Here is a 113,827-nt window from a genome sequence, read left to right on the forward strand (position 1 = left end):
GGCGCAGCACCGACCACAGGAAGACCGGAGCAGCCATGAAGCTCACCGTTTTCGGGGCCACCGGCGGAGTCGGCCGCGAACTGGTCGGCCAGGCCCCTCGGGACACGCCGGGGGCCGCGATCATGTGAACGCTCGGGCGCGGCACCATGCCAAAGGCCCCTCAGGATGCGTATGACTTGACGGCCATCTGCACGGGTGCGGCCTGTCGTCACCGTTCCGTCACAAGTAGTCGCCGCACGGAACCCTGCCGCTCTCCCGCCCACTCTGCACTCACGTACCACGACCACGCGTACCGCGGGGCAACAACCGACGACCGAAACCCGCGGACGAGACGACTCAGGGGGACGACAGCATGCGTCACAGCAACGGCATTCGCAGGGCGGCACTGGCGACGACGGCGGTCACGGCCGTCGCGGCGGCGGTGACCGGCATCCTGCCCGGCACCGCCATGGCGGCGAGCACCACCACCTCCACCCCGCCGCCCGCCTGCCCGGCCTCCGCCCTCAAGGTCAGCGCCTGGCAGGCCGTCCACCGGCCCGTCGGGACCGGGACCGGGGCGGCGGTCGTGCAGTTCACCAACGTCTCCCGGAGGACGTGCGTCCTGAAGGGCCATCCGACGGTCGCGGGCGCCGGCAACGGCTCCCCCGCCCACAACACCCCGCTCAAGGTCACCCCCACCGGCAAGGCGGCCACCGTGACGGTCCGGCCGCACGGCAAGGCGTGGGTGAAGCTGACCTTCGTCCAGGTCCAGGGGGAGGCCGACGGCTACTGCGTGTCGGGCAAGGACCCGGTGACGTATCCGACGATGGTCATCGGGCTGCCGCACGCCGGGAAGCACCAGGTCGCCCTGAACGACGGGGTGTGGGCCGAGTGCGACAACAAGGTGACCGTCACCCCGGTCTCGGCGGTCAAGCCTTCCTGACCCCCCCGTCCCCCCTACCCGTTTACGAGGAACTGCACATAAGTGCAGGTCGGCGACTCAACGCACCAAAAGTGCGCTGAGTCGCCGACCTGCGGTGATCCGTAGGCGTGTTCCCCCCGGACAGGCGTGGTGCCGACCGACCATTCAGCACAGTCAGCGGGCCCCTTCGACTGGAACTGGGGCCGCATCACTCAGGAGTCCTGCGATGACTGCCTGTTGTCTTGGCGTCAGCAACTAGGACGGCCAGGATGCCTGCCGTTGACGTGAGGGCACCCCGGCGACCGGTCGCGTCGCTGCTGCTTTCACAGGGTGTGGACGCTCGCACGATCATGGAGACGCTCGGGCACAGCACGATCACGCTCGCGCACCGAGGATGATCGACGCTTCGGGCCGCGTCGATGTCGAAGGCCCCTCAGGATGAACCTGAAGGGCCTTTGATCTGTGTGCACTCGGCAGGATTCGAACCTGCAACCTTCTGATCCGTAGGATCGGGCACGCTGTTGGGCGGACGCTCCGCCCGCCTCTCGGCTGATCGCTGACGGTCGTGATCAACGGTCTCTATGTGCCGTCGTTGCCGTCAGCGTTGCCGTCAGCTCTGAAGGGTTGCACCGGCTCACAGCGTCCGATCCGACATGCGACACGCCGCGCACAGCGCGCGGCGGCGCCGGCTGGTCGCCCACCGGAAGGCGGCACAGCGAGGGGTCAGAACACCGTCATGTTGAGGCGGTCGGTGACAACAGCATCGGCGCATCACTCAAGGAACCTGAGGGAATTCATAGTAAGATAAGCATCGCCGTCAATATATTCTGGATCTATATCAGATTCTTCTTCGCTCCCTTCCAAACCCTGCGCCTCTTCCGGAAGCCAACTTTCCAGCAAGGCCGCAGCGCTCGGCCACTTATATTGCCAGAGCTCGTCATATCGCAGTATGTAGTCAAGGCCGCTATCGATCATGTCCGCGTCCACGCCGTCAGGGTCACGGGAGTACTGATCCAGTAGCGCTTCAAACATTCCATCTGCCTGTTCACATAGACCCTCCCTAATTCCATCGTCCACGAATTCAGCAAGGTCTATGGCATGGCTAGCTGCTACGAACAGGCCGTAGTCGCCTCGATCCTTATTAAACAGGGAAGTGAGCCCTTCCAGTCTCACCGAATCATGAAGCTGCCTGATCCTGGGATTTGCAGAAACCTCCGTAATTCGAATCAGAGAAATTATGTCGCTAGTCGACCCCCTATAGACGAACCCTGGCTGCTTCAACCTTCGCACCGCCCAAGTCTCAATTCTCGGGACGTGCATTGAGCCTGCGATGTTCAGGCAGACCGCAGCTCTGCCTGCCTTGGAGTGCGTGGCCGTCTCATGGCGGTCCAATGTCGCCATTGCCGCCTCCTCAACTTCCGCCCGAAAAGGAATGAGGTTCAACCGAGCGGGCAGACCAGCGTCCACTGGTGCGTCATGGTAGGACCAGAGAAGCGCCACCTGGTCGAAAGAGTACGGGTTCTTCAGCACCCTGACGATTAGGTCGCTCTCTTCCGAAAACTTGATCAACATGAAGTCGTTAACGGAAGGGTTACTGAATTCTACGTAACTACGGGCTTCCTCGTCGAATAGTCGGACGAGTGTACCATTCAGAATCCTCAAGCTGGCTTTGAAATGAGACGAGCCGCGATTGGTAAACTCTAGATATGCTTTCCCTAGAACTGACAGGTCAGCCTTACCACCGAAGGTGAAGAGGAGACGGAGGACGTCCCTGTCGCTGTCCTTCAATTGGTGATCAAACACGTGCCTCCACAACGCCATAGGGTCGTCAAGGGCTGCTCGGACTTGAGTACCGGCTTCGCCCAGTTCGGGCTCGAACGGTGCAGATAGGAGGTCTGCGATAGCCCTTGGATTGAAGTTGCCGTGCCTAATGATCGGACGATAGACGTCCGGATGGGAGAAATGCCGCTTCGCGGCGGCCGGCCATTCGGACCAGTAGACGTGATTGTAAAGTATCTGGGCCCGCTCTTCGCGTCCGAGAACATCTATATCGACCGTGAACGTGAGGGGGTCGAGATCCCCTCGGTCCATACGCTCATATCTTTGTCGCGCCTGCTGGAGTACGTATTCACGTGTTGTGCAGACGAATCTTTTGGTCGAATCCTTGCGGATGCGCCGAATCAAGGACAGAAGTCTACTGTCTTCATTTTTGTGCAACTTGTCATCCAGTGAAGTCTGGCCAAGAAAATCATCGTAGATGAAAATCTGCGGTTCCCCGTCATGCCAGACTCGAAAAACGTCTTCCACGTTTTCGGATACTTCGACGACTTCGAATCCACGATCGGCGTAGTGAGCACAAATCACCTGGGCCAATGTCGTCTTGCCTACACCCGGCGGCCCTGACACCAAAACTACGTGATTCCTCTCCACGAGGTTCATCGCTTTGCGCAAATTAGCACTCGGCACGTACGTGCGCAATGTTTCTTTGATGTCATCGGCGAGATGCAGCGACCACTGGATCACATTTTTCGAGATCATGGCCTCAAGGATCGTGGCGTCGTTGAGCCATAGCCTCATGTTTTTGCGAACCACTTCGGGGTTATTCTGCAGAAACGACGTAATCTCATCGAGCCCGTAGATGTCCCCGGAACTTTGAATGTAGGGTCGAAAACCGTCAAGGATCTTTTCCTTGGCGGCTGGTGTCAATTCGACCGAGGTGGCCAAAATGTAACGCATTGGCCTCGGGTGCATGCGATCCAGCTTGGGAAGTTCGCTGTCAAACAAGTGTGCAATAAGTTTTGCACGCCCGCTTTTCATCCAGTGCTTGCATTGGATGATGATTGTCTGATTCGGGGCATAATATCGTAGATCGATGCCGCCGTCCGGGCCGCTTGAAAATATCTCAAGCCTCACGCCAAGTAGGCGTTCAAGTATGTCTTTGCAGAGACCTTCGAAGTCAAGGTCAGACAGTTTTTGCAGATCGAGCAAGTCCACGCCCCACCCCCAAGGTGTCCCGCGCCGCGAAGGAAGATCGTAGTCCTTCAGTACCGCCTCGAGTGGGGGAATACGCTCACACACCTTGACATGCCGGTCCTGCTGGCAGCCGGACTGGGGGTGTCATGGCACCCCACAACCACCAAGTCAGGGCTCCGCTCGACAAGAAGCGGGTAGCCCGCGAGTGATCAGCATCTGGGCCATCAGACTCCGCCCACCGGCGACCAGCGAAGACCAAGCGATGGTTGTAGCGAACAACAGTCGCAGGTCACACAAGTCGATCTGCACGCCGTCACCACCATGCCCAAACTTAGAGAACCGGCCTCACGGTTCCGCAGGTGATGCGCCGAGCAGGCCCCGCAGGAAGCGTCGGCTCGAACCTCTAAAGCGGTCACGCGAATGCGATCAACCGAGGTAGGGCCGCTCACGATGTTCTAGGAAGTGACGGATCCGAAGCCGCTGCGTGTGGTGCATTGGCAGTTGATCGATGTCCTCCGGCTGGACGAACCGCAGCTCCGTGGACTCGTCCGAGATCGCGAGCCGGCCGCCGACCACACGGGCTGTGAAGCAAACGTTGAACTGCCTGCGCACCTCACCATCCGAGTAGGCGATGATGTGGCGAGGGTCGGTGTACGTGCCCACGAGCCCGGTGATCTCTATGTCTAGACCGGTTTCTTCCTTCACCTCGCGGACGGCCGTTCCTGGGAGTGAGTCGGTCATCTCCATGCCGCCACCAGGTAGCGCCCACAGACCGTTATCCGTGCGGCGCTGAAGCAGTACGCGCCCTTCGTCGTCGGTGACCACGGCGGACGCGGCGACCACCAGGCTGTTCGGCTCCGGTGCCGCTGGGTCGTCGTAGTACTCGGTCCGTGCCATGGTCACCCTTCTCGTACCGGCGTCGCGGTTTCCCACACCGCGTCGAAGCTGCTGGCGTAGGTGTCGAACATGCCGCCCTTTCCGCTGCGCCGGAGATGCCACACGGGAGCACCGTAGGCGTTCACGCCCCAGACATGGGCATTCACCAGTGCCTGGTCATCCGCACGGTAGATCGAGTTGTAGAGCGTGGTGGCATGGGTGCGCACCTCGATGCCAGGTACCCCAGCAAGGGGGCGGTAGTGCATGAGGGCGAGTCGACAACGGGACTCGATCCCGTGGCCGAACCTCTCCTCCGCGCCGCGCTGTTGGACATTCGTACTGTCCGGGTCGCCGATCGCGATGCGAACCGCACACCCGTCGTCCGCTCGCTCTCGCAGCAAGTCGTTGAGCCGCGGGTACGCCTCGTGCAGGAACACGGCAGCGTAGACCAACACGTCGATGTGCTCGCGGGCCTGGGTCAGCATGTCCACGAAGGTGGACACGGGGATGTCCGCCCGCTGGTCGTAGAGAGCCACAAGTTCCGGACTGACAGCGCGGGCAGGGCGTGCCTGCCGGAGCGCGGGCCATAGAGCGTGCACGTCTTCTCCTAGTATTTCCGCTGCCAGCATGGCCGTGGCACGGCGCGGCGTACGCCCTAGATTGACCCATCGTTCAACGGACTTGGGGTCGACTTCGACCTTGTCCGCAAGGGCGGCGTACGTCCAGCCGCCGGCCGCCATGGCAGCACGTAACCTCTCGTTCGGCATCCCAATCTCTCCTAACAGCCGGGGACGGCACTAGGGACGTTCTACCCGACGCGGGACGTCCCGAAGTGGGGTTTGTCGGAGGTTCCGACGTCCTCGCCAGCGGCAGGATGCTCGTCCGCATGGCGAGCAACCAGCAGACCAGACCAGGCATCGGCGAACTGGCGAAGGACACTGCCAGTGGACGTATCGGCGTCGTCATGGGCGAGGTCGGCGGCCGGGTGCAGATAAGGCCCGTCGGCGGCGGCGTCGAGTGGGATGCCCTGCCGGACAACGTGGTGGCCCCGACCGCGCGGGAAGAACTGAGCGCCCGCCTGGCCATCAAGAACGGCAACAGTCGGGACGGCCTGTGATGCGCGCCATCGGCCGGTATGCCGGGGTCCTGTTCATCATCATGATCAGCGGATCGTGTGGCCTGGTGATCGGCATGGCCCTCGGTACCAGCCAGTAGACCGGCCGCCCCGAACGGGGTGCCACCTTCCCTGGCTCCCCCTGCCCCGTTCGGGGTCGGCCTTCCAACCCCCGGTCGCCATAGGCCCTGCCTCGGCGACCGATGCGGGCGCAAGTGCCAGAGCACAGCGACACTCAAGGAGTATTCGCATGACGGCAACGGCCAACGACCAGAAGACCGGTCGCGCGGTGGCTGGTGAGGAGCTGTTCGACAGCCTCACCCACTTCGTGATCCTCCACAACGGGCAGTCCCGCGAACGAGCCGAGCGGATCGCGGACCAGGCGGTGGCCTTCGTGGTCACCGCCGCGACTGCGACCGTCCCCATGGTTCCGTCGGACGACGTGGACCTCGGTCTGCACGCGCTCATCCTGCACACGAAGGAGTACGCCGCGCTCTGCGACCGGTACGCGGGCCGCTTCCTCCACCACAACCCCATGCCGGGCGGAGGGCCCCGCGACCCGAAGAAGGTCGCCGCGTCCGCGCACGCGATGAAGGCGGCCGGGTTCATGGTCTTCGACGACCTCTGGACCGTGGACGGCACGAACCTCGCGCAGTGCGACGCGGACTGCGGCCGTCCGTACGGTCAGGCGTAGCGACACGGCACCAGCGACGCGGCCGACCTCGATGCGGGGTCGGCCGCGTTGCCCGGAAGGAGAACAGACGTTGCCCAGGACACCCCCTGAACTGCCGATCGTCGTGCTCGACGCACTCATGCCCAAGGCTCAGCGCCTGGTCGTCAATCGTCGAGGCTCGATGGTCTGGGAGGTCGAGAGCCATCGGGGGCAATACGCCGTCAAGGTCGGTTATCCGATCGAGGCTACGGCCGACTGGCCCGCTCAGCCCTGGACGGCCCTCGCTCCCGCACGCGAAGGGGCCGTGCTGCACCGACTCGGCCTCGATGACTTCGCGTACGGCGAATGGGAGCAGGGCACCTGGAACTTCCAGCCGTGGCACGAGGGGCCCGACCTGTACGAGCTGTGGAGGTCCTGTCGTGAGCCGGACTCTCGTATGGAGCCTCATACCAGTGCCGCCCTCGGCTGCGTAGAGGCGCTGGCTGAGCTGCACGGCAGAGGCTGGGCCCATGGCGACGTGCAGCCCGCGCACTTCATCATCGGTCCGGATCGCACGCACCTCATCGACCTGGCCTTGGCTCACGGCGGACACGTCCCGGAGGGGTACGACTTCCCGTTCCGCGGCTGCCTCGTCCACTACGAGGCGCCGGAGATCGCGCGCAGCGTGCTTGCGACCGGAGAGGCAGAGCCTACGCAGGAAGCCGACATCTATGCGCTCGGCGCGTCCCTGCTCATTTCCGCCACCGGCTGGCGGGCCGTCGAGTACCCGGACGACGCACCGCGCCCTGAGCAGAGACGAGCCGTCGCGAGTGGCAAGCGCCGGTCTGTGGGGGTGCCAGGCGAGCTGGGCGAACTGATCGACGCCATGCTCAGCCCGGCGCCTGAGGACAGGCCCACGATCTACGAGGTCGGTAAGGCCCTGAGCTGAGCCGCAGACCCACAAGCAGAAGACCGGACCACCCCTCGGCCTGGACAGCATTCGGGGTGGCCCGGTCGCGGAATCCCTAGTCAGGACCCCGGTGCCGATGGTACCGGGGCGGTTGGCGTGCTCGTATGCGGGCGCTGCTGGAACCCCGGTTCCCCGTTGTCGAGTTGGAGAGGGGTTCTGACCTGAGCCACCGAAAGTCAGCCACGACGGCGGGTGCGCCGAACGAGCGCCCGTCACGTGTGTTTCCAGCAACCGCCTGCCGGCCTCAGCCACGCTTCTTCAATGCGTCACGGTCCTCGGCCCCATTTCGTCCGGGGCGTTGTCAGCACGGCTGCATGACGCATGGGCACTGCCTGCGGCTCTGCGGCCGCTTCGGTGTGGGGCGGTGGCCGGTTGGGCGGTGTGGTCGCGCTTGTTCGGTGTCGGCCTGGTCCTGGTGCTCGGGGCGGTCGGGTTTCCTCCTGGCCTGGTCGACCACCTTGGTGGTGCTGCGCGCTGAGCGGCGGGGGGCCGCCGGAGCGGTGGCGGAGACAGGGAGCGGCGGCGGCCCCGGGCCGCCAGCGCGCGCGGGCCGCCGTAGGCGGGCCGCCTTGATCCAAGTAAAGAAACTCTGAACAGCTCCGCAGGGCAGGTCACTGGTCGAGCAGCGCGAGAGACCCGCGACCGCACGACGAACAAGCTCCTGACCTGCACCAGAGGCCCCTTGGGTAAGCGATCAAGCAGCGCCTCGACGGTTCGAACTAGCACCTACGCAAACGACGGCACGGCGGCAAACGGGGAGCGATGGCCGAGCACATACCGGACCACGAAATGGGGTTGACCAGCATTCACCTCGGGGACACGGAACAGGTGGCCGCGCTGATCAAAGAGATGCAGGCCGTGGTCGGTCGCCTCAGCAGGGAGACCAGAGAGTTGCGAGAGGAAGTGGCCAAGCTCAGGGCTACGGCTTCGCCTGCTGGGCAGCCTTCAGCTCCTCGACCTCACGCCGCAGTTCCTGATGATCAGCACTGAGGGCGCGCATCTCGTCTCGTAGTGCTGTGAGCATTTCAGCGAGGGTGGCGCCGGCGGCTTCAGCGTCGTCGGGCCTTCCCTCCGCTGGCTCTGCCTGGCTCGGCTTCTCGCCCCTGTTCGCCAAGTACCAGGCCGGTGCTGTGTAGCTCGCTGAGAACTCGCCGCCGCCATCGTGGTCTGCGACGAAGCTGCCTCGACCATGGATCGTGTAGATCAATCCCTCATCGCGCAGCACGTTGAGCGCGGATCTCATGGTCATGTTGGCCACGCCAAAGCGTTCCTGTAGCTCGCGGATGGCGGGCAACTGCTCACCCGGCTTGATCCGCCCCTGCAAGATCTCGCGCCGAAGCTCGTCGGCAGCGTGCTGGTACGGCGGCCGGCGGTCTTGCTTGCTGTCTGGGGCGGGGCTCATGCACCAAGAATATCTACCCTAGCTGGCCTAGCACACCCCACTGACATAGGTGTCCTATGCCAGGCGACACCTAGCTCACCACATTCACTTGACACTGCTAGGTCAGCTATGTTCAATGGTGATCACGCTCCTCTGACCCGGCGGAGCGCGACCGAAAGGACGCAACTCCTATGGCACGCATCCGTGTTGGCCTGCTCCCCACCTCGTCGTTCATGGTCGGCACCCTGCCGGTGCCGAAGTACGCGGACGCCGAGAAGACGCACTTCGCGACCGACCGTGAGACCGGCGCGAAGCTCTACACGATCACCCTCTTCTTCATGGAGGAGGACCGCGCCGAGGCCCTGAAGATCACCGTTCCGGAGACCGGCCTTCCCAACGGCCTCCGGCCCGGTGTCCCGGTCATGCCGGTGGAGCTGTTCGCCACCCCCTGGGCGCGGATCTTCAACGGCTCGCTGTCGGACGGCATCGCCTACCGCGCCGATCGGCTGGACTTGATGTCTCCGGCCGCTGAAGCGACGTGAGCGGCACGGCTCGCCGGTCCGGCGCTGAGCGCAGCTACCCGCTGCCTCACACCGGGCCGGATGCCCGGTTCACCGAATCGCTCGTGAACTCGGTGGCGGCTGTGCTCGTCGGCTACGGCTACCCCCGCCTCGGTTCCTTGGCGGATCGGACGGCCCTCGCCGCCCTTCCTCTACAACCCCCGGAGAATCCCGCATGAAGAATCAGAACGCCCCGGCTGAAGGGATCGTCGGCTACACGCCCCTTGTCGTTGTCCTAGTGCTCGCCGTGATCGTCGGCTGGGCGGTGGGGTGGGTGGTGCGCTACCTGCGTGCGGACGCCATGACCCGGCAGTCCATCTGGCAGGCCGTACGAGTGCGGTGGGGCTGGAAGCGACTGGCACCGATGCTCAAGCTGTCGGCCACGGACAAGACCCCGACCGCGATGGCAACGCTGGCGAACACGAACGGCAAGCCCATCAAGCCGCGCGTCCTCATACCGGCTCTGAAGGTGACGCACGACGCGTACGGGGTGATCGCGCGGGCGCAGTGCCTGCCCGGCGTGGGCCTCGAACAGTTCCAGAAGGCTGCCCCACATCTGGCTGACGCCTGGCGGTGCACACGGGTGGCTGTCACGCAGGACCGGCCGGGGCAGGTCGTCATCCGGGGCGTTCGTCTCGACCCGCTGAAGTTCCCCATCGAGCACCGCCCCACAGGTGACGTGCCGGACGAGACGGCTCGGTGGGACCTCGGTGTCGACGAGTACGCCCAGCCGGTGTCCGTGAACCTCACACAGGTACCCGGCGTGACCGTGGCCGGTCTGCCCGGCTTCGGAAAGACCAGCCTGGTCAACCGACTTCTGTCGGACTGGGCACCCTCGTCTGCGGTGCAGTTCGCCTGTGCGGACGGCAAGGTCTCGGCTGCGTACGAGGGCGACTACGCCGACTGGGTACAGCGCATGTTCGCCTTCGTGGGCGATGACCTGGAAGAAGCCAACAAGCTGTTCCGTCACCTCGTGGAACTGCGCCGTGCACGATCGGCCTCGGTGCGCTCTGTGCTTGGGATGAAGTCCATGTGGGACGTCGGCCCGTCCGACCGCTGGCCGCTGGTCGTGCTGATCATCGACGAAGCCCACACCTACTTCCGCGACCACAAGGGCAGCGACCCGAAGACCAGGAAGCTCGCCGCTCTGGCCGCCGAGAACGCCCGGCTCGTCGAGGACCTGGTGAAGAAGGGCCGTTCCGTGGGCCTGCTCGTCATCCTCACCACCCAGAAGTCCACCGGCGACGCGATCCCGACCTTCATCCGGGACGTGTGCCCCGTGGGCCTGAGCTTCGCGCAGAAGACCGCCGAAGCCGCCGTGGCCGCGCTCGGCGAGGAGATCCGGGAATGGCCGGACGCCAACCCGATCAACCTCCAGGACCCCACCTATGTCGGCGTCGCGTCCATGAACCACCAGTCACAGCCTGGCTTCACCCGCATCCGCACGCCGTACGTGGCGGACGCCGACGCGGCCCGCATCGCCGAGCAGACCGCGAGTCTCACCGCAGACCCGTACGCCCTCCTCGAAGCCATCCTCGGCCCTCGCCTGGGGGACCTGGACCTGACCAAGACCGGCACCGAGGCGGCCTGACTGCCCCCTGGCCCCGGACACACACGACGCCACCCGAGAGGAGGTGAACATCCAATGACAGAGGACCGGATCACTCAGCGCACGATCACCGCCGTCATGATCGTCATTGCTGCGCTGGCATTCGTCTTCTCCTTCGGCAACGTCTGGTCACTCGCCCTGCGCCTGGGCGTCCCCGCCCCGATCGCACCGCTCATCGCGCCGATGGTGGACCTTTCCGTGGTCGGCCTCCTGGTCGCCCTGCGCTACCTTTCCCTGCGCGGGCTGCCCGCCGAACAGATGACTGCGGCCACCCGGCTCATGCACTTCTCCGGGCTCCTGACCCTGGCCCTCAACGTCGCCGAGCCGATCGTCGCCGGACACTACGGCCGTGCCGCCGTGGACGCCGTGGCCCCGCTACTCCTACTCGGCTGGGGCGCCGTCGGCCCGCAGCTCCTGCGCGCCTTCCACACAGTCGCCCGCCCGGCCAACCTGGACTCCGCGCACGACGAGATAGGCCCGGAAGCCGACGCGACGCCCGCCCCGGCTGCCCCCACGGCACTGCCCGTGACGCCAGAACAGACCCCCGTGCTGATCGCTCCCCTCGTCGCCTCGACTCCTGCCGCGCCTACAACCAAGGTGCCTGAGCCGCTGCTGACCGAAGCACGCTCGATCGCGGCGTCCCACCAAACCGAGCACGGCGAACCCATCACAGCGGCTCAGCTCAAGACGCGACTCGGCATCGGCCTGCCCATGGCCACTGCCCTCCACGCCGCTCTGTAGGACCGCGCACTCTCCGCCGGCCGTCCCGGTATCTCTCACCCTCGCCCGCCACTGGGCTCCCCCTGCCATGCCTACGGGCAGCAGCCCGAGCGCACGAAAACGGCTGCTGCCCGCCCGCTCACCCTCGCGCCAGAAAGGACGCCCCGCCAGTCATGCGCCGCTCCCTCGACCTGCACCACATCATCAGCCCCGGCCTGCGGGACCTGGTCGAACTGGCCAACACCGACGACTTCGACCGCGTGACGGAACAGGTCCGCAACCTGCGGGGCTGCACCAACCCCATCAACCTGCACGGCTGGACCATCACGACCGACCAGAGCAGCAAGCAGATCGTCCGGTCCTACCGCTCCGAGGACGAACCCTCCGGCCGTCTCCTCACCACCTGCGGCAACCGCCGCGCCTCCCGCTGCCCGGCCTGCTCCCGCCTCTACGCGGCCGACACCTTCCACCTGATCAAGGCCGGACTGTCCGGCGGCAAGAACGTCGCCGAATCCGTCCGCGAACACCCGCGCGCCTTCGTCACCCTCACCGCCCCGTCCTTCGGCCCCGTCCACAACCGCCCCACGACCAACGCGGGCAAGCCCCGCCCGTGCACATGCGGCGAGAGCCACTCCGAGGACGCTCCCGAACTCGGTGCCCCGCTCCGCCCGGCAAGCTACGACTACACCGGCGCCGTGCTGTGGAACGCTCACGCCGGGGTCCTGTGGGCGCGCTTCACGACCTACCTGCGCCGCGCCCTTGCCGAGCACCTCGGCATGACGCAGAAGGCGCTCAATGCGGCCCTCCGCGTCTCCTTCGCCAAGGTCGCCGAGTACCAACAACGCGGCCTGGTCCACTTCCATGCGGTCGTCCGCTTCGACGGGCCGGAAGGTCACACCACCTCGCCCCCGTCCTGGGCCACCTTCGACGCCCTCCGGGCGGCTGTCGGCCTGGCGGTCGAGCGTGCCCGGCTCACAGTCGAGTCGGACGCGGTCGGCGAACGCGTCATCAGGTGGGGCGACCGCTTCAAGGTGGACCAGATATCCGCCCTCGGCGACGGCGAACTCACTGATGCCAAGGTCGCCGGATACGTCGCCAAGTACGCCACCAAGAACGCTGAAGGCGCGGGCACCGTGGACCGCACCCTCGTATGCGGACCCTGCTCCGGCCGGGGCTACCTGCGGGGCCCCGACGGCTTCCGCGACCTCTGCGGCGACTGCGACGGAACTGGCCAGGCCGAACGTCTCGCCGATCTCCCGGTACAGCAGCACGCGCGGCAGATGATCCGCACCGCTTGGGCCCTCGGCCACCTCCCGGAGTTCGCCGATCTCAAGCTCTGGAAGTGGGCTCACATGCTCGGCTTCCGTGGCCACTTCTCCAGCAAGTCACGCGCTTACTCGACCACCCTCGGCGCCCTCCGCGACGTACGCCGGGCCTGGCGCACCGCCCAAGCCGAAGCCGCCCGGAACCGCGCCGGCCTCCCGGTCGACGACGAGAACACCACCCTCGTCACCGCCTCCTCCTGGACCTACCTCAGCAGTGGCTACCGCCCCGGCGAAGAACTCCTCGCCGCCCAGGTCCGCCACGACATCGCCCACTCCCAACGAGCCAAGAAAGAAGGGCTGGTGCCCGCATGACGACGGCCGTGCTCACCGTGGACCAGGTCGCCGAGCGTCTCGGCATCAGCCGCTGGAAGGTCCACGACCTGATCCGCTCCCGTGAACTCGCCTCGTTCAAGATCGGCCGCTGCCGCCGCATCAGTGAAGCCGCCGTGGACGCGTACATATCCCTCCGCACCGAACAGGAAGCCGCCTGATGACCAAGCCGAAGAAGAACCCCAACAACGAGGGCACCATCTACCTCCGCAAGGACGGACGTTGGGAGGGAAGCGCGTACGTCCTCACGACAGACGGCACGTACAAGCGGCGCAGCGTCTACGGCAAGACCTGGGACGACGCCCACGAGAAGCTCACCAAGCTCAAGGCCAACTCCCTCAGCGGCCTCCCGGTCGCCACCAACAAGATGACCATTGCCGAGTACCTGGCGTACTGGCTGACGAACGTCGCCCAGGGCAAGGTCCGCCGGACGACTTACGTCAACTACGAGTCCCTCGTCCGCAACTACGTCACTTCGGAGTTCGGCCGGAAGAAGCTGGTCCGGCTCACCGCCCGCGACATCCGCGCTTTCCTCGCGAAGACGGCCATCACCTGCCAGTGCTGCGCGCAGGGCAAGGACAAGAAGCGGCCGGAGCACAAGCGGCGCTGCTGCGCCCTCGGCAAGTGCTGCAAGAAGCTCCCCTCTGACCGGACCGTGCGCTTCCTGCTGGTGATCCTGCGGGCGGCTCTCCAGCACGCCGTGCGTGAGGACGAGCTGCCCCGGAACGTTGCCCGGAACGTGGAGCTGAGCATGGGCACGAAGCGCGAGATCGAACCGCTCACTGCCAAGGAAGGGCGTCAGCTCCTGGCGGCGGCCCGCGACAACCGACTCTGGGCCGCGTACGAGCTGGCGGTCCGCATCGGCCTGCGGCGCGGGGAGCTGCTCGGGCTGCGCTGGTCGGACGTGGATCTCCACGAAGGCGTCCTCACCGTCCGGCAGGCCCTACAGCGGGTCGGTGGCGAACTGCTGATCGTCGCGCCGAAGACGCAGCGCTCGGCCCGCCGTGTGGCCCTGCCGTCCGAGTGCGTGACCGCGCTCCGGGCGCAGCGCGCCCAGCAGATCGCCGACCGGAAGGGAGCGGGCAACAACTGGAGGGGGACGGGTCAGGGCCTCGTCTTCACCACCAAGAACGGGACCCCCATCGAGCCCCGCAACCTGAATCGCTCCTTCGACGCCCTGTGCGTCCGTGCCGGCGTCCGCAAGGTCCGCTTTCATGACCTACGCCACACCTGCGCCTCGCTGCTCCACGAACAGGGCGCCGACGCTCGCATGATCATGGAAGTCCTCGGCCACAGCTCGATCCGCGTGACCATGGACATCTACACCTTCGTCCGGCTCGACTCGCAGCGCTCCGCGTTCAATCGCGTCGGGGACGCCCTGAGGAGTGACGGCAACGACGGGGACGATGACGACGGCACGGCCGGGGTCCTGGTGACCGTCTGATCGACGTCGAAAGATGGTTGCCGTCAATCACTGCCGTCAACGCATAAGCCAGAGGCCCTGTGGATCTCTCCACAGGGCCTCTGAACTGTTGTGCACTCGGCAGGATTCGAACCTGCAACCTTCTGATCCGTAGTCAGATGCTCTATCCGTTAAGCTACGAGTGCTTGTCTTTAGTTTTTGTCTCCGTTCCCGGCCCTTTCGGCCCGTCCCGGCGACAGGAAGAACATTACATGACTGCCGCCGTCATGTGAAATCCGATTGGCACACCCCTTGTGACCTGCGAAAACGCGAATCCGTGGGGGGATCGGTGCCGAGGGTGGGGGAACGCCGAAGCCCCGGTCCTGGGGACCGGGGCTTCGGGATCGGTGCGGAGGCGGAGGGATTTGAACCCTCGATGGGCTGTAAGGCCCAAACCGCATTAGCAGTGCGGCGCCATAGACCGGACTAGGCGACGCCTCCAGCACAACCGCTCCCGCGAGCGCGCGAGTGGTGCGTGCAGATGATGACACAGTCGAGCACCGCGTCACCAATCGCCCCCCACGGTACTAGGCAGTCGGGCCGCAGGGCAAAGGGCTTCCTTCCGGCGAGGCGCGAGGTGGGACGGGGTGGGGCGGGGTGGGGCGCAACGTCCGGAGGGTCCGGGCGTTGGGCAGGGCATGGATTCCCTCCTTCGGCGCGGCCACGGGGCCCGGCGCGGTGCCGCACGGGCCGTGATCGCGCCCGCCCTCGTCGCCGTCTCGGCGCTCTCGTCCCTGGCCGCCCTCACCGCCGTACCCGCCACCGCGGCGCCCGCCGCGCCGCCGCCCGCGCGCCCCGAGGACCGGGCCGGTGATCACCTGACCGTGGTCGTGCGGCACGCCGGTTCCGGGCGGGACGGGACCTTCGAGCTGTTCTGCCACCCCGACGGCGGCAGCCACCCGGACCCCGCCGGGGCCTGCCGGGCCCTGGACGCGCACACCGGCTGGGGCCGGGACACCTTCGCCCCGGTGCCGCCCGGCACCACCTGCACCATGATCTACGGCGGACCGGCCACCGCCCGTGTCACCGGCACCTGGGCCGGCCGTCCGGTCGACGCCGCCTACGACCGCAGCGACGGGTGCGAGATCGGCCGGTGGGACCGGATGGTGCCGCTGCTGCCGGGCATGGGGACACCGGCCGGGTAGTCGGGTGTGCCACGCGGACGGGTGACGGACGGGTGACGGACGTGGCGGACGAGTGCCGGACGGTCGGCCGGGCGGTCGGCCGGGCGGACACGTCCCTCAGGCGGGCGGCCGGTCGCGTGGTGGCGCGGTGGCCGGTCTCGTGGTCGTCCGTGGCGTGAATGGGCCCCTTGGCGAAGACAACGTTCCCGTAAAGGTCCCGCGAAGGTCTCGCGGAGTCAGGGCACCCGATCACGCGTTCGCCGTCACTTCCTCGTGGGACCTCCCTCTCATCCGGCGTCGCGAGCGCAACCGGTGCCCTTAGACTCCCTCGCGTGACACGTCGCGGGCCGGTTGGCAAGATGGCCCGAGCGGTCGGCAAGGTGCGGTAACAGGGAGGAAGGCGTCTCGTGAGCAGCAGGCCATCCCGAGGCGCTGCTCGCCTCGCAGCCATACTCGACGCGCTGCCGGACGCGTTGGTCCTGGTCAACGCCAACGGAACCGTCGTCAACGCCAACACCATCGCGCTGGAGGCCTTCGAGGCGCCGGGCACGGCACTCGTCGGGCGCGGGTTGCTCGATCTGCTGCCGCAGTTCGACTCCAAGCTCATTCCCGGGTCCATGCGGCTCCCCGATCACATGGACCCCCGCGGGCGGACCAAGCCGACGCGGATGGTCGCGCGGCGGACCGACGGCACGGAGTTCCCGGTCGAGGTCACGAGCGCGAACCTGGAGAACGGGCAGCAGGCGTACGACGGTTACGGGTACACCGGTGACGAGCTGCTGATGCTCGTCGTACGGGACCTGTCCGGCACCGTCGACACCGAGGCGGAGCTGGCGCGGTCGCAACGGCAGACCGAGATGATCCTGCGGGCGGCGGCGGAAGGTGTCGTGGGCACCGACACCGACGGGCGGATCGTGCTCGTCAACCCGGCCGCCGCGCAGATACTGGGTTACCGGGCCGGTGAGCTGGGCGGCAAGGAGCTGCACGCCCTCGTGCTGCACTCGCGCGCCGACGGCTCGCCCTTCCCGTACGAGGAGTCGCCGCTCGCCGACACGCTGCGCTCCGGGCGCAAGCACCGGGTGCGCGGGCAGGTGCTGTGGTCCAAGGGCGACGCGCAGGTGTCCGTCGACCTGACCACCGCGCCGGTGCGGGACGGGGACCAGCTCGTCGGCGCCGTGATGACCTTCACCGACCGGCGGCCGTACGAGTCCCTGGCGGAGGAGAAGACCGCGCTGGAGAAGGCGCACGCCGAGGAGCTGGAGAAGCTCTCCGAGAAGCACGCCTCCGACCTGACCGCGCTGCGCCAGGAGCACGTCACCGAGCTGGAGGAGCTGCGCGAGAGGCACGCGGAGGAGCTGGCGGCCGGTGAGGAGCGCTACGCCGCGCTCGCCGAGCGCGAGAACGACCGCCACGAGGCGCTCGCCGGGCGGCACGAGCAGCTGCTGACCCTGCTCGGGCAGTCGCTGCGCGGGCCGCTGGACGAGCTGCGGCGCGAGCTGGCCGCCCTGGCCGCCGACGACGCGGGCCAGCTGTGGCCCGAGGCCAACCAGGTGCTGCACCATCTCTCGGCCGGCTACTCCCGGATCACGACGCTCATCGACAACGTCCTCGGCTACCAGCGGCTGGACGCCGGCGGCGAGCAGGTCACCCGGACGAAGGTGATGCTCGACGCCGTCGTCGCCGCCGGTGTGGACGGGGCGGTGGAGCTGGTCGGCCCCGGGCGGCTGCAGTTCGCCGTGCACGCGCCGCCCATCGAGGCGGAGGTCGATCCGCAGCGCCTCGCCACCGCGCTCGCGCATCTGGTGGCGAACGTCGCGGGTGTCGACGCCACCGGCAACGCGCCCGTCTCGGTGGGCGGTTACATGGACAACACCGTCGTGGTCGCCGCCGCTCAGCGCGGCGAGGTCGCGCGGATCGAGGTGCGCGGTCCGTACGCCGGGGGAGACCCGGTGCACGAGCCGATCGTGCGCGGGATCGTGCGCGCCCACGGCGGGGTGCTGCAGACGCACGAGGTGCCGGGCATGAGCGGCAGCGCGTACGTGCTCGAGGTGCCGCTCGGCGGCGGGGCCGGGGCGGTCGCCGCCCAGCTTCCGGTCGCCGCCCAGCTTCCGGACGGCGGCCGGATTCCGGACGGCGCGGAGGTCGCCGTAACCGGGGACGCGGCGGGTGCGGACGGTACGCCGGCCGCCGAGGACCCCTCCGCCGGTGGACGGCGGCGGGCCCGGCGCGGGTCCACGGACGCCTTCCTGGAGGGTGACGTGCCCGGCGCGGCCGAGACCGGTGACCCGGACGCCGCGCCGACCGGACGCCGCCGCCGGCGTGCCGCCGCCCCCGCCGAGGAGAGCGGAGCCGTCGTGGCCGAGGACGCGGAGGCCGCGTCCGACGGGACCGGGCGGCGCCGTGGGCGCCCCGCGGAACCGGGTTCCGGTGACGGGAGTGTGGCCGAGGGTGCCGTCGTGACCGCGGCCGAGCATGCCGCGGGCGCCGCCGCCTCCCACACGGCACTCGGCGGCGCCGTGCCGCCACAGGGCGTGCCCGCGCCCGTGGGCCGACGCGCCCGCCGTGACCCGGGTGCCCCGCAGGCCGCCCTGCCGCCCGCGCTGCCCGCGGCCGGCGCCGCGCGGCCGGCGCCGGATGCCGGCGCTTCCGCCGCTTTCCCGGCCGAGGACGTTGCGGCGGAGGACGCTGCGGCGGAGGGCGCTCAGCCGACCGGCCGGCGCCGGCGTGCGCTGGCCGCCGCGGCGGAACGTGCCGCGGCTCAGGAGGCCGGCGGCGCCCGTCCGGTCTTCGCCCTGCCTCCCGCCGATGCCGACCGTTCCCCGGGCTCCGCGGACGCCGGGCCGGAGCCGGGTGCCGGCGCCGGGCTCGTGCCGGGTGCCGGAGCGGGCGTACCCGTCGGTCCCGGTGCGGGCGTACCCGTCGGTCCCGGTGCGGGCGTACCCGTCGGTCCCGGTGCCGTTCCCGGGCCGGTCCCGGTTCCCGCGTCCCTGCCCGGCCAGGTCCAGGTGCCCGCCCGGTCGCCGCTGTCCGCCGAGAGCGCACCCGGTGACGACGGCCGGCACGACGCCGTACCGCTCGACCAGAGCGCGGACCACACCCCGCCGCAGCCGCATCCCACCGCCGCCCCCACCGGCCGGCGCCGCCGGGCCGTGGCCCAGCCGGCGGAGGCCGCGCAGGCGGTGGCGCCGGGGACCGCACCCGCGGGCGCTCCGGAAGCCGCCCAGCCCGTACCGGCGTTGCCGGCCCCCGCCCGGCAGGCTCCCGGACAGGCCGGACCCGGTCAGCCGGTTCCCCCTCAGGGCGTCGCTCCGCAGGGGGCCTCCGCTCAGGGGGCCACCCTTCAGCCGGCCTCTCCGCAGGCGGCTCCGGCGGCGGGCGCTCCCGGCCAGGCCCCGCAGACCCCGGCGGCTCAGGCCACGCCGGCCCCCGCCCAGGACACCCCCGCCCGGGGCGTTCCGGCGCAGGCCACGGCCGGCCAGGGCATCCCCGCGCAGGGCGGGCCCGCGCCGGCTCCGGGCCAGGTGCCCGCCCAGGCCCAGGCGGGCCCCGGTACCGCCTCCGGCGGGCAGGCGGCCGTGCCCGCGCAGGGCACGGCCGGCCGGCCCGCCCCCGCGGCCCCCGGCCAGGCGCAGCCCGCGACCCCGCCCGCCGGTACCCCGGTGGCGGCCGCCGCCCAGCCGCTGCCCGCCCAGACCGGGGCCGGCGTGCCGCAGCAGTGGCCCGGCATTGATGACACGTCCGGCGCCGGCACGCGTGTGCCGCAGGTGCCCGGTGCGCCGCAGCGGGCCGCGCAGCCCCTGCCCGCCGAGGCCGCCGGAGCGGCGGCCGACCCGAACTCCACGCAGGGCAGGGCGATCAGCGTGCGGACGCTGGGGCAGGGGGTGCCGTTCGCCCGGCAGGCCGCGCAGGTGCAGCAGCCGACGGCGACGCCGCCCCCGCACGCGCCGGGCGGTTCCGGCCGCCGCCGCAAGCTGGGCACGCCCCCGGACCCGGCGACGCGTCCCGAACCGCAGGCCCCGTCGCAGGCCCCGTCGCAGGCCCAGCCGCAGCCGCAGCCGAAGGCCGAGCAGGCGGCCCGGCCGCATCCGCCGGCCGAGGCGGCGCCCGCGCAGCCGGTTGCGCAGCCGTCGCTGCCCGGACAGTCCCGGCTCGCCCCGGGCACCGAGGGCGCCGGACGGTCGTACGCCATAGGCGCCCCCGACGCGAACGCGGCCGAGGGGCCCGAGCCGCTCGACGGCCCCGGTGGGGCGGTGGAGATCGCGGACACCCCGCGCCCGCAGCCGCTCGACGACGAGCTGCCGCCGGAGCCGCTGGACAACCCGCGCCGGCTGCTGGTGTGGCCGGCGCCGGACGTGACGACCCAGCAGGCGCTGAGCGACCGCGGCTACCGGCCCGTCATCGTGCACTCCCGTGAGGAGGTCGACGCGCAGATCGCGGCGTTCCCGGCCGCCCTGTTCGTGGACCCGCTGACCGGGCCGATCACGCGGACGGCCCTGCAGTCGCTGCGCCAGGCCGCCGTGGCCGCCGAGGTGCCGGTGCTGGTCACGGCCGGGCTCGGGCAGGCGACGCGCGAGGCGGCGTACGGCGCCGACCCCGCCGTACTGCTGAAGGCGCTGGCTCCCCGGGACAGCGAGCAGCATCCGCCGCGGGTGCTGCTCATCGAGGAGCACGCGGAGATCGCGCTGGCGCTGACCTCGACGCTGGAGCGGCGCGGGATGCAGGTGGCGCGGGCCGCGAGCGACAACGACGCGGTGACGCTGGCGGGTCAGTTCCGGCCGAACCTGGTGGTGATGGACCTGCTGCAGGTGCACCGCCGGCAATCCGGGATCGTGGACTGGCTGCGCGCGAACGGGCAGCTCAACCGCACCCCGCTCGTCGTCTACACCGCCGCCGTCGACCCGGCCGACCTGCCCCGGCTGGCCTCGGGCGAGACGGTGCTGTTCCTGGCGGAGCGGTCCACGAGCGACGAGGTGCAGGGACGGATCGTGGACCTGCTGGCACGGGTCGGCACCAACTGACCGGCTGAACGGCGGATCGGCGTCGGCCCTCGGATCGGCGTCGGCCCTCGGATCGGCGTCGGCCCGCGCTCAGCGTGCCGTGAGCCTGCGGGCCGCCTCCTTGATGGAGGCCCGCAGGCGCTCGCGGTCGGTGTCGTCGGTGCCCGAGAGGATGCGTCGCATCTGCGGCACGACCACCATCCAGTTGGTCAGCGCGGTCAGCAGGATGAGCAGGTCGCCGGGCGGGAAGGCGTCCGTGATGACGCCGCGGGCCTGGCCGTCCGCGATCGCGCCGACCTTGCGCGCGTAGTGCTCCTGGCGCTGCGGCTCGTCGGGCAGCTCGGTGCTGCCGTACTCGATGCCCTCCCAGAAGAGCAGGCGCAGCAGTTCGGGGTGGGTGGCGTGGTAGTCGAGGAGGCGGTCGACGTAGCCGTCGATGTCGTCGGGGTCGACGGGGACGGCGGCGGCCAGGTCGACCATGCACCTGCCGAGGACCTGGGTGAACAGCTCCGCCTTGTTGCCGAAGTAGGCGTAGATCAGCTGCTTGTTGGCCTTCGCCTCGGCGGCGATGCGGTCGATGCGGGCGCCCGCGATGCCGTGCCGGGCGAACTCGGCGACCGCCGCGTCGAAGATACGGGCCTTGGTGGCCTCGGGGTCCCTCACTGCTGCCATGGGGACAGGGTAGGGCGGCGGCAAGCAGGTAACCAACTATTTGGTTGACGGGGAATGCGGACTCGGTGCACGCTGGCAGCTACCAACCAACCAGTTAGTTGTGAGAGTCGGCTCGAAGGAGTGCTCCCGCTCATGCCGTCAGCGACCGGTACCCGCTCCACCCCCGGCAGTGCCCGCCCCACCCGTCGGCCCCAGGCCCCCGCCCCGGACCGGCCCGCCGCCTCCGGCCGGCCGTTCCTGCTGCTGATCGCCGTCTGCACCGCCGTGACGGCCGCCAACATCTACCTCGCGGCCCCGCTGCTCCCCCTGATCGCCCACGACTTCGGCACCGTTCCGTCGGCCGTGACCTGGATCGCCTCGGTCGCGCAGTTCGGCTACGCGGCCGGACTGCTCTTCTTCGCCCCGCTCGGGGACCGCGTCGACCGGCGCCCGCTCGTCGCCGGCCTCACCGTGGCCACCACGCTCGCCCTGGCCCTCGCGGCCCTGGCCCCGGGCACCGCCGCCCTGGCGGTCGCCGTGTTCGCCGCCTCCGCCGCGACCGTCGTACCGCAACTGCTGGTCCCGCTGGTCGCCGAGCGCGCCCCCGCCGACCGCCGCGCCCGGCATGTCGCGGCCGTCATCGCCGGGCTGTTCACCGGCATCGTCGCGGCCCGGGTCGTCGGCGGCCTGGCCGGACAGGCCTTCGGCTGGCGCTGGGTGTTCGGCGGGTCCGCCGTCCTGACCCTCGCGCTGGGCCTCGCCACCGCCCTGGCCCTGCCCGCGGAACGGCGCACACGGCGGGGACCGCTGTTCGCGGGCGTCGCCGAGCTGCCGGGGCTGCTGCGCCGCTCACCCGAGCTGCGGCGGGCGTGCCTGCGGCAGGCCGGGATGTTCGGCGCCTGGAGCGCGCTGTGGACGTCCCTCGCGCTCCTGCTGACCGGCCCGTCCTACGGCCTGTCGACCGCGACCGCCGGTCTCTTCGGCCTCTTCGGCCTGACCTCCACCGCGGTGGCACCGGTGGCGGGCGGCCTGGTGGACCGGTTCGGCGCCGCGCGGGTCGTGGGCACCGCGTATCTGCTGGCGGCGGTGTCCGTGCCGCTGTTCTGGCTCGGCGGGCACGTCCTGGTGGCGCTGTTCGCCGCGGCGATCGCCGTGCACGCCGCCCTGGTCGCCTCCCACGTCGCCAACCAGACCCTCGCCCTGACCACCACCTCCACCCCGGCCACCGCCAACACCGCCTACGTCGTCTCCGGCTTCGCGGGCGGCGCCCTCGCCTCGGCCGCCGCGGGCCCCGCCTTCGGCCACTGGGGCTGGTCGGGGGTGTGCGCGGTGGCGGGCGTGTGGCTGGTGCTGGGGTGGGTGACGGCGGCCGGCCCTGCGGGGCGGCGCTGAGGCACCGGTTACGGCGGCCGGAACCGGGGGGACCGTGCGGTCGCCCCGGAACCGGGGGGACCGTGCGGTCGCGCCGGGCAGGAGGAGGAGGATCCGCCCGGCGCTCCCCGCGGTTCACAGCTCGGTGACGTCCAGCCGGCCGTCCGCGTACTGCCTGCGCAGCACCTTCTTGTCGAACTTCCCCACGCTCGTCTTCGGCACCGACTCGACGATCGTCCACCGCTCGGGCAGCTGCCACCTGGCGATGCGGCCCTCCTCGGCGAGGAAGGCGCGCAGGGTCGCGAAGTCGGCGGTGGCGCCCGCCTTCAGGACCACCGTGGCCAGCGGGCGTTCGCCCCACTTCTCGTCGGGTACGGCGACCACGGCCGCCTCGGCGACGTCCGGGTGGGACATCAGGGCGTTCTCCAGCTCGACCGAGGAGATCCACTCGCCGCCGGACTTGATGACGTCCTTGGCCCGGTCGGTGAGGGTGAGGAAGCCGTCGGGGGAGATGGTGCCGACGTCGCCCGTCTTCAGCCAGCCGTCCTCGCTGAACTTGTCGGCGGGGCGCAGCGGTTCGGCGTCGGGGCCGTTGTAGTAGGCGCCCGCGATCCACGCGCCGCGCACCTCCAGCTCGCCGGCCGACTCGCCGTCCCAGGGCAGCCGTTCGCCGCCGGGGCCGGTGAGGCGGGCCTCGACACCGGCCGGGAAACGGCCCTGGGTGAGGCGGTAGGCGAACTCCTCCTCGGTGCCGACCGCGTGGGCCGGCGGCCGGGCCACCGTGCCGAGCGGGGAGGTCTCGGTCATGCCCCAGGCGTGACAGACCCGCATGCCGAGCTTGTCGAACGCCGCCATGAGGGAGGGCGGGCATGCGGCACCGCCGATGGTGACCTGGCCGAGGGAGGACACGTCCCGGGGGCGGGCCGTCAGCTCGGCGAGCAGGCCCTGCCAGATGGTCGGGACGGCCGCCGCGTGGGTCGGCCGCTCGCCCTCGATCATCTCGGCGAGCGGCGCGGGCTGCAGGAAGCGGTCCGGCATCAGCATGTTGATACCGGTCAGGAAGGCGGCGTGCGGCAGACCCCAGGCGTTGACGTGGAACTGGGGGACCACGACCAGCGAGGTGTCCTGGTCGGTCAGGCCCATCGACTCGGTCATGTTGAGCTGCATGGAGTGCAGATAGATCGAACGGTGGCTGTACACCACGCCCTTGGGGTCGCCCGTGGTCCCGGAGGTGTAACACATGGCGGCGGCCCTGCGCTCGTCCAGTTCCGGCCAGTCGAACGTCGTCGGCCGGCCGGCGATCAGCTCCTCGTACTCGTGCACCCGCGCACTCGCGCCCGCCAGCGGGGCACGGTCACCGGGGCCGGAGACGACGATGTGCTCCACCGTCGGCAGCTTCGGCAGCAGCGGCGCGAACAGCGGGATCAGCGAACCGTTGACGACGACGACCCGGTCGGCCGCGTGGTTGACGATCCACGCCAACTGCTCGGCGGGCAGCCGCAGATTGAGCGTGTGCAGCACCGCACCCATGGACGGGATCGCGAAGTACGCCTCCACGTGGTCCGCGTTGTTCCACATGAGGGTCGCGACCCGCTCGTCACCGCTCACCCCCAGCTCGTCGCGCAGGGCGTGCGCCAGTTGCGCCGCACGGGCGCCCACCTCGGCGAAGCTGCGCCGCTGCGGCTCGGCCTCGCCGGTCCAGGTGGTCACCTGCGACGAGCCGTGGACCGACGACCCATGAGTCAGGATCCTCGAGATCAACAGCGGTACGTCCTGCATGGTGCTCAGCACGGCAGTCCTCCTGGGCGACATCGCCTACGCGGTGGTACAGGTTGCCGCTGATTCTGCGCACATACCGCGCGGTATGTCACTAGGGGGAGCCCAATTAGGTACGCATGGGGACGCCGGGCATCCGGCCATCAGGGCTCCGCCGGGGGGCCCGCCGGAGGGGCCCGCCGGAGGGGGCCGCCGGAGGGGGCCGCCGGAGGGGCCCGCCGGAGGGGCCCGCCGGAGGGGCCCGCCGGAGGGGCCCGCCGGAGGGGGCCTAGCGCGCCAGGACCAGCTCGGGGTCCTCGCGCAGCTTGCCGAGCGCGCGCGACACCGCCGACTTCACGGTGCCCACCGAGACCCCCAGCACCTCGGCGGTCTGCGCCTCGCTGAGGTCCTCGTAGTACCTCAGGACGACCATCGCCCGCTGCCGCGCGGGCAGCTTCCCGATCGCCCGCCACATGGCGTCGTGCAGCGCCTGCCGCTCCGCCGGGTCGTCGCCGGGCACGGGCTCCGGCTCGGGCAGCTCGTCGCAGCTGAACTCGTCCACCCTGCGCTTGCGCCACTGCGAGGTACGGGTGTTCAGCAGGGCCCGGCGCACATAGCCGTCGAGCGCCCGCTGGTCCTCGATCCGCTCCCAGGCCACATAGGTCTTGGCGAGCGCGGTCTGCAGCAGATCCTCGGCATCGCTGGGGTTCGCGGTCAGCGAGCGCGCGGTACGCAGCAGCACCGGCTGGCGGGCCCTGACGTACGACGCGAACGACGGGTACGGGGTCTGCCGCGCTGGTGCGGCGGCGGCCGAGGCGCTGGTGCAGACGGGTGTGGTCATGGCTCCACGCTAGGAGCGGGCCCCTGCCCGCGGATCGCCCGCAGGTCCCGAAGACGAGTCCCCCTCAGGTTGTAGGGGTGGGGTTGGCTACACCTCCTGAAGGTGGACCGCGGGACGACTCCGTCTGCGGGTCGACCCTGAGACGGGGGTCCGGCCACGGGGACGGCCGTCCGGCCCCGGCGGTCCGGGCCCCTGATGTCCGTGGCCCCCTCAGCCGTCCGCCGTCAGGATCAGCCCCGAGGTCGGGACCCCGGTGCCGGCCGTCACCAGGGTGCGGGACGCGCCCGGTATCTGGTTCGCCGCCGTGCCCCGCAGCTGGCGGACCGCCTCCGCGATGCCGTTCATCCCGTGGAGGTACGCCTCCCCCAGCTGCCCCCCGTGGGTGTTGATCGGCAGCCTCTCCTCGGCCACGAAGTCCGCCGCCTCCCCCTTGCCGCAGAACCCGAACTCCTCCAGCTGCATCAGCACGAACGGGGTGAAGTGGTCGTACAGGATCCCCACGTCGATGTCGGACGGGCCGAGCCCGGAAGTGCGCCACACCTGGCGGGCCACCACGCCCGTTTCCGGCAGCCCGGACAGGTCGTCCCGGTAGAAGCCGGTCATCTGCTCCTGCCCCCGGCCGGCCCCCTGGGCGGCCGCCGCGATCACCGCCGGCGGATGCGGCAGGTTCCGGGCACGCTCCGGCGAGGTGACGACGAGCGCCTGTCCGCCGTCGGTCTCCTGGCAGCAGTCCAGCAGTCTGAGCGGCTCCACGATCCAGCGGGACGCGGCGTGGTCGGCGAGGGTGATCGGACGGCCGTGGAAGTAGGCCGCCGGGTTGGTCGCCGCGTACGTGCGGTCCACCACGGCCACGTGCCCGAACGCCTCCGGAGTCAGCCCGTACGCGTGCAGATACCGCTGCGCCGCCATCGCCACCCAGGATGCCGGGGTGAGCAGTCCGGACGGCAGCACCCAGCCGAGCGCCACGCCCTCCGCCGACGGCTCCCGGTGCTGCACCCCCGCGCCGAATCTGCGGCCCGACCGCTCGTTGAAGGCGCGGTAGCAGACGACCACCTCCGCCATGCCCGTCGCCACCGCAAGCGCCGCCTGCAGGACGGTCGCACAGGCCGCGCCGCCGCCGTAGTGGACCCGGGAGAAGAAGGACAGCTCCCCCATCCCGCAGGCCTGGGCCACCGTGATCTCCGGGTTGGTGTCCATCGTGAACGTCACCATCCCGTCCACGTCCGCCGGTGTCAGCCCCGCGTCGTCCAGCGCGGCCCGCACCGCCTCCACCGCCAGCCGCAGCTCACTGCGCCCGGAGTCCTTGGAGAACTCGGTGGCGCCGATCCCGGCGATCGCCGCCCGCCCGCCGAGCCGGTCGGCGCTGCGCAGGCTCATGACGCGGCCTCCTCGGCGGGGGCCTGCGCCGGGCCCGCGGGCTCGGCCCGTGCCGGGAGGGTGACCGTGACCGTGCCGGTCACGTGGTGGCCGAGGCCGTTGGCGCCGGTCACCCGGACCGTCGCCGTGTCGCCGTCGACCTGCTCGATCCTGCCGGTCAGCACCATCGTGTCCCCCGGGTGGTTGGGTGCCCCCAGCCTGATGGCGACCTTCCGGAGCACCGCCCCCGGCCCCAGGCGGTCGGTGATGTACCTGCCGACCAGGCCGTTCGTCGTCAGGATGTTCATGAAGACGTCCGGCGAGCCCTTCTGCCGGGCCGACTCCGCGTCATGGTGCACGTCCTGGTAGTCCCGGGAGGCGATGGCCCCGGCCACGATCAGTGTGCGGGTGATGGGGATCTCCAGCGGGGGCAGCTCCGTGCCCGCCGCCGGCGCCCCCCTCGATGCCGTCGTCATGTTTCACTCCCCACTCGCGATCAGCTCCCCCAGCTCCTGCAGCACTTCGGCCCCGCAACCCAGATAGGCGTCCAGCTGCCGGCCCCACAGGAAGTGCCGGTGCACGGGGTGGTCGAGGTCGGCCCCCGTGCCTCCGTGCAGATGCTGGCCGGTGTGCACCACCCGCTGTCCCGCCTCGGACGCCCACCAGGCCGCGGTCAGCGCGTGCGTGGCGTACGGCATCCCCGCGTCCCGCCGCCAGGCCGCCTCGTACGCCGTCACCCGGATCGCCTCGGTGTCCATATAGGCGTCCGCGGCCCGGAGTTGGACGGCCTGCCGGGTACCGAGCGGACGCCCGAACTGCTCCCGGGCGCCGACATGCGCCACCGCCCGTGCCAGCGACCCCGCGCACACCCCGGCCTGCAGCCCGGCGAAGGCGGTGCGGGCGGTGGCGAGGACGTCCGCGTAGGCCTCGGGGCCGCCCAGGGGCTCCGCCGGTGCCCGGTCCAGGGTGAGCCGGGCCGCGGACCAGGGAGCCGTCAGCTCCACCGGGACGATCCCGGTGCCCTCGCCGACCGCGACCAGCCACAGCCGTTGTCCGGGGTCGGCGACCAGCACATGCGTGGCGTCCCGCAGCCAGGGCACGACGGGAACGGTGCCGGTCAACCGGGCCGGCCCGGAGCCCCGCACACCCCCCTGCGCCGTAGACGCCCCGGCGCCCCCGGCCGAGCCGTCCTCCACAGCCGGTGCCCAGCCGTCCGCCACGACCGGTGCCGAGCCGTCCTCCACAGCCGATGCCCAGCCGTCCTCCACAGCCGGTGCCCAGCCGTCCGCCACGACCGGTGCCGAGACCCGCACACCCCCCTGCGCCGGAAACGCCCCGGCGACCACCGCCGAGCCGTCCTCGATCGCCGGGAGCAGCCGGGCCCGCTGCTCGGCGCTGCCGTGGGCGGCGACCGCCAGCAGGCCGTAGACACAGCTCGCCGCACAGGGCACCTGGGCCGTCGTACGCCCCTGCTCCTCCAGGAGCAGCACCAGGCCGAGCAGGCCCAGGTCGGCCACCGCGCCGATCAGGCCCGCCGCGCACAGGGCCTTCCACAGCTCGGGGTCGCTGCCGGTGCCGGCCGCCCTCAGCCGCTCGTGGGTGGCGAGGTCGCCGAAGATGCGCGCGGCCAGGTCCCGGGCCTCGGCCTGCGCCTCGGTGGGCGTGAAGTCCATGTCAGCCCTCCCCCTCGACGACGCGGAAGACCGGCAGGACGAGGGCGCCCTCCTCGTCCTCACAGGTCCGGAACTCCACCCGGACCGGCAGGCCGATGCGGACCTTGTCGTACGGCACCCCCACCACGGTGCTCACCATCCGCACGCCCTCGGCCAGTTCGACCAGGCCGACCGCGTAGGGCGGGTCGAAGGCCGGGAAGGGCGGGTGGTGCATCACCACGTACGAATGGACGGTGCCCTCGCCGCTCGCCTCGACCGTGTCCCAGTCCAGGCCGCCGCAGGCGTTGCAGCCCGGCAGCCAGGGGTGGCGCAGCGTGCCGCAGGCCGTGCAGCGCTGGATGAGGAGGGTGTGCTCGGCCACGCCCTGCCAGAAGCCGGCGTTGTCCCGGTTGACCACCGGACGGGGGCGCCGGGGGCGGCGGGCCGGGGGTTTCGCGTGGGCCGGAGCGTACTTGAGGATGCGGAAGCGGTGGGTGCCCGCGACCTCACCGGCCACCCGTACGTCCATGCGGGTGGTCACGAAGTACCCCGTGCCGAGCTTCGTGGTCTTGCGGTCGGAGACGGACTCGATCACCGCGTCGAAGGTGATCTCGTCGCCCGGCCGCAGCGGCCGCGGGTACTCCTGCTCGCAGTCGGTGGCGACCACCGCCGTACAGCCCGACTCGTCCAGGAGACCGAGCAGTTCGTCGTAGGCGCCCGTGCGGCCCTCGTGGCCGGAGAGTCCGCCCATCGTCCAGACCTGGAGCATCGTGGGCGGGGCGACGGCGTCCGGGCCCGCGTAGGCCGGGTCGGTGTCGCCCATCGCCTCGCACCAGTGCCGGATCATCGGCGCGTTCACCGGGTCCTTGCCCACCCCGCCGACGGCGGCGGGCCGGCCCTCGTAGGCCTTGAGCCGCGCCGTCAGCGCGTCCCGCTCTCCCGGCACCGCGCTCACCGCCGCCCCCTCGCCATCCCGAGCCGCGTCTGCGCGACGATCTCCCGCTGCACCTCGCTCACCCCGCCCCCGAACGTGTTGATCTGGGCCGCTCTGTTCAGCCGCTCCAGCTCGCCGTCCCCGAACACGCCCGGCGACCCGGCACGGACCAGCCCCGCCAGCCCGTCCGTCCCGAGCACGTGCTGGCACGTCCGGTACACCGCGACCGCCGATTCGGTTCCCGCGAACTTCACGCCGCTCGCGTCGCCGGGGCCGAGCCGGCCCGCCCCCACGTCCGCGACCAGACGCCAGTTGAGCAGGCGCGTCGCCGCCAGCCGGGCATGCGCCTCGGCCAGCCGCTCCCGTACCCACGGCTCGTCGATCCGGCGCCGCCCGGTCACCCGGTCGGGTGTACGGGCGGCGGTCAGCACGGCCGCGAGGAAGTCCTCGGCCTGCATGCCGATGGCGGCGAGCGCGACCCGCTCGTGGTTGAGCTGGCCGGTGATGAGCCGCCAGCCCTCGTTCTCGGCGCCGACCAGGTTCCCGGCGGGGACGCGGACGCCGTCGTAGTAGGTGGCCGTCGTGGTCTGCCCGCCCACGGTCTCGATCGGCGTCCAGGAGAACCCCGGCGCGTCGGTCGGGACGAGGAGGACGGAGATGCCCCGGTGCCGGGGAGCGTCCGGGTCGGTGCGGCAGGCGAGCCAGATCCAGTCGGCGTGCTGGGCGCCGGAGGTGAAGACCTTCTGCCCGTCGATCCGCCAGCCGTCGCCGTCCCGTACGGCGCGGGTGCGCAGCGAGGCGAGGTCGGTGCCGGCACAGGGCTCGGTGTAGCCGATCGCGAAGACCAGCTCGCCACTGAGGATGCGAGGCAGGAAGTGGGCCTTCTGCCGCTCGCTGCCGTACTTCATGAGGGTGGGGCCGACCGTGTTGAGCGTGACCATGGAGATCGGGGCGCCGGCCCGGTACGCCTCGTCGAAGAACACGAACTGCTCGTCCGCGCCCCGCCCCTGGCCGCCGTACTCGACCGGCCAGCCGAGTCCCAGCCAGCCGTCCGCGCCGATGCGGCGCAGCAGGGCGCGGGGGTCGTCGGTGCCGCTGTGCTCGGCAGTCAGCGCCCGGAAGTAGGCGCGGAGCCGGGTGCGCAGGTGCTGCTGCCGCTCGGTGGGGGCGAGGTGCACGGCGGGCCTCCCGGCCTCGGACGTCGCTGGACGGGCGGGCGCCCGACAGGAACGTGATGCTCTGAACCTGACACGGTTTCTGACTGTCCGTCAGATACCGGAGGGTGTCAAGGTGCCCGCGCACACGTCTGCGCGGCGGCACCGAAGCACCGCCGCGCAGACGCCTTACGACCCCGAAGCACACCCCGCGAGACCCCTCACCACAAGGGGCCTCGCCCACGGCTCACCAGAGGCGGGTGAAGTGGACGGCGACGTTCTCGTTGCCCTGCTGGACGGCCGTGAACGCGGAGCCGTTGACCTGCGCGGTATTGCTCTGGTTCGAGGCGCCGGAGCCGACCGCGTTCTGGTTCGTGGTGGCCGAGTTGCCGTTGTTGTTGTGGCCGACCCCGCTGCCGACGACGGATGCCACACCCGCGTTCGATCCGTCGCCCGCGATGGCGCCGTTGTCCGCGGAGGCGATGCCGGCGAAGAGGGCGGCTGCGAGCGGGAGAGCGGAGACGGCGGCGAGAACGCGGGCGGTACGGATACTTGCCATGTGTTCCTCCAGAACCATGCACTCTGCGGCCCGAGGGCCGGAGGTACGTGAACTACGGCTGGTGTCAGGGCGGTTGGCCGGCCGCCTCGACTGTCGTGGACGACGTCGCGCAACCAGAGTTGCCCACCGAATCCCCGGCGAACCACCCCGGAAGCCGCGATTCGCACGCAAGCGTGAGGACAAGTCGATAAACCTGTTTCGCCACCTTTGATCCCGTCACGGGATGAGTTCGGACGATCACTCCCCAAGCAGCACAAGCGGGGAATCGTTCCGGCGTACACCCAGGCCAGGACCCCTCGCCCCGGCGCGTCGCCACGGACCCCCCTTCCCTTTTTCGAACGCACATACGAACATGGAGTCATGGCCACCACCGACCGGCAGGCCACGACACTGGCCCTCGCGCACGCCCTCTCAGCCGCCGAACGCGGCCTGGCCGTCATCCCCCTGTCCCGGACGAAACTCCCGGCCCTGCGCTCCCCCCACCACGACGACCCCGAACCGGCCGGACCACGCTGCCACGGCGCCTGCGGCCGCCTCGGCCACGGCGTCTACGACGCCTCGGCCGACCCCGTCCGCATCCGCGAGCTGTTCGCCGCGGCCCCCTGGGCCACCGGCTACGGCATCGCCTGCGGACTGCCCCCGTACCACCTGATCGGCGTCGACCTGGACACCAAGACCGGCACCGACTCCTCGGCCGCCCTGCGTGAACTGGCCCTGCGCCACCTGTTCACGATCCCCGAGACGGTCGTCGTGCTCACCCCGAGCGGAGGCCGGCACCTGTGGCTGACCGGACCGCCCGACACCGTCGTACCGAACTCGGCCGGCCGGCTCGCCCCCGGCATCGACATCCGGGGCGCCGGCGGCTACCTCGTCGGCCCCGGCTCCCGCACCGACCACGGCGTCTACACCGCCGCCCCCGGCACCGCACACCTGCCCCCCGCCCCCTGCCCGTCCTCCCTCCTCCGCCTGCTGCTCCCACCGCCCCGCACCCCGCACCCGACCCCGCCGACCCCCGGCGACCACGGCCGCGGCCTGGTCCAGTTCGTCCTCTCGGCCCACGAGGGCCAGCGCAACACCCGCCTGTTCTGGGCGGCCTGCCGCGCCTACGAGAACGGCATCGGCCCCACCCTGGCCACCCCCCTCACCGAGGCCGCCCTCCACACGGGCCTGTCCGAACAGGAAGCCCGCGCGACGATCGCCTCGGCAGCACGGATGACGGGGCACCACCCGTAGAACTCACCCTGTGAAACCCCGTCCACCTGGTGCCCCCCACCCTCAGGGTCATCTGGTTCCGGCCCACAGGTGGCGTCCGGCGAGAAAGCGGACGCCGGACTGCGCTCGCCGGCCTGGGAGGACTTGGCCCGGAACGACGAGGTGTGACGCCGGGGCAGAACACCGGGACAACGGAAGGGGCGCCCCGGCCCATACCGGAGGCGCCCCTTGTGAACTCACGCGGTGGGTGTGGGATTTGAACCCACGGTGACTCGCGCCACGACGGTTTTCAAGACCGTTCCCTTAGGCCGCTCGGGCAACCCACCTGGCCCCCACCCACCTGGGGCGGAGCGGGTACAGCGTACCGGGATCGGGGAGGCGGCGGGTGGTGTGGGCCGTAGAGCGGCGACACCGGGCCTGCCGGGAGGGTCGGGACCCGGGCTACGGAGGTGGGGGCGCCTCTCCCCGAGAGACACCCCCACGTGTACCGGTCGTCCGGGTCAGCTGTCGCCGACCCTGGAGCCCAGCGTCAGCTCCGTCGTGTGTTCCTGGCCGCCTCGCTTGTAGGTGACCGTCACCTTGTCGCCGGGCTTGTGGGTCCAGATGTCGCCGATGAGGGTCGGGCCGCTGTCGATCACCATGTCGTCGAGCTTGGTGATCGTGTCCCCGGGCTTGAGGCCCGCCTTGTCGGCCGGGCCGCCCGACTCGACCGCGGCGGAGCCGCCCGTGCCCTGGTCGGTGATCTTCGCGCCGTCGGTCGAGTCCTCCAGGGAGACGGAGGCACCGATCTTGGCGTACACCGGCTTGCCGTTCTTGATCAGCTGCTGGGCGACGTACTTGGCCTGGTTGACCGGGATGGCGAAGCCCAGGCCGATGGAGCCGGACTGGCCGGAGCCGCCGAAGCCGCCGCTGCTGCTGGTCGACTGGATCGCCGAGTTGATGCCGATGACCGCGCCGGCGGCGTCCAGCAGCGGGCCGCCGGAGTTGCCGGGGTTGATGGACGCGTCGGTCTGCAGGGCGCTCATGTAGGACGCCTTGCTGGTGGAGCTGCCGTCGCTGGAGGCCACGGGGCGGTTCTTGGCGCTGATGATGCCCGTGGTCACCGTGTTGGACAGGCCGAAGGGGGCGCCGATGGCGATGGTCTCGTCGCCGACGGCCACCTTGTCGGAGTCGCCGAGGGCGAGCGGCTTGAGGTCGGACGGGGCGTTCTTGAGCTTGATGACGGCGACGTCGTAGCCCTGCGCGTGGCCGACGATCTCGGCGTCGTACTTCCTGCCGTCGGGGAAGGTGGCGGTGAGCTTGCCGCCGTTCACCGCGTCGGCCACCACGTGGTTGTTGGTGACGATGTGGCCCTGCTTGTCGAAGACGAAGCCGGTGCCGGTGCCGCCCTCGCCGTTGGTGCTCTCGGCCTCGATGGTGACCGTGCTGGGCAGTGCCCTGGAGGCCACGTTGGCGATCGTGCCGGGGGCGCGCTTGATCTGGGCGGCGCCGCTGTCGGAGGCGGAGACGGTGGTGGAGCCCTGATCGTCGTGGTCCCGGGCCAGCGTGTAGCCGAGGCCGCCGCCGAGGCCGCCCGCGACCAGCGCGGCCACGAGGACGGCCGCGACGAGTCCGCCGCGTCCGCCCCGCGGCTTGGGGGCGGGCTGCTGGTACGACGCTCCCCAGCCGCCACCCGCGCCACCGGGACCGACGGGCCCACCGGGACCGGGGGTCCCGTCGCCGTAGGAGGCGCCGTCGCCGTAGGAGGCGCCGTCGCCGTAGGACGGGGTGGCGGGCGGGGGAGGCGGCCAGGAGCCGGCGGGGGCCGGTCCGGCGGGCTGGGCGGCGCCGGACACGGTGGGTGCGTCATGGGGCACGGGCGGCAGCGGCGCCGTCGGTTCGGCGCCGTCGGGTGCGGAGCCCTGCGGGGAGCCAGCGGGAGAGGCCACCGGCACGGGAGGTGCGGACGGGGCCGGGGGTACCGCGTTGCCCTCGTTCTCGGTGCTCACAGCTCTACTCCTCGATCCACGGCTGTTGTCCTCGGTCGCTTCGGTCACACTCGGTCACGCTCGGCAGGGGCGGTCACACTCGTCGTGTGCCCGTCGCGGTGCAGCGGTGCATGGTCCTGTCGTTCCCGTTGTATGCAGTCAGCTTTTCCCACGGGCCGTCAGAGCACCATAAGCGGTGGCTGTGGGTCCAGGGCCACCCTTTACTTGGGACCTTACGGGCAAAAGTTACATAAATGGTCAGGGTGTGTGTGTCCGTTCGCCCCTCGGACGCGTATGCGCCGCCACGCGTACCCCGCGACGGTGGCACCATGACGCGGTGACCCAAGCACCACAGCGCTCCGTCCAGGTCGTCGCCCACCGGGGCGCCTCCGAGGACGCGCCCGAACACACCCTGGCCGCCTACCGCAAGGCGATCGAGGACGGCGCCGACGCCCTCGAGTGCGACGTGCGGCTGACCGCGGACGGCCATCTGGTCTGCGTCCACGACCGGCGGGTGAACCGTACCTCCAACGGCCGCGGGGCCGTCTCGGCGCTGGAGCTGGCCGATCTCACCGCGCTCGACTTCGGCTCCTGGAAGAGCCGGGAGGCATGGCGCGGGCGGGACGAGGAGCCCGACTGGGAGCACCGGCCGGAGGACCGCGAGGAGACCTCGGTGCTCACTCTGGAGCGGCTGCTGGAGCTGGTGGCGGACTCCGGGCGGCGGGTGGAGCTGGCCATCGAGACCAAGCACCCCACGCGCTGGGCCGGTCAGGTGGAGGACCGGCTGCTTCAGCTGCTGAAGCGCTTCGGTCTGGACGCGCCGGCCTCGCCCGCCGAGTCGCCGGTGCGGATCATGAGTTTCTCGGCGCGGTCGCTGCACCGCGTGCGTGCCGCCTCGCCCACGCTGCCGACGGTCTATCTGCTGCAGTTCGTCTCGCCCCGGCTGCGCGACGGGCGGCTGCCCGCGGGGGTACGCATCGCGGGCCCCTCGATCCGCATCGTGCGCAACCACCCCGGCTATGTGGAGCGGCTGAAGAAGGCCGGCCACCAGGTCCATGTGTGGACCGTGAACGAGCCGGAGGACGTCGACCTCTGCGTCGAGCTGGGCATCGACGCCATCATCACCAACCGTCCGCGCGCGGTGCTGCGCCAACTGGGACGGGTGTGACCTCAAGAGGCCGGTAAAGACCCGCGCACCGGTCTTGACCCGGTTGCGGGCGTCCTGTTTACCTCCGTTATCAGCCACAGCCACTGACATCCCGCCACACGACGACCAGGGAAAAGAGCTTCTCGTCACAGGGTGTGCACCGGCGCGTTCGCTCCGTGCAGGGCCTTGCCGAATGCGTCACCGGAAGGGGATTGGCCGGTTTCCGGTACAGGCCAAGGGGGCATCCACACCGTGGCGTGGGGCGAAGGAGGTCTCGGGGGTGGCGTTGGTGGTGGCACAGGAGGTGCCCACGTCGTCGAGCATGGCCGTACCCCATGGCCCTGCGGGCGTGGGGAAGGCGCGGCACCGGATGCGGGCGCAGCTGCGCAGCGGTGGTGTGGCCGACGCGGTCGTCGACGACGCCGTACTGATCCTTTCGGAGCTTTTGAGCAACGCCTGCAAGCACGGGCGGCCCCTGGGCGACGCACTGGCCGGGGACGGTGACGTGCGTGCCGCGTGGCGGGTCGACCCGCGCGGCCGGCTCATCGTCGAGGTCACGGACGGCGGCGGCCCGACCCGCCCGGCTCCGGCCACCCCGTCGGTGACCGCGCACGGCGGCCGGGGGCTGAACATCATCACCGCGCTCGCCGACGACTGGGGTGTCCGGGACGACGTCCGGGGCGAGGTGACGGTCTGGGTGGTGGTCCACGCGGACGTTCACGATCCCGATGCGGGGTGCCGCCGCGACGGTTTCGCTACGCGCGTCACGGCCTCGGCGCTGCCGGCCCTGGCGGAGCTGGACTTCGCGGACGCGTTCGAGGACCTGGACTGACGGCACGGCACCGGGGCGCACGCCCGGAACGGCCCCGGAGCAGCCCCGAAGCAGCCCCGGATCACGGAGTGCGCGTCCGGACCGCGAGGGGTGACGGAGTTGTCCACAGGTTCACACCTGTGGTGTCGAGCAGACGTGCGTTGTCCACAGGTTCCCGCCGGTCATGGCCTGAACGGCTAGGCTCCCGCCGTACGAGACGAGCCGTAACCGGGAGACACCCACGATGGCCAAGAAGCGACCCCAGACGAAGGCCAAGCCGCCACAGCTCACGGACGGTGAGATCCCGGTGGTCGGCGCCCGCGAGCCCTGTCCCTGCGGCAGCGGCCGGCGCTACAAGGCGTGCCACGGCCGGGCCGCGGCGCACGCGGTGACCGAGCTGGTGCAGCGCCCGTTCGAGGGGCTGCCGGGCGAGTGCGACTGGGTGGCGCTCCGTGAGCTGGTTCCGGCCGCGACGGTCGAGCTGGCCCTGAAGGAGGGCCTGCCCGAGGGCGTCCCGTCGGTCACGCTCGCCACGGTGCTGCCGATGGCCTGGCCCGCGCTGCGCCGCGACGACGGTTCGGTCCTGCTCGGCCTGCAGAACGACACGGCGTCGGGCGACATCAGCCGCGACCTCGCCGACACCCTCGGGCGCGCGCTGCGGGCGGAGCCCGGCACGCCGGTGCAGGGCCGCCGTGCCCCCGCCGACGGTCCGCGGCTGCAGGACCTGCTCGATGCCGAGGCGGCGTTCGAGCCGGCCGTGCACAGCGGCTTCGAGTTCTGGGTGCCGGACGCGGAGAACGCCACCCCGGAGGTGGCCGCCTCCCTGGAGCGGGCCAACGCCGCGGCCATCCCGACGGTGCGGCTGTCCGGCGTCGACGCCGCGTACTGGTGCGAGACTCCGGAGAAGAACCATCTGCGCTGGGTGATGCCGCACGCGGAGGAGCAGCTTCTGGACGCTCTCGCGCGGCTGCACGCGGCGGGCCGTTCGAGCCTCGGCGAGGGCACCCGGCTCGTGGGCTCCTTCCGTGCTCACGGGCTCACCGTGCCGGTGTGGGACCTGCCGAGCGGGGTCACGGCGGAGGACGTGGAGAAGCCGGCGGCCGAGTTCGCCGAGCGCCTCGCCGCGGCCCTCGCGGCCACCGAGCCGCTCACGCCGGAGGAGCGCCGGGCGCGCGGCGGGCTGACCAACCGGCAGGTCACCCTGAGCTGAGGCCGTGTGCGCGAGCGCCTCGACTGACCGGCCGGTCAGTCGAGGCGTGACGCGCACCAGCGGGTGACTCCTGTCACAACTCCCCGTCGTGACAGGGAAATCGATGGCCGAATGACCCGGATCGAATTTGCGAACCGCCGATCTCTTGTTACGGTTCGAGTAGCCCGGTTGCTGGTGCATCCCCCGTCGCCAGCAACCGGGTCTTTCCATATGCGCATCCGTGTACACCGTGCCGCGGTGTGTCGATCGCCCCGCCGGTGGCGGGAGTTTCCGCGTCGCTAGGAGTTGCTGCCCGAGCGCAGCAGCAGCGCGCCGTCGGTCCCGCGCCCGGAGAACTCGGTGACGGCCGTGTAGGCCCCCGGTCCGCCCCTGCTGTGCTCGCGGGGCGTCTCACAGGTGGCGGGCTCGTCGTCGGCGCCCGTGGCGCAGCGCATCTGCACGGTGTGGCCGCCCGGGCCCATCAGGCTGAGCACGGAGTCCAGCGACTCGCCGGTGGCGTTGCGGTAGTAGGTGCGCGCCCAGGTGTCCGCGCCCTGCGTCAGCACACAGGTCTGTGCCTCGATGCCGTCGGGCGAGGTCAGTTCCGGCCCGCACCGGGCGGCGGTGGCCAGGCCGATGCCCAGCAGCCCGGCGGACCGGCTGGGGGCGGCGGAGGGATCCTTGGCGTCCTGGTGCCGCGGGCTCCGTGCGGCGTCCTGCGGCGCCCCGGCCACCGCGTGGCGGGCCGCTTCGCCCACCTGTCCGGCGGACGCCACGGCGAACGGCAGCACGACGGCGGCCGTCACGCCGCCCACGAGGGCGAGCAGACGCAGCGTTCGGGAGTCCGGCCGGCCGTGCAGCGGCGCTCGCTCGCCGTGCCGCCCAGAGATTCGCACCATGTGCGGAAGATAACGAGCGACGGGGCTCCGGCCGCCCCGGCCGCGCCCGACACCCCTACAACTCGGGCGCGCTCACACCCGTACGAGTGAGGGCGTCGACCACGGCGTCCACCACGGCCTCCACGTCCGGCACCCAGGGCGAGGCAGAGCCGGGCAGCGGGGCCCGCTCCCAGCGGACGGCGCCCTGGCCGGTCTCGGACGGGGGCAGGGCGAGATAGCCGCCCTCGCCGTGGAAGCGCAGCGAGCCGGGGACGAAGTCCTTGGCGTACAGCAGCTCGCCCAACTGCTCCATGGAGTACGGCTTCACCAGCAGCGCCCAGCGGGCCGGCGAGGCGATCACCGGGCCGAGGCGCATGCCGCGCCGGTCGAGCAGGGCGAGGGCGCGGGAGGCGGCGAGTGCCGGCAGGCTGACCGCGCAGGGCGCCGTCCGGCCGGTGGCGAGGACGATCGGCGCGGCCGGCCGGTTGGTCCACCACCAGCGGACCATGCGGGCGTCGGTGGTGGCCGCGAGCAGGCCGGGGTCGAAGGGGTGCGCACCGGGCACCGTGCACTCCGGGTCTGGGCAGGCGCAGCGGGCCCGGCCCTGCGGGTCCGGGGCCACCCCGGGGAGAACGGGCCATTGCCATTCGGTCGCGAAGGTCAGGGCCGCGTCGATCAGCTCAGGCCTCCCGTCGGTCCGCCGGGACAGGAGCCTGCGTCGCCTTCCGGGGATCTCGCGCATGAGCGCTCGTTCCTTTCCGTTGCACCGCTGGCAACACCGTGGTCCACATCACACCATGTGTCGGTCACTTCACTGTGCGTACCTGTTGGCGCATCACGCCCCTGTGCACGCCAGGGGGAACCCCACGGGGTCGAGCAGGGGCCGCGTCCGCGTCCGTAGTGCGTCTGTCAAAAGCACGGCTGCGGCGTGGGGGTGGCGAAGTCTGGCGTTTTGCGTCGCGCGTGGTTCTCTCCGCCTCCGCCACGGGAGGATGGGGCTCGGCCGTCGGTGGCTATGACGCCCGGGTCCGTCGCCAGGTTCCGGGTAGCCCCCAACCACCCCTGGCCTTCACCGAGTACGTACCCATCACGACCGCTGTGACGCTCCGTCGAGCTAGGCCAGTCGACCGCAATGAGCCGATACCTGAGGCAGTTTTCAGCCAACTTGGCAGTAAGGCAAGGGGTTCGGGAGAAACCCTCCCGCGCCCCACGGACACCAGGAATCCCCGCAGGACAATGCTGGACATCCCCTTACGAGTGCGTGTACATGTGGAGACACTGCTAGCGGCGCAGAATCACATGGGGGTTTGCGATGCTTTTCAGCACTACGCGCCGGTCTCAGGGCCGGACGCCATGAACGCCCCGCACCCTCCGAAAGTGGCCGGAATCGATCCCACGGTTCCCACGCCCGCACACACTGTCGCGCCCGCACCCCCCGCCCCCGGCGCCGCTGCCGTCCCCGCCCCGAACGCCCCCGCGCCCGGCACCGTCCTCCAGGACCGGCTGGCCGGCTGGGTCTCGGACCTCACGACCCTCCACGAACTCACCGAGCGCCTCTCCCGGACGCACGCGCTCGACCCCGCCCTGCACGAGCTGCTGCGGGCCGGAGCCGCTCTCGTCGGCGCCCGCCGCGGCCTGGTCGTCCTGGAACCGGCCGACGGCCTCGGCCCCCGCACCACCCTCGGCCTCGGCCTCGGCCGCGCCGACCTCGGCCACATCGAGACCGTCCCGCGCGGCGCCCTGCCCTACGACACCGCCGGCACCGGCGAGATCGTCCACCCCGACCTGCTCGCCGAGGACGGCCTCGATCCCCGGCACCGCGAAGTCGCCGCCCGCCTCGGCTACGCCGCCAGCTACGCGCTCCCCCTCGCCACCGACTCCGCCGGCCGCCTCGGCGCCGCCGTCTGGCTCTACGACGAACCCGCCGAGCCGCACGAGCGGCAGCGCCACCTCGCCGGCCTCTACGTCCGCCACGCCACCGAGCACCTCGCCGGGCTGCTGGAGGTGCACCGCACACGCGCGCGTGTGGCGACCCTCACGGAGGAGCTGCTGCCCTCCCGGCTGCCCCGGGTGGCCGGCGTCCAGCTCGCCGCCCGGCACCGCACCGGCCCGCGCGGAGGCGGCGACTGGTACGACGCGCTGCCGCTGCCGGACGCCGCGCTCGGCCTGTCCGTCGGCTCGGTCACCGGATCCGGCCCGAGCGCCGTCGCCGCCATGGGCCGGCTGCGCGCCTCCCTGCGCGCGTACGCGGTGATGGAGGGCGAGGACCCGGTCGCCGTCCTGTCCGACCTGGAGCTGCTGCTGCGGCTGACCGAGCCCGCCCGCTCGGCCACCGCCCTGTTCGCCTACTGCGAGCCCGCCCTGCGCAAGGTCACCCTGGCCGGCGCCGGCCACAGCCCGCCGCTGCTGATCGGCGAGCGGCGCACCGAGTTCGCCGAGACCTCGGTCTCCGCGCCGCTCGGCATGCTCGCCTGCTGGGAGGCGCCCAGCGTGGAGATCCAGGCCGAGGCCGGGGAGACGGTGCTGCTCTACACCGACGGGCTGCTGCACCGTACCGGCGACCCGATGGACCGGGCCTTCGCCCGGCTGCACGCCGCCGCCGCGAGCATCCCGCGCGTGGTGCGCCACGACCCCGGCGCCGTGGCCGACCACGTGCTGCGCACGGTCCTGCCGGGCGGCCTGGACGCGGCCGACAGCGAGGAGGACGTGGTGCTGCTGGCGGCCCGCTTCGACTGAGCCCACCTGTAATGACCGGGCATAACAGGGCATCCGGCCCCCGCCCGCTCCTGGTACGACCGTACGATGATGGAGGTCCCCGCTCGGCCACAAGCAGGAGCGTCGCGGGCCCCGGGGGAGATCACATGGCGTATCGAGGAGGATCACGTGTCCGACGAGCTCAACCCGGCTGTGCCCGACTCTGCTACCGCAGAGGGCCCGGAGACCGAGGCCGAGGAGCCCATCAAGCAGCGGAAGAACGGCCTGTACCCGGGCGTCTCCGACGAGCTGGCCGAGAACATGAAGTCCGGCTGGGCCGACACCGAGCTGCGTGACCTGAAGCCGATCCCGCAGGCCGCCGAGACCGCGCGCCGCCGTGCCGCCCTCTCCGCCCGCTTCCCGGGCGAGCGCCTGGTGATCCCGGCGGGCAACCTGAAGACCCGCTCGAACGACACCGAGTACCCCTTCCGCTCCTCCGTCGAGTACACGTACCTCACCGGCGACCAGACCGAGGACGGCGTCCTGGTCCTGGAGCCCACCGCGGACGGCCATGAGGAGACGATCTACCTCCTGCCCCGCTCCGACCGCGAGAACGGCGAGTTCTGGCTCTCCGGCCAGGGCGAGCTGTGGGTCGGCCGCCGCCACTCCCTCACCGAGTCCGCGGCGCTGTACGGCATCCCCGCCTCCGACGTGCGCGAGCTGGCCGACCGGCTCCGCGAGGCCACCGGCCCGGTCCGCGTGGTGCGCGGTCACGACGCCGGCATCGAGGCCGCCCTGACCGACAAGGTCACCGCCGAGCGCGACGAGGAACTGCGCGTCTTCCTGTCCGAGGCGCGGCTGGTCAAGGACGACTTCGAGATCGGCGAGCTGCAGAAGGCCGTCGACTCCACGGTCCGCGGCTTCGAGGACGTCGTGAAGGTCCTGGACAAGGCGCAGGCCACGTCCGAGCGCTACATCGAGGGCACGTTCTTCCTCCGCGCGCGCGTGGAGGGCAACGACGTCGGCTACGGCTCCATCTGCGCGGCCGGCCCGCACGCCTGCACCCTGCACTGGGTCCGCAACGACGGCCCGGTCCGCTCCGGCGACCTCCTCCTGCTCGACGCGGGCGTGGAGACGCACACCCTGTACACCGCGGACGTCACGCGCACGCTGCCGGTCGACGGCACGTACAGCGAGATCCAGAAGAAGGTCTACGACGCCGTGTACGAGGCCCAGGAGGCCGGTATCGCGGCCGTGAAGCCGGGCGCCGGTTACCGCGACTTCCACGACGCCGCCCAGCGCGTGCTCGCCGAGAAGCTCGTCGAGTGGGGCCTGGTCGAGGGCCCGGTCGCACGGGTCCTGGAGCTGGGCCTGCAGCGCCGCTGGACCCTGCACGGCACCGGTCACATGCTCGGCATGGACGTCCACGACTGCGCCGCCGCGCGCACCGAGACGTACGTCGACGGCACGCTGGAGCCGGGCATGGTGCTCACCGTCGAGCCGGGCCTGTACTTCCAGGCCGACGACCTGACGGTCCCGGAGGAGTACCGGGGCATCGGCGTCCGCATCGAGGACGACATCCTCGTCACGCAGGACGGCAACAGGAACCTTTCCGCCGGTCTGCCGCGCCGCTCCGACGAGGTCGAGGCGTGGATGGCGTCGCTGAAGGGCTGATACGAGACTGATGGCCGGGCACCCGGGTGGTGCCCGGCCATTCGTGTGCCTAGGGGGAGGGTTCTCGTGGACGACTTCTGGTCCGGTGTCGGCGTCGACCTGCATCTGGAGCCGGACTCGGCGGACGGCCGCCGGGCCGGGCTGGAGCGGGCGCTGCGGGACGCCGTCCGGGACGGGCGGCTCGCCCCCGGCACCCGGCTGCCGGCCACCCGGCGCCTGGCGACCGACCTCGGCGTGTCACGGGGGACGGCGAAGGCGGCGTACGACCAGCTGGTGGCCGAGGGGTACCTGACCGCGCGCCAGGGCTCCGGCACCCGGGTCGCGGCCCTGCCGCCGTCCCCGGAGACGGAGTCGCCCCGGAGCGACGCACGCGCGCGTGCCCCCCGTTTCGACCTGCGTCCCGGCAGCCCGGACGTCGGCGCGTTCCCGGCCGCGGCGTGGCTGCGGGCGCTGCGCCGCGCCATCGCCTCGGCACCGTCGCTGGCGTACGACTACGGCGACCCGCGCGGCCGGATCGAACTGCGCACCGCGCTGTCGGGGTACCTCGGACGGGCCCGCGGGGTGCTCGCGCCCCCGGAGCGGATCGTCGTCACCTCCGGGTACATCCAGGGCCTCGCGCTCCTCACGCGCGTGCTGGACGGTTCCACGGTCGCCATGGAGGACCCGGGGCTGCCGTTCCACCGGGACGTCGTACGGCACAACGGCGGGACGGTGGTGCCGGTGCCGGTCGACGCGCGCGGGGTGCGTGCCCAGGAGCTGGGCGAGGCGGCCGCGGTGGTGGTCACCCCGGCCCACCAGTACCCGACCGGCGTGACCCTGCATCCGGAGCGGCGGCGGGCGCTCACCGACTGGGCCCGCGCGCGGGGCGGCCTCATCGTCGAGGACGACTACGACGGCGAGTTCCGCTACGACCGGCAGCCGGTCGGCGCCCTGCAGGGCATGGCCCCCGGCCAGGTGGTCTACCTGGGCACCGCCTCCAAGACGCTCGGCCCCGCGCTGCGCCTCGGCTGGATGGTGCTGCCGCCGCATCTGGTCGACGCGGTCGCCGACGCCAAGCTGCACAGCGACCACCACACCGAGACCATCGGGCAGCTCGCCCTCGCCGAGCTGATCGACAGTCACGCCTACGACCGGCACGTACGCGCGTGCCGGCTGCGTTACCGGCGGCGGCGAGACCAGCTCCTGCACCGGCTGGGGGCGCACCGGGGCGTCCGGGGCATCGCGGCCGGGCTGCACGCCCTGATCGACGTGCCCGACGAGGCCGAGGTCCTGGCCCGCGCGGAGGCGGCGGGCCTCGCCGTCGGCGCCCTCGGCACCCACTGGCACGCCCCCGCCCCCGCCCCCGACCGCGCCCAGGGCCTGGTCGTCGGCTACGGCACACCCCGGGAGCGGACCTACCCGGAGGCACTCGAGGTTCTGGCCGAGGTGCTCGGCACCGGCCGGTGACCCCGCAGGGGCGAGGGGAGGGCGGCGGGCCGGGGAGCGCGGGTCAGCCGGCGGCCGGAGAAGCCTTGTCGTCGGCCTTGAAGTCGAAGTGGATCCGGCCGTCCTCGACGGAGGTCACCCTGACCGTGACGCCCAGGGTGCTGCCGTCGTCCGCGGTGAGTGTGCACCGGGTGGTGGTGCCGACCTTGCCCGCGAGGTCCTCGGGACAGGTGACGTGCGGCTTGGGCCGGCCCGTCGCGGCGGCGAGCTTCGCGGAGACCGTGGAGGCCAGCTTCTCCCGGGACAGCTTCGGCTCGGACGCGCCCACCTTGACCGAGGCCGAGCAGCCGGCGAGCAGCACACCGGCGGCCACGGCCGAGAGGATCGGCACTGCTGCGGGCCCACGGGTTGTGGTCTTCGCCGCGCCTGCCCGTGAACTCCACTCGGCACGTGTGCCGTCAGGCCGTGAGCAGTGAAGGATCCTTCTTCCACTTGAGGATCTTGTCGAAGCTGACCACCGTCCCGCCCCGGCCGGGCTTGGCCCCGATCTGGACGTGATCGGCCAACTCCCGGATCAGGCACAGGCCGCGGCCGTGCTCGGCCTCCGCGCGCGGGGGCCGCAGGTCCGGGACGCGGGTGAGGCCGGGCCCCGAATCGGTCACCTCGATACGGCACTTCTCCCCGTCGAGGTACGCGGTGACCCGGTACGCCTCCGAGGAACCTCCGTGCGTGGGGCCCCCGCCGTGCTCGACGGCGTTCGCGCAGGCCTCGCTCAGGGCGACGGACAGGTCGTAGGAGATCTCCGGGTCGACGCCCGCCGTCTCCATCGTGCCGATCAGCAGCCGCCGGGCGAGCGGCACGCTCGCGGCCTCGCGGCGCAGATGGAGTGACCACCAGATGCTCATGCTCCAGCCTCCTGGCCGCGGCTCGACATACCGTTACGTATTGCCGCCCGTAGGGGCCCGTAAGCGTTCTGTGGGCGGGGCTCCGCCCGGACAGCCGATGCGCGCCGGCAGGAATCGGTGTATGAGGGGGGCGCGTGCGGCGCCCTGCCGTAGGACGCCGGTAAGGGCAGTGGGATGATGAGCCCCGCCATGACTGCCCCCCACGCGCGCACGACGCGTCCCGGAGCCGGGCTCCGGATCCTGCGGGCCGCGGTGTTCGCCGCGGTCTGCGTCGTGCTGGCCGCGGCCGGGCACACCCTGGCCTCCTGCGCGCGCGTGCCGCTGTGGACGCTCGGCGCGGGCTTCCTCGGCTCCCTGCTGCTCGTGGCACCGCTCACGGGGCGGGCCCGCTCCCTGCCGGGCATCGCCGCGCTCCTCGCGCTCGGCCAGACCGTGCTGCACACCCTGTTCGGGCTGGGCCAGCACGGGACCGCGATGGCCGGCGGCGGCATGGCGGCGGGGCCGATGGGCCCCATGGGCGCGAACGGGTCCATGGGCCCGATGCACGCGGCGTCGCTCACCGACAGCGCGCTCGTCGAGCGGGCCGCCCGGCTGGTGTGCGGGTCCAGCCCGTCCATGCTCACCCCCGGGCACGCCTACCACCTGCTCCTGAACGCGCACCTCATCGACCCCTCCGGCCGGGCGGTGGGCTCGCCCGCCCTGTCCCACGCGCAGGACGCGACCGGCTCCTCCGCCGGGCTGCTGCCGTCGCTGCCGATGCTGCTCGGGCACGTCCTCGCGGCCCTCGCGGCGGGCTGGCTGCTGCGCCGCGGCGACCTGGCCCTGCTCCGGCTGATCGAACTGTCGGCGCACGGAGTCGCGGAGGGGGCGCTCGTACGATCCCTGCGCGCCGCGCTCGCGCTGACGCGCGCCCTGTGCGCCGGTTTGCTCCCGGCGACCGGGTCCGGCCCGTCCGTCCGCCGCATCGACCGGGACGAGACGCCCGCCCCGCACACCACCGCGCTCCAGCACACGGTGATCCGGCGCGGCCCGCCCGCCGCCGCCCTCGCTCTCGCCGCCTGACGCGACGCGACCGCCCGCCACTCCCCGGTGGGAGAGGGGCCGCCGTCGCGCGGCACGCGCGCGTGCGCACAGCCACGCAAGTGGCACCACCACGCGCACGCGTACCTCTCTTCAGCACCGGATCACACACGGAGTGGAGTACTCCCTGCCATGAAGGCTTCTCGTATCGCCGCCGCTGCCGCCGTCGCGGGCACCGCCGTCCTCACCGTCGCCGCTCCCGCCTTCGCGCACGTCACCGTGCAGCCCGAGGGCGCCGCGGCCAAGGGCGGCTACGCGGTCGTCGACTTCAAGGTGCCCAACGAGCGCGACGACGCCTCGACCACCAAGCTCGAGGTGAACCTCCCGGCCGACCACCCGCTGGCCTCCGTCATGCCCGAGCCGGTCCCCGGCTGGACCGCGAAGGTCACCAAGTCCAAGCTGGCCAAGCCGCTGACCATGCACGGCGAGAAGATCGACGAGGCCGTCACCCAGGTCACCTGGACCGCCGACGGCAAGGGCATCGAGCCCGGCTACTTCCAGAAGTTCCCGCTCTCCCTCGGCGCCCTGCCCGACAACACCGACCAGCTCGTCTTCAAGGCGATCCAGACGTACTCCGACAAGGAGACCGTCCGCTGGATCGAGGTGCCGCAGACCGGCCAGGACGAGCCGGAGAACCCGGCCCCGGTGCTGCAGCTGTCCGCCGCGGCCGACGACCACCCCGGCACGGCGAGCGCCAAGGGCGCCTCCGACACCACCGAGAAGGCCTCCGCCGCGGACTCCGGCTCCCACGACACCGACACCACCGCGCGCGTGCTCGGCATCGTCGGCATCGTCGTCGGCGCCGCGGGTGTGGCCTACGGCGTCCTCGCGGGCCGCCGCCGTACCGCCTGAGCCGCACCGTTCCGGGCCGCGCACGGGGGTCGTGCGACGCTGTCGTACGACCCCGGTGCGCGCCGGAGTACTCACATCTGGGACATTTTTCTATGCGCAAGAAGACGTTCGCCGCGGCCGCGCTGCTCGCCGCCGCCACCCTGACCCTCTCCGCCTGCGGCAGCGGGGACGACGCCAAGTCGCCCGTCACCGTCGTCTCGGCGGGGTCCGACTTGGGCAAGGCGGGCACCGTCCTCGACCAGCCGTTCGAGAAGCCGGACCTCGTCCTCACCGACACGCACGGCAAGAAGTACGACCTCCGCAAGGAGACCCAGGGCCACCCGACCTTGCTCTACTTCGGCTACACGCACTGCCCCGACATCTGCCCGACGACGATGAGCAACATCGCCGTCGCCAAGAAGGCGCTGCCCAAGGCCGAGCAGAACGACCTGCGGGTCGTCTTCGTCACCACCGACCCCGGCCGTGACACCCCGGCCGAGCTGGGCAAGTGGCTCAAGGGCATCGACCCGCAGTTCATCGGTCTCACCGGCGACTTCGCCACCGTCGAGGCGGGCGCCCGCTCCGTCGGCATCTCCGTGGAGCCGACGACGAAGGACAAGAACGGCAAGCTCGTCTCGGTCCACGGCACCCAGGTCATCGCCTTCTCGCCGAAGACGAACGGCGGGTACGTCCTCTACGGCGAGGACGCCACGGTCGACGACTACACCAAGGACCTGCCCAAGCTGGTCGAGGGGGCCAAGCCGTGAGGCGTCGTGCCGTCCTGACCGCGGTGACGCTCACCGGGGCCCTCGCCCTCGCGGGCTGCTCCGGATCCGGCTCCGGATCCGCGGCGGCCGACCTGTCGGTGAACGGGCCATACATGCCCCAGCCGGTCTCCGCCGACATGGCCGCCGGCTTCCTGACGATCATCAACACGGGCGCGGCGAAGGACGAGCTGACCTCGGTGACCAGTAACGTCGCCGGGCAGGTGACCATGCACAGCACCATGGGCGGGGCCATGGAGGAGGAGCCGTCCTTCGCCATACCCGCGCACGGCCGGCTCGTGTTCAAAAGCGGTGGCAACCATCTGATGTTCGAGAAGCTGAAGCGAAAGCCGAGGCAGGGCCAGACGGTCACCGTGAAACTCACCTTTGCCAAGTCCGGGCCCCTCACCGTCGAGATGCCGGTGAAGTCCGCCACGTACAACCCGTCGACCGGCCACTGACGGAGGGACCACCTTGACGCGGACCATCACCCCCCGCCTGCGCACGCTGCTGCTGCTGTTCCTCGCCGTCACCGGCGCGCTGCTGGCGGGCGCTTCACCGGCCTCCGCGCACGCGGCGCTGACCGGCAGCGACCCCGCACAGGGGGTGGTGGTCAAGCAGGCGCCCACGCAGGTGTCGCTGACGTTCTCCGAGAACGTGGCGATGAACGGCGACTCCCTGCGCGTCCTCGACCCCAGGGGCAAGCCGGTGCAGACCGGCGCACCCGCCAACGTGAGCGGGACGACGTACGCCGTGCAGCTCAAGAGCGGCCTCGGCAAGGGCACCTACACGGTCACCTACCAGGTCGTCTCGGCGGACAGCCATCCCGTGTCCGGCGCCTACACCTTCTCCGTCGGGGCGCCCTCGCAGACCGTCGTCTCCGGTGACGCCCCCGCGGCCGGCGGCGGGGTGGTCGGCTGGCTCTACGCCTTCGGGCGGTACGTGTCGTACGCCGGTTTCATCGTGCTCGCGGGCGGCGCGGCCTTCGTGCTCGCCTGCTGGCAGCGCGGCGCGGGGGTACGGGCCTTGCAGCGGCTGGTCGTCGGCGGCTGGCTGGCGCTCACCGCGGCCACTCTGTGGCTGCTGCTCCTGCGCGGCTCGTACACCACCTCCGGGAAGGTCGGCGACGTCTTCGACCTCGACCTGCTCGGCCAGGTGCTGCAGACCAAGACCGGTGCCGCGCTGGTCTCCCGGCTGCTGCTGCTCGCCGCCGCCGCGCTGTTCATCGCCGTCCTGTTCGGCGCCTACACCCGGCGCGAGGAGGGCGAGGAGAAGCGGGACCTGACGTTCGGGCTCGCGATCGGCGGCGTGGTCGTCGCGGCGGGGCTCGCCACCAGCTGGGCGATGGCCGAGCACGCCTCGGTCGGGCTCCAGCCGGGCATCGCCATGCCCGTCGACGTCATCCACCTGCTCGCCGTCGCCGCCTGGCTGGGCGGCCTCACCGCCCTCCTCGTCGCCCTCTACCGGGCGCCCGCCGAGGCCCCGGTCGAGGCCGTCGCCGTCCGCCGCTTCTCCCGCCTGGCCTTCGGCTCGGTCCTCGCACTGGTCGCCACCGGCACCTACCAGTCCTGGCGCCAGCTCGGCTCCTGGTCGGCGTTCACCGACACCCGGTACGGGCAGCTGCTGCTGGTCAAGATCGGACTGGTGGCGCTGCTGATCGGTGTCGCGTCGGTCTCACGGCGCTGGACGGGACGACTGGGGGACGCGGTCGCCGCCGCGGGGAAGCCGAAGAAGACGGAGAAGACGGAGACGGCGGAGACGGGCGCCAAGGCCGAGCGGACCGAGGCGGCCGAGAAGGCGCGGGTGTCTGCGTCGAAGGCGTCCGGCGCGGGCAAGGCGGCGGCCACCGGCAAGGCGTCCGGTACCGGCAAGGCGGCCGGCGACGGCGACTCCCGGCGTGCCGACCAGCTCGCCCGGCAGCGGGCCGCGGTCGACGCCGCCCGGCGGAAGCGGCTGCGGGACGCCGACCCCGACCGCTTCGGGCTGCGCCGCTCGGTGTTCGCCGAGGCCGGCGTCGCGATCGTCCTCCTCGCCGTCACCACCGCCCTGACCCAGACCGAGCCGGGCCGCACCGAGCAGGAGGCCAGGGCCGCGAGCTCGTCGTCCAGCGCCGCCACCACCCCCTCGAACGGCGCCCTCACCCTGGACATGCCCTTCGACACCGGCGGCACCGACGGCAAGGGCGTGGTCAGCATCGACCTCGACCCCGCGCGCGTGGGCGGCAACGAGATGCACGTCTACGTCCAGCGGCCCAACGGCCGGGCCTTCGACATCCCGGAGGTGAAGGTCTCCTTCACCCTCGAGGCGAAGAAGATCGGCCCGCTCCCCGTGAACCCCGACCACATCACGACCGGCCACTGGTCGGCGAGCGGAGTGCAGATCCCCATGGCAGGCGACTGGAAGATCGCCGTCACTGTGCGGACCTCCGACATCGACCAGGTGACCGTCTCCAAGAACGCGCAGATCGGCTGAACCACACCATGCCCGACCAGTCCGTCCCTCAGGCGCGCAAGGCCGAGTCCGTCGTGCCGGAACCCGCCTCCGACAGCGGCGGCATCTCCCGGCGCACCCTGCTCGGCACCGCCGGTGCCACCGGGCTCGTCCTCGGCGCCGCCGGCGGTGCCGTGGGTTATGCCTCCGCCCCCGCCCAGGCCACCGCGCTGACCTCCGTGGGCTCCGACCGGGCGATGTTTCACGGGAAACATCAGCCCGGCATCACCGAGGGACTCCAGGCGCGCGGCCATCTCGCCGCCTTCGACCTGGTGGCGGGTGCGGGCCGCAAGGAGGCGGCGGCCCTGCTGCGCCGCTGGTCGACGACGGCCGAGCGGCTGATGGCGGGTGAGGCCGCCCCGCACGACGACACCGACGTGGCCCGGGACGCGGGCCCCTCCTCGCTCACGGTCACCTTCGGCTTCGGACACGGCTTCTTCGCGCGGACCGGCCTGGAGAAGCAGCGGCCGAGCGCGCTGGACCCCCTGCCGGACTTCTCCTCCGACCACCTCGACAAGGCACGCAGCGACGGCGACCTGTGGGTGCAGATCGGCGCCGACGACGCCCTGGTCGCCTTCCACGCCCTGCGCGCGATCCAGAAGGACGCGGGCGGCGCTGCCCGGATCCGCTGGCAGATGAACGGCTTCAACCGCACCCCGGGCGCCACGCCCCACCCCATGACGGCCCGCAACCTCATGGGCCAGCTCGACGGCACCCGTAATCCGAAGCCGGCCGACTCCGACTTCGACCGGCGGATCTTCGTTCCGGCCACGGGCGACCCCGCCTGGATGGCGAACGGCTCCTACGCCGTCGTGCGCCGCATCCGCATGCTCCTGGACGACTGGGAGAAGCTGTCGCTCACCGCGCAGGAGCAGGTCATCGGGCGCCGCAAGGCCGACGGTGCGCCGCTGTCCGGGGGCGCCGAGACGACGGCGATGGACCTGGAGAAGACCGACGCCAAGGGCGGGTACGCCGTCCCGATCAACGCGCACGCCCGGATCACCCGGCCCGACCAGAACGGCGGCGCGGCCATGCTGCGGCGCCCGTTCTCCTACCACGACGGCTTCGGCGCGGACGGCACACCGGACGCCGGTCTGCTCTTCGTCTGCTGGCAGGCCGACCCGCTGCGCGGCTTCGTACCGGTGCAGCGCAAGCTCGACCGGGGCGACGCGCTGTCGCGGTTCATCCGGCACGAGGCGAGCGGACTGTTCGCGGTGCCGGGCGGGGCGGCGAAGGGCGAGTACGTGGGACAGCGCCTGCTGGAGGGGTAGTCCGGGGTTGACCCGGCTTACTGGGCTTTCCGGGCCCAAACCACACGGTCGGGTGACTCCGGTGAGACGCCTCGGCCCGGGCGCCCCGCGGCCATTAGGGTGAGGCTATGCCAGCGAGCTATGCGTATCTCGGCCCCGAGGGCACCTTCACCGAAGTCGCCCTGCGCACGCTTCCGGAAGCGGCCACCCGCGAGCTGATCCCGTATGTATCGGTGCAGTCCGCGCTGGACGCGGTGCGGGCCGGCGAGGCCGAGGCGGCTTTCGTGCCGATCGAGAACTCGGTCGAGGGCGGCATCACCACCACCCTGGACGAACTGGTCGCGGGCGAACCGCTGATGATCTACCGCGAGGTGCTGCTGTCCATCACCTTCGCGCTGCTGGTCCGGCCCGGCACGAAGCTCACGGACATCAAGACGGTCTCCGCCCACCCGGCCGCCCAGCCGCAGGTGCGCAACTGGCTGCGCACGAACCTCCCGGACGCCCTCTGGGAGTCGGCCGCCTCCAACGCGGACGCCGCCCGCCTGGTCCAGGAGGGCCGCTACGACGCCGCCTTCGCCGGCGAGTTCGCCGCCGCCCGGTACGGTCTGGAGGCCCTGGAGACCGAGATCCACGACGCGGAGAACGCGCAGACCCGGTTCGTGCTGGTCGGCCGCCCGGCCCGGCCCGCCGCGCCGACCGGCGCCGACAAGACCTCGGTGGTGCTGTGGCAGCGGGACGACCACCCCGGTGGCCTGCGCGACCTGCTCGGCGAGTTCGCCTCCCGCGGCATCAACCTCATGCTGCTGCAGTCCCGGCCGACCGGCGCGGGCATCGGCAACTACTGCTTCTGCGTCGACGCCGAGGGCCACATCTCCGACCGCCGGATGGCGGAGGCGCTGATGGGCCTGAAGCGGATCTGCCTCCAGGCGCGTTTCCTCGGTTCCTATCCGCGCGCCGACATCACCCCCGGCGAGGCCCGGCCGACCCTGCCGGGCACGTCGGACGGCGAGTTCATGGGGGCGGCGGACTGGGTGGCGCGCTGCCAGGACGGCCGGTTCTAGAGGCGGGCGGTTCGAGACCGGTTCCGGCGGGGTCGTAGGCTGCTTCCGGTCAGTACTACCTGCATATCTTCGTTATCCACAGAAGTTATCCACAGGTCCGCTTCTCGACCTGGGGACAAGTCGACAAGGGTGTGTGAGCCAGTCGACAAATCGCCCTACAAGTCCCCGATGGGGCCACCGTCCGTCAGGTCACCCTTCGTCCACTCGTTTCCTTTGGTTCATCTTTTAGGGCGACCTTTTTCCACCCGAAAGCGGGTGTCGGCGACCTTTGACCCGGGAATTCCTCAGTCCGGTGGAGAGTTCCGGAGTGATCAATTCCGAAATCCACAGTCCTTCCACACAGCCTGTGGATAACTCTCGCGGAGGTGTGGATTCCTGTGGACAGCGAGACCGCTAAGTCCCGCTCTCCACAAGGGAATCCGGTCAACCCGTCGCCCGGAGGGTGCCCCGTCCCAGGGAGTGAGACGCTTTTCCTTGACACGCCGCGCAATTCACCCATAACGGAACGTAAGCGACGCATCACGACTCCTCGGAATAGTGATTCGTGAGCGGCAACCCCACACCGGTAGCCTTGGTCCCGTGATTGACCTTCGCCTGCTTCGTGAGGACCCCGACCGTGTGCGCGCGTCCCAGCGCGCCCGTGGAGAGGACGTCGCGCTCGTCGACTCCCTCCTGTCTGCCGACGAGCGGCGCAGGTCCTCCGGCGTCCGCTTCGACGAGCTGCGTGCCGAGCAGAAGCAGCTCGGCAAGCTGATCCCCAAGGCCGCCGCCGACGAGAAGGCCGAGCTGCTCAAGCGTGCCGAGCAGCTGAAGGCCGACGTCAAGGCCGCAGACGCCGAGCGCGACGCGGCCGACGCCGAGACCCAGCAGCTGCTGCTCCGGCTCGGCAACCTCGTCCACCCGGACGTGCCCGTGGGCGGCGAGGAGGACTTCGCCACCCTCGAGACGCACGGCACGATCCGTGACTTCGGCGCCGAGGGCTTCGAGCCCAGGGACCACCTGGAGCTCGGCCAGCTGCTCGGCGCGATCGACGTCGAGCGCGGCGCCAAGGTCTCCGGCTCCCGCTTCTACTTCCTCACCGGCGTCGGCGCCCTGCTGGAGCTGGCCCTGGTGAACGCGGCGATCGCCCAGGCCACCGCGGCCGGCTTCACGCCGATGCTCACCCCGGCGCTGGTCCGCCCGCAGTCCATGGCGGGCACCGGCTTCCTCGGCCAGGCGGCCCAGGACGTCTACCACCTCGACAAGGACGACCTGTACCTGGTCGGCACCTCCGAGGTCCCGCTCGCGGCCTACCACATGGACGAGATCATCGACGCCGACAAGCTGCCGCTGCGGTACGCGGGCTTCTCCCCGTGCTTCCGCCGTGAGGCCGGCTCGCACGGCAAGGACACGCGGGGCATCTTCCGCGTGCACCAGTTCGACAAGGTCGAGATGTTCTCGTACGTCGCGCCCGAGGACTCCCAGGCGGAGCACCAGCGCCTGCTGGAGTGGGAGAAGCAGTGGCTGACCTCGCTGGAGCTGCCGTTCCGCGTCATCGACGTCGCCACCGGTGACCTCGGCTCCTCGGCCGCCCGCAAGTTCGACTGCGAGGCGTGGATCCCGACCCAGGGCAAGTACCGCGAGCTGACCTCGACCTCGGACTGCACCGAGTTCCAGTCCCGCCGCCTGTCGATCCGCGTCCGCGACGGCAAGCAGGTCAAGCCGCTCGCCACCCTCAACGGCACGCTGTGCGCCGTTCCGCGCACCATCGTGGCGATCCTGGAGAACCACCAGCAGGCCGACGGCTCCGTCCGGGTCCCCGAGGTGCTCCGCCCCTACCTGGGCGGCCGCGAGGTCCTGGCGCCGGTCGCCAAGTGACCGGGTTCCCGTACCGGCTGATCGCCACCGACCTCGACGGAACGCTCCTGCGTTCCGACGAGTCGGTCTCGCGGCGCACCCGTGACGCGCTCGCCGCGGCCACCGCGGCGGGCGCGGCCCACATCGTCGTCACCGGCCGCGCGGTCCCCTGGACCCGGCACATCCTGGACGACCTCGGCTACGACGGCCTCGCCGTCTGCGGCCAGGGCGCGCAGGTCTACGACGCCGGGGCGCACCGCCTGCTGACGTCCGTGACCCTGGACCGGCAGCTGGCGGGCGTGGCCTTGGCGAAGATCGAGGCCGAGGTGGGCCCGCTGTACCTGGCGGCGAGCCGTGACGGCCTGGACGGCGAGGTGCTGGTGGGCCCGGGGTACGCGGTCACCGGCAAGCTGCCGGCGACGCCGTTCGAGGACGCCTCCGACCTCTGGAAGGCCCCCCTCAACAAGATCTACGTCCAGCATCCGACGCTGGGCGACGACGAGCTGGCGGAAGCGGCCCGGCAGGCCGCAGGCGGCTTCGTGACGGTGGCCATGGCGGGCGAGGGCATCGTGGAGCTGCTCCCGCTGGGCCTGTCGAAGGCCACGGGCCTGTCCCTGGCGGCCCGCCGCCTGGGCCTGAAGGCCGCGGACACGATCGCCTTCGGCGACATGCCGAACGACATCCCGATGTTCGCCTGGGCGGCTCGGGGCGTGGCCATGGCCAACGCCCACGAGGAGCTCCGCTCGGTGGCCGACGAGGTGACGTCCTCCAACGAGGAGGACGGCATCGCGGTGGTGCTGGAACGGTTGCTGGCGTAGGGGTCGCGACCGCCGTGGGCAGGCGTTCCGCAGGGCGGAACGGGTGGGCACGGCCTGCGGCACCGGGTACCTTCCCGGCCGGCTCCAGGCCTCCCCGACCACCATCGTGGCCATGTCACAGTGACAACGTCTCGCGGAGGATGCACGGATCGAACGTGCGCGGGGTCGCCCCCGACCATGGCTGCTTTCAATCAAACACAGTGCAAGCCAGTGCCTTACCACTCGGCCAATCCTCCGGGTGGGCGGCCCACGCGAGAGACACATCGCGTGCTCGAAGCGGCCGCCCCGGGCTGTCCCCTGAGCTCTACGGAGGAGTGAGGATCACTCCGGAGCCCGCCTCGGACTGCCCTGACGGGAGTTGGGCGTACTGCCGTGCATGGACATCGCCCACCTCCTCTCCCAGCACGCGGCGCCGGGACGTTCCCGGCGGATGGGGCACAACCACTGTGCCCCAGGGCCGAGTTGGACGCCATCGAATTACCGGCGGCGCCACCTGCGGCGCCGCGCCCTGCTGAAGAACCAGCCGGCCGGCGGCTCGTCGGAGCGCCACGGCTGCGGCTCGGGCGCCTCGGCCCGCCAGCGGGCGGCGAGCATCCGGGCCCGGGCGGACGGCTCGGAGGTGTCGGCGGCCCGTACGAAGTCCTCGTCCAGCACGACGTCGTTCCACGCGTCGGCGGCCTCCGCGTCCCGCCGACCGCGCCCGCCGCTTCGCCGTATCTCCTCTGCCATCACCGGCCTCCTAGCCGTGCATCCGATCCGCCCAGTCTGCGCGGACCGAGGTGAAGTCCCCGTCAAGGCCGCCGGGCCCGGACGGGGAGCCGCAGAGCGCCTACTCCTCGCCCGCCAGCGTCAGCGACCGCAGCTTCTGTCCCGCGTACCACGTGGCCAGCACGGTGACCGCGACCAGCAGCACCGTGGCCGTCGGCAGGCTCACGTCGGAGGTGATCAGGTCCCCGCCGGCCAGCTTGTGGGCGACGGCCAGCGACCACTGCTGGACGCTGAGCGTGCGCGCGCCGGGCACCAGGGAGCCGAACAGCGCCTCCCAGACCAGCGCGTAGACGAGCCCGAAGACCACCGCGTGCCGGGAGACCGTGCCGAGCAGCAGGAACAGCGCCGAGTAGGCGATGGAGGAGATCAGCGCGGCGACCGTGTAGGCGACGGCGATCTGCTGGCCGTTGCCGTTCAGGATCAGGCCGGCGATCAGCGTGGGCACCGCCGAGAAGACCATGGTCACGGCGATCGCGACGATGAGCTTGGTGAAGATGATCGCGGGCCGCTTCAGGGGCTTGGACAGCAGGTAGACGACGGAGCCGTCGTCGATCTCCGGGCCGATCGCGCCCGTGCCCGCGATGACGCCGATGATCGGCACCATCGTGGCGAGGGCGAAGCCGCCGAGGACGTCGGAGGCCGTCTGGTCGTCGGCTCCGGTCAGGACGCGCACGGCGACGGAGATCACGATCAGCAGCAGCGGCAGCGCGCCGAGGATGAGAGCTCGGCGGCGGCCGAGCAGGGCCCGGTAGGTGAGCCGGGCGACGGTGGGGTCGTACATCTTCGGCCTCCTACGCCGCGACCAGGTACGAGAAGACGGACTCCAGGGACTCGTCGGACGGCGAGACCGTGAGGAGCCGGATGCCGTGGTCCCTGGCGACCTTCGGCAGCAGGGAGGTGAACCGGCCGAAGTCGACGGCCTGGATGCGCAGCGCGCCCTCGGCGTGGTCGACCTCGATGCCGGACGTGGACGGGTCGGCGATCAGCGCCGCCGCGAGGGCGCGGTCGTCGCTGGAGCGGACCAGATAGCGGTGCGGGCGGTCGGTCATCAGCCGGCGGATCTTCCGGAAGTCGCCGCTGGCCGCGTGCCGGCCGGCGACGACGACCTCGATGTGCCGGGCGAGCTGCTCGACCTCTTCGAGGATGTGCGAGGAGAACAGCACCGTGCGGCCCTCGTCGCCCATCTTCCGCAGCAGTTCCATGAGGTGCATGCGCTGCCGCGGGTCCATGCCGTTGAACGGCTCGTCGAGCAGGAGCAGCGACGGGTCGTGGACGAGGGCGCTCGCCATCTTCACGCGCTGGCGCATGCCCTTGGAGTACGTGGAGATCTTCCGGTCCTGCGCGTACTCCATCTCGACGGTGGCGAGGGCGCGCTGGGCCGCCTTGTCGCCGAGGCCGTGCAGTTCGGCGTTGGCGACGACGAACTCGCGGCCGGTGAGGAAGTCGTACATCGCCTCCCGCTCGGGGACGATGCCGATGTGCCGGTAGATCCGCTCGTTGCGCCACACCGGCTGTCCGTCGAGGGTGACCGTGCCGGTGGAGGGGGCGAGGAAGCCGCCCATCATGTTGATGAGGGTGGACTTTCCGGCGCCGTTGGGCCCGAGCAGGCCGGTGACGCCGGGGCCGATGGTCATGGTGATGTCGTTGACGGCGACCACGTTGCCGAACCAGCGGGAGACGTGGTCGAGGCTCAGTGTGGTCACAGTCCCACCTTCTTGTAGCGGCGCGTCAGCAGGCCGTAGCAGCCGGCGATGAGGCCGAGGACGACCAGGACGTAGACCACGCCCTGTCCGGCCGACGGGTCGACGGCCCCGGGATTGCGGGCGGTGGCGCCGAGGAAGGCCGACTGGACCCCGTCGATGAGCGTGATCGGCGAGAACAGCCCGATCCACGGGATGGCATCGGTGTGGTTCTGCACGTCGGCGATGGCCTGGAGCGTGCTGACCGCGCCGTAGGAGATGACCATCACGGCGATCACGGCGGCGATGCCGAAGCCCCGGCGCGGGGTGACGGCGGCGATGACGAGACCGATGCCGGCGAAGAGCAGGGAGAGCAGGGCCACGGAGACCAGTCCCTCGGCGAATTCCTTCGTCTGGTGGGCGAAGCCCAGCTTGGACAGCAGCGCGCCCACGTACATCACGAGCAGGGGAGCGGCGGTCAGGATGAAGATCGCCGAGGCGAGCGAGGCGAACTTGGCGCGCACGTAGTCCGCGGTCTCGATGGGCCGTGAGAAGTACAGCGGCACGGTCTTGAAGCGCAGGTCCCGGGAGACGGCCTGGGGCGCCTGCGCGGCGACGTACAGGCTGACCACGGCCTGCATCATGATCCCGTAGCGGGTGTAGGCGACCGGCAGTTCGTGCGCCTTGGTGGCGACCGCGACGGCCACCATGATGGCGGCGGGCACGCACATCACCGCGAACAGCAGCATGGGCAGCACCTTGGACTTCACCGAGCGGCCGAGGCCGTAGGCGCCGCGCAGGGACTGCGAGTACAGGGAGCGGCGGGCGTAGGCACGGCCGAGGCGTGGGCCGTCGTAGCCGCGGTAGCCGATGTCGTGGATGCGGGACCGGTCGCCGGCGGGCGTGGCCGGGGGATGCTCAACCGCCATGTCCGACGGCCTCCTTCCGCTGCTCGTCGCTGCCGGTGAACACCTCGGAGATGTGGTGCCGGCGCTGTTCCATGCGCACCAGGCCGAGGCCCAGGTCGGCCACCACGTCGCGCACGAGGTCGTACGTCTCCTCGCCCGCGGCCGTCAGCAGCAGGATGTGTCCGGCGCCGGGCAGGCCCGCGCCCTCCGCGTGGGTGTCGACCCCGCGCGCGCGGAGCGCCTCGCGGAGCGCGTGGGTGCCGTCCGGGTGCGCGTCGCTGTCGGTGACCTCGATCGCGAGGGTGGTCGTGGTCTGGGTGAAGTCGGTGGTGGAGCTGGAGCGCAGGAGTTTGCCGCCGTCGACGACGACGACGTGGTCGCAGGTGCGCTCCAGCTCCCCGAGGAGATGGGAGGTGACCAGGACCGAGATCCCGAACTCGGTGTGGATGCGGCGGATCAGGCCCAGCATCTCGTCGCGGCCGACCGGGTCCAGGCCGTTGGTCGGTTCGTCCAGGAAGACCAGCTGGGGGTCGTGCACCAGCGCCTGGGCGAGCTTCACCCGCTGCTTCATGCCGGTGGAGTAACCGCCGATGGGGCGGTAGCGCTCCTCGTAAAGGCCGACGTGGCGCAGGGTGTCCGCGGTGCGCTCGCGGGCGGCGGTGGGCGGCAGGCCGGACATGCGCGCCATATGGACGACGAACTCGGTGGCCGAGACGTCCGGCGGCAGGCAGTCGTGCTCCGGCATGTAGCCCACGCGCTCGCGGATGGCGGCGCCCTTGGTGGCGACGTCGAGGCCGAGCACCTCGGCGCGGCCCTCCGTGGCGGGGGACAGACCCAGCAGGATCTTGATCAGGGTGGACTTGCCGGCGCCGTTGGCTCCGACGAGTCCCGTCACACCGGGCCCGATGTCCACGGACAGCCGGTCGAGCGCGGTCACCCGGGGGAACCGCTTGCTCAGGCTTTCGGTCGCGATCACAGTCACGTCATCGAAGGTAGTGATCCGGACCACGCGGGTCGTCAGACCTCAGAGCCGTCTTCGCGTCAGACCCAGGTATTACGGGGCCCTAAGGGATGCCCCACCCAAGGGTTACCGCGAGTTGTCCACAGGCCGCGACCTCCCTATTGACGCCATCTCTAACAACTGTCACATTCACCAGTGTCAAGTTACGGACGCGTACCGCGGTCGACGGGGCGAGCGGCCGAGTCGACGGCACGACGGGACGGGGCGGCATGACGACGGCAGTGAGCAGTGAACTCTCCGTGGAGCTGCGGGGGTTCAGGCGGGTGCAGCGCCTCGCCTACGAGTGTGCGGAGGCGGTCGCGGCGCGGCTGCAGCCGGGCGTCACCGAGCGCGAGGCGGCGCGGATGCAGCGCGAGTGGCTGCGCGAGCGCGGGGTGCGGGACTGGTTCCACCTGCCCTTCGCCTGGTTCGGGGACCGTACGGCGTTCACGGGCTTCCGCGTTCCGCTGCAGTTCTTCCCGACGGACCGCGCGCTGGAGCCCGGGATGCCGTTCATCCTGGACATGGCGCCGGTGTTCGAGGGATACACGGCGGACATCGGCTACTCGGGTTCGCTGGGCGTGAATCCGGTGCAGGACCGGCTGATGGCCGACCTGGAGGCACACCGGGCGCTGATCCTGCGCGAGGTGCGCGAGCGACGCCCGCTGCGGGAGATCTACGAGGACGTGGACCGGCTCATGGTCCGCCAGGGGTACGCCAACCGGCACCGGGCGTACCCGTTCGGGGTGATCGCCCACAAGGTGGACCGCGTGAAGCAGCGCCGTTTCTCGCCGCATCTGTTCGGGTTCGGCACGCAGTCCCTCAAGGGCCTTGCCGCCGACGCGTTGCACGGCCACCGCGAGGGCTGGTCGCCCCTCTGGTCGCCGTACCGCTTCTCGGACCACCCGCCGCAGCCGGGCCTGTGGGCGGTCGAACCCCACCTCGGCTTCCGGGGTACGGGCGCGAAGTTCGAGGAGATCCTCGTGGTCACCGACTCGAAGGACCCCGGGGAGAGCGCGTTCTGGCTGGACGACGATCTGCCGCACGTGCGGCGCTGGGCGGAGGAGAAGTGACGGCGGACGGGGCGGGGAAGGTGGCGGACGTGACGCTGAAGGGGGCGCGGGAGCGCCGGGTGGCGACCGGTGGGGTCGAGCTGTGCGTGGCCGAGCTGGGCGACCCGGAGCAGCCGACGGTGGTGCTGGTGCACGGCTACCCGGACAGCAAGGAGGTCTGGTCGCAGGTCGCGGTCCGGCTCGCCGACCGCTTCCACGTGGTCCTGTACGACGTGCGGGGCCACGGTCGCTCCACGGCGCCCGAGCCGCTGCGCGGCGGCTTCACCCTCGCCAAGCTCACCGACGACTTCCTCGCCGTCGTGGACGCGGTGAGCCCGGACCGGCCGGTGCACCTGGTGGGCCACGACTGGGGCTCGGTGCAGTCCTGGGAGTTCGTGACGGTCGGCCGCACGGAGGGCCGTATCGCCTCCTTCACGTCGATGTCCGGGCCGTCCCTGGACCACTTCGGGCACTGGATCAACGCGCGCGTGAAGCGTCCCACGCCGCGCCGGGTGGGCCAGCTCCTCGGCCAGGGCGCCAAGTCCTGGTACGTCTACCTGCTGCACACGCCCGTGCTGCCCGAGCTGGCCTGGCGCGGCCCGCTGGGCAAGCGCTGGCCGAAGATCCTCCAGCGGGTGGAGAAGGTCCCCGGCGACGGCTACCCGACCTCCTCGCTCCCCTCCGACGCGGCCCACGGCGCCTGGCTGTACCGGGACAACGTCCGCGCCCGGCTGCGCAGGCCCCGCCCGGACGCGTACGCACACGCGCCCGTGCAGCTCATCACGCCCCAGGGCGACGCGTTCCTCTCGGAGCGCCTGTACGACGACCTGGGGCAGTGGGCCCCGCAGCTGACCCGCCGCACCCTCCCGGCCAAGCACTGGATCCCCCGCACCCGGCCCGACCAACTGAGCACCTGGATCGAGGAATTCGTCATGTCCGTGGAAGGCGGCCGCCCCGAGCCGAAGGCCTCCGGCCGCCACGCCGACCGTTTCGGCGGGCAGTTGGTGCTGGTCACCGGTGCGGGCAGCGGGATCGGCCGGGCCACGGCGTTCGCGTTCGCGGAGGCGGGTGCGCGCGTGGTGGCCGTCGACCGCGACACCGAGGCCGCCGCCCGCACCGCCGAGCTGTCCCGGCTGATCGGCGCCCCCGAGGCCTGGGCCGAGACGGCGGACGTCTCCGACGAGCAGGCCATGGAGAAGCTCGCCGAACGCGTGCACCGCGAGTACGGCGTGCTGGACGTGCTGGTCAACAACGCCGGCATCGGCCTGTCGGGCTCCTTCTTCGCCACCACGACCGACGACTGGCGCAAGGTCCTGGACGTGAACCTCTGGGGCGTCATCCACGGCTGCCGCCTCTTCGGCGCCCGCATGGCCGAGCGGGACCAGGGCGGCCACATCGTCAACATCGCCTCCGCGGCCGCCTTCCAGCCGTCCCGTGCCCTGCCCGCGTACAGCACCTCCAAGGCGGCCGTGCTGATGCTCTCCGAGTGCCTGCGCGCCGAACTCGCCGGTCGGGGCATCGGGGTGAGCGCGATCTGCCCCGGCATCGTCAACACCAACATCACCTCGACGGCCCGCTTCGCCGGCGTCGACGAGGCGGAGGAACGCCGCCGCCAGAAGAGCACGGCCCGGCTGTACGGGATGCGCAACTACCCGCCGGAGAAGGTGGCCGAGGCCGTTCTGGACGCGGTGATCCGTAACAAGGCGGTGGTACCGGTGACGCCGGAAGCCCGGGGCGCGCACCTCATGTCCCGTTTCGTACCGGGGGCGTTGCGGCGGATCGCGCGGGTGGAGCCGAGGCTGTGAGCGGCCGGGCCGGCCGGGTGACCGGGCCATGACCGACCGGACGGCCCACAAGGCCTACCGCATCGAGGACTTGGCCCACCGGACCCGCACCACCGTGCGCACCATCCGGGCCTACCAGGACCGCGGCCTGCTCCCCCGCCCCAACCGCCAGGGCCGCGCCAACCTCTACTCCGAGGCCCACGTCACCCGCCTTCACCAGATCGCCCACCTCCTCGACCGCGGCTACACCCTGGCGTCCATCAAGGAACTGCTGGACGCCTGGGACACCGGCCGCGGCCTGGGCGGAGTCCTCGGCCTGGTCACGGAGGTGGAGGGCCCGTGGACGGACGAACGGCCCGACCGCATCACGCGCGCCGAACTCGACGCCCGCTTCGGCGGCACCCCGGACGACGACGCCGTGGCCGAGGCTGTCGAACTCGGCGTACTGGAACCGATCGACGGAGATCCCGACGCGTTCCTCGTCCCGAGCCCTCAAGAGCTGTCCGTGGCGGTCGAGTTGCACGCGGCCGGGGTGCCGCTGTCCGCGATCTCCTCGCACCTGCGGGAGTTGAGGGGCCAGGTGGAGCACATCGCCGCCCGATTCCTGGAGTTCACCACCGAGTACGTGTTCGCGCGCTACCTGGAGGACCCCGCCCACCGCACGGACGCACACGCGGCCGAAGCGGCCTCGCTCGTACGCCGGCTCCGCCCTCTCGCCCAGCAGACGGTGGACGCGGAACTGGCGCGGGCCATGCGGGTGTTGGCCACGCACCACCTGCGCAGCCACCTCGGCACGCAGGAGCCGCCGGAGCCGCCGGAGCAACACTCCGGCACCCGGTACGTCCCCCTGCCCGCAGAGACGATCACCGCTGTGGAAGCGCTGGTTGGAAGGGACCACGTCTCCGAGTTCGTCCGCCTCTCTGCTGAACGGGAAGTCAGAGCCAGGGCGTTGGATGCACTGTATCCACCCGGACCTGACGGCACAGAGGTTGACGAATCTCCGTAAAGAGCACGTCAGTTGTCCACAGGATCGTCAATTCGCCTGTGGATAAGCCGACTTGCCTGTGGATCAAACCTGCGACCAAAAACGAGCTGCGTGATCCACGCCTCTCGCGCACGCTGGACGCATGGACGAAAGACGCACCGTGAGGGTGTCGAAGTATCTCTCCAAACACCTGCGCCATCAGCCCGAGCGCATCGGGCTCACGCCGGACCAGGGCGGCTGGGTGGAGATCGACACGCTGATCAGCGCTGCCGCCGCGCACGGATTCCGTTTCACGCGCGAGGAACTGGACCACGTGGTGGCCGCCAACGACAAGCAGCGCTTCGTGATCGAGGGCACCAGGATCCGCGCCAGCCAGGGCCACAGCATCGACGTCGACCTGGGACTGCCCCCTACGGCCCCGCCGCCGTACCTCTACCACGGGACCGTCGCCCGCACCCTGGACGCGATCCGGTCGGAGGGCCTCAAGCCCATGAACCGGCACGCCGTGCACCTCTCCGCCGACCGCGAGACCGCCACCCGGGTCGGCGCCCGCCGGGGCCGGCCCGTGGTACTCACCGTCGACGCCGGCGCCATGCACCGCGACGGCCACGTCTTCCACGTCAGCGCCAACGGCGTCTGGCTGACACAGGCCGTACCACCGCGCTACCTGCGCTTCCCCGGGCCCCGCTGAGAGCGGCGGTTCGGACCCCCCGGTGACACGGGCCCCGCTCGGAGTTCATGATCGGTGGTATGGACCACCTGCCCGAGCATCTGCCCACCACCGAGGCCGCCGTCACCGCCTTGCGCGTCCTCGCCGCCCACTACGCGCGCGAGATCGAGGTGACCGACGACATCGGCGCCGACCAGACCTCCCGCCGCAGCTCCTCGGGCGTCGGCGTGGTCACGGACCCGGACGGCTCCCTGCCGCACGAGGCGTACGTCGAGTTCGGCGGCCTGCCCCGGGTGAGCGTCCGGCTCTACCCGGAGGACGACGCGCTGATCACCGTCGAGGGCATCGAGTGCCCCGACGTCCCGCGCGACGACGTGCCCGCCTTCCTCCGCTCCGTCTTCGAGGACCTGGCCCACGTCAGGGCGCGCCGGTTTCCGCCCGGCTACCGTCTCGTCGTCCCGCTGCCCGGCGACCGCACGTACAAGGAGTACGTACCCATGACCCTGCTCAGTCCGTGGTTGAGCGGCCGCGTACGGTGACCTTTTCGGCCGTTGCCTGCGGAGCCGCTTACTCTCGGACGCATGAGTCTGCGTCTGAGCACCGTGATCCTGCCCTACCGCCGCTGGAGCGAGGGCGGCCGTTCGGCCTGGACCCGGGCCGAGCAGCTCGGCTTCCACACCGGATACACCTACGACCACCTGTCCTGGCGGAGCTTCCGTGACGGCCCCTGGTTCGGCGCGATCCCGACGCTGACCGCCGCCGCGGGCGTCACCGACCGACTGCGCCTGGGCACGCTGGTCACCTCGCCGAACTTCCGGCACCCGGTGACCCTCGCCAAGGAGCTGATCTCCCTCGACGACGTCTCCGGCGGCCGGGTCACCCTGGGCATCGGCGCCGGCGGCACCGGCTTCGACGCGACCGCGCTCGGCCAGGAGCCGTGGAGCCCGCGCGAGCGCGCGAACCGGTTCGCCGAGTTCGTGCCCCTGCTCGACCGCCTGCTCACCGAGGACGCGGTGACGCACGAGGGCGAGTTCTACTCGGCGAACGAGGCGCGGAACATACCGGGGTGCGTGCAGCGGCCCCGGCTGCCGTTCGCGGTGGCGGCCACCGGCCCGCGCGGCCTGAAGCTCGCCGCGCGGCACGGCCAGGCGTGGGTGACCACCGGCGACCCGAAGCTGTACGAGACCGGCACCCCCGAGCAGTCCGTCGAGGCGCTGCGCGGACAGATCGGCAAGCTGACCGAGGCGTGCGCGGCGGCCGGGCGGGACGTGGCCGAGCTGGACAAGGTCCTGCTCACCGGCTTCACCCCCGACCGGGGCCGGCCGCTGGAGTCCCTGGACGCCTTCGTGGACTTCGCCGGCCGCCACCGGGAGCTGGGCTTCACCGAGATCGTCATCCACTGGCCCATCCCGGACTCCGACTTCGCCGCGGACGAGAAGGTCTTCGAGCAGATCGCTCTGGAGGCCCTGGCCCAGCTGGGCTGACGGACGCCCGGCTCACGCCCGGCCGACGTCCCGATCACGCCCGGCGTCCGCCGGGCGTCATCTGTGTCTCATCTGTGCGCAGTTCCGCACGACCGTGCGGGCATATGCGCGAGAATAGCCCGGTGACCTCAGCGACCAGACAGCCCGGGACCCCGTCCGCCGCCCTACGGCCGCGGCTGATCGCCACCGACCTCGACGGCACTCTGCTGCGCGACGACAAGTCGGTCTCCCCGCGCACGGTCGCCGCCCTGGCCGCCGCGGAGGAGGCCGGCATCGAGGTCTTCTTCGTCACCGGCCGCCCGGCTCGCTGGATGGACGTCGTCAGCGACCATGTCCACGGCCACGGGCTGGCGATCTGCGGCAACGGCGCGGCCGTCGTCGACCTGCACGGCGGCCCCGGCGCCCACTGGTTCGTCAAGGTGCGCGAACTTGCCCGGGAGAACGCCCTGGACTCCGTACGGCTGCTGCGCGAGGCGGCACCCGGCACGGTGTTCGCGGTCGAGCAGACGTACGGCTTCCACCAGGAGCCGGACTACCCCAAGCTGCACAGGGAGATACCGGACCATCTCCTGCCCGCGGAGAAGCTGCTCGCGCCCGACGGCCCGGGCGCCGACCAGCCCGTGCTCAAGATCCTCGCCTACCACCCGGACCTCGACCCCGACGCCTTCCTCACGCTCGCCCGGATCGCCGTCCGGGACCGTGCCAACGTCACCCGGTCAAGCCCCAGCGCCCTGCTCGAACTCAGCGGCCCCGCCGTCTCCAAGGCCAGCACGCTCGCCCTGTGCTGTGCCGAGCGGGGCATCTCGCACGAGGAGGTCGTCGCTTTCGGGGACATGCCCAACGACGTCGAGATGCTGACCTGGGCCGGCCAGTCGTACGCGATGGGCAACGCCCACCCGGACGTCATCGCCGCCGCGTCGGGCCGCACGGTCGCCAACAACGAGGACGGGGTGGCGGTCGTGATCGAGCAACTCCTCGCGCGGCGCGACTAGCCCCTCACCGAGCAGCCCTCGGTCGCCTCTTCGGTGACCAGCCCCTCACCGGGGAGCCCCTGATGGCTGCTCGGTGGCTTTCTCAGGGGCTCCCTCACGGTGCCCCCACCAGCGACTCGGCCTCGGCCTCCCGCTGGACCATCGCCCGCAACGGCCCGGTGACCGCGGCCAGCTGCGCGTACGTCCCCCGCTGCACCACCCGGCCCGCGTCCAGGACGATCACCTCGTCCACCGCGTCCAGGCCCGCGAGCCGGTGCGTGATCAGCAGGGTCGTACGGCCCTCGGTGGCTTCCAGCAGGTCGGCGGTGAGCGCGTCGGCCGTCGGCAGGTCCAGCTGCTCGGCGGGCTCGTCGAGGACCAGGACGGGGAAGTCGGCCAGCAGCGCCCGGGCCAGCGCCAGCCGCTGTCGCTGGCCGCCGGACAGCCGGGCCCCGTGCTCGCCGACCAGGGTGTCCAGACCGTCGGGCAGCCCGTCCGCCCAGTCCAGCAGCCGGGCCCGGTCCAGCGCCCGGCGCAGATCGGCCTCGGTGGCGTCCTTCCGGGCCAGCAGCAGGTTCTCGCGCACCGAACTGTCGAAGAGGTGCGCGTCCTGCGCGCACAGCCCGACGAGCCGCCGCACGTCGTCACCGGCCAGCGCGCAGGCGTCCACCCCGGCGAGCGCGTACGAGCCCGCCTGCGGGTCGAGGAAGCGCAGCAGCACCTGGGCGAGCGTCGTCTTGCCGGAACCGGACGCCCCCACCACGGCGATCCTGCGGCCCCGTTCCAGCGTGAGATCGAAGGCGGCCAGCGCCTCCTCCCGCTGCCCCGCGTGCCGCGCGGCCAGCCCCTTGATCACCACCGGGAACGGTGACGCGGGCGCCTGCCGGGGCTGCTCGGGCTCGCGTACGGGCTCGGGCGCGTCCAGCACCTCGTACACACGCTCGGCGCTGCGCCGCACCCGCTGCCGGTACCGCACGGCGAGCGGCAGCCCCAGCACGGCCTCGAAGGCGGCCAGTGGGGTGAGGACGACCACGGCCATGGCCACACCGCTGAGCCGGCCCGCGGCCACCGCCTGAGCGCCGAGCAGCGCGCCGGCCGTGACGGTGAGGCCGGAGACCAGCGCGGTCAGCCCGTCGCCGAGCGCGGTGACGGCGGCGGCGCGCGAGGCGATCCGGGTGAGGGTGCCGTCGGCCCTGCGGGTCGCGTCCCTACGGGCGGGCAGCGCACCGGCGACGGTCGACTCGGCGGTGCCGGTGAGCAGATCGGTGACGCGGGTCGCGAGCACTCCTCGGGCGGGCGCCAGCCGGCGCTCGGCCCGCCGGGCCACGGTCGCGGTGACGAGGGGAACGCCGACGCCGGCCGCAAGCAGACCCGCCGCAAGCGCGGCTCCGGCCTCGGGGAGCAGCCAGGCCGTGAAGCCGACGGAGACGACGGAGACGGCGACGGCTGCGCCGGCGGGCAGCAGCCAGCGCAGCCAGTAGTCCTGGAACGCGTCCACGTCCGCGACCAGTCGGGTGAGCAGATCGCCCCGGCGGGCGGTGCGCAGCCCGCCGGGGGCGAGGCGCTCCAGACGCTGGTACACGGCGACCCGGGTGTCGGCCAGCATCCGCAGTACGGCGTCGTGCGACACCAGCCGCTCCGCGTACCGGAACACGGCCCGGCCGATCCCGAAGGCCCGTGTGGCCGTCACGGCCACCATCAGATACAGCACCGGCGGCTGTTGCGAGGCCCGCGAGATGAGCCACCCGGAGGTCGCCATCAGCCCGACGGCGCTGCCGAGCGCCAGAGTGCCGAGCAGCGACGCCAGGACGAGCCGGCCGCGCTGGGCCCCGGCAAGTCCCCGAACCCGCGCAAGCACACGCCGGGAACCACCCGACGCCGCGTGCGCCGGACCGCTCTCCGGCCCGCGGGGCAGGTCCGGCAAGTCTTGTGCCGGCACGCCGAGGGGTCTCAGCCCTCTGGAGGGCCCGGTGTCCCGGCGCTGCGCCGTCGGCTCCTCCAGCCGCACCACCCGATCGGCCACCGACAACAACGCCGGCCGGTGCACCACGAGCAACACCGTGCGCCGGGCGGCCAGCCTCCGCACCGCCGCGACGATCTCCCCCTCCGTCGCCCCGTCCAGCGCAGCCGTCGGCTCGTCCAGCAGCAGCACGGGCCGGTCGGCGAGAAAGGCCCGCGCGAGAGCCAATCGCTGCCGCTGCCCCGCCGACAGCCCGGCCCCGTCCTCGCCGAGCACGGTCTCGGTTCCCTCGGGCAGCGCGTCCACGAACTCCAGCGCTCCCGCGTCCTCCAGCGCCCGGCGTACGGTGATGTCGTCCGCGTCGGGCCGGGCCAGCCGCACGTTCTCCGCGATGCTCCCGGCGAACAGATGGGGCCGCTGCGGCACCCATGCGATCCGCGACCGCCACTCCGCCAGATCGAGGCCGGACAGCTCGGCTCCCCCGATCCGGACCCGGCCCTCGGTGGGCTGGACGAATCCGAGCAGCACGTTCAGCAGCGTCGACTTGCCCACACCACTGGGTCCGACCAGTGCGACGGTCTCACCCGGCGCGACGGTGAAGGACACCTCGGATACTGCGTCCGCAGCACGGCCGGGGTAGCGGACGGTGACACCTTCGAAGGCCACCGCGCCCTCGGGCACCGCGCCGTTGCCGGACGCCGGGACCGGTGTCTCCAGCACGGTGAAGATCTCCTCGGCGGCGGCGAGCCCCTCGGCCGCCGCGTGGTACTGCGCGCCCACCTGGCGCAGCGGCAGATAGGCCTCCGGCGCCAGCACCAGGATCATCAGGCCGACGTACAGATCCATATCTCCGTGCACCAGCCGCATGCCGATCGTCACGGCGACCAGCGCGACCGACAGCGTGGCGAGCAGCTCCAGCGCGAAGGAGGAGAGGAAGGCGATCCGCAGGGTGCGCAGGGTGGCGTGGCGGTACTCGCCGGTGATCCTGCGGATGGACTCGGCCTGCGCCTTGGCCCGGCCGAACACCTTCAGCGTAGGCAGGCCGGCGACCACGTCCAGGAAGTGCCCGGACAGCCGGGACAGCAGCCGCCACTGCCGGTCCATCCGGGACTGGGTGGCCCAGCCGATCAGCATCATGAAGAGCGGAATGAGCGGCAAGGTGCCGACGATGATCGCCGCCGACACCCAGTCCTCGGTGACGATCCGCGCCAGCACCGCGACCGGCACGACCACCGCCAGTCCCAGCTGCGGGAGGTAGCGCGAGAAGTAGTCGTCGAGGGCATCGACCCCGCGGGTGGCCAGGGTGACCAGCGAGCCGGTCCGCTGGCCGCTCAGCCAGCCCGGGCCGAGCGCCGCCGCCCGGTCCAGAAGCCGCTGCCGCAGCTCGGACTTGACCGCCGCGCCGGCCCGGTGGGCAGCCAGTTCGGTGAGCCACGCGACAACCGACCGGCCCACGGCAACCGCCGCCAACAGAAGCAGGGGAGTGCGCAGTTCAGCGACCGACTGCCCGTGCTGGAAGGCGCCGACGACGATCTCGGCGATGAGCATCGCCTGGGCGATGACCAGGCCGGCGCCGACGGCTCCGAGGCCGACGACCGCAGCAAGGAAGAAGCGGGTGGCCCGGGCATAGCGCAGAAGGCGCGGATCGATGGGTTTCACGTGAAACATGCCCTTCGGTCCAGAGGGTGTGTTTCACGTGAAACACACCCTCGGCGGACTCAGTGTGCGGGTTCGGCGATGTGCTGCGTGCCGATCCGCTTGCGGAACACCCAGTAGGTCCAGCCCTGGTAGAGCAGGACGATCGGTGTGGCGATCGCCGCCAGCCAGGTCATGATCTTCAGGGTGTACGGGCTCGACGAGGCGTTGCTGACCGTCAGGCTCCAGCTTCCGTCGAGCGTGGACGGCATGACGTTCGGGAAGAGCGACAGGAAGAGCATCGCGACGGAGGCCACGATGGTGACGCCGGACAGCGCGAACGACCATCCCTCACGCCCCGCCTGATTGGCCACCAGCGCGGCCACCAGCGCGACCACCGCCACGACCAGAGCCACCATGCTCTTGCCGTCACCACTGTGGGCCTGTGTCCACAGCAGGAAGGCCAGAGCCAGGACGGCGGTGAGGACGCCGACCCGCAAGGCCAGCTTCCGCGCCCGCACCCGGATGTCCCCCACCGTCTTGAGCGCGGTGAACACCGCCCCGTGGAAGGTGAACAGGGTGAGGGTCACCAGGCCACCGAGCAGCGCGTACGGGTTGAACAGATCCCAGACGCTGCCGACGTACTCGAAGTGCTGGTCGATCTTCACGCCCCACGCGATGTTCCCGAAGGCCACGCCCCACAGGAACGCCGGGATCAGCGAGGTCCAGAAGATCGCGGTCTCCCAGTTGCGCTGCCAGTTCTCCTCGGGGCGCTTCGCCCGGTACTCGAAGGCGACGCCCCGGACGATCAGGCAGACCAGGATGGCCAGCAGGGGCAGGTAGAAGCCGGAGAAGAGGGTGGCGTACCACTCCGGGAAGGCGGCGAAGGTCGCACCGCCCGCCGTGAGCAGCCACACCTCGTTCCCGTCCCAGACGGGACCGATGGTGTTGATCAGCACCCGCCGCTCGGGCCGGTTGTGAGCCAGCAGCTTGGTGAGGATCCCGACTCCGAAGTCGAAGCCCTCCAGGAAGAAGTAGCCGGTCCACAGGACGGCGATCAGGACGAACCAGACGTCGTGAAGTTCCATGACTGTTTCCCTCGGCCTAGTACGAGAAGGCCATCGGCTTGTCGGCGTCACGGGTGTCGCCGCCGATCTTCGTGGGCGGATTGAGGTCGGCCTCGGTCAGCTCGGGCGGGCCGGCCTTGACGTACTTCGCGAGCAGCTTGACCTCGACCACGGCGAGGATCGCGTACAGCGTCGTGAAGACGGCCATGGAGATGAGGACCTCCCCCTGGGAGACACCGGGGGAGACCGCGTCGCGGGTCTGCAGGACGCCGTAGACGACCCACGGCTGGCGGCCCATCTCGGTGAAGATCCAGCCCCAGGAGTTGGCGATCAGCGGGAAGGCCATGGTCCAGGTCGCGATGCGCCAGAACCAGGGCGTCAGCTGCGGGCTGAGCGCCTTGTTCTTGAACAGCACCAGGTGCGGCACCTCGTCCTCGCCGACCCTCAGGGCTTGCGGCAGCATGAACTTCTTGCGGGTCAGCCAGAGCCCGGCGAGGCCGATGGCGAAGGAGGCCATGCCGAAGCCGATCATCCAGCGGAATCCCCAGAAGGCGACGGGGATGTTGGGACGGTAGTCGCCGGGGCCGAACTTCTGCTGCTCGGCCTTGTTGACGTCGTTGATCCCGGGGACGGACGAGGTGAAGTCGTCGTTGGCGAGGAAGGACAGCAGGCCCGGTATCTCGATGGCCACGGTGTTGTGGCCCTTCTCCACGTCGCCGTAGGCGAAGATCGAGAACGGCGCCGGCTTCTGGCCGTCCCACAGCGCCTCGGCGGCAGCCATCTTCATCGGCTGCTGCTTGAACATGACCTTGCCGAGGGTGTCACCGCTGATCGCGGTGAGCAGCCCGGCGATGACCACGGTGACCAGACCGAGCCGCAGCGAGGTCTTCATCACGCGGATGTGCTTCTTGCGGGCCAGGTGGTAGGCGGCGATGCCCACCATGAAGGCGCCACCCGTCAGGAAGGCCGCGGACAAGGTGTGGAAGGCCTGGCTGAGCGCGGTGTTCTGGGTCAGCACGGCCCAGAAGTCGGTCAGCTCTGCGCGCCCCTTGACCTTGTCGATCTTGTAGCCGACGGGGTGCTGCATCCAGGAGTTGGCCGCGAGGATGAAGTACGCCGACAGGATCGTGCCGATCGAGACCATCCAGATGCAGGCCAGGTGGATCTTCTTGGGCAGCTTGTCCCAGCCGAAGATCCACAGGCCGATGAAGGTGGATTCGAAGAAGAACGCGATCAGTGCCTCGAAGGCGAGCGGGGCACCGAAGATGTCGCCGACGAAGCGTGAGTAGTCCGACCAGTTCATGCCGAACTGGAACTCCTGCACGATGCCGGTGACCACGCCCATGGCGATGTTGATCAGGAAGAGCTTGCCCCAGAACTTCGTCGCTCTGAGGTACTTCTCGTCCTCCGTGCGCACCCAGGCCGTCTGCAGCCCGGCCGTGAGAGCGGCCAGGGAGATCGTCAGCGGGACGAACAGGAAGTGGTAGACGGTGGTGATGCCGAACTGCCAGCGCGCCAGTGTCTCCGGCGCCAGGGCCAAGTCCACGTCGTCACTCTCCTTACTACGCCGTGGTACAGCGGCGGTTTGCCCCGTTTTGTTGCGCACATACGGAGCAATCGGGACGCGCTTGTGAACGCGTTCACATTCACAAGCCATTATGACGCACTGATTTTCGGCAATAGAAGGGGGGTCCCCCCTTCGCCTTCTCGTCAAGGCCTTGGCAGCGACTTCAACATCTTGTTGAATTGCGCGCCATGCAGATACGTATTTCCTGGCCCGCGGGCAACATCACCGCGACCCTCGACGACAGCTCACCCACCACCGAGGCCCTCACCAAGGCGCTTCCGCTCACCTCCACCGCCCACACGTGGGGCGAAGAGGTGTATTTCGACACAGGCGTCTCTGTTTCACGTGAAACGGACGCCCGGCAGGTGGTGGAGCCGGGCACGGTGGCCTTCTGGACGGACGGCGACGCGCTCGCCCTCCCCTACGGGCCCACGCCGATCTCGCGAGGCGCCGAGTGCCGCCTCGCGAGTCCGTGCAACGTCCTGGGGCGTCTCGACGGAGACGCCCGCGCCCTGGCGACCGTGCGGGACGGCGACCCCGTCCGCGTGGAGTGCGTGGACGCCAGGGACTGATCCCTCAGCGGGGGGTCACAGATCCTTGTGGAACGCCTCCGCCACCTTCAGGAAGATGTCGTTCGCCTCGGTCTCCCCGACCGTCACCCGCACACCCTCGCCGGGGAACGGCCGGATCACCACCCCGTGCTCCTCACAGGCCTGCGCGAACGCGACCGTACGCTCCCCCAGCCGCAGCCAGACGAAGTTGGCCTGCGTCTCCGGCACCGTCCAGCCCTGGGACCGCAGCGCGTCGACCACGCGCGTGCGCTCGCACACCAGCGAGCCGACCCGGCCCAGCAGCTCGTCCTCCGCACGCAGCGAGGCGATCGCCGCCTCCTGCGCGAGCTGGCTCACCCCGAACGGCACCGCCGTCTTGCGCAGCGCCGCCGCGACCGGCTCATGGGCGATCGCGAACCCGACGCGCAGCCCGGCGAGGCCGTACGCCTTGGAGAACGTCCGCAGAACGCAGACGTTCGGCCGGTTCCGGTACAGCTCGACGCCGTCGGGCACCTCGACGTCGCGGATGAACTCCCGGTAGGCCTCGTCCAGCACCACCAGCACATGGCCGGGCACCCGGTCCAGGAACCGCTCCAGCTCGGCCCGCCGCACCACCGTGCCGGTCGGGTTGTTGGGGTTGCAGACGAAGATCAGTCGCGTCCGGTCGGTGATCGCGTCCGCCATCGCGTCCAGGTCGTGCACATCGCCCGGCGTGAGCGGCACCTGCACCGACCGGGCGCCGCTGATCTGGGTGATGATCGGGTACGCCTCGAAGGACCGCCAGGCGTAGATCACCTCGTCGCCGGGGCCGCTGGTGGCCTGGATCAGCTGCTGGGCCACGCCGACCGAGCCGGTACCGGTGGCCAGGTGGGAGATCGGCACGCCGAAGCGCTCCGCCAGCTCGTTCATCAGCCCGGTGCACGCCATGTCGGGGTACCGGTTGAAGTTGCAGGCGGCCGCGGTCACGCTCTCCATGACGCCCGGCAGCGGCGGATACGGGTTCTCGTTGGAGGACAGCTTGTAGGCCACGGGCCCGCCGGCCGCGGCGGGCTTGCCCGGCTTGTAGGTGGGGATACCCTCCAGCTCGGCGCGCAGCTTGGGGCTTGTCTCGCTCACCGCAGTCCTCCTCGCGACCACCGGCGGACCGTCGACGCCGCCGGCTTCCAATACTCCTCACCTTATGAGGATTCGGCCCCGCTGCGTACAGGTGCGCGACAGCAAGCCGGAGCCGGACCGGAGCCCGCCCCGCCACCGGCATCAGGGGCATCGAAGTACGAAGGCGTACGTTTCGGGGGGCGCGCCGTACATATATCTACGCGCCGGTGGCTCGCGCCGTGGCGCGCATCACCCGTGCAGGTGAGTTGAGACCTCTTCGAGACATCCGGCACTTGGCAGGCCCATGCGCGTCGACAAGCCACGTCGTGCCGTGGGAGCGCTCAACTGGCTTCATTTCTAAGGCAGTTGGCGCCTTCCGACCATGCAGAAACGTGCCTGTCAACGCGTGCATATGCGTCCGCACTACCCCACCGCATGAGCCCTACTATCGGCTCGCCATGACAGCAGCAGGGAAGCACCAGGTGAGCCGCGCGGAAACCTCACGGCGAGGCAGCCGGCCGGGCCGGGCGGGCATCAGAGACGTGGCCGCCGCCGCCGGGGTCTCCATCACGACCGTCTCCGACGCCCTCAACGGCAAGGGCCGGCTCCCGGACGCCACCCGGCGCCATGTCCGCGAGGTCGCCGACCGGCTGGGGTACCGTCCCTCGGCCGCCGCCCGCACCCTCCGGACAGGCAAGTCGGGACTGATCGGCCTGACCGTGACCACGTACGGGGATGAACCTTTCACCTTCACGGAGTTCGCGTACTTCGCCGAGATGGCACGGGCCGCCACCTCCGCCGCGCTCGCCCGCGGCTACGCCCTGGTCATCCTGCCCGCGACCTCCCGCCACGACGTGTGGTCCAACGTCGCCCTGGACGGCACGGTCGTCATCGACCCCTCCGACCAGGACCCGGTCGTCAGCGAACTCGTCCGGCAGGGTCTCCCGGTCGTCTCCGACGGCCGCCCGGCCGGCTCGCTCCCCGTCACCGCCTGGGTCGACAACGACCACGAGGCCGCCGTCCTCGGCATCCTCGACCACCTCGCCGACGCCGGCGCCCGCCGCATCGGCCTGCTCACGGGCACGTCCACCGATACCTACACCCACCTGTCGACCACGGCCTACCTGCGCTGGTGCGAGCGCGTCGGCCAGGACCCGGTCTACGAGGCCTACCCGGCGCACGACCCGTGCGCGGGCGCCGTAGCCGCCGACCGGCTGCTCGCCCGCCCCGACCGGCCCGACGCCGTCTACGGCCTGTTCGACCCCAACGGCACCGACCTGCTCGCCGCCGCCCGCCGCTACGGGCTCCGCGTCCCCGACGACCTGCTGCTGGTGTGCTGCAGCGAGTCCACGGTGTACGCCAGCACCGAGCCGCCCATCACCACGCTCTCCCTGAAGCCGCGCCGCATCGGCACGGCCGTCGTCCAGCTGCTCATCGACGCCATCGAGGGCGTCGATTCGGACCAGCCGGTCGAACAGGTGATACCGACCGAGCTGATCGTGCGCACGTCCTCGCAGCGGCGCTCCCCGCGCACGACGGTCAGCCCGCCACGGACACCGGACGACAAGTAGCGCCGGGGTGCGGAGCGGCTCGTGCGGGGCCCGGTCGCCCCGCACGGTCGGCTCACGGCCGGCCGAACACCTGCCCAAACGGGGCGAAAGCCGCGACGAGCCGGAGTCTTGTTCCGATTCACCACCCCTGGGTCATCACACGGCGCGACGCGCATTCCTATGATGGGCCCACGACACCGTGGACCGCTGCGACCAGGCAGTCCGAAGCGGTGCAGATGCGGCGCGATGGTGGAGGGGTCTGATGACTCAGGGGGCCGGTCAGGGACCCGAGGTGGAGCGGACGGCGACGCTGCGCGACTTCCGGGTACCCGCGTACGTCCACGAGACCGGTCCGTACGTCCACGACGCCCACCCGGGCGACGTGGTCCCGCCCGTCGCCGAGGCGTACCCCGAGGGCTACACGCCCACCCAGCGCGACCTGCCCGTCATCAACCGCGGTGACACGATCCAGGCCCCCGTCGAACCGGCGCCCGCCGCCCCGGCTCCCCAGCCGTCGGCCGGGCCGGGACCGCTGTTCGTCGTCGGGGACGTCCACGGCTACCTCGACGAACTGACGGCCGCCCTGCAGGAGCAGGGACTGATCGACGCCTCGGGCCAGTGGTGCGCGGGCACCACCCGGCTGTGGTTCCTCGGTGACTTCACCGACCGCGGCCCCGACGGCATCGGCGTCATCGACCTGGTGATGCGGCTGTCCGCCGAGGCCGCCGCGGCCGGCGGCTACTGCAAGGCGCTCATGGGCAACCACGAGCTGCTGCTGCTCGGCGCGAAGCGGTTCGGCGACACGCCCGTGAACTCGGGCGCGGGCACCGCCACCTTCCAGGCCGGCTGGCTGCTCAACGGCGGCCAGAAGACCGACATGGACCGCCTCCAGGACCACCATCTGCAGTGGATGGCCCGCCTCGACGCCATCGAGGAGGTCGACGGCTATCTGCTCGTGCACTCGGACACCACGGCCTACCTGGACTACGGCGACTCCATCGAGGCGGTCAACGACACCGTCCGCGAGACCCTCACCCGTAACGACGCCGACGAGTGCTGGGACCTGTTCCGCAAGTTCACCAAGCGCTTCTCCTTCCGCGACGAGGGCGGTGCCGACGCCGTGCGCTCCCTCCTCGATACGTACGGCGGGACCCGTATCGTTCACGGCCACAGTCCGATTCCCTACCTGCTCGGCGAGGTCGGCTCGGAGGACGACGACGAGGGCACCGGCCCGGTCGTCGACGGACCCCACGTCTACGCCGACGGGCTCGCCATCGCCATGGACGGCGGAGTGACCATGGCCGGAAAGCTGCTGGTCCAGCAACTTCCCCTGGATAACTGACCGTTCCCCGGGGCAGGCGTCCCCTGCGGAGTACGCGCAGGCCGGAACGCAATTTCCGGCATTCCCCTGTCACCGCGCGCCGTCACGGCTCTACCATCGGCTTATCCGTAGCAGGCTCCCCTCCGTTTCTGCCCGACGGCTCGCCGGCGTGCGAGCCCCCAGCCCTACGGAGCATCGGGGGATGCACATGAACAGCGTTCCGCAGCACCTGCAGAGCGAGGACCGCCAGGAGTTCGAGCGGGTCCTCGATGAGGCGCTGCGCTCCGCACCACACCGACCGGAACTGGCCGCTGTCGGACAGCGGCTCAACCCCGAGCAACTGCGCACCATGGCACTCAACGCCTCCGCCCTGATCACGGCGGCCGCGGCGGCCGAGTACCAGCACTATGTGAAGGTCCGTGAGGAACTTCGCCATCCGGCGATGTCCGCCCCGCCGACCACCGACACCTCCCCTGTGTCCGAATCCGGTTCCGCCGTGGCGGGACTCGCCGGCACCCTCGGCGAGGCCGCCGAGAGCACCGGCGCGGGCGCCATCGCGGTCATCGCCGTCCTGGCTCCCGTCCTCTCGGGCACCGCCGCGGCGATCTTTCTGCTCGTGGGCTACATCCTGAAGATGCTGGCCCCCGGACAGACCTTCGCCCAGACCATGCTCACCGCCGGCTGGGTGTTCGGCGGACTGACCGCGGCGGCGATTCTCGTCGCCGCCGTAGGGCTGCTCCTCACCGCGCTGCGCAACAGCGCCTCGGCGGAGGCGCGGTCGGTGGACGCGGCGCACCAGGAGCTGACGAGAGCCCGGGACGCCTGGCGGGACGCCCTGCTGGAGCGCGGCATCCTGCCGTTTCTCCGCGAGGCACTCGCCGAGCCCGGCACCACCGCCCTGCACCGCACGACCCCGTCGGCCCCGACCGGCCGCATGCCGCGCCTGGGCTACGACCGTCCCGGCTTCAGCAGCCCCGAGGACGGCACCGCCTCCGGCCGGCCGAGCTTCACCAGCCCGGACTACTCGAGCCCGGACTTCGGCGGTCCGGAGCACCAGCCCGAGTGACGGCTCGCGCCCCGGCACGGCAGGGGCCCCGGCCGGGCGTGCCCCGCGACCGGCCGGCAGGGCCCGCGCTTCCCGTCATGCCGTCACGCCGACCGGGAGACGCGGACCGCTTACGCCCGGGCCTCAGTCCGCGATCGGCAGGTAGACGCGGTTGCCCGCCTCGGCGAACTCCTTCGACTTCTGAGCCATGCCCGCCTCGATGTCGGACCGGCTACCGCCGTGCTCGCGGCGGATGTCCTGCGAGATCTTCATGCTGCAGAACTTGGGACCGCACATGGAGCAGAAGTGGGCCGTCTTGGCCGGCTCCGCCGGGAGCGTCTCGTCGTGGAACTCGCGTGCCGTGTCCGGGTCGAGGGCGAGGTTGAACTGGTCCTCCCACCGGAACTCGAAGCGGGCGTCGGACAGCGCGTCGTCCCACTCCTGGGCACCGGGGTGTCCCTTGGCGAGGTCGGCCGCGTGCGCCGCGATCTTGTAGGTGATGACGCCGGTCTTGACGTCGTCCCGGTTGGGCAGGCCCAGGTGCTCCTTGGGCGTGACGTAGCAGAGCATCGCCGTGCCCCACCAGGCGATCATCGCCGCACCGATACCGGAGGTGATGTGGTCGTACGCCGGCGCGATGTCCGTGGTCAGCGGGCCGAGCGTATAGAACGGAGCTTCATCGCAGATCTCCTGCTGAAGGTCGATGTTCTCCTTGATCTTGTGCATCGGGACGTGCCCCGGGCCCTCGATCATGGTCTGTACGTTGAAACGCTTGGCGATGCGGTTGAGTTCCCCGAGCGTCCTCAACTCCGCGAACTGTGCCTCGTCGTTGGCGTCCGCGATCGAACCGGGCCTGAGGCCGTCACCGAGCGAGTAGGTGACGTCGTAGGCGGCGAGGATCTCGCAGAGCTCCTCGAAGTTCTCGTACAGGAACGATTCCTTGTGGTGCGCCAGGCACCATGCGGCCATGATCGAGCCGCCGCGCGAGACGATGCCGGTCTTGCGGTTGGCGGTGAGCGGCACGTACGGCAGCCGGACGCCCGCGTGGACGGTCATGTAGTCCACGCCCTGCTCGGCCTGCTCGATGACGGTGTCCCTGTAGATGTCCCAGGTCAGTTCCTCGGCCTTGCCGTCGACCTTCTCCAGGGCCTGGTAGAGCGGCACCGTGCCGATGGGGACGGGGGAGTTCCGCAGCACCCACTCACGGGTCGTGTGGATGTTACGGCCGGTGGAGAGGTCCATGACCGTGTCCGCGCCCCAGCGGGTCGCCCAGGTCATCTTCTCCACCTCCTCCTCGATGGAGGAAGTCACCGCCGAGTTGCCGATGTTGGCGTTGACCTTCACCAGGAAGCGCTTGCCGATGATCATCGGCTCGATCTCCGGGTGGTTGACGTTGGCCGGCAGCACGGCACGGCCCGCCGCGATCTCGTCGCGGACCACCTCGGGGGAAACGTCCTCCCGGACGGCCACGTACTCCATCTCGGGTGTGATCTCACCTCGGCGGGCGTACGTGAGCTGCGTCACCGCCTGGCCGTCACGGCCCCGGCGCGGCTGACGCGGCCGCCCGGGGAAGACCGCGTCCAGGTTGCGCAGGCCGCCGCGCGGCGAGGTGTGCTTGATTCCGTCGTCCTCGGGACGGACGGGACGGCCCGCGTACTCCTCGGTGTCGCCGCGGGCGATGATCCAGTTCTCCCGCAGCGGCGGAAGACCCCTGCGGACGTCGGTGTCGACGAGAGGATCGGTGTACGGGCCCGACGTGTCGTACAGCGTGACCGACTGCCCGTTGGTGAGGTGCACCTGACGGACCGGCACGCGCAGGTCGGGGCGCGAGCCCTCGACATACGCCTTGTGCCAGCCGATGGACTTCCCGGCCTCCTGGGACATCTCGTCCTGAACAGAGGCAGGCGTGCGTGCGTCCTTGTTGGTCATCAGACCTACTCCCTACGCCGGCATTACCCGGTAACAGGTTCGGCGGTCGACGCAGCGGCTTCCGTCGGTCGATGTTTTTGCGTGGAACCGCGTGGGTTCCACGTGAAACATCGCGTCTACGGAGGTCAGCGCCCTCTCAGCCCGGTGCTCCGAGCTCCCGCGTGTGCAAAGGTGCCTCCACGCTAGCGTCATGTGCGGCGCGGTGAACAGTGGGCCCTCTGCCGTTGTTGCGATGATCTGGTGGTGACCAGGATGGAGCAGTACCCGTACCAGTCTCCCGAGCCGCGCCTTCGGGACGGCTCGGAACGGGGCGAAACCCACGGGCAGACGCACGGGCATCCGCACGGGCACAGCCACAGCCACAGCCACAGCCACAGCCACAGCCATGGGCCCGCAACGCCCGTCTCACGGCACCTCCGCAAGGTCATCGCCGCCATCCTGGTCCCGTTCACCGTGGCGGTGGTGGCCGGTCTGGTGGTGCTGTGGCCCGGTGGAGCGCCGCCCCACAAGCGCACCGGCGTCGGCTTCGACCGGCAGACGCAGCAAGCCACGGTCACTCGGGTGGTGGAGGTGAGCTGCGCGTCGGTGAACGCCTCCGGTGGCACCTCGACCGGTGACGCCTCCACCGCCGCGGGCGGGTCGGCCGGGCGGCAAGCCGGCGGCACCTGCAGGAAGGCGACCGTCCGGGTCGACACCGGCGGGGACCAGGGCCGTACGTTCACCGAGATCGTGCAGCCCGACCAGTCCCGGCAGCTGCACCAGGGCGAGAAGGTCGTGGTCGCCTACGAGCCCTCGGCGCCGAAGGACCTCCAGTACGCGGTGACCGACGTGAACCGGAAGTTCCCGATGGCGCTGCTCGCCGGGATCTTCGCGGTCGCCGTCGTCGTGGTGGGCAGGATGAGGGGTGTCATGGCACTCGTGGCACTGGCCGTGAGCTTCCTGGTTCTGACGCTGTTCATCCTGCCGGCGATCCTGCAGGGCTCGAACCCGCTTCTCGTGGCGGTGGTCGGATCGAGCGCCATCATGCTGATCGCGCTGTACATGTGCCACGGCCTGTCGGCCCGCACGTCGGTGGCGGTGCTCGGCACGCTGATCTCGCTGTCTCTGATCGGTCTGCTCGGCTCCCAGTTCATCGGCTGGGCCGCGCTGACCGGCAACACGGACGACAACACCGGGCTGATCCATGGCCTGTATCCGTCGATCGACATGAGCGGTCTGCTGCTGGCCGGCGTCATCATCGGTTCGCTCGGCGTCCTGGACGACGTGACCGTGACGCAGACGTCGGCCGTCTGGGAGCTGCACGAGGCCAATCCGGCGATGGGCCGGCGCGGTCTGTACCGGGCAGGCATCCGTATCGGCCGCGACCACATCGCGTCGGTGGTGAACACCCTCGTCCTCGCCTACGCCGGTGCCGCGCTGCCGTTGCTGCTGCTGTTCTCGATCGCGCAGAGCAGCGTGGGGACCGTTGCCAACAGCGAACTGGTGGCCGAGGAGATCGTGCGCACCCTGGTGGGCTCGATCGGCCTGGTCGCCTCGGTCCCGGTCACCACACTGCTCGCCGCACTGGTGGTGTCGGCCGACCGGCCCGGCCCGCAGGCCGTGGCGGCCGCCGGAGCCCCGCCGGTTCCGGCGCGGGGCGGCCGGGGCCGCCGCCGGAAGCGCTGAGCCGGGCGGGGCCGGCCTCCCGCGGAGACTGTGAAGAAGCGTTCCTGCACAGTTCCACACCGCACTCCGGAGCGCCTCGCGACGCGACCCCGCCGTAACGCTTCAGCCGGCGCTCTGTTCCTCCGCCAGGATACGGTCCAGGGCCTCCTCCAGATGGGCGTCGAAGTCGACCAGAGCGCCCTCCTGACCGAGCGGCACCAGCTTGTCCGTACGGTCCAGGAACGCCACGAGCGGCGGCGTCGAGGAGCGGAACAGGGCATGGTCGCCACCGACCTGAAGCCGGATCAGCACCTCACCCAGCACCTCGGAATCGGCGGGAGCGATGTGCACGTCCCCCTCCCCGCACGGGCGGCCGACCCCGTCGATCAGCAGCTCGCGCCCGAAGGCCCAGGTCACCGGGGCATCACCGGGCAGGTGGAAGGTGAGCCGCACGGCATAGGGATCACCGGTCTCATAGCGCAACTCCACCGGAATGCGGAAGGAGAGCTCCTCCGACACGAGAAAGCTCATCATGACTTCTGCCTGTACGGACTCGCGCATCGCCTACCCCGTCATATGACATCGACTGGCCGGGTTTGAACCCTCTGAACCTGGTCAAATCTTGCTGAAAGTACACGGCAGATCACAAGGAGTAAGTTTTCAGATACTGATAGAGAGCGTCAGCGACCCGAGATGGCGGCCGATCTCCGCCTGCAACCGCTGTGCCGCGGGCAGCAGCCGGTCGGCCTGGTGGGCGGGGAGTGAGATGGCCATGGTGGCCGCGGTCGTACCGACCGTGATCGGCACCGCCGCGCAGACCGTCCCGAGCGCGTACTCCTGGCGCTCCACCACCGGTTCCATCCGGCGCGTCCTGGCCAGCCGCCGCAGCAGGGCGTCGTCGTCGCGGACGGTGTACGGCGTGAGGGCCTGGACGGGGTAGCGGTCGAGATGGTCGCGCCGAGCCTCCTCCTCCAGCTGGGAGAGCAGGCACTGGCCGATGGCGTGCGCGTGGCCGGTCTCGCGGAAGTCGGCCCACTCCTCGACCGCCGGCGCCTCCCGGGAATCGGAGACGCACATGACCTCGATCTCACCGTCGCGGTACATGGCGTAGTACACCGGGACACCGATCGAATCGCGCCATTGCGCGAGCGTGTCGGCCACCGTGCTGCGACGTTTCTGCCGTGCTCCGCTGCGGGCCAGTCGCTCGGCGGCGTCACCGAGGAAGAACAGCCCCTTCTCGCGGCGCAGATAGCCCTCGTGCACCAGGGTGCGGAGCAGGTGGTAGGTGGTGGGCAGGGCGAGGCCGGTCTCGCGGGCGAGCTGCTTGGCCGGGGCGCCGTAGGCGTGGTCGGCGACGGTCTCCAGCAGGCGCATGGCGCGCTGGACGGAGCCGATGAGCGTCGCGGTGGCCGGCGGTCCGGAGGCGTTCGCGGGGTGCGGGGGTGCGGCGCCGTTCGCTGGATGCGGTGGTGCGGGGAGATCAGCGCCGTGCGGCTGTCCGGGGACGGCCACGGTGGGCGGTCGCTGGACGGGGGACGCACAGGAGCGCGATGGGCTGGGGGGTGCGTGGGGTTCTGCCGGAGCGGTGTCAACCGTGGCCAAGGGTCACTCCCGAAGCGCGAGGGGCAGCCCGTGCGGAGGAAGAGCACGGAGGGGTGTCTGCGCCGCCCACGGGGTTCGGCCCCGCGGGGAGTTCCGGACTCTAACGGCCCCCCACCGCGCGCAGACCGCCTCACGGGGAAACTTCCCTCCCCCGAGGGAACCGGTGATCCCCCGGGGTCACCGGCCCCGCGCCCTCACCAGTCGCTGCGTGAGGAGGAGTTCGACATGAACTTGCGCACGATGTAGATCAGTCCGCCGACCAGGGCGACGAAGACCAGCGCCTTGAACAGCAGGCCGATCACGAACCCGACCACGGTCGCTATCAGGCCGCCGAAGACGACCAGGGCGATGACCGGCACCGCGACCCACTTCACCCACCACGGCAGTCCCGCGAAGATCTCTCGCATCGCCCTCGTCCTTTGCGTTCTTGTGCGCTGTCGATGTTCTGCACTCGATGCTAGGGCCGCGCAGGGGGTGGGCGGGGGCCTCGCGTCCCTTGTCCTCCCCTGACCCGTCCCCTAGGGAACCCGGGGGTCCGGGCTCACGCCTCGGGCGGAGAGAAGACCACCAGGACCCTCAGGTCCTCGCTGATGCGGTGGAACTTGTGCGCGACTCCGGCCCGCACGTAGACGACGCTGCCCCGCGCCACCTCGGTCGTCTCCAGACCGACCGTGATCGACGCGCGGCCGCTGACGACGAAGTACACCTCGTCCTGGTTGTGCGGCTTCTGCGGGTCGTGCTCGCCCGCGTTGAGCGCGTACAGGCCGACCGACATGTTCCGCTCCCGCAGGAACTGCAGATACGCACCCTCGTTGGCGGCGCGCTCCGCCTCCAGTTCGTCCAGCCGGAATGCCTTCATCGTCACTGCCGCCCTCGCCCCACTGCCCGCTCGTCTTCTGGTCTGCCACGATCAGACACATGAAGAATTTCGTAGTCAAGACGATCGCCAACGCGGGCGCCCTGGCGGTCGCCGTCTGGCTGCTCGACAAAATCACCCTGACCGGTGACAGCACGGCCAAGAAGGCCGGCACCCTCATCGTCGTCGCGTTGGTCTTCGGCCTGGTGAACTGGCTGGTCAAGCCGATCTTGAAGGTGCTCACCTTCCCGCTGTTCATCCTCACCCTCGGGCTGATCACCCTTGTGGTGAACGCGCTGATGCTGCTGTTGACCTCCTGGGTGTGCGGCAAGCTCGATCTGAGCTTCCATGTGGAGGGCTTCTGGACGGCCGTCCTGGGCGGTCTGATCGTCTCCGTCGTCTCCTGGGCGCTGCACATCGTCCTGCCCGACGAGGACTGAGCGCGCCATGACGTACCGCGTCTGCTTCGTGTGCACCGGCAACATCTGCCGCTCCCCGATGGCCGAGTCCGTCTTCCGCGCGCGCGTGGCGGAGGCCGGACTCGACGAGCTGGTGGAGGTCGACAGCGCCGGCACCGGCGGCTGGCACGAGGGGGAGGCCGCCGACCCGCGCACCGTCTCGGTCCTGGACGAGCACGGCTACGGCACCGCACACGTCGCACGCCAGTTCCATCCGTCGTGGTTCGCCCGCCTCGACCTCGTGATCGCCCTCGACACCGGCCACCTCAAGGCCCTGCGCCGCCTCGCGCCCACCGAGGAGGACGCGCGCAAGATCCGTCTGCTGCGCTCCTACGACCCCGCCGCCGGCGATGACCTCGAGGTACCGGATCCGTACTACGGACACCGGGCCGGCTTCGAGGAGTGTCTTGAGATGGTGGAGGCGGCGAGCGTCGGTCTGCTCGCCGCTGTACGCGAGCATCTGGAGGGACGGGCCGCATGAGCGATGCCACCAAGGACGAGGAGCGCACCGGCGAAGGCACGCGCGCGGTACGGGCCGGGCTGCCCGAGCCGGTCAAGCACGAGCCGACCCTTCCCGGACCGGTGTTCGCCGCGCACTTCCATCTGCCGGGCGAGGTGACGGGCCCGTACTCCTACGGCCGTGACGACAACCCGACGTGGACGCTGCTGGAGCGTGCCATCGGCGAGCTCGAGGCGCCCGGCCGGGACGACGTGGAGACGCTGGTGTTCGCCTCCGGCATGGCCGCGATCTCCTCGGTGCTGTTCTCGCAGCTGCGCGCCGGAGACGCGGTCGTGCTGCCGTCCGACGGCTACCAGGTGCTGCCGCTGGTCCGCGCCCAGCTGGAGGCGTACGGCGTCGAGGTGCGCACCGCGCCGACCGGCGGGGACGCCCAGCTGGAGGTCCTGGACGGCGCCCGGCTGCTGTGGATCGAGTCCCCGTCGAACCCCGGGCTCGACGTGTGCGACATCCGGCGGCTGGTCGAGGCGGCACACACCCAGGGCGCCCTGGTGGCCGTCGACAACACTCTCGCCACCCCGCTCGGGCAGCGCCCGCTGGAACTGGGCGCCGACTTCTCCGTGGCCAGTGGCACCAAGCAGCTCACCGGGCACGGTGACGTCCTGCTCGGTTACGTGACCGGCCGGGACGCCGAGGCGATGGCCGCCGTACGCCGCTGGCGCAAGATCGTCGGGGCGATCTCCGGGCCCATGGAGGCCTGGCTCGCGCACCGGTCCATCGCCACGCTGCAGCTGCGCGTCGAGCGGCAGAACGCCACCGCGCTCACGGTCGCCGAGGCCCTGCGGCAGCGGCCCGAGGTGGCCGATCTGCGCTACCCCGGGCTGTCCGACGACCCCTCGCACAAGATCGCCGCGCAGCAGATGCGCCGGTACGGCTGTGTCGTCTCCTTCACGCTGCCCACGCGCGCGCGTGCCGAGCGTTTCCTCGAGGCGCTGCACCTGGTGGAGGACGCGACCAGCTTCGGCGGGGTGCGCTCCACGGCCGAGCGCCGCCGTCGCTGGGGCGGGGACGCGGTCCCGGAGGGCTTCATCCGGATGTCCGTCGGCGCCGAGGATCCCGAGGACCTGGTGGCGGACATCCTGCGGGCTCTGGACGAGTCCGCCGAGTGAGCGCGCTCTCAGCGCGGTGAACGACGGTCCGAGCCTCCCCCCTCGTGGCTCGGACCGTCTTCGGTTCCGCGCGAAGAACCGCGCCACCAAGGCTAGTTGACTCTCTGTCAGTGTCCAATCACGGTAGCGACAGAGACCTATCGACTTATTTAGAGTTGGTTCCTGCCTGGGGGGGCCGGAGGAGGGCAGGGATAGGGGAGGGCACGCCATGGATCTGGCCTTGCTGCGCACCTTCGTCACCGTGCACCGGGCCGGCTCCTTCACCCGCGCCGCCGCCCTGCTGGGCCTCTCCCAGCCCGCCGTCACCTCACAGATCCGCACCCTGGAACGCCAACTGGGCAGACCGCTCTTCCTGCGTCAGGCCCGCGGGGTGACCCCGACGACCATCGGCGACGAACTCGCGCACAAAGCCGCGCCGCATCTCGACGCCCTGGTGGAGATCACCGAGAGCGGGCTCGACGACGAGTCGTCCGTGCGCACCCTCCATCTGGCGGGCCCACCGGAGTTCACCGCCGAACGCGCCCTGCCCGCGCTCACGGAACTGACCGGTGAGGAGGGCCAGGGCTTCGCGCTGCGCGCCTCCTTCGGCACCGCCGAGGAAGCGCTGGAGGGACTGGCCGCCGGACACCACGACCTGGCCATCAGTACGGCCCGCCCGCGCGGTGCCCTGCTCACCGCGACCCCGCTCTGCGACGAGGAACATGTCCTGGTCGCCGCTCCCCGCTGGGCCGAGCGGATCGGCGCCGACGCGCTGCGCCTGAAGGGGGCACCCGCCCTGGAGAATCTGCCGGTCGTCGAGGTGCACGAGTCGCTGCCCTTCGTCTCGCGCTACTGGGCCTCCGTCTTCGACTCCCGCCCGTCCGCGTCCGGCACGGTCATCGTCCCCGATCTGCGGGCGGTGCTCGCGTGTGCGAGCGCGGGCGCCGGACTGGCGGTGCTGCCCCGCTATCTGTGTGCGCCGGCCCTCGACCGCGGCGCGATCGTCACCCTGCACGATCCCGCGGTGCCGCCACTGCGCACCTACTTCCTGGTGGTCCGTACCGGCACCCTCGCCATGGCCCATATAGCGCGCGCCCACGAGTGGCTCCAGCGGGCGGCCGCGGCATGGTGCTGAAGCCTCCGGTCAGGAGGGGTGTACGTCCTGCGTTCACACCGTGCCGCTGTGTGATGTTTCACGTGGAACCAGCCGGGCCACATTTCTCCCATGACCGTCCGACCCGTGGTCAAGCGCACCGCCCGTGCCGTTCTCCTGGACGGTGACGACCTGATCCTGATCAAGCGCACCAAGCCCGGCGTCGATCCCTACTGGGTCACTCCCGGTGGCGGGGTCGAGCCCGGGGACTCGACCGTCGTGGACGCCCTGCACCGAGAGGTGTACGAGGAACTCGGCGCCAAGATCACCGATGTGGTGCCCTGTTTCGTCGACACCGTGGAGCACATCGGTGAGGACGGCGGCGCGACCGGCGTGAAAGTGCAGCACTTCTTCGTCTGCCGGCTGGAATCCATGGACCCGTCCCTGCGGCACGGCCCGGAAGTGGACGAGCCGGCCGGTGAGTACGAGATCGTCAGGGTCCCGTTCACCCGTGTCGGCATCGCCTCCGTCCACCTCGTCCCGCTGTCCCTGCGGCACTACCTGGACGGCAACATCGAGGGCGTGCGCGCCATGCACGCTCCCGACCTCGGCTAGCGGGCCTTCAACCGGCGACCTTGGCCACCAACTCGTAGGCGTGCCACAGATCCCGTCCGCTGTACGAGTGCGTCGCGAGCCCGGCCAGGTGGCCGTCCGCGTTGACCGCAACGGAGACGGGGACGACAGCGAACAACTCCGTGTCCGACGACGAGTCGCCGTACGCGACGCACTCCGCCCGGGTCACCCCGAACTCCGCACAGAGCCGGTCCGCGATGATCACCTTGGCCGCGGCGCTGAGCACCCCGGACGGATCGACGGGCTCGGTGAACGGCACGGCCGGGAAACGCGACCCATGGGCCGCATGCGCACCCCAGTCGAGCAGCCGCTCCACGAAGAAGGACGGCGACAGCGACACCACCGCGCAGTAGTCACCCGTGCTTCTGATCTCGGCCCAGACCTCGCGGATCCTGGCCAGCCAGGGTGCCGCCTCGAACGCGGCACTCACATGCGCCTCGGTCAGGCCGGCCCACAGGTCGTACACCTGCGCCGCGTATTCCGGCGGACCGATCCGTCCCTCCGCGATCGCCAGGTCCAGTGCCACGGCCTCGGCCTCCAGCCCCAACTGCCGGGAGATTTCCACCGGGGCCGTGCTGCCGTGCAGCAATGTGCCGTCGAGATCGAAGAGATGCAGTCTCGCCATGGGCCTGAGGCTAAACGGAGCTCGATGTTTCACGTGAAACACCCCCTGTCCACAGGCTGTGCGGCCGGGTACGACATGGCCAAAAGCACGTGCGTTGACCCCGAAACGGGTGGACGCCGAGGGTGCGCTTCGGCCAGCCTGACCTGCGTGCCAACTCCTTCCCTCGCCGCTCTGCCCATCCGCCGTCTGACACTGCGCGATCTCACTGCCTGCGCCGACCTGTCCGAGGACCGGGGGTGGCCACGCGAAGAACACAAGTGGGGCTTCCTCCTCACGGCCGGAAAGGGCTTCGGTATCGACGATCCCCAGGGGGGACTCGTCGCCGCCTGTGTCGTCACGGAGTACGGCGCCTGGGGGCAGCCGGATCTCGGTGCGATCGGCATGGTCCTGGTGGCCGAACGCCATGCCCGCCAGGGTGTCGGGCGCCGTCTGATGCGGCATGTCGTGTCGACCATGGGGACCACCCCACTGACGCTGCACGCCACGCCCCACGGCCGTCCGCTCTACGAGGAGCTGGGGTTCAAGGTGACGGGCCGCGCAGAGATGCTGAGGGGCCGCTTCGTTCCCGCCGGGCCGGAACCCGGGGTGAGCACGCGCGCCGCCACCGCGGAGGACCTTCCCCGGATCCTGCGCCTCGACGAGGAGGTCTTCGGCGCCGACCGCACGCCTCTGATCACCCGGCTCCCCGCGTTCGCCGACCAGTTGCGGGTGGCCGAGGAGAACGGCCAGATCATCGGTTACACGGCCGCGTGGCCCAATATGGACACCCATGTCGTCGGTCCGCTGATCGCCCGCGACTCAGAGACCGCCAAGGCCCTCATCGCCTCGCTCGCGGCCCATACGGACCGTCCGCTGCGCACCGACATCGACGTGCGCCATGAGGAGCTGCTGGCATGGGCGAAGGCCCAGGGGCTGGCGTCCGTGGCCTTCAACGCGGTGATGACCTACGGGATCACGGACCTCCCGGGGGACTGGTCGCGACGGTTCGCGCCACTGACGGTGGCGGCGGGCTGAGCGGCCGTACGACGAACGCCGGCCCCACCCCTGTGCGAGGCGGGGCCGGCGATTCCGGTGCGGCCCGTGGATCAGGCGAGTGCCTGCACGGCCGTGGCGGCGAATCCGTGGTCCTGCTCCGGGGCGCCGCCTCCGACCCCGATGGCGCCGATCAGCCGGCCGTCGCGGTGGACGGGCACACCGCCCGCGATGAACAGCAGCGGCCGGTCGAGAGCCGTGGGCAGCGTGTGGAAGAGGCCGCCCGGCTGGACGGCGTCGACCAGGTCCACGGTGGGTGCGTTCAGTTGGAGCGCGGTGTAGGCCTTGCGGGTGCTGGTCTCGCCGGAGATCAGCACGGCCCGGTCGTCCCGGCGGAAGGCGAGCAGATGGCCCCCTGCGTCGAGGACGGTGACGCTGACGGTGACTCCGGCGTCCTCGGCCGCTCGGCGGGCCGTGGCGACGAGCAGCTCGGCGTCCTCGATGGTGAGCGGGGCGACAGCGGTGGTGCTCATGGAGGTTTCTCCTCAGGTGGTGCTGGGGCGGATGCCGGCCGTACCGGGTCACAGGCCGGTCCGGGGTTCTGTCGGGTGCGAGTGAGCCAGGTGGCTCAGTGGTGGACGGGCGCCCGCTGCTCGGCGGACGTCCCGGCGGCGATCGAGGTGTGGTGTGCGTGGCCGCGGCGCTCCAGAGCCGACGAGAGGACGGCGAGGACGAGTGCGGCGGCGGCGAGGACGGCACCGACCCAGTTGGGGGACGTGTAGCCGAAGCCGGCCGCGATGACCAGGCCGCCGAGCCAGGCGGAGAGGGCGTTGCCCAGGTTGAAGGCGCCGATGTTCACGGCCGAGGCGAGCGTCGGGGCGCCGTGCGCCTGGTCGAGGACGCGCTTTTGCAGCGGCGGCACCGTGGCGAACCCCAACGCGCCGATCAGGGTGATCGTCACGGCGGCCGCGATCTTGTTGTGGGCGGTGAGCGTGAAGAGGGCCAGGACGAGAGCCAGGGCGCCGAGGGAGACGTACAGCATCGGCATCAGGGCGCGGTCGGCGAACTTGCCGCCGACGAGGTTGCCGCCGACCATGCCGAGGCCGAACAGGACCAGCAGCCAGGTCACCGAGCCGTCGGCGAAGCCGGCGACGTGGGTCATCATCGGCGCGATGTAGGTGATGGCCGCGAAGACCCCGCCGAAGCCGAGGACGGTCATCGCCATGGCGAGCAGGACCTGGGTGTTCTTGAAGGCGGCCAGCTCGTGCCGCAGGTGCACTCCCTCGGGTCGCGGCAGGTCGGGCACCAGCTTGGCGATGCCGGCCAGACCGACCAGACCGAGGGCGGCGACGATGCCGAAGGTGACCCGCCAGCCGACGTGCTGGCCGATGAGCGTACCCAGCGGGACGCCGACGACATTGGCGACGGTGAGACCGGTGAACATCATGGCGATGGCGCCGGCCTTCTTCTGGGGTGCCACCAGCTCCGCTGCGACGACCGAGCCGATGCCGAAGAAGGCACCGTGAGCGAGGGAGGCGATCACGCGGCCGATCAGCATGACCACGAACCCGGGCGCCACCGCGGAGAGCAGGTTCCCGGCGATGAAGAGACCCATGAGCAGCATGAGCATGCGCTTGCGCGGGACCTTGGTGCCGAGCACGGTCATCAGCGGCGCGCCGATGACCACGCCGAGCGCGTAGCCGGTCACCAGCAGACCCGCCGTGGGGATGGAGACCCCGAAGTCACCCGCGACCTCGGGCAGCAGCCCCATGATCACGAACTCGGTCGTTCCGATTCCGAAGGCCCCGATCGCGAGGGCCAGAAGCGCGAGAGGCATGGAGGAGTACACCTTCCAGACGATTGCAGGAGCGCTTTGCGTGCGTTCACAATAATTGCAAACGCGGGCTAAATGCAACCGCCGACTATTTCAGATGTGCTCTACCCTGGATGCAGCCGCTCCGGGACGGAGGAGAACGCCAATGACAGCGACGGATCCCGCGCTCACTGCCCTTGCGCAGGGCTGGTGCGCCCTCTCTGCGCTGCACGGGAGGATCGAGGCGCACATCGAGCGCGCCCTGCAGGCGAAGCACGATCTGAGCGTGCGCGAGTACTCCCTGCTCGACGTGCTCAGCCGGCAGCACGACGGGGAGGGCGGACATCTGCAGATGAAGCAGGTCGCCGACGCGGTCGTACTCAGCCAGAGCGCCACCACCCGCCTGGTGACCCGCCTGGAGGACCGGGGCCTGCTGGAGCGCTACCTCTGCCCCACCGACCGGCGCGGCATCTACACCAACGTCACCGAGGCGGGCCTGCGACTGCTGGAAGAGGCCCGGCCCACCAACGATGCCGCTCTGCGGGAGGCCCTGGACGAGGCCTCCCGGAATCCGGAACTGGCGCCGCTGGTTCGAGTCGTGGAGTCCCTCAACGTGCCCGCGTAGGGTGCGGTCATGGGAGATCTTGAGATACGCGATGCGATCGCCGACGACCTTCCGGCGATCGTCGCCATGCTCGCCGACGATCCGCTGGGCGCCCGGCGCGAGTCCCCCGGCGACCTGACCCCGTACCAGGCGGCCCTGGAGCGCCTGGCCACGGACCCGAACCAGCACCTCGTCGTCGCCGTCCGCGAAGGCCGCGTGATCGGCACCCTCCAGCTCACGATCATCCCGGGCCTCTCCCACCAGGGGGCGACCCGCGCCCTCATCGAGGGCGTGCGTATCCACGCCGACGAGCGGGGCAGCGGTCTGGGTAGCCGGCTCATCGAATGGGCCGTCGACACCTCCCGGAAGCTGGACTGCCAGATGGTCCAGCTGACGTCCGACAAGAGCCGTACCGACGCCCACCGCTTCTATGAGCGGCTGGGCTTCAGCGCCTCCCACCTCGGTTTCAAGCTGAAGCTCTGAGCGAACCGTGCCGCGGCCGCCGTCCAGGGCGGCGGTCGTGGCACGACAGAGCGGCCTGTTTCACGTGAAACAGGCCGCCCGTTCTCCGCAGCTCAGGACTGGCCGATCCCCCGCCATCCCTCCGCGTCCACTCCGCCCGGCACGGGAGCCTCGGTGTCGTACGGCTGCCGTGTGAACACGAACGAGCCGAGATCGAGATGGCTCACGGACCCGTCCGCGCGCCGCACCGCCCGCAGCAGCTCGCCGGCGTAGTACCCCTCCAGTCCCGTCCAGGTGCCGTCGCCGTTCGGCCGGAAGCGGGCACGGCGCCCCCCTCCGGCCAGCGGTCCCAGCGCGAGAAGGCCGTCGGCCGTCCCACGCAGGCCGAAAGCATGGGTGCCCCAGTACCACTGCCCCACCAGCTCCAGGACCGCCGTGTCGACCTCGTGCAGCGGCCGCCAGGGCTCGGGGATCCGTGGTTCCGCCTCGGCGACGATCCGGACCAGGTCGGCCCCCACCGCGCCCAGCAGCGGGCCGCTGGTGCAGTTGGCGAGCACCACCGCCGCCACGTCGTCCTCCACGCTGATGGAGAGGTTCGCCAGAAAGCCCGGCAGCGAACCGGAGTGCCCGACCAACAGACGCCCGTCACGGCGCTGGATCTGCAGACCGAGGCCGTAGGCGGCCCCGTCCAGCACGTCCGCCGCCTCGGCGGGTGCCGCCGGCGTACGCATCTCCTGGACCGATTCCGCACTCAGCACCCGGTCGTCACCCGCGGCCAGGAACGCGGCGAACCGCGCCAGATCCCCCGTGGTCGACCAGAGCTGACCGGCCGGCGCCATTCTGCCCAGGTCCTCCAGCGGCTCCGGCAGCAGCGCGTCCGCCCACGGGTGCACCGCCCATCCGCCGGCATGCGGATCCTGCGGCTGTGCACTCGTACGGTGCAGGCCGAGCGGCTCGAGGATCTCGCGGCGCAGCACCTCCTCCCAGGGAGCACCGCGCAACTCCTCCACCAGCGCACCGAGCACCGTGTAACCGGGGTTGGAGTAGTGGTGGCGGCGGCCGACCGGGTGCAGCAGGGGCTGCTCGCCGAGCACATCGCTCAGCTCAGGGCGGAGGGTGCCGGGGGTCCGCTCCCACCACGGCGCGGGCGACTCGGCGGCCAACCCAGCCGTGTGCGCGAGCAGTTCGGCGATCGTCGCCTCCCCCGCACCGGTGCCCGGCAGATGCTTCTCCAGCGGATCACCGAGGTCGAGCAGTCCCTCGTCGCGCAGCCGCATCACCAGCACGGCGGTGAAGGTCTTGGTGATGGAGCCGATCCGGTACTGCACGGTCTCGTCCGGCCCGTGCCCGTCCAGGCAGGTCCGCGCCCCGTGCCACACGGCCCGGCCGCCCCGCACCACGGCGGCGACCAGCGAGGGCGCCCGGCCTTCGGCCTGGGCGACGGCGATCCGGTGCAGCAGCGCACGGCGCGTTGCGGGAAGCAGCTCTTGCTGAGATGACGTCATGGGCCCAGTTCACCTGCTGGGACGGCGGACGTCGAGTTCATTCTCCACCAGCGCAGGACGCCCCTGTCGAGCCGGACTCGATCAGGTCTGGGCCATGTCCACAAAACGGGAGTAGTGGCCCTGGAAGGCGACCGTGATCGTGGCCGTGGGGCCGTTTCGGTGCTTGGCCACGATCAGGTCGGCCTCACCCGCGCGCGGGGACTCCTTCTCGTAGGCGTCCTCGCGGTGCAGCAGGATGACCATGTCGGCGTCCTGCTCGATGGAGCCGGACTCACGCAGGTCGGAGACCATCGGCTTCTTGTCGGTGCGCTGTTCGGGGCCACGGTTGAGCTGGGAGAGCGCGATGACCGGGATCTCCAGCTCCTTGGCGAGCAGCTTGAGGTTACGGGACATGTCCGAGACCTCCTGCTGACGGCTCTCGGCGCGCTTTGAGCCGCCGGACTGCATCAGCTGGAGGTAGTCGATGACCACCAGCTTCAGGTCGTTGCGCTGCTTCAGGCGCCGGCACTTGGCGCGGATCTCCATCATCGACAGGTTCGGGGAGTCGTCGATGTAGAGCGGCGCGGCCGAGACGTCCGGCATGCGGCGGGCGAGCCGGGTCCAGTCCTCGTCGGTCATCGTGCCCGAACGCATGTGGTGCAGGGCGACCCTGGCCTCGGCGGACAGTAGACGCATCGCGATCTCGTTGCGGCCCATCTCGAGCGAGAAGATCACGCTCGGCAGGTTGTTCTTGATCGAGGCCGCCCGGGCGAAGTCCAGCGCGAGCGTCGACTTACCCATGGCGGGACGGGCGGCGATGACGATCATCTGACCCGGGTGCAGGCCGTTGGTGAGGGAGTCGAAGTCCGTGAAGCCCGTGGGCACACCCGTCATCTCGCCGCTGCGCGAGCCGATCGCCTCGATCTCGTCGAGCGCGCCTTCCATGATGTCGCCGAGCGGGAGATAGTCCTCGCTGGTGCGCTGCTCGGTGACGGCGTAGATCTCGGCCTGGGCGCTGTTGACGATCTCGTCCACGTCGCCGTCGGCCGCGTATCCCATCTGCGTGATGCGCGTGCCGGCCTCGACCAGGCGGCGCAGCACGGCCCGCTCGTGGACGATCTCCGCGTAGTACTCGGCGTTGGCAGCCGTCGGCACGGTCTGGACGAGGCTGTGCAGATACGCGGCGCCGCCGACCTTGTTGATCTCGCCGCGCTTGGTGAGCTCGGCGGCGATGGTGATCGGGTCTGCCGGCTCGCCCTTGGCGTAGACGTCCAGGATCGCCTGGTAGATCGTCTCGTGTGCGGGCTTGTAGAAGTCGTGGCCCTTGAGGATCTCGACGACGTCGGCGATGGCGTCCTTGGACAGCAGCATGCCGCCCAGCACCGACTGCTCGGCGTCCAGGTCCTGCGGCGGTACCCGCTCGAAGGAGGAACCGCCGCCGTCCCAGGAGGCGCTCTCCCGGCCCCGGTCGTGCTGCTCGTCACGACCCCGGCCGCCGTCACCGCGTCGACGGGAGGCGGGCAGACGATCACTGGGTCCGGTGTCGGCCCACGGATCGTCCAAGGGCTCGGAAATGCTCACCGAGCCACCTCCTCCCGTCCGCGCGGCGGACCTCGCCGTGTCCTCAGTTGTACGGCACGACACTGACAAATAAGAGGCCCAACTCCGGTTCTGGCGCGTCGGTTTTATGACGGTTCCAGGGCCTCGGGAAGGACGTCTCCCGGGCCCGGAGAAGGAGCGGGCGCCGGACCACGGTAGGCCCCTCGGCACCGTCAGCCAATCTGGTTATCCACAGGCCATGTGGACGACGGCCCGGATGCTGTGGAGAACTTGCCGAAACCTGTGCACGACCCGGTGGACAGCCCTGTGAACAAGCCCTCCTTCACTTCCCGAACAAGCCTCTGAGCTGGGACTTTGAGATCCACCGGCTGTGCAGAAGAAAAACTTTCCCAGTCGGGCCAAGATCGCTTCGAACGGTGCACGAAAGGAGACGACCCTTATCCACAGGTAAGGGTCGAAAGCTAGTTGCATCTCTTACCTGTGGACGATTAGATTGGTGCTCATGACACAGGCTCCCGCGATACCCGAGGCCACCGGACGGCGGCACGACCGAGAGATCGTCGCACTGGCCGTTCCAGCCTTCGGCGCCCTCGTCGCCGAGCCTCTCTTCGTCATGGCGGACAGTGCGATCGTCGGCCATCTCGGCACGGCTCAGCTCGCCGGTCTCGGCGTCGCCTCGGCCCTCCTCACAACAGCCGTGAGTGTCTTCGTCTTCCTCGCCTACGCCACCACCGCCGCGGTGGCCCGCCGCGTCGGCGCCGGTGATCTGCAGGCGGCCATCCGACAGGGCATGGACGGCATCTGGCTGGCGCTGCTGCTCGGCATCGCCGTCATCGCCGTCGTCCTGCCCCTGGCCCCCGGCATCGTCGACCTCTTCGGCGCCTCCACGACAGCGGCCCCCTACGCCACGACCTATCTGCGGATCTCCGCACTGGGCATTCCGGCGATGCTCATCGTCCTGGCTGCCACAGGAGTGCTGCGCGGACTGCAGGACACCAGGACCCCGCTCTACGTCGCCGTCGCGGGCTTCGTCGCCAATGCCGGGCTCAACGGTGCACTCGTCTACGGCGCCGGGCTCGGCATCGCCGGATCCGCCTGGGGCACGGTCATCGCACAATGCGGCATGGCCGCCGTCTATCTGACCACGGTCGTACGCGGGGCGCGTCGGCACGGGGCATCCCTGCGGCCGGACGCCGCCGGGATCCGCGCCTCTGCTCAAGCCGGCGTCCCGCTGCTGGTCCGCACGCTCTCGCTGCGGTCGATCCTCATGATCGCCACGGCGGTCGCGGCACGTCTCGGTGATGCAGACATCGCCGCCCATCAGATCATCCTGTCCCTGTGGAGCCTGCTGGCCTTCGCTCTCGACGCGATAGCGATCGCCGGGCAGGCCATCATCGGCCGCTACCTCGGGGCGGACGATGCCGAAGGCGCCCGCGAAGCCTGCCGGCGGATGGTGCAGTGGGGCATCGCGACCGGGATCGTGCTCGGTGTGCTCGTGGTCGCCGCCCGACCGCTCTTCCTCCCGCTGTTCACCAGCGACTCCATGGTCAAAGACACCGCTCTGCCGGCGCTGTTGATGGTGGCGCTGTCCCAGCCGATCTGCGGCGTGGTCTTCGTCCTCGACGGCGTTCTGATGGGCGCCGGTGACGGGCCCTACCTCGCTTGGGCGATGCTGCTCACCCTGGGAGTCTTCGCACCTGTCGCCCTGCTGGTCCCGGCCTTCGGTGGCGGTCTCACCGCGCTGTGGGCGGCCATGACGCTGATGATGGCCGTCCGCTTGCTGACCCTGTGGCTCCGCGCGCGGTCCGGACGGTGGATCGTGACGGGCGCGACCCGCTGAAAGGGCCGCCGAGGTCTCACGGGCCCGGTTTCACGTGAAACATGCCGCGCCGACGCGCAGCGAACGCCTCCACCGCATACGAAGAGGGGCCGCCCCAGCAGGGACGGCCCCTCTCTCAGCTGTTCAAGCCGAGCGCAGCGTCACGCCGCGACGACCTCGATGTTGACCTTGGCGGCAACCTCGGGGTGCAGACGCACGGACGTCTCGTGGGCGCCCAGGGTCTTGATCGGAGCGGTCAGCTCGATGCGGCGCTTGTCGACCTCGGGGCCACCGGAAGCCTTGATCGCGGAAGCGATGTCGGCCGGGGTGACGGAACCGAAGAGACGACCGGCGTCGCCGGAGCGGACGGCCAGACGGACCTTCACGCCCTCGAGCTGGGCCTTCACCTGGTTGGCCTGCTCGATGGTCTGGATCTCGTGGATCTTGCGAGCACGACGGATCTGCTCGACGTCCTTCTCGCCACCCTTGGTCCAGCGGATAGCGAACTTCCGCGGGATCAGGTAGTTGCGAGCGTAACCGTCCTTGACGTCGACGACGTCGCCAGCGGCACCGAGGCCAGAGACCTCGTGGGTCAGGATGATCTTCATGAGTCGGTCACCCTTCCCTTAGCGCGCGGTGGACGTGTAGGGCAGCAGCGCCATCTCACGGCTGTTCTTCACGGCCGTGGCGACGTCACGCTGGTGCTGGGTGCAGTTGCCGGTCACGCGGCGGGCACGGATCTTGCCGCGGTCGGAAATGAACTTCCGCAGCATGTTCGTGTCCTTGTAGTCCACGTACGTGACCTTGTCCTTGCAGAACGCGCAGACCTTCTTCTTCGGCTTGCGCACAGGCGGCTTCGCCATGGTGTTTCTCCTGTGTGATCAAGAAGTTTGGGTACGACCCACCCTTGGTCCGAGGACCTAGAAGGGGGGCTCGTCCGAGTAGCCGCCACCGCCGCCGGAGCCACCGCCCCAGCCGCCGCCACCCTGGTTGCCACCGGCGGGAGCGCCGGTCGCCCACGGGTCGTCGGCCGGAGCGCCGCCGCCCTGCTGGCCGCCACCGGGGCCTCCGCCCCAGCCGCCGCCCTGCTGGCCGCCACCGCCACCGCCGCCGTAACCACCCTGGCCACCGCGAGCGCCACCGGCGGTCTTGGTGACCTTGGCCGTGGCGTTACGCAGGCTGGGGCCGACTTCCTCGACATCCAGCTCGTAGACCGTGCGCTTGACGCCCTCACGGTCCTCGTAGGACCGCTGCTTCAGCCGGCCCTGCACGATGACGCGCATGCCTCGCTGGAGCGACTCGGCGACGTTCTCCGCCGCCTGACGCCAGACCGAGCAGGTCAGGAAGAGGCTCTCGCCGTCCTTCCACTCGTTCGTCTGGCGGTCGAAGGTGCGGGGAGTGGACGCGACACGGAACTTCGCGACCGCCGCACCGGACGGGGTGAAGCGCAGCTCGGGGTCATCGACAAGATTGCCGATGACCGTGATGACGGTCTCGCCTGCCATGGGGAACCTCTCGGCGGGTTTGCTGCTCTGGCTGCTTGCTTGCTACTCGAATCCCGAGATCAGCTGAGCTGGGAGGCTCAGTGGGTCTCGGGGCGGAGGACCTTGGTCCGGAGGACCGACTCGTTCAGGTTCATCTGGCGGTCGAGCTCCTTGACGACCGCAGGCTCGGCCTGCAGGTCGATGACCGAGTAGATGCCCTCGGGCTTCTTCTTGATCTCGTAGGCGAGACGACGACGGCCCCAGGTGTCGACCTTCTCAACCTTGCCGCCACCGTCACGGACGACGGACAGGAAGTTCTCGATCAGCGGGGAGACAGCACGCTCCTCGAGATCGGGGTCGAGGATGACCATCACCTCGTAGTGACGCATGTGGAACCCACCTCCTTCGGACTCAGCGGCCACGGTCGTTCCGTGGCAGGAGGGTTGTGATGCGTACGCAACGGTATCGGCTGCCACTGACAATCGAGGGTCCGCGGGAGATCCCGCAGTGTGACCCGTCCAGGTCTGGGCAGACACCGGTGCAGACGGTACAGACTACCCGCACACCTGCTTCCGGTTGAAATCCGGCGGTGGAGGCCGTCAGTCTGTACACATCGGGTGTGTATGGCGCTACAGTGCGCCGCGATCCGCAGGAGGTGCCTCATGGCACAGCAGGCATTGCGACCCAACACCGCCGGATCCCTCTTCGCCACGGACGGCAAGCCCCATCCGCTCCAGGACACCCTGATGGCCGTGACACTGGTCCTGGGCGTACTGGCATTCATCACCGGCTTCTTCCCCGGCCTCCACCTGCTCGCTTCCTGGGCCGGGGTGATCGGACTCGTCGTCGGGGCGTACGGACAGTGGATCTCGGTGACCACGCGTGAGCGGTTCGGTCTGATCGTGGGTCTCGGCGCCTCCGGTGTCGGCTTCATGCTCGGCATGGCCAACGGCGGACTGTTCGGCGGACTCATCGGCTGATCCACCCGCCCCCCAGATCGTCCCTGTTGACCCCATACAGTGCCCGGCGGCCCATGAGCGGGGGCCGGGTGCCCGTACGCCCCAGTCGGGGCGCTCGCAAGGCGCAGTAGGCTTCGGCGCGAGAGCCGGAGCCCCTGAACCCATGGGGACACACCAGCCCGAGGAGCGCCCCGAATGAGCCTGACCCTGAGGACCATCAGTCGCGAGCAGCATCTGGCCTACATCCAGAGCCTGCCGTCGGCGAGCCACATGCAGGTCCCGGCCTGGGCCGATGTGAAGGCGGAGTGGCGCTCGGAGAGCCTCGGCTGGTTCGACAAGAGCGGCCAGCTGGTCGGTGCGGGCCTGGTCCTCTACCGCCAGCTGCCCAAGATCAAGCGCTACCTCGCCTACCTCCCCGAGGGCCCGGTCATCAACTGGTACGCGCCGAACCTGGACGACTGGATCCAGCCGATGCTGGCGCACCTGAAGCAGCAGGGCGCCTTCTCCGTGAAGATGGGCCCGCCGGTGATCATCCGGCGCTGGAACGCCGAGACCATCAAGAAGGGCATCCAGGACCAGGACGTCAAGCGCCTGCGCGACCTGGAGGCCGACTACATCGAGCCGCGCGCCTTCGAGGTGGCGGACAAGCTGCGCCGCATGGGCTGGCAGCAGGGCGAGGACGGCGGCGCCGGCTTCGGTGACGTGCAGCCGCGCTACGTCTACCAGGTGCCGCTGGCCAACCGCTCCCTGGAAGAGGTCCACAAGAACTTCAACCAGCTGTGGCGCCGCAACATCAAGAAGGCCGAGAAGGCAGGCGTCGAGGTCGTCCAGGGCGGCTACCAGGACCTGGCCGAATGGCAGCGGCTGTACGAGATCACGGCTGTCCGCGACCACTTCCGGCCCCGCCCGCTGTCGTACTTCCAGCGCATGTGGACGGCCCTCAACACCGAGGACCCCAACCGCATGCGGCTGTACTTCGCCCGGCACAACGGCGTGAACCTGTCCGCGGCGACGATGCTGATCGTCGGCGGCCACGTCTGGTACTCCTACGGCGCCTCCGACAACATCGGCCGCGAGGTCAGGCCCTCGAACGCGATGCAGTGGCGGATGCTGCGCGACGCCTACGCGCTCGGCGCCACCGTCTACGACCTGCGCGGCATCTCGGACTCGCTGGACGAGACGGATCACCTGTTCGGCCTGATCCAGTTCAAGGTCGGCACCGGCGGGCAGGCCGCCGAGTACCTCGGCGAGTGGGACTTCCCGCTGAACAAGCTGCTCCACAAGGCGCTCGACATCTACATGTCGCGCCGCTGAGCCGCGGGCGTCTGATTCGATAGCCTTCGACGCTTTCACACCTCTGATACACCGCAGCTGATACACCGAAGCCACCAGAAAGGTTCCAGGTCCGGCCATGGCGCTCACGCTCTACGTCGACACCGCGCGCTGGCGGGCGCACCACAAGCACGTGCAGGAGCAGTTCCCGGGCCTCGTCCCGGTCTGCAAGGGCAACGGCTACGGCTTCGGGCACGAACGGCTGGCGGAGGAGGCCACGCGGCTCGGTGCCGACCTGCTCGCCGTCGGCACCACGTACGAGGCCGCGCGCACCAAGGACTACTTCAGCGGTGACCTGCTGGTGCTGACGCCGTACCGGCGCGGCGAGGAGCCCGTACCGCTGCCCGACCGGGTGGTGCGCTCGGTGTCGTCGATCGACGGCGTGTACGGCCTCGTCGGCGCCCGCGTCGTCATCGAGGTGATGTCCTCGATGAAGCGGCACGGCATCAGCGAGCAGGACCTGCCGCAGCTGCACCAGGCCATAGAGAACGTCCGGCTGGAGGGCTTCGCCATCCACCTGCCGCTGGACCGCACGGACGGCTCGGACGCCGTCGAGGAGGTCATCGGCTGGATGGACCGGCTGCGGGCGGCCCGGCTCCCGCTGCACACGATGTTCGTCAGCCACCTCAAGGCCGACGAACTCGCCCGCCTCCAGCAGCAGTTCCCGCAGACCCGGTTCCGTGCCCGCATCGGCACCCGGCTGTGGCTGGGGGACCACGATGCCACCGAGTACCGCGGTGCCGTCCTGGACGTCACGCGGGTGTCGAAGGGCGACCGGTTCGGCTACCGGCAGCAGAAGGCGGCCTCCGACGGCTACCTGGTCGTCGTCGCGGGCGGCACGTCGCACGGCGTGGGCCTGGAGGCCCCGAAGGCCCTGCACGGCGTCATGCCGCGCGCCAAGGGCGTAGCCCGGGCCGGCCTCGCCACGGTCAACCGGAACCTTTCTCCGTTCGTCTGGGGCGGCAAGCAGCGCTGGTTCGCCGAGCCCCCGCACATGCAGGTGTCGATCCTGTTCGTCCCCTCGGACGCACCGGAGCCGAAGGTCGGTGACGAGCTGGTGGCCCATCTGCGGCACACCACCACCCAGTTCGACCGGATCATGGACCGGTAGGCAGGGTTCACACGGGAACAGTCCCTCGGAACAGCGGAAAGGCCGTACACGCATCGCGCGTGTACGGCCTTTCCTCATGCCCCTGCCGGGGTCATTCGCTCAGAGCGAACGCTCCTCGTGGGACATCAGCTCGGGTCGGCCCCAGTCCACCTGAGGGCCTTCGAAGTGGGAGGCATGCCGCGGCGGATGGGCCGCCGCACCCAGTACGAAGACGTCCTCCGCCCCGTTCAGCACCCCGCCCGACGGATCGTCGTCACCGGAGCGCCGCACCACGTCGCGGTCCGGCATGAGGATGTCCCGTACGACGACTGCGCACAGGTAGAGCGTGCCCAGCAGATGCAGCACGACCGTCCAGTGGTAGCCGTGCGTCGGCAGGCCCTTGTGGGCGTCTCCGCTGGTCGTGTAGGCGAGGTACATCCAGATCCCCAGGAAGTACGCCACCTCGCACGCCTGCCAGATCAGGAAGTCCCGCCACTTGGGCCGGGCGAGCACCGCCAGCGGCACCAGCCACAGGACGTACTGCGGTGAGTAGACCTTGTTGGTGAGGATGAAGGCCGCGACCATCAGGAAGGCCAGCTGGGCGAAGCGCGGCCGGCGCGGTGCGGTGAACGTGAGCGCGGCGATGGCGACGAAGCTCAGCAGCACCAGAACCGAGGCGGCGGCGTTCACGAAGCCGGTGGTGGGCGGGTTGCTGGAGTTCTGCGCCCAGATCAGCCAGAAGGATCCGAAGTCGACGCCGCGCTCCTGGCTGAACGTGTAGAACTTCGCCCAGCCCTCTCGGATGTGGAAGCCGGTCGCGTCGTGGGCGATCATCACCGGCAGGTTCACCACGAGCCACGCGCCCACCGCGCCACCGACGGCCTGGAAGAACTCCCGCCATTTGCCGGCCCGCCAGCACAGCAGGAGAAGCGGCCCGAGCAGGAAGACGGGATAGAGCTTGGCGGCCGTGGCCAGCCCCAGCAGGACGCCGAAGGCGAGGGCCCGGCCACGCGACCACATCAGCATCGCGGCGGCGGTGAGGGCCACCGCGAAGAGGTCCCAGTTGATGGTCGCGGTGAGCGCGAAGGCGGGCGCCAGCGCCACCAGCAGGCCGTCCCAGGGCCGCCGGCGCTGTGTCCGGGCCACGCAGACGGCGATGACGGTCGCGCACACCATGAGCATGGCGGCGTTGACGAACCAGTACCACTGCTCCTGGTGCTGCATGGTGCCGCTGTGCGGGGTCAGCCAGGAGGCCACCTCCATGAAGACGCCGGTCAGAACCGGGTATTCGAGGTAGCCCATGCCGCCGGACAGGTCGTCCGGGAGCTTGTCGAAGTACGGCACGAGATGGTCGGCGAACCCGCGCCCTTGATAGAGGTGCGGAATGTCCGAATAGCAGGCCTTCGTGTACTGGCTGCTCGCACCGAAGAACCAGGCGCTGTGGTAGCAGGGCGCCTTCTGGACCATCCCGAGGGCGAACATGCCGATCGCCACGAGCGCGACCACCCGTACGGGGGTCCACCAGGACATTCCGAGCAGGGCGCGCCGCCCGAGGGGGCCGCCGATCAGCTCACTGCCGGCCGCGGCGATCTCGTCCTCGCGAGTCGGCCGCACCGGTTCTGCCGCGGCGGGCCGCACGGGCTCGGGCTCGTGCCTGCTCGCGGGCGTCATCTCTGCACTGGGCATGGGCCACATCCTGCCGTACCTGTCTAGGAAAACGCCGAGGGCCGCCGCACCTCGAGGGTGCGGCGGCCCATGTTTCACGTGAAACACCCTTGGCGGGCGATATGGTCGCCAACCGGTCAGGCGTTCCGTCTAGCCCGTCTGACCACCGAAGAAGCCTCCTCCTCCGTTGCCGTTGCCCCGGGTGGTCCCTCCGGTCCCGGTCGTATCCGTGACAGTGGGTGTCGGGGTGGTGCCTCCGTCGGCGCCACCCGTGTTCGTGCCGCCGGTGGTGTCGCACTTCCAGCCCCAGTTGTTGCAGGTCTGGCTCGGCGTCGGCGTGGGCGACGGGGACGTCTGGCTGGGTGACGGGGTCGGGGACGGACTCTGCGTCTGGCTCTGGGTGACCGAGGGAGTCGGCGTCGGAGTCGGGGCGTTGAGCACCTCACCAATGGGCTCCGGCGTCGGGAACGTCATCACCGGAGCGCCCTTCAGCGCTGCGGCCATGTAGTCGTGCCAGATCTCCGCCGGGAACGAGGCACCGTGGATCTTCTCCTGGCCGCCCGTTCCGTACATCTCCAGGAACGTCCGCTTCTTGTTGCTCGCATCGTCGTCGAGGCGGAACATGCTGATCGCGGTGGACAGCTGGGGCGTGTAGCCGACGAACCAGGCGGACTTGTTGCCGTCCGTGGTACCGGTCTTACCGGCCACCTCGCGACCGGGGAGCTGGGCGTTGGTACCCGTACCCTTCTCGACCACCGTCCTCAGGACGTCGGTGACGTTGTCCGCCACCTTCGCCTCGAAGGCGTCCTTGGGCTGCGCCTCGTGCTTGAAGACCTCCCCGTCCTTGCTCTCGACCTTCTCGACCGAGTACGGGTCGTTCTGCTTGCCGCTGGCGGCGAAGGTGGCGTAGGAACCGGCCATGCGGATCGCGCTCGGGTCGGAGGTGCCGATCGAGAACGACGGGTAGTTGGCGCTGGCGAGGCTGCTCTTGAGGAGGCCCGCGTCCAGCGCCGTCTCCTTGACCTTGTCCAGGCCGACGTCCATGCCCAGCTGGACGTACGCGGAGTTGACCGAGTACTGCATGGCCTCACGCAGGTCGATCTTGTAGGTCGGCGGGTTGACCGACTCGTTTCCGTCGTTGGTCTGGAGCCACTCCTTGCCGTCCTTGTCCGTCCAGACGGAGCGGTCGTAGTTCTTGATCTTCAGCTTGTTCTGTCCGCTGTAGAAGCTCTTGGGGGAGACCGGCGTGCGCTCGTCCTGGGCCTGCTCCGGCCCCAGGTCCGGGTTGCGCACGCCCCACTTCATGGCCGCCGCCAGGACGAACGGCTTGAACGTCGAACCCACCTGGGCACCGGTGGCGTCGGCGTTGTCGGTGAAGTGCTTGGTCGCGTCCTCACCGCCGTAGATGGCCTTGATGGCTCCGGTCGCCGGGTCCACCGAGGCGCCACCGAACTGGACGTGGGTGTCGGTCTTCGGACGCTGCTTGGGCTTGATGTTCGCCTTCTGGACGTTCGTGACCGCGGCCTCGAGCGCCTTGACCTTCTTCTTGTCGAAGGTCGTGTGAATCCGGTACCCGCCCTGCTGCAGCTTGTCCGCGGTGACGTGGGTCTTGTCGCTGTTGTTGACCAGGTAGGACTTCGCGAGGTCGACCAGGTAACCGATCTGGCCGCTGAGCCGGCTGTTGGACCTCGGGTTCTGCACGTTCGGAAGCGTCTTGTAGCGGGCCCGCTCGGCAGGGTCGAGATGGCCGTACTTGACCATCTTGTCGAGAGTGTCCTGCATCTGCGCCAGGGCACGCTTCTTGTTGTTGTCGGGCGTGGCGGCGGGGTCGAGCGAGGTCGCGCCCGCCGGGTCGTAGTACGTGGCGCCCTTCAGCATTGCCGCCAGGAAGGCGCACTGGCCCGGGTCCAGGTCCTTGGCGTCCTTGTTGAAGTAGGCGCGGGAGGCCGCCTGAAGACCGTAGGCCCCACGGCCGAAGTAGGCCGAGTTGAGGTACCCGGCCATGATCGTTTCCTTCTTCTGCGTGGCGCCCACCTTGATCGCGACGAAGATCTCCTTGAACTTGCGGGAGATCGTCTGCGACTGGTCGTCCAGCATGGCGTTCTTGACGTACTGCTGGGTGATCGTCGAACCACCCTGGGTCTGACCGCCACGGGCCATGTTGAAGACGGCGCGCGCGATGCCGTTCGGGTCCACGCCGCTGTCGGTCTCGAAGGTCTTGTTCTCCTGGGAGATGACGGCGTAGCGCATCTCCTTGGGGATGTCGGCGTAATTGATGATCTGGCGGTTGACCTCACCGCCGGTGGCGACCATCACCGAACCGTCGGACCAGTAGTAGACGTTGTTCTGCGCCTGGGCGGTCTTCGCCACGTCGGGCACGCTCACCATCGCGTACCCGATGCCCGCCACGGCCACCAGGCTTCCGATGAAGCCGATGAACATGCCGGACACGAGCTTCCAGGAGGGGACCCAGCGCCGCCACCCGTATTTCTCGGACCGGGGGTAGTCGATGATCCGCTTCTTGCCGGGCGCCGCCGTGGCGCGGCCCCTGCCGCGTCCGGGACCGGCCGGTCCGCCCGGGCCACCGCGTCGGCCGCCCGGACCTGTGTTGTCGGCCGCCTTGCGGCGGCTGCCTCTCTGCGCTGCCCGGCGGGCCTCGGCTCGGCTGCCGTAGGCACGCTCTTCACCTCCCGAGCCGGCAGAGCCCGTCCCATAGGAACTGGACCCATAGGAGTCGGCAGGAGACCCGGTGGCGCCTCGCGGTGCCGCACGGCGGCCGGGGGACGAACCGGGCTGGCCGCGTCGGGCCGCGGCACGTCCGCCTCCCTGCGGCTGCGGCGGTTTGCGACGGTGCTCGCTCATCGAACGATTACTCCTCGGGCAGGCGCACCCTTGCGCGCCTGGAACGGCGGCTGATTTCCGGTCCCCCCGGAATACGGATGTGGTCGGTCCTGCATTCACCCGTACTGCACCGGGGACGACGACGCTCCCCGGGCGCCACTTGGTTCCCGGTGCTGTGCATGCCGCACAGACTACGCACCGCCAAAACCACCCGATCCCTAAAGTTCACCCCAAAACAGGCAACTTGCATCGTATGAATCGGTGATGTGATCCCGTTCACCGCCGTCCCCCTTGTCGCTCGCGGACGGCCGTTCTATCGTCGTGATGTATCGAGTCGATACATCAGCGCGAGATAAAGACGCTGAGGAGCACTGCGAGACCTGCGGGACCGACCCGCGGGCCGAGAGGAGGCGACCATGAGCCGGCGTTCCGGCATCCTTGAGTTCGCCGTGCTCGGCCTGCTGCGTGAGTCCCCGATGCACGGGTACGAGCTGCGCAAACGACTCAACACGTCTCTGGGTGTGTTCCGTGCGTTCAGCTACGGGACGCTGTATCCCTGCCTCAAGACGCTGGTCACCAACGGCTGGTTGATCGAGGAACCCGGAAGCACCCATGAGGACGCGCTCGCCGCTCCCCTCGCCGGCCGCCGCGCCAAGATCGTCTACCGGTTGACGGCGGAGGGCAAGGAGCACTTCGAGGAGCTGCTCTCACAGACCGGCCCCGACGCGTACGAGGACGAACACTTCGCCGCACGGTTCGCCTTCTTCGGGCAGACGTCGCGCGATGTGCGCATGCGCGTGCTGGAAGGCCGGCGCAGCCGCCTCGAGGAGCGCCTGGAGAAGATGCGCGCCTCACTGACGCGTACGCGCGAGCGCCTCGACGACTACACACTCGAGCTCCAGCGCCACGGGATGGAGTCCGTGGAGCGCGAAGTGCGCTGGCTGAACGAGCTCATCGAGAGCGAGCGGGCCGGGCGGGACCTGAGGGGTTCCGCGTCCGGGGGGTCCGCTCAGCAGGACAACACCAATGGATCGACGGGCGGCCTGCCCCGTCCCGGGGAAACCCCCCGGACGGATACGCCCGGCGACACCGCCACGTGAGTCCCACTCAGGGCCTCACTCGTACACACAGGGAGCAACCGGAATGGGTTCGGTTCGCGTAGCCATCGTCGGCGTGGGCAACTGCGCCGCGTCGCTGGTGCAGGGAGTCGAGTACTACAAGGACGCCGACCCGGCGTCGAAGGTCCCCGGCCTGATGCACGTGCAGTTCGGTGACTACCACGTGCGTGACGTCGAGTTCGTCGCCGCGTTCGACGTGGACGCCAAGAAGGTCGGCCTCGACCTCGCGGACGCGATCGGTGCCTCCGAGAACAACACCATCAAGATCTGCGACGTGCCCTCCACCGGTGTCACCGTGCAGCGCGGCCACACTCTCGACGGTCTCGGCAAGTACTACCGCCAGACCATCGAGGAGTCCGACGCCGAGCCGGTCGACGTCGTGCAGATCCTGAAGGACAAGCAGGTCGACGTCCTGGTCTGCTACCTGCCCGTGGGCTCCGAGGACGCGGCGAAGTTCTACGCCCAGTGCGCCATCGACGCCAAGGTCGCGTTCGTCAACGCCCTCCCGGTCTTCATCGCCGGCACCAAGGAGTGGGCGGACAAGTTCACCGAGGCGGGCGTCCCGATCGTCGGTGACGACATCAAGTCCCAGGTCGGCGCCACCATCACGCACCGCGTGATGGCGAAGCTGTTCGAGGACCGGGGTGTCATCCTGGACCGCACGATGCAGCTGAACGTCGGCGGCAACATGGACTTCAAGAACATGCTCGAGCGCGAGCGCCTGGAGTCCAAGAAGATCTCCAAGACGCAGGCCGTCACCTCCCAGATCCCCGACCGGGACCTCGGCGAGAAGAACGTCCACATCGGCCCGTCCGACTACGTGGCCTGGCTGGACGACCGCAAGTGGGCCTACGTCCGCCTCGAGGGCCGTGCCTTCGGTGACGTTCCGCTGAACCTCGAGTACAAGCTCGAGGTCTGGGACTCCCCGAACTCCGCGGGTGTCATCATCGACGCCCTGCGCGCCGCGAAGATCGCCAAGGACCGCGGCATCGGTGGCCCGATCCTGTCGGCGTCCTCGTACTTCATGAAGTCCCCGCCGGTCCAGTACTTCGACGACGAGGCCCGCGAGAACGTCGAGAAGTTCATCCGCGGCGAGGTCGAGCGCTAACTCGCCCTCACCCGGTGGTCCGAGCGGCCACCGCTCGCACCAGAACGCTCCTGCCAGGGCTGTGAAGGTCCCCGGGTTCCATGACCCGGGGACCTTCCGCATGTGTGAGGCTGTGCCTCATGCCCGTCGTCCGTGACCTGCGCGTCCTGCTACGTCTGCGGTATTTCCGACGCCTGCTGTACATCCGCCTGCTGTCCCAGGGTGCCGACGGGGTCTACCAGGTCGCGCTCGCCGCGTACGTCGTCTTCTCCCCGGAGAAGCAGACCTCGGCCGCCGCGATCGCCTCGGCGATGGCCGTCCTGCTGCTTCCCTACTCACTGGCGGGTCCCTTCGCGGGCGTGCTGCTGGACCGCTGGCGGCGTCGGCAGGTCTTCGTCTACGGCAATCTGCTGCGCGCCCTGCTGGCGGCGGCCACCGCCGTGCTCATGGTCAGCCAGGTACCGGACTGGCTGTTCTACGTCTCCGCGCTGTGCGTCACGGCCGTCAACCGCTTCATCCTCGCCGGGCTCTCCGCCGCCCTGCCCCGGGTCGTCGACACCGAGCGCCTGGTGCTGGCCAACTCGCTCTCACCGACGGCGGGGACGCTCGCCGCCACCGCCGGCGGCGGCCTGGCCTTCGCCGTCCGGCTTGTGGCGTCGGGTTCCGATGCCGCGGTGGTGCTGCTGGGCGCCTTCCTCTACCTGTGTGCGGGCCTCACATCCCTGAGCCTGGCTCCCGCACTCCTCGGCCCCGACCGGCGTCCGGCCCAGCCGCATCTGCGGAGGGCGCTCTCCGCCACCGCTCGCGACCTCGTCGCAGCGGTCCGGCATCTCGCCGCTCCCTCACGCAGGGAGGCGGCCTGGGCCCTGGCCTCCATGACGCTGATGCGCTTCTGCTACGGGGCGCTTCTCGTCATGCTGCTCATGCTGTGCCGGTACGCGCTGTCGACCAGCCCGGACGACGGACTGCGGCTGCTGGGTCTGGCGCTGGCCGTGTCCGGGGCGGGCTTCTTCGCAGCGGCCGTGGTGACCCCCTGGGCGGCCGGCCGGCTCGGTCCCGGCCGCTGGATCGCGGTGTGCGCCGGGGCCGCCGCTCTGCTGGAGCCCGCTCTCGGTCTGCCGTTCGCCACCGTCCCGCTGCTGACCGCGGCCTTCCTGCTGGGCCTGATCACCCAGGGCGCCAAGATCTCCACCGACACGGTCGTGCAGGCGTCCGTCGACGACGGCTTTCGCGGCCGGATCTTCTCCCTGTACGACGTCCTCTTCAATGTCGCCTTCGTGAGCGCTGCCGCGGTGGCCGCGCTGATGCTCCCGCCGGACGGCCGCTCAGTGGTGCTCGTCGTTCTCGTCGCCTTGATCTACGCCGCGGTCGCCGTGGCCATGGTGCGCATCGAACGACAGTGAGGACACGAAAAGGGCGATGTTTCACGTGAAACATCGCCCTTCGTGGTGTCCGGAGGGTCATGTTTCACGTGAAACACGACCCTGCCGCCAGGATCAGTCCTGTTCGGTCCACCACTCCTTGAGCGCGGCCACCGCGGCGTCGTGCTCCATCGGCCCGTGTTCCAGCCGCAGCTCCAGCATGTGCTTGTACGCCTTGCCGATCACCGGGCCAGGGCCGACGCCCAGGATCTCCATGATCTGGTTGCCGTCGAGGTCCGGGCGGATCGAGTCCAGCTCCTCCTGCTCCTGCAGCTGGGCGATGCGCTCCTCCAGACCGTCGTAGGCCCGGGACAGCGCGGCCGCCTTCCGCTTGTTGCGGGTGGTGCAGTCGGAGCGGGTCAGCTTGTGCAGACGGTCCAGCAGGGGCCCGGCGTCACGGACGTAACGGCGGACCGCCGAGTCGGTCCACTCACCGGTGCCGTAGCCGTGGAAGCGCAGGTGAAGTTCGACCAGCCGTGCGACGTCCTTCACCAGCTCGTTGGAGTACTTCAAGGCCGTCATGCGCTTCTTCGTCATCTTGGCGCCGACGACCTCGTGGTGGTGGAACGAGACCCGGCCGTCCTTCTCGAAGCGGCGCGTGCGCGGCTTGCCGATGTCATGCAGCAGCGCAGCCAGGCGCAGGGTGAGGTCGGGGCCGTTCTGCTCCAGCGCGATCGCCTGCTCGAGGACGATCAGCGTGTGCTCGTAGACGTCCTTGTGGCGGTGGTGTTCGTCACTCTCCAGCCGCAGCGCCGGCAGCTCGGGCAGCACATGGGCGGCGAGGCCGGTCTCCGCGAGGAGGGTGAGGCCCTTGCGCGGGTGTGTGGAGAGGACCAGCTTGTTCAGTTCGTCCCTGACTCGCTCGGCGGAGACGATCTCGATCCGCCCGGCCATGTCCGTCATGGCGGCGACGACCTCGGGGGCCACCTCGAAGTCGAGCTGAGCGGCGAAGCGGGCGGCCCGCATCATCCGCAGCGGGTCGTCCGAGAACGACTCCTCGGGCGTGCCCGGCGTACGCAGCACGCGTGCCGCGAGGTCCTCCAGGCCGCCGTGCGGGTCGATGAACTCCTTCTGCGGCAGGGCCACGGCCATCGCGTTCACCGTGAAGTCGCGGCGGACCAGGTCCTCCTCGATCGAGTCGCCGTACGACACCTCGGGCTTGCGCGAGGTGCGGTCGTACGCCTCCGACCGGTAGGTGGTGATCTCGATCTGGTAGCCGTCCTTGTGCGCGCCGACGGTGCCGAAGGCGATCCCCACCTCCCAGACGGCATCCGCCCAGGGCCGGACGATCTTCAGTACGTCCTCGGGGCGGGCGTCCGTGGTGAAGTCCAGGTCGTTGCCGAGCCGGCCGAGCAGCGCGTCGCGGACCGATCCGCCGACCAGGGCGAGTGAGAACCCGGCCTCCTGGAATCGGCGGGCGAGGTCGTCGGCGACCGGGGCCACCCGCAGCAGCTCGGTGACCGCGCGCTGCTGCGCCTGGCTCAGGGCAGAGGGAGTGTCTTCGTTCGGGTTCGGCACAACAGAAGAGGGTACGTGCCCCGGCGGCCGAGGGGCGCGCCGATTGAGGTCCAGGCCGAGCCGGGGACGCCGCCTTCGGCGGGGCCGGGGACAGCTTCCGGCATACCCGCGCAACCGCTGCTCTTGCGGCGTACGGCTGCTCTCCCCTCGATACTGGATATAGAGGACGGGCCGCCGCCGCTCTTCGATCTTGTGATGGAGACCGCGGCACTTCCTCTCCGCGCGCATCGTTACCATGCGTGGACGCACATTCCGACGACCACTGAGACGACGAGGGACGGGCGAGCGCGTGGCCGAGGCGGCTGACTTCCAGGGGACCAGTGCCTCACCTGCCCGCCGGTGGCTGCGGCGCACCGGAGCGGTGCTCGCCGCGGCGCCCCTGCTGGCGGGTCTGCTGCAGCTGCCCGGCGCGAGCCCCGCCCAGGCTGCCTCCTCGGACTCGGTGGCCGTGGCGCTGGACTCGCTGACCCCCAGTGCCCCGACGGACGGCGACACCCTGACCGTGTCGGGCACGGTGACCAACAACGGCAAGCAGACCGTCACCGGCGCCCACGTGGATCTGCGGGTCGGGCCGATGCTGAACACCCGCTCGGCCATCGATGCCATCGCACAGCACTCCGACGATCCGCAGGGCGGCACGGGCTCCGAGGTCGGCGGCAAGTACGTGGAGAAGTTCGCCAAGCTGTCCCCCGGCGTGGCGCAGCACTTCAGCATCTCCGTCCCGGTGGACAAGCTGGACCTCGGCGGGGACGGCGTCTACGCCTTCGGGGTCTCCGCCTCCGGCCAGACGGCCTCCCAGCCCTGGGACCAGATGCTCGGCATCCAGCGGACGTTCCTGCCGTGGCAGCCGTCCGATGCCGACACCAAGACCAAGACGACCTTCCTGTGGCCGCTGATCTCCACGGTCCACATGACCGCCAAGACCGGCGCCGGTGAGCACCAGACACCGGTGTTCCTCGACGACGACCTGGCCAAGGAGCTCGCGCCGGGCGGCCGGCTGGCCCAGATGGTGAGCCTCGGCAAGGACCTGGACGTCACCTGGGTGATCGATCCGGACCTGCTGGCCTCCGTGGACGCGATGGCGACCGGGAACTACCGGCTGCCGGGCGACAACGGCACCACCACGCCGGGCCCCCGGGATCACCAGGCGGTCGCCAAGCAGTGGCTGGCGAGCCTGCAGAAGGCGGTGGCGGGCAAGGAGGTCGTTGCCCTGCCCTTCGCCGACCCCGACCTGGCCTCGCTCGCACACAACGGCACCAGCGTCGCCGGCTCGCTCAGCCATCTCAAGGACGCCACCGACGTCGCCGCCACGACCGTCAAGACCGTGCTCCAGGTCACGCCCAGCACCGACTTCGCCTGGCCCGTGAACGGCGCCGTGGACCCGTCGATCATGAAGGTCGCGACCTCCGCCGGAGCCGACCGGGTGATCGCCCGCAGCGACAGCCTCCAGGAGACCGCCGGGCTGCCGTACACGCCCTCCGCCGCCCGCCCGGTCGGCGGTGGCACCACGGCGGTGGTCGCCGACGCGCGGCTGTCCACGGCCTTCGAGGACGATCTGAGCAAGGCGGACTCCGCCACCCGCGCCGTGCAGCAGTTCCTGGCCCAGAGCCTCGAGGTGAACGCGCAGACGGACAAGCAGCGCAGCATCGTCGTCGCCCCGCAGCGCATGCCCAGCGCGAGCCAGGCGCAGGCGATGGCGACGGCCCTGAAGGCGCTCCAGGGCGGCACCTGGGACCAGTCCCAGGACCTCGCCGCGGCGGCC

101 protein-coding genes, 4 tRNA genes and 1 riboswitch (1 of these 106 cut by a window edge) are annotated in these 113,827 nt (G+C 70.5%); of the genes, 57 read left to right on the forward strand and 48 right to left on the reverse strand.

The annotated features are described in order from the left end of the window. Window positions 1–352 precede the first annotated feature (352 nt). Window positions 353–922, forward strand: coding sequence for a DUF4232 domain-containing protein (locus AB0N17_RS07605; RefSeq protein WP_366010231.1), 570 nt, complete (start codon window positions 353–355; stop codon window positions 920–922). A gap of 750 nt (window positions 923–1,672) precedes the next feature. Here the strand turns inward: AB0N17_RS07605 and AB0N17_RS07610 are convergent. The 3 genes from AB0N17_RS07610 to AB0N17_RS07620 form a co-directional block, all read right to left on the reverse strand. Next, the gene (locus tag AB0N17_RS07610; protein ID WP_366010232.1) at window positions 1,673–3,895 is read right to left on the reverse strand and encodes a restriction endonuclease; all 2,223 of its coding nucleotides are present in this window, start codon (window positions 3,893–3,895) and stop codon (window positions 1,673–1,675) included. A 405-nt stretch (window positions 3,896–4,300) separates the two neighbouring features. Continuing rightward, complete coding sequence (locus tag AB0N17_RS07615) at window positions 4,301–4,771, reverse strand: NUDIX domain-containing protein (RefSeq protein ID WP_366010233.1); 471 nt, start codon at window positions 4,769–4,771, stop codon at window positions 4,301–4,303. A 2-nt stretch (window positions 4,772–4,773) separates the two neighbouring features. Further along, the gene (locus AB0N17_RS07620) at window positions 4,774–5,517 is read right to left on the reverse strand and encodes a helix-turn-helix domain-containing protein (RefSeq protein ID WP_189890756.1); all 744 of its coding nucleotides are present in this window, start codon (window positions 5,515–5,517) and stop codon (window positions 4,774–4,776) included. Between the two features lie 119 nt (window positions 5,518–5,636). On the opposite strand from AB0N17_RS07620, the gene AB0N17_RS07625 reads away from it, so the two are divergent. The 3 genes from AB0N17_RS07625 (at window position 5,637) to AB0N17_RS07635 (ending at window position 7,465) form a co-directional block, all read left to right on the forward strand. Next, window positions 5,637–5,867 (forward strand): hypothetical protein, encoded by a 231-nt coding sequence (locus AB0N17_RS07625; RefSeq protein WP_366010234.1) that lies wholly within the window; start codon window positions 5,637–5,639, stop codon window positions 5,865–5,867. A gap of 247 nt (window positions 5,868–6,114) precedes the next feature. Next, window positions 6,115–6,558 (forward strand): hypothetical protein, encoded by a 444-nt coding sequence (locus AB0N17_RS07630; protein ID WP_359689332.1) that lies wholly within the window; start codon window positions 6,115–6,117, stop codon window positions 6,556–6,558. A 70-nt stretch (window positions 6,559–6,628) separates the two neighbouring features. Then, a complete protein-coding gene (locus tag AB0N17_RS07635; RefSeq protein WP_366010235.1) occupies window positions 6,629–7,465 on the forward strand; it encodes a protein kinase in 837 nt (278 codons plus the stop codon). Between the two features lie 940 nt (window positions 7,466–8,405). Here AB0N17_RS07635 and AB0N17_RS07640 read toward each other — a convergent pair. After that, window positions 8,406–8,888, reverse strand: a complete 483-nt coding sequence (locus AB0N17_RS07640; RefSeq protein ID WP_366010236.1) for a GntR family transcriptional regulator — start codon at window positions 8,886–8,888, stop codon at window positions 8,406–8,408. 170 nt (window positions 8,889–9,058) lie between these two features. On the opposite strand from AB0N17_RS07640, the gene AB0N17_RS07645 reads away from it, so the two are divergent. The 6 genes from AB0N17_RS07645 (at window position 9,059) to AB0N17_RS07670 (ending at window position 14,855) form a co-directional block, all read left to right on the forward strand. Beyond that, window positions 9,059–9,409, forward strand: coding sequence for a hypothetical protein (locus AB0N17_RS07645; RefSeq protein ID WP_366010237.1), 351 nt, complete (start codon window positions 9,059–9,061; stop codon window positions 9,407–9,409). 193 nt (window positions 9,410–9,602) lie between these two features. Continuing rightward, on the forward strand, window positions 9,603–11,018 hold the full coding sequence (locus AB0N17_RS07650) for a cell division protein FtsK (protein ID WP_366010238.1): 1,416 nt from the start codon (window positions 9,603–9,605) through the stop codon (window positions 11,016–11,018). A 54-nt stretch (window positions 11,019–11,072) separates the two neighbouring features. Further along, window positions 11,073–11,777 carry a DUF2637 domain-containing protein gene (locus AB0N17_RS07655; RefSeq protein WP_366010239.1) on the forward strand — a complete coding sequence of 235 codons (705 nt, stop codon included), beginning with the start codon at window positions 11,073–11,075 and terminating at the stop codon, window positions 11,775–11,777. Between the two features lie 152 nt (window positions 11,778–11,929). Next, on the forward strand, window positions 11,930–13,393 hold the full coding sequence (locus tag AB0N17_RS07660; protein WP_366010240.1) for a replication initiator: 1,464 nt from the start codon (window positions 11,930–11,932) through the stop codon (window positions 13,391–13,393). Further along, window positions 13,390–13,572 carry a helix-turn-helix domain-containing protein gene (locus AB0N17_RS07665; RefSeq protein ID WP_132835788.1) on the forward strand — a complete coding sequence of 61 codons (183 nt, stop codon included), beginning with the start codon at window positions 13,390–13,392 and terminating at the stop codon, window positions 13,570–13,572. Before AB0N17_RS07660 ends, AB0N17_RS07665 begins: the two co-directional genes overlap by 4 nt. Beyond that, on the forward strand, window positions 13,572–14,855 hold the full coding sequence (locus tag AB0N17_RS07670) for a tyrosine-type recombinase/integrase (protein ID WP_366010241.1): 1,284 nt from the start codon (window positions 13,572–13,574) through the stop codon (window positions 14,853–14,855). Before AB0N17_RS07665 ends, AB0N17_RS07670 begins: the two co-directional genes overlap by 1 nt. Window positions 14,856–14,946: 91 nt before the next feature. On the opposite strand, the gene AB0N17_RS07675 is transcribed toward AB0N17_RS07670, so the two are convergent. Further along, window positions 14,947–15,019, reverse strand: a tRNA-Arg gene (locus AB0N17_RS07675). A gap of 204 nt (window positions 15,020–15,223) precedes the next feature. Further along, a tRNA-Ser gene (locus AB0N17_RS07680) sits at window positions 15,224–15,314 on the reverse strand. Window positions 15,315–15,511: 197 nt separating this feature from the next. On the opposite strand from AB0N17_RS07680, the gene AB0N17_RS07685 reads away from it, so the two are divergent. Both AB0N17_RS07685 and AB0N17_RS07690 read left to right on the forward strand, forming a co-directional pair. Continuing rightward, window positions 15,512–16,018: an SSI family serine proteinase inhibitor gene (locus AB0N17_RS07685; protein ID WP_366010242.1), complete on the forward strand. Its 507-nt coding sequence runs from the start codon at window positions 15,512–15,514 to the stop codon at window positions 16,016–16,018. A gap of 386 nt (window positions 16,019–16,404) precedes the next feature. Beyond that, window positions 16,405–21,015, forward strand: coding sequence for a PAS domain-containing protein (locus tag AB0N17_RS07690; protein WP_366010243.1), 4,611 nt, complete (start codon window positions 16,405–16,407; stop codon window positions 21,013–21,015). A gap of 69 nt (window positions 21,016–21,084) precedes the next feature. Here AB0N17_RS07690 and AB0N17_RS07695 read toward each other — a convergent pair whose 3' ends face one another. Beyond that, window positions 21,085–21,666: a TetR family transcriptional regulator gene (locus AB0N17_RS07695; protein ID WP_366010244.1), complete on the reverse strand. Its 582-nt coding sequence runs from the start codon at window positions 21,664–21,666 to the stop codon at window positions 21,085–21,087. A gap of 132 nt (window positions 21,667–21,798) precedes the next feature. On the opposite strand from AB0N17_RS07695, the gene AB0N17_RS07700 reads away from it, so the two are divergent. Then, window positions 21,799–23,037 carry an MFS transporter gene (locus AB0N17_RS07700; RefSeq protein ID WP_366010245.1) on the forward strand — a complete coding sequence of 413 codons (1,239 nt, stop codon included), beginning with the start codon at window positions 21,799–21,801 and terminating at the stop codon, window positions 23,035–23,037. A gap of 114 nt (window positions 23,038–23,151) precedes the next feature. Here the strand turns inward: AB0N17_RS07700 and AB0N17_RS07705 are convergent, their stop codons facing one another. From AB0N17_RS07705 to AB0N17_RS07740, 8 genes are all read right to left on the reverse strand, one after another. Next, the gene (locus AB0N17_RS07705; protein ID WP_366010246.1) at window positions 23,152–24,807 is read right to left on the reverse strand and encodes a long-chain fatty acid--CoA ligase; all 1,656 of its coding nucleotides are present in this window, start codon (window positions 24,805–24,807) and stop codon (window positions 23,152–23,154) included. 253 nt (window positions 24,808–25,060) lie between these two features. Next, complete coding sequence (locus AB0N17_RS07710; protein ID WP_366010247.1) at window positions 25,061–25,612, reverse strand: SigE family RNA polymerase sigma factor; 552 nt, start codon at window positions 25,610–25,612, stop codon at window positions 25,061–25,063. A gap of 210 nt (window positions 25,613–25,822) precedes the next feature. Continuing rightward, window positions 25,823–26,989, reverse strand: a complete 1,167-nt coding sequence (locus AB0N17_RS07715; protein WP_366010249.1) for a lipid-transfer protein — start codon at window positions 26,987–26,989, stop codon at window positions 25,823–25,825. Next, window positions 26,986–27,444, reverse strand: a complete 459-nt coding sequence (locus AB0N17_RS07720; protein WP_366010250.1) for a MaoC family dehydratase — start codon at window positions 27,442–27,444, stop codon at window positions 26,986–26,988. The genes AB0N17_RS07715 and AB0N17_RS07720 overlap by 4 nt, the downstream gene beginning before the upstream one ends. A gap of 3 nt (window positions 27,445–27,447) precedes the next feature. Then, the gene (locus AB0N17_RS07725; protein WP_366010251.1) at window positions 27,448–28,641 is read right to left on the reverse strand and encodes an acyl-CoA dehydrogenase family protein; all 1,194 of its coding nucleotides are present in this window, start codon (window positions 28,639–28,641) and stop codon (window positions 27,448–27,450) included. A gap of 1 nt (window position 28,642) precedes the next feature. Continuing rightward, window positions 28,643–29,575, reverse strand: a complete 933-nt coding sequence (locus tag AB0N17_RS07730) for a bifunctional MaoC family dehydratase N-terminal/OB-fold nucleic acid binding domain-containing protein (RefSeq protein ID WP_366010252.1) — start codon at window positions 29,573–29,575, stop codon at window positions 28,643–28,645. After that, window positions 29,572–30,732 (reverse strand): acyl-CoA dehydrogenase family protein, encoded by a 1,161-nt coding sequence (locus AB0N17_RS07735; protein WP_366010253.1) that lies wholly within the window; start codon window positions 30,730–30,732, stop codon window positions 29,572–29,574. Before AB0N17_RS07735 ends, AB0N17_RS07730 begins: the two co-directional genes overlap by 4 nt. 223 nt (window positions 30,733–30,955) lie before the next feature. Then, window positions 30,956–31,267, reverse strand: a complete 312-nt coding sequence (locus tag AB0N17_RS07740) for a hypothetical protein (protein ID WP_366010254.1) — start codon at window positions 31,265–31,267, stop codon at window positions 30,956–30,958. 360 nt (window positions 31,268–31,627) lie between these two features. Between AB0N17_RS07740 and AB0N17_RS07745 the strand changes: the two genes are divergently transcribed. After that, the gene (locus AB0N17_RS07745) at window positions 31,628–32,500 is read left to right on the forward strand and encodes a bifunctional DNA primase/polymerase (protein WP_366010255.1); all 873 of its coding nucleotides are present in this window, start codon (window positions 31,628–31,630) and stop codon (window positions 32,498–32,500) included. A gap of 220 nt (window positions 32,501–32,720) precedes the next feature. Here AB0N17_RS07745 and AB0N17_RS07750 read toward each other — a convergent pair. Both AB0N17_RS07750 and AB0N17_RS07755 read right to left on the reverse strand, forming a co-directional pair. Then, window positions 32,721–32,805 (reverse strand) — tRNA-Ser (locus AB0N17_RS07750). A gap of 174 nt (window positions 32,806–32,979) precedes the next feature. Further along, window positions 32,980–34,467 carry a trypsin-like peptidase domain-containing protein gene (locus AB0N17_RS07755; protein ID WP_366010256.1) on the reverse strand — a complete coding sequence of 496 codons (1,488 nt, stop codon included), beginning with the start codon at window positions 34,465–34,467 and terminating at the stop codon, window positions 32,980–32,982. 316 nt (window positions 34,468–34,783) lie between these two features. On the opposite strand from AB0N17_RS07755, the gene AB0N17_RS07760 reads away from it, so the two are divergent. The 3 genes from AB0N17_RS07760 to AB0N17_RS07770 all read left to right on the forward strand — a co-directional run bounded on the left by AB0N17_RS07760 (window position 34,784) and on the right by AB0N17_RS07770 (window position 37,614). Next, window positions 34,784–35,614: a glycerophosphodiester phosphodiesterase gene (locus AB0N17_RS07760; protein WP_366010258.1), complete on the forward strand. Its 831-nt coding sequence runs from the start codon at window positions 34,784–34,786 to the stop codon at window positions 35,612–35,614. Between the two features lie 172 nt (window positions 35,615–35,786). Then, window positions 35,787–36,425, forward strand: a complete 639-nt coding sequence (locus tag AB0N17_RS07765; RefSeq protein WP_366010259.1) for an ATP-binding protein — start codon at window positions 35,787–35,789, stop codon at window positions 36,423–36,425. Window positions 36,426–36,648: 223 nt separating this feature from the next. Beyond that, a complete protein-coding gene (locus AB0N17_RS07770; RefSeq protein ID WP_366010260.1) occupies window positions 36,649–37,614 on the forward strand; it encodes a DUF5926 family protein in 966 nt (321 codons plus the stop codon). A 278-nt stretch (window positions 37,615–37,892) separates the two neighbouring features. Here AB0N17_RS07770 and AB0N17_RS07775 read toward each other — a convergent pair whose 3' ends face one another. After that, the gene (locus AB0N17_RS07775; RefSeq protein ID WP_366010261.1) at window positions 37,893–38,492 is read right to left on the reverse strand and encodes a hypothetical protein; all 600 of its coding nucleotides are present in this window, start codon (window positions 38,490–38,492) and stop codon (window positions 37,893–37,895) included. Window positions 38,493–38,547: 55 nt separating this feature from the next. After that, window positions 38,548–39,213 (reverse strand): bifunctional DNA primase/polymerase, encoded by a 666-nt coding sequence (locus AB0N17_RS07780; RefSeq protein ID WP_366010262.1) that lies wholly within the window; start codon window positions 39,211–39,213, stop codon window positions 38,548–38,550. 494 nt (window positions 39,214–39,707) lie between these two features. Between AB0N17_RS07780 and AB0N17_RS07785 the strand changes: the two genes are divergently transcribed. The 3 genes from AB0N17_RS07785 to AB0N17_RS07795 all read left to right on the forward strand — a co-directional run bounded on the left by AB0N17_RS07785 (window position 39,708) and on the right by AB0N17_RS07795 (window position 44,285). Next, entirely contained in the window at window positions 39,708–41,207 is a 1,500-nt protein-coding gene (locus tag AB0N17_RS07785) for a PP2C family protein-serine/threonine phosphatase (protein WP_366010263.1), read from the forward strand. A gap of 147 nt (window positions 41,208–41,354) precedes the next feature. Then, complete coding sequence (locus AB0N17_RS07790) at window positions 41,355–42,839, forward strand: aminopeptidase P family protein (protein WP_366010264.1); 1,485 nt, start codon at window positions 41,355–41,357, stop codon at window positions 42,837–42,839. 66 nt (window positions 42,840–42,905) lie between these two features. Beyond that, the gene (locus AB0N17_RS07795; protein WP_366010265.1) at window positions 42,906–44,285 is read left to right on the forward strand and encodes a PLP-dependent aminotransferase family protein; all 1,380 of its coding nucleotides are present in this window, start codon (window positions 42,906–42,908) and stop codon (window positions 44,283–44,285) included. A 43-nt stretch (window positions 44,286–44,328) separates the two neighbouring features. On the opposite strand, the gene AB0N17_RS07800 is transcribed toward AB0N17_RS07795, so the two are convergent. Continuing rightward, window positions 44,329–44,637: a DUF4333 domain-containing protein gene (locus AB0N17_RS07800; RefSeq protein ID WP_366010266.1), complete on the reverse strand. Its 309-nt coding sequence runs from the start codon at window positions 44,635–44,637 to the stop codon at window positions 44,329–44,331. Between the two features lie 85 nt (window positions 44,638–44,722). Beyond that, window positions 44,723–45,169, reverse strand: coding sequence for an ATP-binding protein (locus tag AB0N17_RS07805; protein WP_366010267.1), 447 nt, complete (start codon window positions 45,167–45,169; stop codon window positions 44,723–44,725). A 189-nt stretch (window positions 45,170–45,358) separates the two neighbouring features. On the opposite strand from AB0N17_RS07805, the gene AB0N17_RS07810 reads away from it, so the two are divergent. The 9 genes from AB0N17_RS07810 (at window position 45,359) to AB0N17_RS07850 (ending at window position 55,299) form a co-directional block, all read left to right on the forward strand. Beyond that, window positions 45,359–46,231 (forward strand): hypothetical protein, encoded by an 873-nt coding sequence (locus AB0N17_RS07810; protein ID WP_366010269.1) that lies wholly within the window; start codon window positions 45,359–45,361, stop codon window positions 46,229–46,231. A gap of 150 nt (window positions 46,232–46,381) precedes the next feature. After that, window positions 46,382–47,101, forward strand: coding sequence for a YcnI family protein (locus AB0N17_RS07815; protein ID WP_366010270.1), 720 nt, complete (start codon window positions 46,382–46,384; stop codon window positions 47,099–47,101). 92 nt (window positions 47,102–47,193) lie between these two features. Beyond that, the gene (locus AB0N17_RS07820; protein ID WP_366010271.1) at window positions 47,194–47,847 is read left to right on the forward strand and encodes an SCO family protein; all 654 of its coding nucleotides are present in this window, start codon (window positions 47,194–47,196) and stop codon (window positions 47,845–47,847) included. Beyond that, entirely contained in the window at window positions 47,844–48,305 is a 462-nt protein-coding gene (locus tag AB0N17_RS07825; protein WP_366010272.1) for a copper chaperone PCu(A)C, read from the forward strand. Before AB0N17_RS07820 ends, AB0N17_RS07825 begins: the two co-directional genes overlap by 4 nt. A 13-nt stretch (window positions 48,306–48,318) precedes the next feature. Continuing rightward, complete coding sequence (locus tag AB0N17_RS07830; protein ID WP_366010273.1) at window positions 48,319–50,316, forward strand: copper resistance protein CopC; 1,998 nt, start codon at window positions 48,319–48,321, stop codon at window positions 50,314–50,316. 8 nt (window positions 50,317–50,324) lie between these two features. Further along, complete coding sequence (efeB, locus tag AB0N17_RS07835) at window positions 50,325–51,605, forward strand: iron uptake transporter deferrochelatase/peroxidase subunit (RefSeq protein ID WP_366010274.1); 1,281 nt, start codon at window positions 50,325–50,327, stop codon at window positions 51,603–51,605. Between the two features lie 107 nt (window positions 51,606–51,712). After that, entirely contained in the window at window positions 51,713–52,645 is a 933-nt protein-coding gene (gene pheA, locus AB0N17_RS07840; RefSeq protein WP_366010275.1) for a prephenate dehydratase, read from the forward strand. A gap of 579 nt (window positions 52,646–53,224) precedes the next feature. After that, on the forward strand, window positions 53,225–54,502 hold the full coding sequence (gene serS / locus AB0N17_RS07845; protein ID WP_366010276.1) for a serine--tRNA ligase: 1,278 nt from the start codon (window positions 53,225–53,227) through the stop codon (window positions 54,500–54,502). Continuing rightward, window positions 54,499–55,299, forward strand: a complete 801-nt coding sequence (locus AB0N17_RS07850) for an HAD family hydrolase (RefSeq protein ID WP_366010277.1) — start codon at window positions 54,499–54,501, stop codon at window positions 55,297–55,299. The genes serS and AB0N17_RS07850 overlap by 4 nt, the downstream gene beginning before the upstream one ends. Window positions 55,300–55,433: 134 nt before the next feature. Here the strand turns inward: AB0N17_RS07850 and AB0N17_RS07855 are convergent. The 6 genes from AB0N17_RS07855 to AB0N17_RS07880 form a co-directional block, all read right to left on the reverse strand. Continuing rightward, window positions 55,434–55,535, reverse strand: a tRNA-OTHER gene (locus AB0N17_RS07855). Window positions 55,536–55,776: 241 nt separating this feature from the next. Beyond that, the gene (locus AB0N17_RS07860) at window positions 55,777–56,028 is read right to left on the reverse strand and encodes a hypothetical protein (protein ID WP_366010278.1); all 252 of its coding nucleotides are present in this window, start codon (window positions 56,026–56,028) and stop codon (window positions 55,777–55,779) included. Window positions 56,029–56,128: 100 nt separating this feature from the next. After that, window positions 56,129–56,848: an ABC transporter permease gene (locus tag AB0N17_RS07865; RefSeq protein ID WP_366010279.1), complete on the reverse strand. Its 720-nt coding sequence runs from the start codon at window positions 56,846–56,848 to the stop codon at window positions 56,129–56,131. Between the two features lie 10 nt (window positions 56,849–56,858). Next, window positions 56,859–57,770 carry an ABC transporter ATP-binding protein gene (locus AB0N17_RS07870; RefSeq protein ID WP_366010280.1) on the reverse strand — a complete coding sequence of 304 codons (912 nt, stop codon included), beginning with the start codon at window positions 57,768–57,770 and terminating at the stop codon, window positions 56,859–56,861. Beyond that, entirely contained in the window at window positions 57,767–58,675 is a 909-nt protein-coding gene (locus AB0N17_RS07875; RefSeq protein WP_366010281.1) for an ABC transporter permease subunit, read from the reverse strand. The genes AB0N17_RS07870 and AB0N17_RS07875 overlap by 4 nt, the downstream gene beginning before the upstream one ends. Continuing rightward, on the reverse strand, window positions 58,665–59,630 hold the full coding sequence (locus AB0N17_RS07880; protein ID WP_366010494.1) for an ABC transporter ATP-binding protein: 966 nt from the start codon (window positions 59,628–59,630) through the stop codon (window positions 58,665–58,667). The genes AB0N17_RS07875 and AB0N17_RS07880 overlap by 11 nt, the downstream gene beginning before the upstream one ends. 254 nt (window positions 59,631–59,884) lie before the next feature. Here AB0N17_RS07880 and AB0N17_RS07885 point away from each other — a divergent pair, with 254 nt between their 5' ends. From AB0N17_RS07885 to AB0N17_RS07915, 7 genes are all read left to right on the forward strand, one after another. Continuing rightward, window positions 59,885–60,727, forward strand: coding sequence for a M24 family metallopeptidase (locus tag AB0N17_RS07885; RefSeq protein WP_366010282.1), 843 nt, complete (start codon window positions 59,885–59,887; stop codon window positions 60,725–60,727). A 29-nt stretch (window positions 60,728–60,756) separates the two neighbouring features. Continuing rightward, window positions 60,757–62,511: an SDR family oxidoreductase gene (locus AB0N17_RS07890; protein ID WP_366010283.1), complete on the forward strand. Its 1,755-nt coding sequence runs from the start codon at window positions 60,757–60,759 to the stop codon at window positions 62,509–62,511. 28 nt (window positions 62,512–62,539) lie between these two features. Continuing rightward, complete coding sequence (locus AB0N17_RS07895) at window positions 62,540–63,496, forward strand: MerR family transcriptional regulator (protein ID WP_366010284.1); 957 nt, start codon at window positions 62,540–62,542, stop codon at window positions 63,494–63,496. A 121-nt stretch (window positions 63,497–63,617) separates the two neighbouring features. Then, window positions 63,618–64,166, forward strand: a complete 549-nt coding sequence (locus AB0N17_RS07900) for an RNA 2'-phosphotransferase (RefSeq protein WP_366010285.1) — start codon at window positions 63,618–63,620, stop codon at window positions 64,164–64,166. 47 nt (window positions 64,167–64,213) lie between these two features. Further along, on the forward strand, window positions 64,214–64,684 hold the full coding sequence (locus AB0N17_RS07905; RefSeq protein ID WP_366010286.1) for a hypothetical protein: 471 nt from the start codon (window positions 64,214–64,216) through the stop codon (window positions 64,682–64,684). A 42-nt stretch (window positions 64,685–64,726) separates the two neighbouring features. Then, window positions 64,727–65,629, forward strand: a complete 903-nt coding sequence (locus tag AB0N17_RS07910; RefSeq protein WP_366010287.1) for an LLM class flavin-dependent oxidoreductase — start codon at window positions 64,727–64,729, stop codon at window positions 65,627–65,629. 122 nt (window positions 65,630–65,751) lie between these two features. Then, entirely contained in the window at window positions 65,752–66,621 is an 870-nt protein-coding gene (locus AB0N17_RS07915; protein ID WP_366010288.1) for an HAD-IIB family hydrolase, read from the forward strand. Window positions 66,622–66,715: 94 nt separating this feature from the next. Here the strand turns inward: AB0N17_RS07915 and cydD are convergent, their stop codons facing one another. The 3 genes from cydD to AB0N17_RS07930 are packed head-to-tail and all read right to left on the reverse strand — an operon-like array spanning window position 66,716 to window position 72,808. After that, window positions 66,716–70,219 carry a thiol reductant ABC exporter subunit CydD gene (gene cydD / locus AB0N17_RS07920; protein ID WP_366010289.1) on the reverse strand — a complete coding sequence of 1,168 codons (3,504 nt, stop codon included), beginning with the start codon at window positions 70,217–70,219 and terminating at the stop codon, window positions 66,716–66,718. A gap of 59 nt (window positions 70,220–70,278) precedes the next feature. Continuing rightward, entirely contained in the window at window positions 70,279–71,283 is a 1,005-nt protein-coding gene (gene cydB, locus AB0N17_RS07925; protein WP_366010290.1) for a cytochrome d ubiquinol oxidase subunit II, read from the reverse strand. Window positions 71,284–71,299: 16 nt separating this feature from the next. Continuing rightward, the gene (locus AB0N17_RS07930) at window positions 71,300–72,808 is read right to left on the reverse strand and encodes a cytochrome ubiquinol oxidase subunit I (RefSeq protein WP_366010291.1); all 1,509 of its coding nucleotides are present in this window, start codon (window positions 72,806–72,808) and stop codon (window positions 71,300–71,302) included. A gap of 209 nt (window positions 72,809–73,017) precedes the next feature. On the opposite strand from AB0N17_RS07930, the gene AB0N17_RS07935 reads away from it, so the two are divergent. Beyond that, the gene (locus AB0N17_RS07935) at window positions 73,018–73,401 is read left to right on the forward strand and encodes a cyclophilin-like fold protein (protein ID WP_366010292.1); all 384 of its coding nucleotides are present in this window, start codon (window positions 73,018–73,020) and stop codon (window positions 73,399–73,401) included. Window positions 73,402–73,416: 15 nt separating this feature from the next. Here the strand turns inward: AB0N17_RS07935 and hisC are convergent, their stop codons facing one another. After that, window positions 73,417–74,496 (reverse strand): histidinol-phosphate transaminase, encoded by a 1,080-nt coding sequence (hisC, locus tag AB0N17_RS07940; RefSeq protein ID WP_366010293.1) that lies wholly within the window; start codon window positions 74,494–74,496, stop codon window positions 73,417–73,419. A 437-nt stretch (window positions 74,497–74,933) separates the two neighbouring features. Here hisC and AB0N17_RS07945 point away from each other — a divergent pair, with 437 nt between their 5' ends. The 3 genes from AB0N17_RS07945 (at window position 74,934) to AB0N17_RS07955 (ending at window position 78,412) form a co-directional block, all read left to right on the forward strand. Beyond that, window positions 74,934–76,046 (forward strand): LacI family DNA-binding transcriptional regulator, encoded by a 1,113-nt coding sequence (locus AB0N17_RS07945; protein ID WP_366010294.1) that lies wholly within the window; start codon window positions 74,934–74,936, stop codon window positions 76,044–76,046. A gap of 241 nt (window positions 76,047–76,287) precedes the next feature. After that, window positions 76,288–77,367: a metallophosphoesterase gene (locus AB0N17_RS07950; protein WP_366010295.1), complete on the forward strand. Its 1,080-nt coding sequence runs from the start codon at window positions 76,288–76,290 to the stop codon at window positions 77,365–77,367. A 181-nt stretch (window positions 77,368–77,548) separates the two neighbouring features. Beyond that, a complete protein-coding gene (locus AB0N17_RS07955) occupies window positions 77,549–78,412 on the forward strand; it encodes a hypothetical protein (protein WP_366010296.1) in 864 nt (287 codons plus the stop codon). 123 nt (window positions 78,413–78,535) lie between these two features. On the opposite strand, the gene thiC is transcribed toward AB0N17_RS07955, so the two are convergent. Continuing rightward, entirely contained in the window at window positions 78,536–80,320 is a 1,785-nt protein-coding gene (gene thiC, locus AB0N17_RS07960) for a phosphomethylpyrimidine synthase ThiC (RefSeq protein WP_366010297.1), read from the reverse strand. After that, a riboswitch (TPP riboswitch) is annotated at window positions 80,313–80,491 on the reverse strand. Its footprint overlaps the gene before it by 8 nt. An 81-nt stretch (window positions 80,492–80,572) precedes the next feature. Here thiC and AB0N17_RS07965 point away from each other — a divergent pair. Further along, window positions 80,573–81,985: a YibE/F family protein gene (locus AB0N17_RS07965; protein ID WP_366010495.1), complete on the forward strand. Its 1,413-nt coding sequence runs from the start codon at window positions 80,573–80,575 to the stop codon at window positions 81,983–81,985. Window positions 81,986–82,087: 102 nt separating this feature from the next. Here AB0N17_RS07965 and AB0N17_RS07970 read toward each other — a convergent pair whose 3' ends face one another. The 4 genes from AB0N17_RS07970 to AB0N17_RS07985 form a co-directional block, all read right to left on the reverse strand. Then, the gene (locus AB0N17_RS07970) at window positions 82,088–82,525 is read right to left on the reverse strand and encodes an SsgA family sporulation/cell division regulator (protein ID WP_366010298.1); all 438 of its coding nucleotides are present in this window, start codon (window positions 82,523–82,525) and stop codon (window positions 82,088–82,090) included. A 99-nt stretch (window positions 82,526–82,624) separates the two neighbouring features. After that, entirely contained in the window at window positions 82,625–83,566 is a 942-nt protein-coding gene (locus AB0N17_RS07975) for an IclR family transcriptional regulator C-terminal domain-containing protein (RefSeq protein ID WP_366010299.1), read from the reverse strand. A gap of 194 nt (window positions 83,567–83,760) precedes the next feature. Beyond that, complete coding sequence (locus AB0N17_RS07980) at window positions 83,761–83,973, reverse strand: DUF5326 family protein (RefSeq protein ID WP_073887226.1); 213 nt, start codon at window positions 83,971–83,973, stop codon at window positions 83,761–83,763. Between the two features lie 134 nt (window positions 83,974–84,107). Next, window positions 84,108–84,425, reverse strand: a complete 318-nt coding sequence (locus tag AB0N17_RS07985; protein WP_366010496.1) for a cupin domain-containing protein — start codon at window positions 84,423–84,425, stop codon at window positions 84,108–84,110. 59 nt (window positions 84,426–84,484) lie between these two features. Here AB0N17_RS07985 and AB0N17_RS07990 point away from each other — a divergent pair, with 59 nt between their 5' ends. The 5 genes from AB0N17_RS07990 to AB0N17_RS08010 all read left to right on the forward strand — a co-directional run bounded on the left by AB0N17_RS07990 (window position 84,485) and on the right by AB0N17_RS08010 (window position 88,193). Beyond that, window positions 84,485–84,862, forward strand: a complete 378-nt coding sequence (locus AB0N17_RS07990; RefSeq protein WP_366010300.1) for a phage holin family protein — start codon at window positions 84,485–84,487, stop codon at window positions 84,860–84,862. Between the two features lie 7 nt (window positions 84,863–84,869). Beyond that, window positions 84,870–85,361: a low molecular weight protein-tyrosine-phosphatase gene (locus AB0N17_RS07995; RefSeq protein WP_366010301.1), complete on the forward strand. Its 492-nt coding sequence runs from the start codon at window positions 84,870–84,872 to the stop codon at window positions 85,359–85,361. After that, a complete protein-coding gene (locus AB0N17_RS08000; RefSeq protein ID WP_366010302.1) occupies window positions 85,358–86,506 on the forward strand; it encodes a cystathionine gamma-lyase in 1,149 nt (382 codons plus the stop codon). The genes AB0N17_RS07995 and AB0N17_RS08000 overlap by 4 nt, the downstream gene beginning before the upstream one ends. A 208-nt stretch (window positions 86,507–86,714) precedes the next feature. Then, entirely contained in the window at window positions 86,715–87,620 is a 906-nt protein-coding gene (locus AB0N17_RS08005) for a LysR family transcriptional regulator (RefSeq protein WP_366010303.1), read from the forward strand. Window positions 87,621–87,710: 90 nt separating this feature from the next. Then, window positions 87,711–88,193, forward strand: coding sequence for an NUDIX hydrolase (locus AB0N17_RS08010; RefSeq protein WP_059250007.1), 483 nt, complete (start codon window positions 87,711–87,713; stop codon window positions 88,191–88,193). Between the two features lie 7 nt (window positions 88,194–88,200). Here AB0N17_RS08010 and AB0N17_RS08015 read toward each other — a convergent pair whose 3' ends face one another. After that, complete coding sequence (locus AB0N17_RS08015) at window positions 88,201–88,836, reverse strand: HAD-IB family phosphatase (protein WP_366010304.1); 636 nt, start codon at window positions 88,834–88,836, stop codon at window positions 88,201–88,203. 147 nt (window positions 88,837–88,983) lie between these two features. Here AB0N17_RS08015 and AB0N17_RS08020 point away from each other — a divergent pair, with 147 nt between their 5' ends. Beyond that, the gene (locus tag AB0N17_RS08020; RefSeq protein ID WP_366010305.1) at window positions 88,984–89,850 is read left to right on the forward strand and encodes a GNAT family N-acetyltransferase; all 867 of its coding nucleotides are present in this window, start codon (window positions 88,984–88,986) and stop codon (window positions 89,848–89,850) included. A 71-nt stretch (window positions 89,851–89,921) separates the two neighbouring features. Here AB0N17_RS08020 and AB0N17_RS08025 read toward each other — a convergent pair whose 3' ends face one another. Together AB0N17_RS08025 and AB0N17_RS08030 are read right to left on the reverse strand one after the other, a co-directional pair. Then, window positions 89,922–90,341: a heme-binding protein gene (locus AB0N17_RS08025; protein ID WP_366010306.1), complete on the reverse strand. Its 420-nt coding sequence runs from the start codon at window positions 90,339–90,341 to the stop codon at window positions 89,922–89,924. A gap of 95 nt (window positions 90,342–90,436) precedes the next feature. Beyond that, window positions 90,437–91,645, reverse strand: coding sequence for an MFS transporter (locus tag AB0N17_RS08030; protein ID WP_366010307.1), 1,209 nt, complete (start codon window positions 91,643–91,645; stop codon window positions 90,437–90,439). Between the two features lie 142 nt (window positions 91,646–91,787). Here AB0N17_RS08030 and AB0N17_RS08035 point away from each other — a divergent pair, with 142 nt between their 5' ends. Both AB0N17_RS08035 and AB0N17_RS08040 read left to right on the forward strand, forming a co-directional pair. Next, window positions 91,788–92,246 carry a MarR family transcriptional regulator gene (locus AB0N17_RS08035; RefSeq protein ID WP_153540248.1) on the forward strand — a complete coding sequence of 153 codons (459 nt, stop codon included), beginning with the start codon at window positions 91,788–91,790 and terminating at the stop codon, window positions 92,244–92,246. Between the two features lie 9 nt (window positions 92,247–92,255). After that, window positions 92,256–92,708: a GNAT family N-acetyltransferase gene (locus tag AB0N17_RS08040; protein ID WP_366010308.1), complete on the forward strand. Its 453-nt coding sequence runs from the start codon at window positions 92,256–92,258 to the stop codon at window positions 92,706–92,708. Window positions 92,709–92,800: 92 nt separating this feature from the next. On the opposite strand, the gene AB0N17_RS08045 is transcribed toward AB0N17_RS08040, so the two are convergent. Beyond that, window positions 92,801–94,192, reverse strand: coding sequence for a serine hydrolase domain-containing protein (locus tag AB0N17_RS08045; protein ID WP_366010309.1), 1,392 nt, complete (start codon window positions 94,190–94,192; stop codon window positions 92,801–92,803). Between the two features lie 81 nt (window positions 94,193–94,273). Next, window positions 94,274–95,752, reverse strand: coding sequence for a replicative DNA helicase (dnaB, locus tag AB0N17_RS08050; protein WP_366010310.1), 1,479 nt, complete (start codon window positions 95,750–95,752; stop codon window positions 94,274–94,276). Between the two features lie 481 nt (window positions 95,753–96,233). Between dnaB and AB0N17_RS08055 the strand changes: the two genes are divergently transcribed. Further along, window positions 96,234–97,571, forward strand: coding sequence for an MATE family efflux transporter (locus tag AB0N17_RS08055; RefSeq protein ID WP_366010311.1), 1,338 nt, complete (start codon window positions 96,234–96,236; stop codon window positions 97,569–97,571). A 140-nt stretch (window positions 97,572–97,711) separates the two neighbouring features. On the opposite strand, the gene rplI is transcribed toward AB0N17_RS08055, so the two are convergent. From rplI to rpsF, 4 genes are all read right to left on the reverse strand, one after another. After that, window positions 97,712–98,158 carry a 50S ribosomal protein L9 gene (gene rplI, locus AB0N17_RS08060; RefSeq protein ID WP_225824217.1) on the reverse strand — a complete coding sequence of 149 codons (447 nt, stop codon included), beginning with the start codon at window positions 98,156–98,158 and terminating at the stop codon, window positions 97,712–97,714. An 18-nt stretch (window positions 98,159–98,176) separates the two neighbouring features. Further along, window positions 98,177–98,413: a 30S ribosomal protein S18 gene (gene rpsR / locus AB0N17_RS08065; protein ID WP_003949403.1), complete on the reverse strand. Its 237-nt coding sequence runs from the start codon at window positions 98,411–98,413 to the stop codon at window positions 98,177–98,179. Between the two features lie 57 nt (window positions 98,414–98,470). Continuing rightward, entirely contained in the window at window positions 98,471–99,055 is a 585-nt protein-coding gene (locus tag AB0N17_RS08070) for a single-stranded DNA-binding protein (protein ID WP_366010312.1), read from the reverse strand. Window positions 99,056–99,132: 77 nt separating this feature from the next. After that, complete coding sequence (gene rpsF, locus AB0N17_RS08075) at window positions 99,133–99,423, reverse strand: 30S ribosomal protein S6 (protein ID WP_014673750.1); 291 nt, start codon at window positions 99,421–99,423, stop codon at window positions 99,133–99,135. A 273-nt stretch (window positions 99,424–99,696) separates the two neighbouring features. Between rpsF and AB0N17_RS08080 the strand changes: the two genes are divergently transcribed. The 3 genes from AB0N17_RS08080 to AB0N17_RS08090 all read left to right on the forward strand — a co-directional run bounded on the left by AB0N17_RS08080 (window position 99,697) and on the right by AB0N17_RS08090 (window position 102,436). Beyond that, complete coding sequence (locus AB0N17_RS08080; protein ID WP_366010313.1) at window positions 99,697–100,014, forward strand: hypothetical protein; 318 nt, start codon at window positions 99,697–99,699, stop codon at window positions 100,012–100,014. Window positions 100,015–100,188: 174 nt separating this feature from the next. After that, complete coding sequence (locus tag AB0N17_RS08085; protein ID WP_366010314.1) at window positions 100,189–101,307, forward strand: peptidoglycan bridge formation glycyltransferase FemA/FemB family protein; 1,119 nt, start codon at window positions 100,189–100,191, stop codon at window positions 101,305–101,307. A gap of 97 nt (window positions 101,308–101,404) precedes the next feature. Next, window positions 101,405–102,436, forward strand: coding sequence for an alanine racemase (locus AB0N17_RS08090; RefSeq protein WP_366010316.1), 1,032 nt, complete (start codon window positions 101,405–101,407; stop codon window positions 102,434–102,436). 99 nt (window positions 102,437–102,535) lie between these two features. Here the strand turns inward: AB0N17_RS08090 and AB0N17_RS08095 are convergent, their stop codons facing one another. Together AB0N17_RS08095 and AB0N17_RS08100 are read right to left on the reverse strand one after the other, a co-directional pair. Then, window positions 102,536–104,101: a glycosyltransferase 87 family protein gene (locus AB0N17_RS08095; protein ID WP_366010317.1), complete on the reverse strand. Its 1,566-nt coding sequence runs from the start codon at window positions 104,099–104,101 to the stop codon at window positions 102,536–102,538. A gap of 129 nt (window positions 104,102–104,230) precedes the next feature. Then, entirely contained in the window at window positions 104,231–106,942 is a 2,712-nt protein-coding gene (locus AB0N17_RS08100; RefSeq protein ID WP_366010318.1) for a transglycosylase domain-containing protein, read from the reverse strand. Between the two features lie 395 nt (window positions 106,943–107,337). On the opposite strand from AB0N17_RS08100, the gene AB0N17_RS08105 reads away from it, so the two are divergent. The 3 genes from AB0N17_RS08105 to AB0N17_RS08115 all read left to right on the forward strand — a co-directional run bounded on the left by AB0N17_RS08105 (window position 107,338) and on the right by AB0N17_RS08115 (window position 110,529). Next, entirely contained in the window at window positions 107,338–108,021 is a 684-nt protein-coding gene (locus AB0N17_RS08105; protein ID WP_366010319.1) for a PadR family transcriptional regulator, read from the forward strand. Window positions 108,022–108,064: 43 nt separating this feature from the next. Then, window positions 108,065–109,147: an inositol-3-phosphate synthase gene (locus AB0N17_RS08110; RefSeq protein WP_366010320.1), complete on the forward strand. Its 1,083-nt coding sequence runs from the start codon at window positions 108,065–108,067 to the stop codon at window positions 109,145–109,147. 119 nt (window positions 109,148–109,266) lie between these two features. Beyond that, window positions 109,267–110,529: an MFS transporter gene (locus tag AB0N17_RS08115; RefSeq protein WP_366010321.1), complete on the forward strand. Its 1,263-nt coding sequence runs from the start codon at window positions 109,267–109,269 to the stop codon at window positions 110,527–110,529. A gap of 93 nt (window positions 110,530–110,622) precedes the next feature. Here AB0N17_RS08115 and AB0N17_RS08120 read toward each other — a convergent pair whose 3' ends face one another. Then, a complete protein-coding gene (locus AB0N17_RS08120; RefSeq protein WP_366010322.1) occupies window positions 110,623–112,065 on the reverse strand; it encodes a CCA tRNA nucleotidyltransferase in 1,443 nt (480 codons plus the stop codon). Window positions 112,066–112,354: 289 nt separating this feature from the next. Between AB0N17_RS08120 and AB0N17_RS08125 the strand changes: the two genes are divergently transcribed. Next, on the forward strand, window positions 112,355–113,827 hold the 5' portion of the coding sequence (locus AB0N17_RS08125) for a DUF6049 family protein (RefSeq protein ID WP_366010323.1). Its footprint extends 909 nt past the window's final position; only the first 1,473 of its 2,382 coding nucleotides appear in the window; the start codon lies at window positions 112,355–112,357; its stop codon lies beyond the right edge, outside the window.

The sequence above is a fragment of the Streptomyces sp. NPDC051133 genome (genome assembly GCF_040682635.1).
Taxonomy (GTDB): domain Bacteria; phylum Actinomycetota; class Actinomycetes; order Streptomycetales; family Streptomycetaceae; genus Streptomyces.

Bases quoted from the DNA above. Each gene is read 5' to 3' on its own strand.
- AB0N17_RS07605 (WP_366010231.1), top strand. From the start codon at position 353: ATGCGTCACAGCAACGGCATTCGCAGGGCGGCACTGGCGACGACGGCG.
- AB0N17_RS07615 (WP_366010233.1), bottom strand. From the start codon at position 4,771: ATGGCACGGACCGAGTACTACGACGACCCAGCGGCACCGGAGCCGAAC.
- AB0N17_RS07620 (WP_189890756.1), bottom strand. From the start codon at position 5,517: ATGCCGAACGAGAGGTTACGTGCTGCCATGGCGGCCGGCGGCTGGACG.
- AB0N17_RS07625 (WP_366010234.1), top strand. From the start codon at position 5,637: ATGGCGAGCAACCAGCAGACCAGACCAGGCATCGGCGAACTGGCGAAG.
- AB0N17_RS07630 (WP_359689332.1), top strand. From the start codon at position 6,115: ATGACGGCAACGGCCAACGACCAGAAGACCGGTCGCGCGGTGGCTGGT.
- AB0N17_RS07640 (WP_366010236.1), bottom strand. From the start codon at position 8,888: ATGAGCCCCGCCCCAGACAGCAAGCAAGACCGCCGGCCGCCGTACCAG.
- AB0N17_RS07645 (WP_366010237.1), top strand. From the start codon at position 9,059: ATGGCACGCATCCGTGTTGGCCTGCTCCCCACCTCGTCGTTCATGGTC.
- AB0N17_RS07650 (WP_366010238.1), top strand. From the start codon at position 9,603: ATGAAGAATCAGAACGCCCCGGCTGAAGGGATCGTCGGCTACACGCCC.
- AB0N17_RS07655 (WP_366010239.1), top strand. From the start codon at position 11,073: ATGACAGAGGACCGGATCACTCAGCGCACGATCACCGCCGTCATGATC.
- AB0N17_RS07660 (WP_366010240.1), top strand. From the start codon at position 11,930: ATGCGCCGCTCCCTCGACCTGCACCACATCATCAGCCCCGGCCTGCGG.
- AB0N17_RS07665 (WP_132835788.1), top strand. From the start codon at position 13,390: ATGACGACGGCCGTGCTCACCGTGGACCAGGTCGCCGAGCGTCTCGGC.
- AB0N17_RS07670 (WP_366010241.1), top strand. From the start codon at position 13,572: ATGACCAAGCCGAAGAAGAACCCCAACAACGAGGGCACCATCTACCTC.
- AB0N17_RS07685 (WP_366010242.1), top strand. From the start codon at position 15,512: ATGGATTCCCTCCTTCGGCGCGGCCACGGGGCCCGGCGCGGTGCCGCA.
- AB0N17_RS07695 (WP_366010244.1), bottom strand. From the start codon at position 21,666: ATGGCAGCAGTGAGGGACCCCGAGGCCACCAAGGCCCGTATCTTCGAC.
- AB0N17_RS07700 (WP_366010245.1), top strand. From the start codon at position 21,799: ATGCCGTCAGCGACCGGTACCCGCTCCACCCCCGGCAGTGCCCGCCCC.
- AB0N17_RS07710 (WP_366010247.1), bottom strand. From the start codon at position 25,612: ATGACCACACCCGTCTGCACCAGCGCCTCGGCCGCCGCCGCACCAGCG.
- AB0N17_RS07715 (WP_366010249.1), bottom strand. From the start codon at position 26,989: ATGAGCCTGCGCAGCGCCGACCGGCTCGGCGGGCGGGCGGCGATCGCC.
- AB0N17_RS07720 (WP_366010250.1), bottom strand. From the start codon at position 27,444: ATGACGACGGCATCGAGGGGGGCGCCGGCGGCGGGCACGGAGCTGCCC.
- AB0N17_RS07725 (WP_366010251.1), bottom strand. From the start codon at position 28,641: ATGGACTTCACGCCCACCGAGGCGCAGGCCGAGGCCCGGGACCTGGCC.
- AB0N17_RS07740 (WP_366010254.1), bottom strand. From the start codon at position 31,267: ATGGCAAGTATCCGTACCGCCCGCGTTCTCGCCGCCGTCTCCGCTCTC.
- AB0N17_RS07745 (WP_366010255.1), top strand. From the start codon at position 31,628: ATGGCCACCACCGACCGGCAGGCCACGACACTGGCCCTCGCGCACGCC.
- AB0N17_RS07765 (WP_366010259.1), top strand. From the start codon at position 35,787: ATGCGTCACCGGAAGGGGATTGGCCGGTTTCCGGTACAGGCCAAGGGG.
- AB0N17_RS07770 (WP_366010260.1), top strand. From the start codon at position 36,649: ATGGCCAAGAAGCGACCCCAGACGAAGGCCAAGCCGCCACAGCTCACG.
- AB0N17_RS07775 (WP_366010261.1), bottom strand. From the start codon at position 38,492: ATGGTGCGAATCTCTGGGCGGCACGGCGAGCGAGCGCCGCTGCACGGC.
- AB0N17_RS07780 (WP_366010262.1), bottom strand. From the start codon at position 39,213: ATGCGCGAGATCCCCGGAAGGCGACGCAGGCTCCTGTCCCGGCGGACC.
- AB0N17_RS07785 (WP_366010263.1), top strand. From the start codon at position 39,708: ATGCTGGACATCCCCTTACGAGTGCGTGTACATGTGGAGACACTGCTA.
- AB0N17_RS07805 (WP_366010267.1), bottom strand. From the start codon at position 45,169: ATGAGCATCTGGTGGTCACTCCATCTGCGCCGCGAGGCCGCGAGCGTG.
- AB0N17_RS07810 (WP_366010269.1), top strand. From the start codon at position 45,359: ATGACTGCCCCCCACGCGCGCACGACGCGTCCCGGAGCCGGGCTCCGG.
- AB0N17_RS07815 (WP_366010270.1), top strand. From the start codon at position 46,382: ATGAAGGCTTCTCGTATCGCCGCCGCTGCCGCCGTCGCGGGCACCGCC.
- AB0N17_RS07820 (WP_366010271.1), top strand. From the start codon at position 47,194: ATGCGCAAGAAGACGTTCGCCGCGGCCGCGCTGCTCGCCGCCGCCACC.
- efeB (WP_366010274.1), top strand. From the start codon at position 50,325: ATGCCCGACCAGTCCGTCCCTCAGGCGCGCAAGGCCGAGTCCGTCGTG.
- pheA (WP_366010275.1), top strand. From the start codon at position 51,713: ATGCCAGCGAGCTATGCGTATCTCGGCCCCGAGGGCACCTTCACCGAA.
- AB0N17_RS07860 (WP_366010278.1), bottom strand. From the start codon at position 56,028: ATGGCAGAGGAGATACGGCGAAGCGGCGGGCGCGGTCGGCGGGACGCG.
- AB0N17_RS07865 (WP_366010279.1), bottom strand. From the start codon at position 56,848: ATGTACGACCCCACCGTCGCCCGGCTCACCTACCGGGCCCTGCTCGGC.
- AB0N17_RS07875 (WP_366010281.1), bottom strand. From the start codon at position 58,675: ATGGCGGTTGAGCATCCCCCGGCCACGCCCGCCGGCGACCGGTCCCGC.
- AB0N17_RS07885 (WP_366010282.1), top strand. From the start codon at position 59,885: ATGACGACGGCAGTGAGCAGTGAACTCTCCGTGGAGCTGCGGGGGTTC.
- AB0N17_RS07895 (WP_366010284.1), top strand. From the start codon at position 62,540: ATGACCGACCGGACGGCCCACAAGGCCTACCGCATCGAGGACTTGGCC.
- AB0N17_RS07900 (WP_366010285.1), top strand. From the start codon at position 63,618: ATGGACGAAAGACGCACCGTGAGGGTGTCGAAGTATCTCTCCAAACAC.
- AB0N17_RS07905 (WP_366010286.1), top strand. From the start codon at position 64,214: ATGATCGGTGGTATGGACCACCTGCCCGAGCATCTGCCCACCACCGAG.
- AB0N17_RS07910 (WP_366010287.1), top strand. From the start codon at position 64,727: ATGAGTCTGCGTCTGAGCACCGTGATCCTGCCCTACCGCCGCTGGAGC.
- cydB (WP_366010290.1), bottom strand. From the start codon at position 71,283: ATGGAACTTCACGACGTCTGGTTCGTCCTGATCGCCGTCCTGTGGACC.
- AB0N17_RS07935 (WP_366010292.1), top strand. From the start codon at position 73,018: ATGCAGATACGTATTTCCTGGCCCGCGGGCAACATCACCGCGACCCTC.
- AB0N17_RS07945 (WP_366010294.1), top strand. From the start codon at position 74,934: ATGACAGCAGCAGGGAAGCACCAGGTGAGCCGCGCGGAAACCTCACGG.
- AB0N17_RS07950 (WP_366010295.1), top strand. From the start codon at position 76,288: ATGACTCAGGGGGCCGGTCAGGGACCCGAGGTGGAGCGGACGGCGACG.
- AB0N17_RS07955 (WP_366010296.1), top strand. From the start codon at position 77,549: ATGCACATGAACAGCGTTCCGCAGCACCTGCAGAGCGAGGACCGCCAG.
- thiC (WP_366010297.1), bottom strand. From the start codon at position 80,320: ATGACCAACAAGGACGCACGCACGCCTGCCTCTGTTCAGGACGAGATG.
- AB0N17_RS07965 (WP_366010495.1), top strand. From the start codon at position 80,573: ATGGAGCAGTACCCGTACCAGTCTCCCGAGCCGCGCCTTCGGGACGGC.
- AB0N17_RS07970 (WP_366010298.1), bottom strand. From the start codon at position 82,525: ATGCGCGAGTCCGTACAGGCAGAAGTCATGATGAGCTTTCTCGTGTCG.
- AB0N17_RS07980 (WP_073887226.1), bottom strand. From the start codon at position 83,973: ATGCGAGAGATCTTCGCGGGACTGCCGTGGTGGGTGAAGTGGGTCGCG.
- AB0N17_RS07985 (WP_366010496.1), bottom strand. From the start codon at position 84,425: ATGAAGGCATTCCGGCTGGACGAACTGGAGGCGGAGCGCGCCGCCAAC.
- AB0N17_RS07990 (WP_366010300.1), top strand. From the start codon at position 84,485: ATGAAGAATTTCGTAGTCAAGACGATCGCCAACGCGGGCGCCCTGGCG.
- AB0N17_RS07995 (WP_366010301.1), top strand. From the start codon at position 84,870: ATGACGTACCGCGTCTGCTTCGTGTGCACCGGCAACATCTGCCGCTCC.
- AB0N17_RS08000 (WP_366010302.1), top strand. From the start codon at position 85,358: ATGAGCGATGCCACCAAGGACGAGGAGCGCACCGGCGAAGGCACGCGC.
- AB0N17_RS08005 (WP_366010303.1), top strand. From the start codon at position 86,715: ATGGATCTGGCCTTGCTGCGCACCTTCGTCACCGTGCACCGGGCCGGC.
- AB0N17_RS08010 (WP_059250007.1), top strand. From the start codon at position 87,711: ATGACCGTCCGACCCGTGGTCAAGCGCACCGCCCGTGCCGTTCTCCTG.
- AB0N17_RS08015 (WP_366010304.1), bottom strand. From the start codon at position 88,836: ATGGCGAGACTGCATCTCTTCGATCTCGACGGCACATTGCTGCACGGC.
- AB0N17_RS08025 (WP_366010306.1), bottom strand. From the start codon at position 90,341: ATGAGCACCACCGCTGTCGCCCCGCTCACCATCGAGGACGCCGAGCTG.
- AB0N17_RS08030 (WP_366010307.1), bottom strand. From the start codon at position 91,645: ATGCCTCTCGCGCTTCTGGCCCTCGCGATCGGGGCCTTCGGAATCGGA.
- AB0N17_RS08035 (WP_153540248.1), top strand. From the start codon at position 91,788: ATGACAGCGACGGATCCCGCGCTCACTGCCCTTGCGCAGGGCTGGTGC.
- AB0N17_RS08040 (WP_366010308.1), top strand. From the start codon at position 92,256: ATGGGAGATCTTGAGATACGCGATGCGATCGCCGACGACCTTCCGGCG.
- AB0N17_RS08045 (WP_366010309.1), bottom strand. From the start codon at position 94,192: ATGACGTCATCTCAGCAAGAGCTGCTTCCCGCAACGCGCCGTGCGCTG.
- AB0N17_RS08055 (WP_366010311.1), top strand. From the start codon at position 96,234: ATGACACAGGCTCCCGCGATACCCGAGGCCACCGGACGGCGGCACGAC.
- rplI (WP_225824217.1), bottom strand. From the start codon at position 98,158: ATGAAGATCATCCTGACCCACGAGGTCTCTGGCCTCGGTGCCGCTGGC.
- rpsR (WP_003949403.1), bottom strand. From the start codon at position 98,413: ATGGCGAAGCCGCCTGTGCGCAAGCCGAAGAAGAAGGTCTGCGCGTTC.
- AB0N17_RS08070 (WP_366010312.1), bottom strand. From the start codon at position 99,055: ATGGCAGGCGAGACCGTCATCACGGTCATCGGCAATCTTGTCGATGAC.
- rpsF (WP_014673750.1), bottom strand. From the start codon at position 99,423: ATGCGTCACTACGAGGTGATGGTCATCCTCGACCCCGATCTCGAGGAG.
- AB0N17_RS08080 (WP_366010313.1), top strand. From the start codon at position 99,697: ATGGCACAGCAGGCATTGCGACCCAACACCGCCGGATCCCTCTTCGCC.
- AB0N17_RS08085 (WP_366010314.1), top strand. From the start codon at position 100,189: ATGAGCCTGACCCTGAGGACCATCAGTCGCGAGCAGCATCTGGCCTAC.
- AB0N17_RS08090 (WP_366010316.1), top strand. From the start codon at position 101,405: ATGGCGCTCACGCTCTACGTCGACACCGCGCGCTGGCGGGCGCACCAC.
- AB0N17_RS08095 (WP_366010317.1), bottom strand. From the start codon at position 104,101: ATGCCCAGTGCAGAGATGACGCCCGCGAGCAGGCACGAGCCCGAGCCC.
- AB0N17_RS08100 (WP_366010318.1), bottom strand. From the start codon at position 106,942: ATGAGCGAGCACCGTCGCAAACCGCCGCAGCCGCAGGGAGGCGGACGT.
- AB0N17_RS08105 (WP_366010319.1), top strand. From the start codon at position 107,338: ATGAGCCGGCGTTCCGGCATCCTTGAGTTCGCCGTGCTCGGCCTGCTG.
- AB0N17_RS08110 (WP_366010320.1), top strand. From the start codon at position 108,065: ATGGGTTCGGTTCGCGTAGCCATCGTCGGCGTGGGCAACTGCGCCGCG.
- AB0N17_RS08115 (WP_366010321.1), top strand. From the start codon at position 109,267: ATGCCCGTCGTCCGTGACCTGCGCGTCCTGCTACGTCTGCGGTATTTC.